We start from the raw sequence: 115,343 nt of genomic DNA on the forward strand, positions 1-115,343 counted from the left end.
CTTGATAAGTCCGCATGACGGCGTCCGCGATCTCGGCGGGCGACATCCGCGACACGGCTTCGGTCACCCTGAGCCGTGTCATCACGCCGTCGGTGTTGACCGAAACGGAGACGGCACCGTCCGGTGAGGACACGTCCACCGACAGGGCGGCCAAGGCCTCGAGCATCGCTTGCCGGTCGTTGGCCGGTTTCGTGGGCGCCGGTTTCTCGGCCACGTTCGCTCCTTGAGCGGTGGGGTCTCCCGAGCCGGAGACCCCACCCGTCCGCTATTCGAGTGGGGACAGTTCCCGCGGCGGTTCCTGGATCTGACCGTCGTTCGAGATGTCGACGTTCTGGTCCCGGACCCGCTTTTCCGTTCCCTTGTCGGTGTTCTCCGTTTCGAAGTTGCCGGGATCGAAGGTCTCGCCGGGGCTGACGTCCGGCGGCTCGGGAATGATCGGCAGGTTGTTGATCTCGGTGTGGATCTTCGAGACCAGCGACTCCGCCGCGCGGAACATGCTTTCCCTGATGTTGACCACACCGTCGTGGAAGCTGTTGTAGATCATTTCGGGGCTGTCCCCGACGATGTCGGCCTGCACGGTGGCCGCCGTGGCGAGCCCGGCGCCGGCCGCGGCGCCGGCGACCTGCACCCCGTTCGCGGTGGTGAAGAACGCCGCCGCGGTGAGACCACCGGCCGGTGGCACGGCCGCCACGAGCAGCGCGGTGACAGCGGCGGCGAAGGTCGCGGCCAGCGCCTTCTGCAAGGCGGATTCGTCCTGCCGTTCCTGGTCGTCCCGGTACTTTTCCGCGGCGGTCATGAAGGACGCGGCGAGTGCGCTCAGGTCGGCCCGCGCGGTGGCGATGGCGTCCCGCGCGGCCACGATGTCGGCTTCCAGCACGGTGAGTTTGGTGCCCACGCGGGCATAGGTGTTCACGAGACCCTGGATGTAGCTCTTGGCGGTCTCGGCGCCTTCACCACGCCACTTGAGCAGCAGGACCAAAGCCCGGTCGAGCGGCGCTTTCGTGTCCTGGAAAGCGTTCCAGAGACCCTCGTAGGCCTCGATCATGGTCTGCAGGCTGTTCTCGCCGACGAGCTCCGCCTCGGAGAATTCGAGGAAGAAGTCGCGGACCTGTTCCTTTCGGCCGCCGCTCATGTCCACGTCGCTGCCGAACGTCCAGTCAAAGAAAAGGAGGTCCACCGCCGCGAAGGCCTTTTCGGCGCCCGCTGTGAGGTCGTGGGAGATTCCCTCGAGAAGCTCGGCGTTCTTGTCATCACCTTCGGCGGTGGTCTCCGCGTCCAGTGCGTTGAAGTACCCGTCCACGCCGCTACCCCTGTTCCCCGTACGCCGCGCGGTTCATTCGCTGCTTGTTGTCCTCATCGACGGATTCGTACAGTTCGGCGACCTTCGCCAGTGCCCGGGAAGCGTCCTGCGTGCTGCCGTGCAACCGCGCGAGCATTTTTTCGACGGCCTGACGGTGTTCCTCGTACGCCGCCGAAACCCCGCGCATGCCCAGGGATTTCCCGAACGCGGTGTCCGGCGCGAAAAGGCCGGGGAGAAGGCCACCCGTGACCGGGTCGGGAGCCGGCACGTCCTGCCCGGTCACACCGGTATGGGCGGTACTGACTATGTCGGCGGCCTTCTGCAGTTCCTTGCTCGACAACCTGAGATCGTCGAGGTCGGTTTCGAAACTGACCATGTTCACCTCGCTGTCCGGATTCCACCCCATGTAAGCAGCGTTGACTTGGCTGGGCGCGAGACTTTGTCATCCGCGTACGGTGACGAACGTCACGACTCAGACGGAGACCCAGCAGTAGAGGCGATCGCCCCTGGTCGTGGCGGTGCGGGCGAGTTCCGCGAGGCCGGTCAGCAAATCGGCCAGCTCGGCAGGGTCGGCCTGGCCACCGAACTCGTCGGTTCGGGACCAGGGCTCGGCGACCTCACGCAGGCGCGCCTCGTCGGCGTCGGACAACGCGGCGGTCAGCTCGCCGGTCAGCGCGACGACCAGACGCGTGCCGCCGTCGGCCATGGCGATGGGGCCGAGATCGCGTTCGATGATGGTCTCGTAGCCGACACCGGTGAAGAGGGACTCCAGCGTGCCCAACTGCACGAGCGGATCCACACCTTTGAGCGCGACGGTCGGTAAGGAAGCCTCGGCCGGGCCGCCGACAAGGTCGAGCGTGGTGGCCGCGGTTTCGTTGTCCGGCGCGGCGAAGTAGTCGAAGAGCACACCCATGCGCGCATTCTTACAGGGAGCTACGGCCCGGAAACGAAAAAGCCACCCGCGATGCGGGTGGCTTCGTGGACCGGAGTGGAGCTGAGGGGAATCGAACCCCTGACCCCTGCCTTGCAAAGGCAGTGCTCTACCAATTGAGCTACAGCCCCGGGTCGCAGGCGATCATGATAACCGCCCGCGCCGAAATCAGTTGTTGCGGGACGCGTCCGCGGCCTTGGCCGGGGCGCTTCCGTTCGTGGAAGCGGTGCCCAGCGGACGTTCGGTGGGCGCGGTGGCCTCACGCCAGAGGTCGGCCTCGGCCTTGGCTGCCTTGTTGCGCTTGATCACGAACAGCACGCCGCCCGCGATGACCGCGAGTGCCAACAGCTTCTTCATCAGAAGCCCCCTCTTTCCGCCGAGTTGCTCCGCTTACCCACCGATGCTACTGCACGCGGTTCTCCGGGCGCCTGGTGCCCGACGTTCCACGTGGAACCAGCGAGCCTGCCGGAAACCCGCAGCAAAAAAGCCGACCCGCGATGATCGCGAACCGGCTTTCGGAGTGGGCCCACCAGGACTTGAACCTGGGACCTCTTCGTTATCAGCGAAGCGCTCTAACCGCCTGAGCTATGGGCCCGAACGAGGAGAAGATTACAGGACGCCTTTCGGCGTCCTGCAACCGGGTCACTCTCGTTCGGAAAGGGTCACTTCCAGGCCTCCGGCGAGGTCGGCGGAGACGTTGTAGATGAACGCGCTGACGGTGGCCAGCGCCGAGATCAGCACGATGTTGATGGCACCGAGGATGGCCGCGATCCCGAAAACGCGGCCGGCGCTGATCAACGGGTCGGCCGGCGCGTCGGCCCCTTCGCCGCCGACGAGCGACGAGTAGGTCCCGTTGAGTTTGTCCCAGACACCCATGCCGTCGAGCACGGTGTAGAGGACGCCGACGGCGACGAGCCACACGAAGAACAGCGCGACGCCGAGGACGAGGGACAGTTTCAGCACCGACCAGGGGTCGAAGCGTTTGATCTGCAGGCTGGCGCGACGCGGTCCGCGGCCGGGGCGGCGGAGCGCGGTGGGCGCGGCACGGGTGCGGGAGGCCGACGGGATGGCGGAGGGGGCGGGTTCGCCCTCTCCGCTGTCGCCGAAGAGCCTCTTCGCGGCTGTGCCGCTTACCCCGTGATAGTCGGTCACGGTTGTCGCGTCCCGCTTCGGGTCCGAGTGGGCCACGTCTTCGGTGGCGACCGAAGACACCGAGACCGTCTGCTCACTGGCGCCTTCGGCCTCCCCGGCACCGCTGTCGCGCTGCCAAGGCGGGCTCGACGATCCCGCCTGCGCGCCGCCTGCTTCGGGCTTCTCGGATGGTGTCACGAGGTGTCAGTCCTTACCCAGTACGTGGGGCGTCGTCTACTCCTGCTCCGACGCCGGGATTTCTTCTCCTTCAGTACTACCTGCAGTGGCGACGTCCGAGGGCTCGTCCGCGTTGCGTGCGACCGCGAGAAGAGTGGTTCCTTCGTCGAGATTCATCAGCCGCACTCCCTTCGTCTGCCTGCCTGCCTTGCGCACCTGTCCGGCCGAAGTCCGGATCACCCCGCCGCTGGAGGTGATCGCGTAGAGCTCGTCTTCGGCGTCGACGATGACCGCGCCCACCAGCCTGCCACGTTTCTGGTCGTACTGAATGGTGAGCACACCCTTGCCGCCGCGGCCCTGGACCGGGTAGTCCTCGGTCGGCGTCCGCTTGGCGTAGCCGCCCGCGGTGGCGACGAGGAGGAACCTGTCGGGCTGGACGACGTTGATGCCGAGCAGTTCGTCGCCTTCGTTGAACCGCATGCCCAGCACACCGGACGTCGCGCGGCCCATCGGGCGCAGGGCTTCGTCGGTGGCGTGGAAACGGATCGACTGGCCTTCCGCGGACACGAGGAGCAGATCGTCCTCGGCGGCCGCGAGGACCGCGCCGACCAGTTCGTCGCCTTCGCGCAGGTTGACGGCGATGAGGCCGCCGGCGCGGTTGGAGTCGAAGTCGGTGAGCTTGGTCTTCTTCACCAGGCCGCGACGGGTCGCGAGCACCAGGTACGGGGCGACCTCGTAGTTCGGGATCTCGATGACCTGGGCGATCTTCTCGTCCGGCTGGAACGCGAGCAGGTTCGCGACGTGCTGGCCGCGCGCGTTGCGGTTGGCCTCCGGCAGGTCGTAGGCCTTGGCGCGGTAGACGCGGCCCTTGTTCGTGAAGAACAGGATCCAGTCGTGCGTCGAGCAGACGAAGAAGTGCTGGACGATGTCGTCCTGTTTGAGGGTCGCGCCCTGGACGCCCTTGCCGCCGCGTTTCTGCGATCGGTACAGATCGGTTTTCGTTCGCTTGGCGTAACCCGTGCGGGTGATCGTGACGACGACGTCCTCGACCGCGATGAGGTCTTCGACCGAGACCTCGCCGTCGAACGGGATGATCTTGGTGCGCCGGTCGTCGCCGTACTTGTCGACGATCTCCTGCAGTTCCTCGGCGATGATCGCGCGCTGCCGCTCGGGCTTCTCGAGGATGTCCTTGAGGTCGGCGATCTCGAGTTCGATCTCGGCGAGGGTGTCGATGATCCGCTGCCGCTCCAGTGCGGCGAGGCGGCGGAGCTGCATGTCGAGGATCGCGGTCGCCTGGATCTCGTCGACGTCGAGCAGGCTCATCAGCGCGGGCCTTGCCTCTTCGGCCGAGGGCGACCGCCGGATGAGGGCGATGACCTCGTCGAGCATGTCCAGCGCCTTGACCAGACCGCGCAGGATGTGGGCGCGCTCTTCGGCCTTCCGCAGCCGGAAGCGGGTCCGGCGGACGATGACCTCGATCTGGTGCTTCACGTAGTGCCGGATCATCTGGTCGAGACGCAGCGTGCGGGGCACGCCGTCGACCAGTGCCAGCATGTTGACACCGAAGTTCTGCTGCAGCTGGGTGTGCTTGTACAGGTTGTTCAGCACGACCTTCGCGACCGCGTCGCGTTTGATCGTGACGACGATCCGCATGCCACTGCGGCTGTTGGACTCGTCGGCGATGTCGGAGATGCCGGTGAGCTTGCCGTCGCGGACCAGGTTCGCGATGTTCTCCACCAGGTTGTCCGGGTTGACCTGGTACGGCAGCTCGGACACGACCAGGATCGTGCGGCCCTTGGCGTCCTCTTCGACCTCGACGACCGCGCGCATGCGCACGGAGCCGCGGCCGGTGCGGTACGCGTCCTCGATGCCGGAGTTGCCGAGGATCATCGCCTTGGTCGGGAAGTCCGGGCCCTTGATCCGGACCAGCAGCGCGGCGAGCAGCTCGTCGTCGCTCGCCTCGAAGTTCTCCAGCGCCCACTTGACGCCGTCGGCGACCTCGCGCAGGTTGTGCGGCGGGATGTTCGTCGCCATCCCGACCGCGATCCCGGAACCACCGTTGACCAGCAGGTTCGGGAACCGCGACGGCAGGACGTCGGGCTCCTGGGTGCGGCCGTCGTAGTTGTCGGAGAAGTCGACGGTGTCTTCTTCGATGTCCTGCAGCATGTGCATCGCGAGATGCGCCAGCCGGGACTCGGTGTACCGCATGGCGGCGGCGGGGTCGTTGCCCGGCGAGCCGAAGTTGCCCTGGCCGTCGATCAGCGGATACCGCAGCGCCCACGGCTGGGCGAGCCGCACCAGCGCGTCGTAGATCGCGGAGTCACCGTGCGGGTGGTAGTTGCCCATCACGTCGCCGACGACGCGGGAGCACTTGTTGTACCCGCGGTCGGGGCGGAAGCCCGAGTCGAACATCGAGTACAGCACGCGGCGGTGCACCGGCTTGAGGCCGTCCCGCACGTCCGGCAGCGCCCGCGACACGATGACGCTCATCGCGTAGTCGATGTAGGAGCGCTGCATCTCCTGCTGGATGTCGACCGGTTCGATCCGGTCGTGGTCCGGAGCAGGCGGCAAGGTTTCCGTCATGAGGTCCTTCTCGTGAGAGCAGTCCTAAGGGGACAAAGAGCGGGGACGCCTAAACGTCCAGGAAGCGCACGTCCTTGGCGTTACGCGTGATGAAGGAGCGGCGCGCTTCGACGTCTTCGCCCATCAGTACGGAGAACAGGTCGTCGGCCTGCGCGGCGTCGTCCAGGGTGACCTGGCCGAGCAGCCGGTGCGCCGGGTCCATCGTGGTCTCCCACAGCTCTTCGGCGTTCATCTCGCCGAGACCCTTGTAGCGCTGGATCGCGTCGTCCTTGGGGAGGCGCTTGCCCGCCTCGACACCGGCCTGGATGACGGCGTCGCGTTCCCGGTCGGAGTACGCGTACTCCGGATCGGCCCGCGGCCACTTGATCTTGTACAGCGGCGGCCGCGAGAGGAACACGTGCCCGTGCTCGATCAGCGGGGGCATGAACCGGAACAGGAAGGTGAGCAGCAGCGTGGTGATGTGCTGGCCGTCGACGTCGGCGTCGGCCATCAGCACGACCTTGTGGTAGCGCAGCTTCTCGAGGTCGAACTCTTCGTGGATACCGGTGCCGAGCGCGGTGATCAGCGACTGGACCTCGGTGTTCTTGAGGACGCGGTCGATGCGGGCCTTCTCGACGTTGATGATCTTGCCCCGGATCGGCAGGATCGCCTGGTACATCGAGTCGCGGCCTTCCTTGGCCGAACCGCCGGCCGAGTCACCCTCGACGATGTAGAGCTCGCATTCCGACGGGTTGGTCGACCGGCAGTCCTTGAGCTTGCCGGGCAGCCCGCCGATCTCCAGCGCACCCTTGCGGCGGACCAGGTCGCGCGCCTTGCGGGCGGCCATCCGCGCCTGCGACGACGAGATCGACTTGTTGATGATCGTCTTCGCCTCGGTGGGGTTGCGCTCGAACCAGTCGGCCAGCCACTCGTTCGACGTCTGCTGTACGAACGTCTTCGCCTCGCTGTTGCCCAGCTTGGTCTTGGTCTGGCCCTCGAACTGCGGCTCGGCCAGCTTGATCGAGACGATCGCGGCGAGACCCTCGCGCACGTCGTCACCGGTCAGGTTGGCGTCCTTCTCCTTGAGCAGCTTCTTCTCGCGCGCGTACGCGTTGACGACGCGGGTGAGCGCGGCGCGGAAGCCCTCTTCGTGCGTGCCGCCCTCGTGCGTGTTGATCGTGTTGGCGAACGTGTACACCGACGGCGTGAAGCCGTTGTTCCACTGCATGGCGACCTCGACCTCGAGGCCGACGCCCTTGGCCTCGAAGGAGATCACGCTGGTGTGGATCGGATCCTTGCTGCCGTTGATGTGCTTGACGAAGTCTTCGAGCCCGCCGGGGTAGCAGTAGGTCTTTTCCTTGACCCGTGCCGCTTGGCCGGAGGCGTCCTCTTCGGTCTCTTCGTCGGCGACGCGCTCGTCGCGCAGCGAAAGGGTCAGGCCCTTGTTGAGGAACGCCATCTCCTGAAGACGACGGGAAATCGTCTCGAAGTTGTACGTCGTGGTCTCGAAGATGTCGTCGTCGGCCCAGAAGGTGATCGTCGTTCCGGTCTCATTGGCCGGACCGAGATCCTCCAGCTCACCGGGAAGCTGGTTCGTGTACTCCTGGCGCCAGCTGCGGCCGCCGTACTTGACCTCGGCGAGCAGTGTCTTCGACAGCGCGTTCACCACGGAGACGCCGACGCCGTGCAAACCACCGGAGACCGCGTAGGAGTCGCTGTCGAACTTGCCACCAGCGTGGAGCACGGTGAGCACGACCTCGAGGGTCGGCTTCATCTCCTTGGGGTGCATGTCGACCGGGATACCGCGGCCGTCGTCGACGACCCGCACCCCGCCGTCGGCAAGCAGGGTAACCTCGACCTTGGTCGCGTGACCTGCCATCGCCTCGTCGACGGAGTTGTCGACCACCTCTTGAACGAGGTGGTGGAGGCCGCGTTCACCGGTGGAACCGATGTACATACCGGGACGCTTGCGGACGGCTTCGAGGCCTTCGAGCACCGTGATCGACGACGCGTTGTACTCGCTCTTGTTCTCGGTCACAGGTGTTGATTCTCCTCGTCTCGCCCGAGCGGACGCTCGCTCATCTCCAGTGTACTTGGCCGCGCCCGCTGACATGCGGCAAGGACACCCCTGATTTGCTCACAGGCGCGCTAATTCGTTCGAAACAGAGTCTTGACGTTCGCGAAGCACTCTGAGCGCGTTCTCGGCGCTTTAATGGGCACTGTCGATGGCATAGACGCGGCGAAGCGCAACTCGGATCAGCCGTACGTGTCACGCGGACCACGCCCCGGGACGTGCCGCGGCCCTTTCCGCCAGCTCGGCGCCGTCGGCCCCTGGATCCGCATCCTCTTCACCACGCCGTGCCCGACGCCTTTCGCGATCTTCGCCAGCAGCTGCCCCTGCAGCAGGCGCAGCTGCGTCGCCCACGCCGTCGAACTCGCGCGGACGGTCAGCTCGCCGTCCTTCAAGGCGACCGGCTGGGCGTGTTCGGCGACCTCTTCACCCACAAGCCGTGCCCAGCTGCCGAAGACCTGACCGTTGGCGAGCCGCGTGTTCCAGCCGCGGTCGACCGCGATCCGGGAGGCGAGCCTGCCGAGCGGTTGCGGGTCGCGGGCGTCGGCACCCGGCCCTGACCAGCGACGACGTCGCGAGCTCTGGCCGTACGAACCGGCTCCCCCACCGGTGATACGGCCGCGGCGCACGCCTGGTTCAACTCCGCGGGCCTTCGCTTTGGCCTTCGCGGCGTCCAGGGCGGCCAGCGCGAGGTCACGACCAGTAGTCGGCTCCTTGCCTTCGGTATCGGTTGCGCCGTTCGATACCGTCGGCCGATCACTCTTCGTGTCGAACAAAGCTCCCTCACTCGGGTTACTACCCGAGCGGGGGGTGTCAAGCCGCTTATCAGGCCCCTTGGTCACGCGGGGCGATAACGCGTTCACGGTGTTATCCACACTGTCCACAGGTTTGTCCCCAGATCGGTGGGCAACTGCTGTGGCGCCGATCACCCGGGGTATCCGCTTCGCCGGATCACCCTCGGTTGATCTCACCATCCGCCACGAGGAACCGATGTCCGGCCAGTTCGGCGGGCACGTCCTCGTCCACGGCGGCGGTCACCAGCACCTGCTCGGCGCCTGCCGCCACCTCCGCCAGCCGGGCCCGGCGACGCCGGTCCAGCTCGGCGAACACATCATCCAGGAGAAGCACCGGTTCCCCGGCCTCGCCACGCAGAAGCTCGTAGCTTCCCAGACGCAAGGCGAGGGCGAACGACCAGGACTCCCCATGGCTCGCGTAGCCCTTCGCCGGCGCTTCGCCGAGGATGAGATCGAGCTCGTCCCGATGCGGGCCGACCATGCTCACCCCGCGCTCCAGCTCCAGGTTCCGGGACCGTTTCAACGCCTCGACCAGCACATCCTTGAGGACCGCCTCGTCGGCGCGAGTACCGTCCGGAACTCCGTAGCCCGCTGGCATCGCTTCGCCGAGGCTCGACTTGTACGCGATCGTCGCCGGTCTCGAGTCGGGCGCGACCCCCATGTACGCGGCGGCCGTGTACGGCGCGAGATCCGCGATCAGGTTGAGCCGGGCGGCCAGCAACGCGGCCCCCGCCACCGCCAGGTGGTCGTCCCAGACGTCGAGCGTCGACAACGCGTACGGGTCTTCGCGCCCCGTCCGGCGCTTGCCCGCCGTCTTGAGAAGGGCGTTCCGCTGCTTCAGCACCTTCTCGTAGTCGGCGCGGACCCCGGCGTACCGCGGCGCGCGCAGCACGAGGAGTTCGTCCATGAAACGGCGGCGCTCCCCGGGATCCCCGCGCACGAGCGCCAGATCCTCCGGGGAGAACAGCACCGTGCGCAGGATCCCGAGCACGTCACGGGGCTTGCCGACCGCGCCGCGGTTGACCCGCGCGCGGTTCGCCTTGCCTGGCGTGATCTCCAGCTCGACCGTCAGTTCGCGGTCCTCGTTGACCACCGCGACCCTGATCAGCGCGCGTTCGCAGCCGTGCCGCACCAGCGGCGCGTCGGTCGCGACGCGATGCGAGCCAAGGGTCGCGATGTAGCCGATCGCCTCGAGGAGGTTCGTCTTGCCGCGGCCGTTCTGTCCGACGAGGACGGTCGGGCCGGGTTCGAGCGCGAGATCGGCTTGTGGCCAGGACCGGAAATCGGTGACCTGGAGATGTCTCAAGTACAACCCGGTTGCCTAGTCGCCGGCCTTCTTGACCGAGTGCCCGCCGAACTGGTTGCGCAGCGCGGCGACGGCCCGCATGGCGGCGGAGTCCTCCTGGCGCGAGGCGAACCGGGCGAACAGCGCGGCCGAGATGACCGGTGCCGGGACAGCGTTGTTGATCGCCTCTTCGAGGGTCCACCGGCCTTCGCCGGAGTCCTCGACGTAGCCCTCGAGGTCGTCCAGCTCCGGGTCCTCGTCGAGCGCGCGGACGAGCAGGTCGAGCAGCCACGAGCGGACGACGGTCCCCCGCTGCCAGCCCTTGATCACCGCGGGCACGTTCTCGACGACCTTCGCGGCTTCGAGCAGCTCGAAGCCTTCGGCGAAGGCCTGCATCATGCCGTACTCGATGCCGTTGTGGATCATCTTCGCGTAGTGACCCGAGCCGACGGCGCCGGCGTGCGAGAAGCCCTCGTCACGCGGGCCCTCGGGGCGAAGCGCGTCGAAGATCGGCATGGCCTTCTCGACGTCCGAAGCTTCGCCACCGACCATCAGGCCGTAGCCGTTGTCCTTGCCCCACACGCCACCGGAAACCCCGCAGTCGAGGTAGCCGATCTTCTTCGTCGCGAGCAGGTCCGCGTTGATCCTGTCGTCGGTGTACTTCGAGTTGCCGCCGTCGATCACGAGGTCGCCCTCGGACAGCAGGTTGCCGAGTTCCGCGACGGTCTGCCGGGTGGGTTCACCGGCGGGCACCATGATCCAGACGATCCGGGGACCGTCCAATTTGGACACCATGTCCTCGAGTGAGGTGGAGTCGGTGACGTCGGGGTTGCGGTCGTAGCCGACCACCTCGTGACCGGCCGCGCGCAGCCGCTCACGCATGTTGAACCCCATCTTGCCGAGGCCGATGAGTCCCAGCTGAGCCATGAAGATCCCCTTTGGTGCGAACAGAAATGGCGGCCGGTCAGCCCGGGAGGCGAACCGGCATCAGGAGGTACAGGTAGCCGGGGACGACGTTGCCCTCCTCGTCGGCGGGCTTGATCAGCGCCGGCCGGTTCGGGGTGGTGAACGTCAGTTCCGCCCGGTTCGCGTTCAGCGCGCCGAGCCCGTCGACGAGGTAACCCGGGTTGAACGCGATGGTCACCGGCTCACCCTCGTAGTCGACCTGAAGCTCTTCTTCGGCCGAACCCTCGTCGTCGCCGCCGGCCGAGAGCCGCAGCGAGCCGTCCTTGAACTCCAGCCGCACCTGGGTGCCACGTTCGGCGACCAGCGAAACACGCTTGATCGACTCGGCGAGCGCCGAGACCTCGAGGACCGCGCGCGACGTGTGCTGCGCCGGCAGCAGCTGCCGGTACGGCGGGAACTCCGCGTCGAGGAGGCGGGTCGTGGTGTAGCGGCCGGAGCCGGAGAGGCCGAGGAGACCCTCGCCGCTGGCGAGCGCGAGCCGGATCTTGGCACCGCTGGCGCCGAGCGTCTTCGCGGCCTCGGCGAGCGTGCGCGCCGGGACGAGCACGGCGGCGTCGGACAGGCCCTCGGCGGGCTCCCAGGTGAACTCGCGCATCGCGAGCCGGAAGCGGTCGGTGGCGACCAGGGTCAGCGAGGAGCCCGAGATCTCCAGCCGCATACCGGTCAGCATCGGGAGGGTGTCGTCCTTGCCCGCCGCGACGACGACCTGGGTGACGGCCTGGCCGAAGGCGTCGCCGGTGAGTTCGCCGGCGAAGGCGGGCTGGGACGGGAGCTGCGGGTAGTCCTCGACCGGCATGGTCGGCAGGGAGAAGCGCGCGGAGCCGCAGGTGATGGTCGCGCGGGCGCCGTCGACGGAGATCTCGACCGGCTGCGCGGGCAGCGACTTGGTGATGTCGGCCAGCAGACGGCCGGAGACCAGCAGACGGCCGCCGTCGGCGATGGTGGCCGGGACGCCGACCGTGGCGGAGACCTCGTAGTCGAATCCGGAGACGGTGAGTGCGTCACTCGTCCCGTCGGATCCCGCATCGAGCAGGACACCGCCCAGAACCGGGACCGGAGGCCGCGACGGGAGGCTTCTCGCCACCCACGCGACGGCGTCGGCCAGCCCGTCACGCTCGACGCGGATCTTCATGCGCGCTTCCTTTCGACAGCCGAGCCCCTGACGGCTCGAAAGCTCAACGGGTCACCGCGGCCGGAGAGCGCGATGGCCAGGTGCCTCGCAGGTTCGTTCGGTCCGAGCGAGGACGCGAACGCACGTCGACACGCAGACCAGGTGCAGGGACCCACGTTAGGCCGTCCCCGGGGTCCGCGTCACCTCGGCCTCCCCTTGCTTTTGTCGACAAGACGACACGGCTGACCGGCTGTCCCCAGATTCGTCCTTCGCCTGTTTTTGTTTTGTTCTCTTCTAGAGAAGAAGAAAAGACAGCAGTAGTAATAGGCGTTGTGGATTGTGTGGACAAGCCTTGTTCTCGCAGGTCCGGATGCCTGTGGGGCTGTGGACTCCGGGTGTGTACGAACGGTGGACAGCTCGGGCCGTCGGTGGATGGTTTCGAGCGGCGCTCGATCTGTCCACAGTCATCCACAGTTTTCCCCACAGTTATCCCCAGTTGTGAGCCGGTTTGTACCCAGGCTTGTGGACCTGGTTCGTGACCGGAATCGCTCGGGAGAGTGACTCGAGCAGCACCGTTCACCCTTGTGCACAAGATGTGGGCAACCTGGGGACAGCGTGTGGATCTTGGTGTGGAAATGCTGTGGATTTCCTGTGAGTGCGATGTGGACGGAAACCCGATCGCCGCAGCTCCCGGACCCACCGGAGTTGTGCACAAGCTACCCACACCCTGTGGATTCCCTTTGTACACAAGGAAAACGCGAAGCCCCCTCAGTCCCCCTACGCCCCCTTCGCGCCCTTCACCCAAGTACCCGCCCTCCGCGCCCCTACGCCCCCTTCGGGCCACTTTGGACAGCAAGAAGGGCCCCCGCCCGACCGGCGAAGGCCCTAAAACCCTTATGTACTACGGACTTACGACCAGCTAAGCCCCGGCAACGCCGGCTTGGCGACTCCGGGGTCTCCCCAAGGGCGCCCCGCGCCCGACGGAGACTTCACCCGTCGAGCGCCCTCCCTTGGGCCGAAGGCCCACGTAAACGTGATGAAGGGGCGCCTCCCCGCCCACCCTGAGGTGGAAGCGGAACGGCGCCCCTTCATCACGTTTACGTCAGCGCTCGACAGATATCACTGCCTGGCGCGTTGCTTGATCCTTGAAGTCAGTTCCTGGACCTGGTCGTAGATGCGCCGTCGTTCGGCCATTTCCTTGCGGATCTTCTTGTCCGCGTGCATGACGGTCGTGTGGTCGCGGCCGCCGAAGGTCTGTCCGATCTTCGGCAGGGACATGTCGGTGAGTTCGCGGCAGAGGTACATGGCGATCTGGCGTGCGGTCGCGAGTGCCTTCGTCTTGCCGGGGCCGCAGAGGTCGTCGAGGGTCACGTCGAAGAACTCGGACGTGACGCCCATGATGGTGGGCGCGGTGATCTCGGGCGCGTGTGAATCGGGGATGAGGTCGCGGAGCACGATCTCGGCGAGTGCCACGTCGACGGGCTGCTGGTTCAGTGACGCGAAGGCGGTGACGCGGATGAGCGCGCCTTCGAGTTCCCGGATGTTCGCCTCGACGCGTGAAGCGATGAACTCCAGGACTTCGCCGGGTACGGCGAGCCGGTCCTGTGCCGCCTTCTTGCGGAGGATCGCGATCCGGGTTTCGAGTTCCGGCGGCTGGATGTCGGTGATGAGGCCCCACTCGAACCGCGTGCGCAGCCGGTCTTCCAGCGTTTCGAGGCGCTTCGGCGGGCGGTCGGAGGAGACGACGATCTGCTTGTTCGCGTTGTGGAGGGTGTTGAAGGTGTGGAAGAACTCTTCCTGCGTACCTTCTTTTCCTTCCAGGAACTGGATGTCGTCGACGAGCAGGATGTCTATGTCGCGGTAGCGGCGCTGGAAGGCGACCTTGCGGTCGTCGCGCAGCGAGTTGATGAAGTCGTTGGTGAACTCTTCGGTCGACACGTACCGCACGCGCATGCCGGGGAACAGCCGCTGCGCGTAGTGCCCGACGGCGTGCAGCAGGTGGGTCTTCCCGAGTCCGGATTCTCCCCAGATGAACAGCGGGTTGTACGCGCGGGCCGGTGCTTCGGCGACGGCGACCGCGGCCGCGTGCGCGAAGCGGTTCGAGGCGCCGATGACGAACGTGTCGAATGTGTACTTCTCGTTGAGCTTCGTCTTCGACGTCTGCGGCTGCGCCGGCGCGGTGTAGGGCTGGCCCGCGATCGGCTGTCCGGAGAAGGTCGGCCAGATCTCGGTCACGGCGGCGAGGGCCTCGCCCTCTTCGTCGACTTCTTCATCGCTGTCGTCGCCATCGTTGAGGCTGTTGTCCACGGGCTGCTGCCTCGGGGGCCTCGGTTTCGGCGGCTCGGGCCGCGGCCTGTTCGGCGACAGCATGCCGTCACCGTCGGGCAGCGGAGGAGTGCCGGGCACCGGTCCGGAACCGTTTTCCACCCGGCCGGGTGACGTCGGTTCATAGCGAGGGCCGGGCGAGGGCGGAGGCGGAGGCATCGAGGGTTCGGTGCTGTCGACCTTCACCGCGAGGGAGACCGCGCGGCCGAGCCGGCGCGAAAGGGCTTCGGTGATCGCGCCGCGAAGGGCGCGTTCGATCGCTTCTTTGGCGAAGTCGCTGGGGGCGGCGAGCAAGGCGGTGCCGTCGAGGAGGCCGATCGGCCGGGTCACCCGCATCCAGGCGCGCTGCTGCGGGGAGAGGGTGCCGTCCGACAGCTCGCGTACGACCTGTTCCCAGATGACGCCAAGATTGTGCTGGTGATCGGACACCTGCCTGACTCCCCTCCCCTCATCGGTGCGTGCGGTGAGATCACTCAGCGGCCCGAAACGCCGGGTCGAGCGTCATCATGGCCCGATCGGCTCATGCGCACAGCAAATATCCACATGGTTGTCCACAGCTGTGCACTAATGTACGGCTGCCCGCGGTGACGCCACCTGCGGGATCGCCGTATGCCGACGGGACGCCTCCACATCCCCAAGGACACCCGGGCGCCTGCACCGTTCCACCTCGGCGAAAACCCGGGAGGGGCACGCTAACAAGCCCCGCTCGTTGCCACAAGGCATCCTCGCGCGCAAGCATTTCACGGTGTACGGCGTGTTGCCATTCGATGCCCTCGCGTCGTCGGTGATCACTCTCCACGTACTGTCGCGGTCCGTGGTCGAGGGGGTGGCTGCCGGGCCCGGGCGGGGGGTGCGTACCCTCGTAAGGTCTCCCGTATACAGCGGGGGCGTTTCGCGTGCCCACGTTGTCGTCGCTCGACGTGACGAGGCCACACGTTGGTAGGAGACACCAGAGACTGCCGTGCGTCAGCACGACACGCCAGGAACGGGTCGAACCGTTCCCGGCGGCCGAGAAACAGGAGAAGTTAGTCGTGAGCAAGGGTAAGCGCACCTTCCAGCCGAACAACCGCCGACGCGCCCGGGTCCACGGATTCCGGCTGCGCATGCGGACCCGCGCCGGCCGGGCCATCCTGGCGGCTCGCCGTCGCAAGGGCCGCGGCGCGCTGTCCGCCTGATCCGGCCGCCGTCGAGGGACGTCGTGCTGCCGGCCGCCGCGAGGTTGCGGCGCAGTGAGGATTTCCGTGCCGTGATGCGGCGTGGGGCCAAGGCAGGCAGGCGCCGCCTCGTCGTCCATGCGTTGACCACGGACCCGCCCGATGCCGCCGAAGCGGCGCGGGCGGGTTTTGTGGTGAGCAAGGCCGTCGGGAATTCGGTGGTCCGCCACCGGGTCACCCGCCGATTGAGGCATCTTGTTTCCGCCAGGCTCGGAACACTGCCGCCGGGCAGCTCGTTGGTGATACGGGCACTACCTCCGGCCGCGGACGCGTCCAGCGCGGAACTCGGCTCGGACCTCGACGCTTCGTTGAGGCGCCTCGGGCTCTCCGGCCGTTCCGCCGTCACCGGGAAGTCCCAGCAGGCGCGACCCCCCGACAACGGATCAGCGGTGTAACGGCATGCGAGCCACCGAGAACGAGACCACCGAAGATGCCCGGCCAGGCCCGGTGGCATGGGTGCTGCTCCTGCCCATCAAGCTGTACCGCAAGGCGATCTCCCCCTTCTTTCCTCCGGCGTGCCGGTTCTACCCGAGCTGTAGCGCGTACGCCGTCGAGGCACTGACCCGGCACGGCGCCGGCCGCGGCAGCTATCTCGCGGTCCGGCGTCTGCTGCGCTGTGGCCCGTGGACCATGCCCGGCCGCGACCCGGTACCCGAGACGTTCTCGTGGCGCCACCGCCGACCTGAAACACCGATCGAGGAGTAGCTCAGTGCTCGACTTCATCTACTACCCCGTGTCCTTCATCTTGTGGTGTTGGCACAAGGTCTTCGGGCTCGTGTTCGGTGAGGCGAACGCGATTTCCTGGGTCCTCGCGATCATCTTCCTGACGGTCACCGTCCGCGGCATCATGTTCAAGCCGTTCGTGAACCAGGTCCGGTCGATGAAGAAGATGCAGGACTTCGCGCCGGAAATGAAGAAGATCCAGAAGAAGTACTCCAACGACCGGCAGCGCCAGGCGATGGAGATGCAGAAGCTCCAGAAGGAGCACGGCGTCAACCCGCTGGGCAGCTGCCTGCCGATGCTGCTTCAGATCCCGGTCTTCATCGGTCTGAACCACGTCCTGCGGATGTTCACCATCAACCCGTACGGCGGGCCGAAGACCGAGAACTACTTCTTCGATCAGGCCGGCGTCGAGTCCTACGTCCACGCGAAGCTGTTCGGCGTCAACCTCGGCGACGCCATCTACACCGGCGTCGACATGGTCAGCGGTGGCAACACGGCCGCCGGGTTCCACTGGGGCGTCGCGCCGGTCGCGATCCCGCTGATGATCATCGCGAGTATCGCGACGCACCTCACCGCGCGTCACTCGGTCCAGCGCCAGAACCCCGAGTCGGCCACCCCGCAGACCGCGATGATGAACAAGCTGACGATGTACGTCTTCCCGATCGGTGTCCTCGTCTTCGGTGCGCTGTTCCCGATCGGTCTGCTCATCTACTGGCTCGCCAACAACGGCTGGACCCTGATGCAGCAGCGCCTCGTCTACACGAAGATCGACAAGGAAGAAGAGGCCCGCAAGGAAGCCGAGAAGGAGAAGCGCGCGAACCTCGGCCCCAAGCCCGGCCAGAAGCCGACCGCGCCGCGCCCCGGCCAGAAGCCGGTCCAGCAGAAGAGGAACAAGCAGTCCTCCGGTGGTCAGGTGAAGAAGGCGGGCTCGCCCCACGGCTTCGCCCAGACCGATCCCTCCACTGCGGAGAAGAAGGACGCCAAGAACGCATCAGCCGAGCCGTCCACCAACGGCTCGAAGGAGAACGTCGCGGACGCGACCGAGCTCATCTCTGACTCGACTAAGAAATCGGGCCGGAAGCGTCGCTGACGCCGATCCGGGCCGGAGAGGAGACCAGTAATGGCGGAGACGATCGACACGATCGACGCCGAGGAGAACAGCGCGGCCGAAGTTGAGGACGCCGCTGAAGAGACCGCTCGCAAGGGAGGTGTCGACGACGACGTCCTCGTGAAGGAGGGCGACATCGCCGGCGACTACCTCGAGCGGCTGCTCGATCTTTTGGACTACGACGGCGACATCGACCTCGATGTCGAAGCGGGCCGCGCGATCGTCAGCATCGACGGTGGCGAGGATCTGGAGAAGCTCGTCGGACCGCGCGGCACCGTGCTGGAGTCGCTGCAGGAGCTGACGCGGCTGGCGGTCCAGCAGGAGACCGGTTCGCGGAGCCGACTGATGCTGGACATCGCGGGCTGGCGCGCGGACCGTCGCGAGGAGCTCCGCGAGCTCGGCCGCTCGACCGCCGAGACCGTGGTCTCCTCCGGTGAGCGCGTCCGGTTGCAGCCGATGAGCCCGTTCGAGCGGAAGGTCGTGCGCGGCGCGCTCGCCGCGGTCGACGGGGTCAAGAGCGAGAGTGAAGGAGAGGACCCGAAGCGCCGGGTCGTCATCTTCCCCGCCTGACGGTTACTCGAACGAAGCGGCCCGCCGGTCATCCGGCGGGCCGCTTCTTTGTGTCGGGGGTGAATTGCAGCCGTGGCGTTTCACGTGAAACGCGCGAGACGAGTGGAGTTGTCCACAACTTCGGACTGTCTCCCCGCTTTGCGGTCGGCGTCATGGACAATCAGTGGAGCGCGTTTCACGTGAAACGGCGTCGAGGGTTGAGGAGCAAGAGTGGGCTTGGACGGGGTCGCCGCAGCGGTTCGGAGTGCGGCGTCGGAAGTATTCGGAGACCGCCTCGAGCAAGCCGTCGGCTACGTCGAACTCCTCGAGCGGCATGGCGTGGAGCGCGGACTGATCGGGCCTCGTGAGGTCGACCGGCTGTGGGAGCGCCACGTCCTCAACTCCGCCGTCATCGGCGAACGTATCCCCGACGGCGCCCGCGTGGTCGACGTCGGCTCGGGTGCGGGGCTTCCGGGTGTACCGCTCGCGATCAGCCGACCAGACCTCGATATCGTTCTGCTCGAACCGATGGCCCGCCGGGTCGACTGGCTGGCCGAGGTTGCCGAGAAGCTGGAACTCCCCATCACCGTGGTCCGCGGGCGCGCGGAGGAGCGGCAGGTACGTGAGGAGCTCGGTGACGCCGATGTCGTCACCGCCCGGGCGGTCGCTCCGTTGGCCCGGCTCGCGAACTGGTGCCTCCCGCTCGTGCGTTCCGAAGGTGCTCTGGTCGCCCTCAAAGGAGCGAGCGCTGGAGAAGAAATCGAACGCGATCGCGTCGCCGTCCGAAAGGCAGGCGGAGGCGAGCCGGAAGTCTTCGAGTGCGGTACCAAGGTGCTCGAGGTTCCGAGCACGGTCGTCGTGATCCACCGTCTGCCTCCGAAGCAGTCCCGCTCGCGCGGCAGGCGCAGCTAACCCGGTTCCACGTGAAACAACGCGGAACGACTCCCACGTCTAATACAGAGGAGGCTCGAGACCGGTGACTCCCCCGCCGTCCGACCCTGCGAGCGCCGGCCAGGAACTCGGCTGGACGCCCATCGCCGAAGAAGCCGTCCGCGCCGCCAGCGTGCTGCACCCCAAGGAGGGTGCGCTCCCCCGGCCGACTCGTCGGCGAGTGCTGACGGTCGCCAACCAGAAGGGCGGCGTCGGCAAGACGACCAGCACGGTGAACCTCGCCGCCGCCCTCGCCGTCCACGGGCTCAAGACGCTCGTGATCGACCTCGACCCCCAGGGCAACGCGAGCACCGCGCTCGACATCGACCACCGGTCCGGCACCCCCTCGATCTATGAGGTGCTGATCGGCGAGGTGTCGCTCGCCGAGGCGGCGGCGCAGAGCGAGCAGTCGTCGAATCTCTACTGCGTGCCCGCGACCATCGACCTCGCCGGTGCGGAGATCGAACTCGTCTCCATGGCGTCCCGCGAGATGCGGCTCAAGGAGGCGCTCTCGTCCGAGATCCTCGACGAGATCGGCGTCGACTACGTCTTCATCGACTGCCCGCCGTCGCTCGGCCTGCTGACCGTCAACGCGATGGTCGCCGCGCAGGAGGTGCTGATCCCGATCCAGTGCGAGTACTACGCGCTCGAAGGTCTGGGTCAGCTGCTGAGCAACATCGAGCTCGTCCAGGCGCACCTGAACCGCGAACTCAGCGTCTCCACGATCCTGCTCACCATGTACGACGGCCGGACGAAGCTGGCCGATCAGGTGACGAACGAGGTCCGGAACCACTTCGGGGACACTGTTCTCAAGACGGTCATCCCCCGCAGCGTGAAGGTGTCCGAGGCGCCCGGCTACGGGCAGACCGTCCTCGCGTACGACCCGGGTTCCCGTGGCGCCATGAGCTACGTGGACGCGGCGAAGGAGATCGCACAACGGGGTGCGGAGATGAAGGAAAGGAGCGGTACGGCATGAGCGAGCGCAGAGGAGGGCTCGGGCGCGGGCTCGCCGCCCTGATCCCCACCGGTCCGCCACCGGGCTCTGCGGCCCCCGTCGAGAACGGCTCCGCCACGGTTCCCGTTCCCGCGGTCAAGCCCGCGGGGCCGGATGACAAGGGCTGGTTCGCGGCCAACGGTGAGGCGGGTTCGCACGGCGGAACCGTCGCCGGCGCGGTCTACCGCGAAGTCCCGGTCAGCCAGATCAAGCCGAACCCGAAGCAGCCGCGGCAGGTCTTCGACGAAGAAGCCCTCAACGAGCTGGAGCACTCGATCCGCGCGTTCGGGCTCATGCAGCCCATCGTGGTCCGGGAGCTCGGCCCCGACGAGTACGAACTCGTCATGGGCGAGCGGCGGCTCCGCGCGTCTCAGCTGGCGGAGCTGGAGGCCATCCCGGCGATCGTCCGCCAGACCGCCGACGAGGCGATGCTGCGTGACGCACTGCTCGAGAACATCCACCGCGTCCAGCTCAACCCGCTCGAAGAGGCGGCCGCGTATCAGCAGCTGCTCGACGAGTTCGCGGTCACGCACGAGGAGCTGGCGAGCCGGATCGGGCGCAGCCGCCCGGTCATCACGAACACGATCCGCTTGCTCAAACTCCCCCTCGCGGTCCAGCGACGGGTCGCCGCCGGGGTGCTTTCGGCGGGGCACGCGCGGGCGCTGCTCTCCCTCGAAGACGCCGAGAGTCAGGAAGAGCTGGCCGCGCGGATCATCGCGGAGGGCATGTCGGTCCGTGCGACCGAGGAAGCCGTCACGCTCAAAAAGAGCGAGAAGCCGGCCAAACCGAAGCCCGCTCCCCGCAAGCCGATCCAGGCGCCCGGACTTCAGGAACTGGCGAACCGGCTTTCGGACCGGTTCGACACTCGCGTGAAGGTCGACTTGGGACGCCGAAAGGGGCGGATCACGCTCGAATTCGGCTCGGTTGACGATCTTGAACGCATCGTCGCGCTCATGGATCAAAATCAGGCAAATCAGACATCCGAAACCGATTAGGGATCACACCGGGTCGTTTTGTCACGGTGACGATAGCTGTGTGCTGACCACTCGGTGACGATGAGTGCTTGAACTGGGGGCAAGTGTGAAGGCGCTCTTCGACGGTCGAAATCCTCGCGCGGTGGTCTTCGACTGCGACGGATTGCTCATGGACACCGAGCCGTGTTGGTCGGTCGCCGAGACCGAACTGTTCGCGCGGCGAGGTCTGCCGTTCGGTCCGGACGAGAAGGCGTTGGTGATCGGCAAGTCGCTACCGGCCGCCGCCGACGCGATGGCGAAGGCGTTCGGCGAACCCGGCGGCGGCGCCGTGATCGCGGACGAGTTGCTGAGGTTGGTGACCGAGGTCGTCACCGCGAAGGCGGAGGCGATGCCCGGCGCGCGTGAGTTGGTCGAACTGACCGCAGCCGCCGTTCCGGTCGCCGTCGCGAGCAACTCGCCCCGGGCCCTGTTGGACGCCGCTCTCCTCCGCGGCGGACTTTCGGCGATGTTTCCCGTGAAACTGGCCGCCGATGAGGTGGCCGCGCCGAAGCCCGATCCGGAGATGTACTTGACCGCGTGCGATCTCTTGAACGTCGAGCCCGCCGACGCACTGGCGTTCGAGGACTCGATGACCGGCCTGCGGTCGGCGCGAGCGGCCGGGCTGCCCGTCATCGGGGTGCCCACGTTGCGACAGCAGGACTTCCCCGCCGATTTCGTGATCGGCTCGCTGCGCGACGAAGAACTGCTGGCATGGGTGCGCGGCTGGCCCCGGCGATGACCGGTCTGCCCTTCGTCCGCTTCCAGAGTCCGATTCGCAATGAGCGGGGAACCTTCACCGGGGTCTTCGGTCTCGTCAACGGCCTCGCCCGGGCTGGGCGCCTCACGGTCGAGCAGGAAGCCTTTCGCCGGACGAGCAATGATTGGTTCGACACGAACTTCACCAACCCAGCGCACGTCGACCCGAGCGTCTACGACGTGGACGTGAACCCCGGGGCCGCGGCGTGGTTCAAAGCGACCGCTCGGGTCTTCATCGAGCGGGTCGACGGCTACCTGTCGATCCTGGAGACGCACGAGGTCCCGTGCGAGGCCGTCTGGTCGGCGAACCCGGGCCGGGTCATCTACGAAGATGAGCACCAGGTCGTCGCCGTAGCCCGGAAATGAAAAGGGGACTCGCCCGCACCGGGCAAGTCCCCTTCGTCGATCAGACTCAGCTCTTGCGTGCGATCGCTCGGCCGACGAGGCCGGCGAAGACCGATCCGAGGGTGGCACCGGCCGCCTCGATCGCGACCGGAACGATCGACGTCTCGGTCAGGCCCGGCGACAGGTTCACCGCGAGGAAGTAGACCGTGCCGTCTTCGGCGACTACGGCGTCGGTGCGTGAGATGTCGCGAAGCCCGAGTTGCCGGTGCACGGCGACGGCCAGTTCGCCGACCGCCTTGGCGGCGTCGTCGGGGATCCGCGCGGGAGTGAAGAAGTCGGTCAGCCCGGCGGTATAGCGGGCGGTGTAGTCGTACACGCCGCTCTCCGGGACGATCTCGACCGCGGGCAGTGCCTCGGGGCCCTCTTCGCCTTCGATGACCGTCACGGCCACCTCGACGCCGGATACGAACTTCTCGGCGAGGACCGTGTCGCCGTACGCGAAGCAGCCGACCATCGCACCGGGCATCTCCGCGGCGTCCTTGACGACCTGGGCGCCCAGCGCCGAACCGCCCTGGTCGGGCTTGAGGATCAGGGGCAAGCCCAAGGTTTCGACCATCGCGTCCAGTACGGCTTGCGCACCGAGTTCGCGGAAGGTGCTGTGCGGCAGCACGACCCAGTCCGGCGTGGTGAAGCCCGCGTCGGCGACGAGCGCCTTGGCCGTCGGCTTATCCCACGCCCGGCGGCAGCCCTGCGAGCTGGTGCCGACATAAGGCACGTCGAGCATCTCCAGCACCGTCTGCACCGCGCCGTTCTCCCCTTCACCGCCGTGAAGGGCGACGATGGCCGCGTCGGGGCGCTGGGTGCGAAGGCGTTCGAGCAAGCCCGCGTCGGTGTCCCACTCTTCGACGATGAGACCTTCCGCCCGCAACGCGACCGAAAGCCGGCGCCCGGAGCGGATAGAGACGTCGCGTTCGTGGGAAAGTCCGCCTGCGAGTACGGCAACGGTGCGGTCGACCACCGAGGACTCCTTATATGTCTATGGGACGTCCGGTCGATCAGACCGTGTCCGGAGAGGGGTTCTGCGGCCCCGAGATCGAACGGGGGCTCGCGTTACCGAAGGTACGCGCCAAGTCCATTTCGGACTCGAGCACCGCCGCGAGCCGCCGGACGCCTTCGCGGATCCGCTCGGGTGTCGGGTAGCAGTAGGAAAGACGAAGTTGTCTGCTGCCGAATCCGTCGGCGTAGAAACCGGTTCCGGAGGCGTACGCGACCCGGGCCGTGACGGCTCGCGGCAGCATCGCCTTCGTGTCCACGCCTTCCGGGACGGTCATCCAGACATAGAAACCGCCGTCGGGTTTGGTCCAGCTGCACCCGGCGGGCATGTGCTGATCGAGCGCGGACAGGATCGCGTCCCGGCGCTCCCGGTAGTTCTCGCGGAAGGTCTTGATCTGACCCATCCAGTCATGAGTCGAGAGGTATCGCGACACGATCAACTGGTTAAGCGTGGGCGGACAAAGGGTCGCGGACTCGGCAGCGAGCACGAGTTTCTCCCGGACGGCGTGCGGCGCGAGCACCCAGCCGACCCGCAGCCCGGAGGCGAAAGTCTTCGAGAACGAGCCCAGGTACACGACGTTGTCGGGGTCGATCGAGCGGAGCGCCGGGTACGTCTGCCCGCTGAAGCCGAGCAGACCGTACGGGTTGTCTTCGACGATGAGGATATCGTTTTCGCGGCAGATCTCCACGATTTCCGCACGTCGCTCGACGGCCAGCGTGACGCCGCCGGGGTTGTGGAAGTTGGGGATCGTGTACAGGAACTTGACCCGGCGGCCCGCTTTCCGGGTTTCCGCGAGCGCGGCACGCAGCCCCTCGGGGACCAGGCCGTGGTCGTCCATCGCGACGTGGACGACGTTCGCCTGGTACGCGGCGAAAGAGCCGAGCGCGCCGACGTACGAGGGGCCTTCGGCGATGATGACGTCGCCCGGATCGCAGAACAGCCGGGTGACCATGTCGAGCCCCATCTGGGAGCCGACCGTCACGACGACGTCGTCCGGGTGGGCCTTGATGCCTTCGAGGGCCATGATCTCGCAGATCTGCTCGCGCAGCGACGGGACGCCGTGCGCGGACCCGTACTGGAGCGCGACCAGGCCCTCTTCGGCGATCAGTTCGCCGACCTGCCCGGACAACGTGTCCAACGGGAGCGCGGCGAGGTTCGGCATCCCGCCGGCGAGCGACACCACCTCGGGGCGACTGGCGACCGCGAACAAGGCCCTGATCTCGGAGGCAGTCATCCCGGCCGTACGCGCGGCGTAGCGGTCGAGATGAGGGTCGAGGTTGTGTCGGCCGGGCTCCGGCCGGACAGGGCGATTCTCGGTCATCAGGCGCTTCACCCGTGCTTCGAAGTGGACATAGTCGCTACCGACTGGTAGTTCCATCGAGTGTAACCACCCTCCCTTGAGGGGCCCTGGCCTTCCGGTGTTCATCACATCGGCCTATCCTCGGTCAGGTCCCCTTCAGTGAGTCCTGCTCGGGACAGGGCTGCGTCGGGTGTCGTCGTTCAGGGAGGTTTGTCGGTGTCGCGTCGCGTCGTGGGCGTAACCCTGGACAACCTCGAACATCTGCCCAAGAGCTGCCGCCGCTGCGTGTACTGGGAGCTGGCGCCGCATTTGAAGGCGCAGGCCGAGGAGTACGGCGCGACAGAGGTCGAGAAGGAAGCCTGGGTCTCCAGCGTGCTGCTGGAGTGGGGTTCCTGCGGCCGGATCGTCTACAGCGACACCCTGCCGGTCGGTTTCGTGCTGTACGCGCCGCCGAACGCCGTGCCGCGTTCGCTGGCCTTCCCGACTTCACCGCCCGGTCCGGACGCGGTTCTGCTGACCGCCTTCCAGATCCTCCCCGAATTCCAAGGTGGCGGACTCGGCCGGATGCTGGTGCAAGCCGTCGCGAAGGATCTGACCAAACGCGGGGTCCGCGCGATCGAAGCCTTCGGTGACGCCAAGCCCGACGAGACCGATCCGGACGGCGGGCACAGCTGCGTGCTGCCCGCCGCGTTCCTGCAGAGTGTCGGCTTCAAGACCGTGCGGCCGCATCCGCGGTGGCCGCGGCTGCGACTGGAACTGCGGTCGGCGATCTCGTGGAAGGAAGACGTGGAAGCGGCCCTCGAACGGCTGCTCGGCCAGGTCTCCATCACGACGGCCGAGCCGAGCATGGGCCGCGCCTGACCTTCTTCGCCTTTTCGGACGGCTATCTTCCGCTTGCCATGAACGGTCCTTTCCTTGCAAATTTCGCAAGGAAAGGACCGTTCCTAGCGCTCGCGTGAGCCGCTTTAGCAGAGTTTCCGAGTACGCGCAGCAGCCGTCCCCTGCCTTGGGGACAGCTGTGGGTAACCCGCCGAGTTATCCACAGATCGCTGATAGGAGCGGTGGAAAATCTGTGGATGGGTAGGCTGGACCTGGGGACGCCCCCCGGGAAGGGCGGGGGCTGCGCGCCGGGTGGGGCTAGGGGTGGCGTGGGTCGGCGAGGGGTGACACAACCGGTTGTGCCGAGGGTGTCGGCAGGGGGATGTGCGCTCGCGTGCGGGTGTGGAGGACTGGCTACTCCGCTTTGGCGAGTTCGTGGGCCAGGACGTCCGCGAAGGTGAACGTGCCTGTCGGCTGGTCCCCTTCACCGAGGAGATACAGGCGCTTCACGGCGACCAGGATGCCTTCGGCGACGATGTCGCGGAAAGCCGGGTCCGACAGTTTGCGGCTGTCTTCCGGGTTGGTCAGGTAACCGATCTCGATCCGCACCGCCGGGCAGCGGGTGCGGGTGAAGATCTCCCAGGTCTTGTAGTGCGTGCGGCAGTCGAGCATGCCGGTGCGGGCGGCCAGCTCGCGCTGGATGAAGCCCGCCAGCAGCTCACCGACGGTCGACGTGGCGCCGTTGCCGGTACCGAAGTGGAAGCTCGCGACCCCTTGCGCCTTGGGCGAGGGGTTCTTGTCGTTGTGCAGCGAAAGGAACAGGTCGGCGCCCGCCTCGTTCGCGAACTTCGCCCGTTCCCCCTCGGTCGGGCTTTGGTTCGGGCCGCGCGAGATCAGCGCCTCCATGCCCGTGGCCTGCATCCGGCCTTCGAGCCGCCGCGCGAGGTCCCAGGCGATGTCCGCTTCACGCAGACCGCTGGCGACGACACCGAGGTCGTCGCCACCGTGGCCGGGGTCGATCACGATGCGCTTGCCGCGCAGCCGCGGACCCGCCTGCCGCACCTGCTCCTGCTCGCGCAGGAAGACGGGACGGCCGCCGCGCGCACGCGGCGAGGAGAGCCGGTGCAGTTCGCGGATCGTGGCCGGGCCGCACATGCCGTCGGAAACCAGGCGCATGTCGCGCTGGAAGGTCTTGAGCGCGCGTTCGGTCTGGGGACCGAAGTGCCCGTCCGGGCGGCCGGCGTCGAAACCGAGTTCGGTCAACCGCTCCTGGAGCGCGAAGACGTCGTCGCCCTGCATGGGTGCGGAGAACATGTAGGTGAGCGGGCGGCTGCCCAGGTGGAAGCCTGCGCCGCGAAGCGCCTGGTAGGTCGCAGGACCCACCAGACCGTCGGTGATGAGCCCACGGCGCTGCTGGAACGCCCGCACGGCATGTTCCATCGCCGTGTCGAAGACCTCGTACTCCCCGGATTCGGTCACCGGCGGGAGCAGCTCCATCGCCGCCAGCGTGGACCTGATCTCGGCGACGTCCGGTCCGGCGTCACCGCGGCGGAGTACCCGCATGCACTCCTCGCTCTTCCCTTTGGGGCACCGATCGAGCTCGATGCACGACTCTGAAAACCCTGCGGGGCGAACCCCGGTGCTCTATTGTGCCCTGTGAACTCTCGGTGAGCGCGGAGGCCCGGTCGGTGCGTCAAGCGCCCGTTCGTGGAACTCGTCCAGGCGTTCCCGTAACGGTGAGATTTACCCAGTCTGCCGAACGACGAAACCCGGAGCCTGGGCAGGCCCCGGGTTTCGGCTGGTGAAACGCGAGATCAGAGGACGTCGGCGAGGTCCGACAGCAGCGCGGCCTTCGGCTTGGCGCCGACGATCTGCTTCACCGGCTTGCCGCCCTGGAACAGGATCAGCGTCGGGATCGACATCACCTGGTAGTCACGCGCAGTGTTCGGGTTGGCGTCGATGTCGAGCTTCGCGATGGTCAGCTTGTCGCCGTTTTCCGCCGCGATCTCCTCGAGCACCGGGGCGACCATCTTGCACGGACCGCACCAGGTGGCCCAGAAGTCGACCAGCACGGGCTTCTCGCTCGTGAGCACGTCGTCGACGAACGTCTTGTCGGTCACCGTCACGGTGTTGGCCATGGTGTCTCCTTCTGGGTGGTGAAACTCCGGTGTGGGGAAAGTCAGTTGGTGGTGGCGCCGTAGCCGCCGCCGACCAGCTCAGGGGTTTCCTGAGCGGTCTCGACACCGGCGTGCTCCGCCAGCCATCGTTCCGCGTCGATCGCCGCGGCGCAGCCCGAGCCCGCGGCGGTGATCGCCTGCCGGTACGTGCGGTCGACCAGGTCGCCCGCCGCGAAAACACCCGGAAGGTTCGTGTACGAGGTCCGGCCCTGGGTGAGCACGTAACCGTCCTCGTCGAGGTCCACCTGACCACGCACCAGTTCACTGCGCGGATCGTGACCGATCGCGACGAAGAACCCGGTCACGTCCAGCTTCGACTCTTCGCCGGTCACCGTGTCCTTGAGCTTGAGGCCCTCGACCTTGCCTTCGCCCTCGACCTGGGTGATCTGCTTGTTGAGCGCCCACTTGATCTTCTCGTTCTCGCGGGCACGCTCCAGCATGATCTTGGAGGCGCGGAACTCCTCGCGACGGTGGACGATCGTGACGGACTTGGCGAACTTCGTCAGGAAGGTCGCCTCCTCCATCGCGGAGTCGCCGCCGCCGGCGACCACGATGTCGTGGTCGCGGAAGAAGAAACCATCGCAAGTGGCGCAGGCGGAGACGCCGCGGCCGAGCAGCTCCTGCTCGCCAGGGACGTTCAGGTAGCGCGCGGCGGCGCCCATCGCGAGCACGACCGAACGGGCCGCGTAACGCTTGCCGTTCGCGACGACGTACTTGACGTCACCGGTCAGCTCGACGGACTCGACGTCCTCCTGGCGCAGGTCGGCGCCGAAACGCTTGGCCTGCTCGCGCATCTCTTCCATGAGGTCGGGACCCTGGATGCCTTCGCGGAAGCCGGGGAAGTTCTCGACCTCCGTCGTCGTCATCAGCGCACCACCGAACTGAGTGCCCTCGAACACCAGCGGTTCGAGCTGCGCTCGTGCCGCGTAGACAGCGGCGGTGTAACCCGCAGGACCCGACCCAACAACGATCAGGTTCCTGATCTCCTCGGCAGCCACCCGTGACCTCCGCTCGTAGTGACCTGTTCACCAGGCTCAACACGATCGTAGGGGCCGGTGTTCCCGTGGTGACCGGCGCTACTTTCTCTCGCCTTGCGCCACGGCGTAGATCCGACCTCTAGCGCCGCTAGGAAAGCTAGCGCGATAGCAAAGGTCCCTCGCTCCCCCGAAATGGGGCTGATGGGGAGCGAGGGACCAGTGAGGTTTCGGTCGGCTACTTCTGTCCGATGATTTTGTCGAAGAGGATCGCCGGGTTGCCAGGGCCGCAGTCGGCACCGAAGGCGACGATGCGGAACTGGGCGAGTTTGCCTGTGGTGTAGATGACCATCACGCCGTCCTTGCCCGCGACGTTCACCGGCCGGATGCCCTCCGGTCGCACGCCGGCGTCCATTCCGGCCGCGGCGACACAGGCGTCGAGCCGCTCTTCGGTCTTCAGCGAGCCGAAGTCGCGCACGCCGATCGCCTTGCCGACGAGCGCTTCGGCTCCTCCGCCGTCTCCGCCGACCGAAGGGCCCGAAGGAGCCGATGGCGCGGGCTGGGCGATACCGCCCGAATCCGGCTCCCGAGTGGTGGGCACGACGATCGCGACGGTGGCGATCGCCGCCGCGGCCACGGTCGCTATCCCGGCGCCCCAGCCGATCCGCTTGTTCCGCCGCCGCCGTGCGGCCGCGAGGTCCACCACCGGGGCGGCCTGTTCCTGCTGCCCTTCAGATGCGCCTTGAAACGCAGGCGACACCCGCATCTCGGCGGCCAGCGCGGCGTCGATCCGTGCCGCGAACTCCGCGGGCATCGGAGCGACCGGCTCGTTCGCGAGTTCCGCGAGGTCGGCCGTGGTCGCTTCGAGTGCTTCGATGATCGCCACTGCTTCGGGGTCGGCGTTCACCAGCGGCCACAGTTCGGCCGCCTCTCGCTCGTCCAGCACACCTGCGTGCAGGTCGGCGAGCACATCGACAGACCACGGCGGACCGACGGTCCCACCGATCCCCCTGCTCTCGTCTGTCATCGTCCCTCCCCGTCACCCGGCGTGCCCTGAGGACGCGAAGCCGGCCTGCGCGACTGGCTAGCGCGCTCTCGTTTGCTTTCGTGAGTTGGGACGTTCGCAATCGCATCGGGGTTCCGTAGATGTCCGAGAACCTTCGCGAGCTTTCCGCGACCTCGGGCACATCGGCTCTTGACCGTGCCTTCCGCGATGCCGAGCATCTTCGCCGTCTCGGCGACGGAGTATCCCTCGACGTCGACCAACACGATCGGGGCACGTTGCTCTTCGGGGAGCTGATCGAGGGCTTCCTTGACGACGAGGCTCGTCTCGCGTTCGGACATCGAGTCACGCGGGGAAGCGGGCTCGTTGAACTGCCCGGTCTCGGGCAGCGGGACGGTCGGTCTGGCCTTGCCCCGCCGGATGCGGTCGAGGCAGGCGTTGACGACGATGCGGTGCAACCACGTCGTCACCTGCGATTCCGCTCTGAAATTGCCCGCTGCTCGGAACGCGGAGATGAACGCGTCCTGCAGGGCGTCCGCGGCTTCTTCCGGGTCCCGCAAGGTGCGCAGGGCTACCGCCCACATGCGGTCTCGATGTCGCTGGACCAGTTCACTGAACGCGCGCGGGTCGCCGGCGGCATGCGCCGCGATGAGATCCGCGTCCGTTGGAGCTGCAGCTGTCACCCGGGAGAGCCTACTGACCCCGTGCCTTCGGTCACCCCGCAGGCAGGAAGGTCAGCTCTTTGAGTTCGGTGACGAACTTTCCGCCGTCGTCTTCACCCAGCTGAGTGATCCAGATGATGAAGTACTGACCCTGCTGAGGCTGCTGCAAAGCGATGGTCGACTCGCCGGCCGCGAGGTCCCCCGTCCCGACGACCTTGGTCTCGTCGAGCTTCGGGTTCTTCTTGTCGGCGGAGCGGATCTCGACCTTCGAGCCGGGGCTCGCCGAGTCGATCTTGATCTGGCTGAGGGTGATCGGGTCCTTGAAGGTCACGACCAGTCCGACGCCGTCCTTGAGCACCGGGAACTGCTTGTTGTACTGGTCGGTCTTCCACGAAGTGCCCGCGTCGCCGTCGGTGGTGTTCTTGGCGCGGCCGGGGCTGTCGCCCTTGTTGCCCGGGTTGAACACGGTGACGGCCGACGGCTTCACCGCGGCGCCCACGGCCGGGGACGGCTTCTGCTGAGCGGGCGGCGGCTGCTCGCCCGAGGGCGGCGTGACCTGTGAGGACGAGGGCGCGGCGACGTTGATCTGCGGACCGCTCGACTTCGATTCGCCCTGGAACAGGTTGATCAGCATCATCCCGCCCCAGGCGAGGATGACCACGGTCGCGACGACCAGCACGGTCACGCCGAACGCCAGCTTCTTGCGCCGCGCGACGTCCTTGACCGGCTTCTTCGTCGTCCAGACCGTGCCGTCGGGTTCGGCCACGGCCTCTTCCTCGCCGACGGCCTTGATCAGCTGCGTGCGCTCTTCGGCTTCGGCGACCTGGTCCAGCACGCGCAGGATGGCCGCGCTGGTGCGGATGCCGCCGTGGCCGCCGTCCTCGATGGTGCGGACGGCGAGCGAGGACAGCTCGACCGGCACCGTCGGGACCAGTGACCGCGGCGGGATGACGCGGCCGGTCGGCGCGTGCGGCGCCGCCGGGATCGCGGCGGGACCGCCGGGCAGGGCCCAGCGGCCGGTCAGCAGCAGGTACAGGACCGCGCCGAGTGCTTTGACGTCGTCGCGAAGGGTCGCTTCGGGCAACGGGCCCGGGAAGGCGAGCTTCAGCGCGCCGTCCGGGGTGAGCCGCAGGCGCTGCGGATGGTCGAGGCCGAGGACGAGACCGTTCTGATGGGCGTGGTCGACGGCTTCCGCCAGCGCTTGCACCATCCGGGCCGCCGCGGCGGGCGCCACCGGGCGCTGTGCCACGAGGTCGACCAGGTCGCTGCCCTTGGTCCATTCCGCCACGACGACACCGAGCAATCCTTCGCTCGAGGTGACGCCGCTGCCGAGGCTCAGCACGTCGAGGACGCGCGCGACCCCGCCGTGGCCGAACTTCGAAGCGTGCGCGGCACGCTCCAGCGTCCGGCGCGCGAGCCTCGCGGCCTCCGCGTCCGCCGGATCGCCGACCAGCAGCGTCAGCGCCACATCACGCTTCAGCTGCCCGTCGCGCGCTCGCCAAAGATGCGCGGCGGCTCTTTCGTCCACCCCGAACTGTGCGAGCAGGCGATACCGGCCGTCTCCGACGACCCGGCCAGGGGCCAGCGACCCGCCTTGGGCCCGGATGCCCACCTGGCTCGCCTCCCCTGCCTGTTCGCTCCGTCTCGTATCCACCGCACTCTCCCGCGTAGCTCCCGCCCCGAGGGTACCCAGAATACGACCCGTGAACGCGCGCTATCCGTACGTGAATCGTTACCCGCGCTTGATCAACCGGGTGATCCTGTCCGTGGCGGGCTTCAATTCCTCGACTTTGAGGGCCATGAGCACGCCGAACGACACCGCGATCCCGACCACCGTCTGCAGGAGAAGTTTCACCCAGGCATGGAAAGTAGGCCCGAACGAGTCAGGGACGACCTGCCCGGCGAGCCACGCCGCGCCGACCCCGAGCACACTCGCGGCGACCGTGAAGAGGATCACCCCGAGAACCCGCTTGCTCCGGAGATTTCCGAGGGTCACCCACAGCCAGACCTGACCGAGGATCGCGCCGACGACGAACGTGAGGCCGTTGACCATCATCACGCCGAGCACGATGTTGTCCTTCGACAGCAGGACGGGGCACAGGTAGAGCAGCGGCACCTTCACCACGGTCATCACGATCATGATCAGCACCGGCGTCCGCGCGTCCTTCATCGAGTAGAACACCCGCATCTGGAGCATCACCAGCGCGTACGGCAGCAGCGCGAAGGCGCTGATCGCCAGCGCCTCGCCCATCCGCGACGCGTCCTCGACCCTGCCCTTGCCCAAGGTGAACAGCGCGATGCCGACCGAACCGCCGACGACGGTCATCACCGCGGAGATCGGCAAGAGCGTCACCGTCGAGATACGCGACGCGTAGGAGAGGTCGCCGATCAGCTTCTTGTGGTCGCCGTCGGCCGCCGCGCGGCTCATCCTCGGCATGATCGCGGTCAGCAGCGACACCCCGATGACGCCGTACGGCAGCTGGAAGAGCAGCCACGCGTTGCTGTACGCGGTCACACCGCCCTGCGAACCGCTGGTCAGCACGCGGGTCGTGATCGTGTAGCCGATCTGGCTGACCGCGACGTAGCCGACGGTCCAGAGCGCGAGCCCGCCGAACTCCTTCATGCGCTTGTCGATGCCCCAGCGCCATTTGAACTTGAACCCGGACCGCAGCAGCGGCGGGATCAGCAGCACCGACTGCGCCACGATGCCCGCGGTCACGCCGAGGCCGAGCGTCAGCAGCTTCGGGTCGGTGATCGACACCGGATCGGTCGAGATGTTCCCCGGCATCACCCACACCACGAGGATGGTGAAGATGACGACCAGGTTGTTGATCACCGGCGCCCACGCCGTCGGGCCGAAGATGTGCTTCGCGTTCAGCACCGCCGAGAGCAGTGCGAACACGCCGTAGAAGAAGATCTGCGGCAGCAGCAGATACGCGAACGCGGTGACCAGCGCCGGATTGGCGTCACCGTTGTCGTCGACATAGAGCTTGGTGATCAGCGGCGCGGCGATGACCGCGATCGCCGTTCCGACGATCAGCAGCGTGCCCGCCACCGTGACCAGCCGCTGCGTGTACGCCTCGCCGCCGTCCTTGTCGTCCTGCGACCGCACGAGCAGCGGGACCACGAGGCTGGACAGCACCCCGCCCATCAGCAGCTCGAAGATGATGTTCGGCATCGTGTTGGCGACGTTGAACGAGTCGTTCTCGACCTGGGCGCCGATGGCCGCGACCAGCAGCAGCTTCCACGCGAAGCCCGTGATCCGGCTGATCAGCGAGGCGATCGCCATCCGGCCGCTGGATTTCGCGAGTGACGGCGTCTTCGCCGGTGCGGCGACATCCTGCTCGCCGGTCTGCCCCGGCCGCGGTTTGACCAGCGGCGCGTCCTTGATCGCCGGCATGACCTGCGTGGCGAGCTGGTCGTACGGGCGGAGGACGTCGGGGTCGGCGACCGGCCAGCGCGAGCCCATCGGGACGCCGGGGGTGCGCGGGATGAACCGCGTCGCGTCGGGCTCGTCGCGCCGGTCGACCTGCCACGGGCGGACCGGTGGCGGCTGGCGGCGCCCGCGATGCGGCGGAGGCGGTGTCTGGTTGAGCGCCTGCGGCGCCGTCGTCGGACGGCGCGGCGGCGGCTTCGGTGTCGACGGGGCAGGCTGCGGCAGCGGCGGCCCCTGCGGCGGCGGAACCGGCTGACGCCGGGTCGGCGGAGGCGGTGTTCCCTGCGCGGGGGGCGCCTGCCGCGGCGGCACCTGCGCCGGCGGCGGGTTCTGGGGTGGCCTCAGCCGCCGCGTCTCGTCGTCGGGACGGCCCGCGACCCGCTGACGCCTGCCGTCTGGCGGCGGCTGCTGGGGCGGAGGCGGCGGCTGCTGGGGAGGCGGCGGCACCGCCCGCCGCGGGCGCTCACCGCGTTCGGGCGGGAGCTGCTGCGGGGGCGGTGGACGACGTTCGGGACGTCGTGCCGGACCATCGGTGCGGCGGGGCGGGGGCGGAGTACCTTCGCGCCGGGGACGGCCTGCACGCTCGGGCGGTACACCCGGCTCTCTTTCCAACGCGTGCCCAATCCTCGGTGCTCGACTACCTGATGCCCGGTGGCATCGTTCGACCCAGGGTAATCGGCAACGCCCTGAAACACTTAAACCTGTGCGTCCTCGGTCACACGAGGGGTGGTTTCGCCGGCCGGATCGGCTCGCGAGTCCTTGATCCTCCGGTAGATCCGGCGGGACGAGAGCAGCAGCAACGCGCCGGCCGCGGTGATCGTGATGATGATGGTGATCGCGCCGTACTCGGTGGAGGTCAGCTCGAACCGCGCGTCGGTGCCGAGCCTGGTCCCGTCGGGCGTGGTCAGGGACACGTCGACGCTGAACCGCCCCGCCCGGAGAGCCTCGACCGGGAGCAGCTGGTTGACGGCGCCGTTGGCCGGGACGGTCCGCTCCGGGACGGCTTCGGTGGGGCGCAGGCCGACGTTGTTCTTCAGCACGGTGCGGACGTTGATGCCGACCGGCAGGCCGTTGGTGATGTACGCGGGCAGCGGCGACGCGCCGGAAGCCAGCGCGATCGTCTGCTTCGGCCGCTCCACGGTGACCTGGCCGCGGATCGCGTCGAGGTCACCGCGGGCGTTGCCGGTGACGGTCGCGGCGTCCGCGCCGCGCCACGAGGTCGAGGCGGCCCGGATGAGGGCGAGCCGGACCGGGGCGATCACGTCGGCCGGATTCACTCGTTTGGTGGCATCCATCGTCATCGCCGACGACAGGCCCAGCGTCTCGTTGTCGATCTGCGACATCTTCGCGGTGACGTCGCCGCTGGTCGCGGCCGTCAGATCCTGCGGGTCGTAGTTGACCGACGCCGTCCCGGACGGGCTCTCGCCGAGCAGGTCGGGCAGTGGCGACGACTTGATGAGGCCCGCGGTGTAGAAGTCGCCCATCCGCTCCAGGAACGTGGTGAGTTCGGGGCCGGTCGCGTCCCAGTGCCGCGGCGGCGCGATCAGCAGCTGCGAACGCTCCTGCCCGGTCTGCCCGCCGAGCCCGGCACGGAAGGCGATGGCGCCGAGCCCGTTCTGGGTGGACTCCGAGCCGTTCAGCGCGGACGTGATCAGCGCGTCGATCGGCTGCGCGCGCAGGTCCGTGCCTTCGAGGGCGACCATGCCCGAAAGGGGTGAATCGGACTGGAGCTTGCCCGAATCGGTCAGCACGGTTTTGACGCCGGCCTTGCCGATCGCTTCGACGGTCTGCGCGTCGAGGGCGCCGCCGGGCCAGAGCACGCCGTCCTGCGGCTGGATGCCGAGCAGGTTTTTGATCGTCGCCGCGCCGCCGACCGCGCTGGCCAGAAGCGCGGTGTCGGTGGCGTCGCCGGCCCGGACCTTCGTCAGCGCGGTGAGGTCGGCGTCGGCGAACGGGAGGGTGACCACGCAGCGGCCCGCGACCAGCGCCTTCAGCTGGCCGAGCCAGTTCCTCGCGGTGTCGACGCCCTTGCCGGGGACGGGTCCGCCGCCGGTGGCGACCTGGTAGCCGCGGGTCATCCCGTCCACGGTCGCGACCAGGTCGGGGTCGATGGCCAGGCACAGCGACGACGAGACCTTCGTGTCCGCCTCGGCCGCGCGTGCCGCCGCGACCAGTGCGTCCAGCCGTCCGCCGGGGGCCAGTTCGTCCGCGAGCCGCTCGTCCGCCAACGTCAGCGGACCGCCGAGCGGGGACGAGACGACGTGCACGGTGCTGTTCGCGATCGGCCACAGCAGGCTCGCCGACGGCGCCGACGGCGGCCGCGACGCGGGTGCCCTGCCGGGGATGCCGAGCACCGGCATCAGCAGGGTGACCGCCGCCAGCCGTTCCGGTCCGCCGAAATCCGGGGTGCCGTTGACGTTGACCAGCAGCGGGTACACGCCGGTCTTCGGGAACTGGAGCTTCGAGGACTGGCCGAGCGGGACGGCGAGGTTCAGCGCGGCGCTCTGTCCCGGCTCCAGGGTGTCCGGCACGAGGTCGACGAACTCCGTCGCCGCGAGGTCCTTGAACTTGTCGCCCGCGAGGACGTCGCCGATCTGCTGCTCGGTCTGCAACCGGGTGCCGAGTTGCAGCCGGACGCCCAGCTTGCTGATCTTCCGGTCGCCGACGTTGGTGACGCGGCCGGTGACGGTGAGCGAAGTCGAGGTCGTGGACACCACGCGGGGGTTCAACTCGTCGAGGTCCACCCGCAGCCGGGGCTGTTCCTGGGCCTGCGCGACCGCGACGGGCAACGCGGAGAAGACCAGGAACAGGATCGACAGGACAGTGGCGGCGAGCCGCTTCACTCAGGTGCTCCCTCGGCGGTGTGCTGTTGCTGCGCGAAGAGTTCTTTGGCCTTCCGGACCAGCTTGCGCTCGTCGGAGTAGGCGAGTTTGGTTTCCAGCTCGGCGAGCGGCACCCAGGCGACTTCGGTCACCTCGACATCCTCGTCCGAAAGTTCGCCACCGGTGGATTCCAGGATGAAATGGTGCACTGTCTTGTGCACCCGACGGCGTTCGGCCACGAACCAGTAGTCGATGGAGCCGAGCGGCTGGAGGACCCGCGCCGAGATGCCGGTCTCTTCCTTCACCTCGCGCACCGCTGTCTGCTCCACCGTCTCACCGTCCTCGATGTGGCCCTTCGGCAGCGACCACAGCAGTCTGCCGTGCCGGTCGAGCCGCCCGATCAGCGCGGCGTTCAGCCGTTCGGCGTCGACGACGAGTCCGCCGGCCGAGGTTTCGTCGACCGTCGTCAGCCGCCTTCCCCGCCTGCGCCTCCGCCGGCGGCCCGGCTTCGAAGCGCCGGAGCGGCCGGCTGATCCAGACATGCTGCGATGCTAGAGCAAACGGCGGTACGGGTACGCTGGCTCACCGTGCCCGTGTTGGGCCCGGCCGTAGTAAGTACATCCAAATCGTGGTGGGATTGTCGTGAACAAGGTGGTCGCCGGGCAGGCGATTGCGGGGAAGAGCACTGCGATGAAGAACGCCGTGACCGAGCTGATGCGCATCTCCCCGTTGGCGGACGAGCTCGCGAAGCTCTTCGCGAAGGCGGGGCACAGCCTGTACCTCGTCGGCGGCAGCGTCCGCGACATGATGCTCCGCAGGCTGTCGAACGACCTCGACTTCACCACCGACGCCCGGCCCGACCAGGTGCTCAAGATCGTCAGCGCCTGGGGCGACGCGGTCTGGGACGTCGGTATCGCGTTCGGCACGGTCGGCGTGACCAAACAGGGCATGACGCTGGAGATCACCACGTTCCGCGCCGACAGCTACGACCGCGTCGGCCGCAACCCCGAGGTCACCTTCGGCGACAGCATCGAGGGAGATTTGCTTCGCCGCGACTTCACCGTCAACGCGATGGCGATCGACCTGGCGAACAAGACCTTCGTCGACCCGTACGACGGGCTTCAGGCGCTCCAGGACCAGGTGCTCGACACGCCCGCGACCCCGCAGGAGTCCTTCGCCGACGACCCGCTGCGCATGCTGCGCGCCGCGCGGTTCGCCGCGCAGCTCGGGTTCACCGCGGCGCCGCGGGTGATCGACGCGATGACGTCGATGGCCGAGGAGATCGACCGGATCACCGCCGAGCGTGTCCAGGCCGAGCTGTCGAAGCTGCTGCTGGCGGACGACCCCCGGCCCGGAATCGAGCTGCTGGTCGACACGCGCCTCGCCGACCGGGTGCTGCCCGAGGTGCCCGGCATGCGGCTCGCGATCGACGAGCACCACCAGCACAAGGACGTCTACCAGCACTCGCTGACCGTGCTCGCGCAGGCGATCGACCTGGAGAAGACCCACGAACCGACGTCGGAGCCGGACCTCATCCTGCGGCTCGCGGCGCTCCTGCACGACGTCGGCAAGCCCGCGACGCGCGAGTTCCAGCCCGGCGGCGGGGTGAGCTTCCACCATCACGAGGTCGTCGGCGCGAAGATGGCCCGCAAGCGTTTGCGTGCCCTGAAGTTCTCGAAGGAGATCGTCCAGGACGTCAGCCAGCTCGTGTTCCTGCACCTGCGGTTCCACGGCTACGGCAAGGGCGAATGGACCGATTCGGCGGTGCGGCGCTACGTCACCGACGCCACCGCCCGGCTGCCCCGGCTGCACAAGCTGGTGCGCGCCGACTGCACCACGCGCAACCGCAAGAAGGCGGCCGCGCTGCAGGCGACCTACGACGACCTCGAGCGGCGGATCGAAACGATCCAGGCGCAGGAGGACCTCGACCGGGTCCGGCCGGACCTCAACGGCGAGGAGATCATGCGGATCCTCGACCTCAAGCCGGGGCCGGACGTCGGCAAGGCGTGGAAGCACCTGAAGGAACTGCGGCTCGACCGCGGTCCGCTGGAGCACGACGAAGCGGTCGCCGAGTTGAAGAAATGGGCCGCCGAGAACGGCATCGGCTGAGATGACCCCCGTTGGCCTCTGGATCCGTCCGGCGTAAACGGAGATACTCCTGCCGGTGCTCCGGGCAGGGGGAAAATCCATGGCGAAGCGGCCGCCCAGTTTTCTGGTGACGTTGCTGCGTCGCGGCGCGCCCGCGCTGGCCACGGCGACGAGCGAGCTGTCCGACGAGGTCGGCGACCCGACACCGATGCGCGCGCTCCGGCGGATCCAGCAGATGTCCGGTCCGATCGACACGGCTCATCGCGACAACCTCTTGCTCAGAGCCGCCCGCTACGTCGCCCTCGTCCCGCTGGTCTACCGGCTCTTCGCGGTGCCCGGCGCCTTCGGCGTCTACGTCTCCACGCACGGCATGATCGGGATCGGCCCGGTCGGGCTGGTGGCACTCGGGTCGGCCGCGCTCTCGCTGTACGGGATCCGGTGGATGCTGCGCTCGGCGCCGTTCCGCCCGCAGCACGCCGTCCGCCTGCTGGCGCTCGACCTCGTGTTCACGCTGCTCGCGCCACTCGCGGTGGGGGCGCTGGTGCCGGCTTCGGTCTTCACCGAGGCGATGGCGGTGCCCGGCAAACACCTGCTCGGCGAGGTCGCGTTGCTGGCGCTGGCGCTGGGCATGCCCGCCGCCGCGGCGCTCGCCCTCGTCAGCTTCCCGGTGCGGATGCTCGCGTCCCTGTTCGGCACCGGCCAGGCCGCGCCCGGCGACGCGATGGCCACCTTCCCGTCGATCCTCGGCGTGCTCTTCACCGCGAGCGGCGCCCTCGTCCTGATCGGCCTCGGCACCCGGCTCGCCCTCGCGTACGGCATCCGCAACGGCCGGATCGCCGAACGCGCCCGCCAGCACCGGATGCTGCACGACTCGGTGCTGCAGACCCTCGAAGCGATCGCGCTGGTCGACAAGGGCGACGCGGCCGCGCGGCTCGCGGAGGTGCAGCGGCTGGCGCGGGCGCAGTCGATGGAACTGCGGCGGACGATCGAGAGCGAGGCTTCGCAACGCTCGGAGGCCGGGTCGCGGCCGCTGGGCGAGAAGCTCGCGTCGCTGGCGGCGGAGATGGCGCGCGACGGCCTGCGCGCCCAGCTCGTGATCGCCGAACTCGACGACGACACGCTTTCGGAGGTCCGGCAGATCGCCATCCGCGACGCCGTCCGCGAGTCCCTGCGCAACACCCTCAAACATGCCGGGACGGACAAGGTCGTCGTGCGCGTCGAGGAGCGGGAAGGCGGCGTCACGGTGATCACCCGCGATCACGGTGCCGGGTTCAGCATCGACTCCCGGCCCGCCGGATTCGGGATCAGCGAGTCCATCACCGCCCGGCTGAACGAGGTCGGCGGGACCGCGAGGGTGGAGTCGGCTCCGGGCAATGGCACCAGAGTCACCCTTTGGGTGCCGTTCTGACGGTAAACAGGAGAACATGAAGAAAACGGACGTCCTGGCCGAAGCGCTCACCGCGTACCGCGACGGTGACCAGGCCAAGGCCGCGGACCTCGCCGAGCGCGCCGGATCCACGCTCGGCCGCGAACTGCACCGGTACCTGACCGAGGACGGCGGCGGAGGTGTGTACGACCAGCCCGCCGCGTTCACGGAGTTCATCCGCGGCGGCGGGAACGTCAAGCTGTACCGCGTGCTCAGCGCCATGCTCGCCCGGCGCTACGGCAGCGTCGGCTCCCTGCTCGACCTCGGCTGCGGCGACGGGCTCGCCGTCGTCCCCGCGCTCGAACAGGCGGACCGGCAGCCGGGCCGCATCGACCTCGTCGAGCCGTCGAGCGCGCTGCTCGCGGAAACCCGCAAGCACCTCGGCGGCACCCATGGCCTGCACACCTGGGGCGTCACCGCGCAGGAGTTCCTCGCCCGCCACGACGACAGGCACTGGCAGCTGACGCAGTCGACGTTCGCACTCCAGTCGATCCCGACGGCCGAGCGCACCGAGGTCCTCCGTGCGCTCCGGCCGCGCACCGCCTGCCTGGTGCTCGCCGAATTCGACGTGCCCGAGTACGACGAAGACTCCGCCGAGTACCTGCTCTCCCTGGTCGTCCGCTACGAACGCGGGATCTCGGAGTACGGCAAGGCCGCGTCGCTGGTGGCGCAGGGATTTCTGCTGCCGATCCTGCTCGGCCTGGTCAAACCGGGGGCGGACCGCACGAACTGGGAACAGCCCGCCACCGACTGGGCTTCGCAGCTGAAGGAAGCGGGCTTCACCAGCATCCGGATCGAGCCGCTGGCGGACTACTGGTGGTCGCCCGCGGTGCTCATCACCGCGTCCTGAGTTTGACTACGTTGGGGGCATGGGGATCCCGCTTTCCGCGCTCGAACTCGCCATCGTCGAGGACGGCCGCGCGGCCACCGAAGTACTCGCGTCGACAGTCGCCGTCACCGGAAAACTGGAGGAACTGGGGTATCACCGCGTCTGGATCGCGGAGCATCACGGCTCGCCCGCCATCGCGACGTCCTCGCCGCCGGTGCTGGCCGCGCATCTCGCCGCGGTGACGTCGTCGATCCGGGTCGGCTCCGGCGGGGTGATGGCGCCGAACCACGCCCCGCTCGCCATCGCCGAGCAGTTCGCGACGCTTTCGGCGTTGAACCCCGGCCGGATCGACCTCGGCGTCGGGCGCGGTCCCGGCACGTTCGACGAGAAGATCATCCGCGCGCTGCGACGGGGCGCGGACCCGGCGACGGACGACGAGTACCGCGCCGACGTCGCCGAGTTGCTGGGTCATCTGGCCGGGGAGTCCGGTATCCGGGTGCTGCCCGGCGAGGTGCCGACGCCGCAACCGTGGCTGCTGTGTTCCAGCGCTGCCGGTGCCTCGCTCGCGGCCGAGCTCGGCTTGCCGATCGCGGCCGCGCATCACATCCGCCCGCAGCACACGGCCGAGGTGCTGCAGGCCTACCGCGCGAACTTCAAACCGTCACGGTGGCGCGAAAAGCCGTACGTGATCCTCTGCGTCGAGACGATCTGCGCGGACACCGACGCGGAAGCGGCCCAGCTCGCCGGACCGTGCGCGGTGATCAAGTCGTCCCTGCTCAAGGGGGAAGGCGGCGACCTCGCCTTCCCGACCCCGGAACAGGCGGCCGCGCACGAGATGGCGCCGGAATCGGCCGAGCTGGTCGCCCAGTTCACCGCCGTGCAGGCACACGGCGGGCCGGAGAAGGTGGTGCGGTCGCTGAAGGACCTCGCCGCGGCCACCGGTGCCGACGAGCTGATGCTGACGACACCGGTGTACGACTCGGCGGCGCGGGCCCGGTCCTACGAGCTGGTCGCCGAGTCGATTTAGTGCCCGATTTGGATGCTTTGCGCAGCTGTGAGAGGGGTCGTGAGTGGCGATGAGGGTTAGAGCCAAGGGTGTCTTAGGTACCTACGTGGTTGAGGCTGCGGTTGATGCCAGGTCGCGGTCGTGGGGACATGAGAGTTCGACGCCGGGGCGTTGGAAGCACTGAAGGAGCCGCCCGCTCATCCTCGCGTCTCGTGAGTGGCGATTCGGGTTAGGCCGACCGTGTTCTAGGTGCCTACGGCGGGTGGATCGGGATCGCAGGTCCGTGAAGGACTCCTTCCCTACCCTGAGAGTAGGGAAGGGCCCTTCGCGCGCAAAACCCACTACATGAAGGACCCCTTTATGCACTTCAAACCTGGCATCACGCAAGAAGCGCCACAGGTCACGCAGTAGGTACCTAAGGGGAAGCTCGCCAGAACGACCTTTGCCACTCACGACCCCACTCGCACCTGACCAGAGCCTTCATCCCGCCATCGACTCCGCCCGGGAAACCCGCCACGTTTGACGTTCGGCTCGATTTAGCCTGCGAAAACCCGCATCCAGAGGACTAAACGCGGGAAAGCGCGCCGGTTTCGAGGTGCTGGGCGAGCGGCCGCGGCAGGACGTAGGCCACGGCTCCACCCGGCGTCCCGTTCCACGGCGCGGTGATGCCGGTGACCACGCGCAGCGGCCGCAGGACGCGGTACAGGCGGCGTTCGCGTTCGCGGTCCGCGGCCAGCGACGTCTCGATGAACCGCGCCGCTTCGGCGTGCACGAGGTTGCCGGTCTCGTTCCCGAACCGCTGCACCGTGGTGCCCGCCGGCAGGACGACGATCCGCTTGCGGCGGAAGAAGTTCAGCGGCGGTTCGCCGCGCAGCGGCAGGATCGGCCAGTCGGCAGGGTTGTCGGCCTCCTCGTTCGCGCCGGCCGTCGCCCGTGCCGGGTACAGCAGCAGGGTGCCGAGGAAGAACCGCGCCGCCTCTTCGAGTTTCGCGAACGCCACCGGCTCGTCCGTCGGCGGACGTGAGACCTCCCAGCCGCTCTCGGTGCGGCGCAACGTCCACAGGCCCGGCTCCGGGACCGCGTTCGCGCCGATCCGGTACGACGTCGGCGCGACGCCGTGTTCGGCCAGGCGCTGGTACAGGACGTCCAGCACCTCGACGGCCCGGATGTCGCGGGCGGGTTCGCCGTCGCGTTCGACGCGGGTGCGGATGCTTTCGTCCGGCAGATCCGCGGCGGTCTGCGGCGGCCGCGGCTTGCCGACGATCTCCGCTTCGGCGGTCGCCCGCACCAGCTCGCCGACCAGCGGCGGCCGGAAGCCGGCGGCCCGGATGTGCTCGACCAGCTCCGGCTCGGGCGGCACGCCGTACTTGCGCAGGTAGTGCGGCACGGCCGCGGGCCAGATCCAGACGCCGTCGGTGTGGAAGGCGTTCGGCACGTCCGGCGGGCCGTTCGGGGTGAAGATGTCCGGCTGCGGACCCGGCCGGGTCAGCGCCACCGGCGAGCGGAAGAGGTAGTCCAGTACGCCGCGCATCATTTCCGGCGGCACCGGCGGCCGGTTGACGACCGGCCGTTCGCCCTCGTTGTGCACGTCGACGACCTTCGCGTGCCGGAACACCACGTCCAGCGGCAGGCCCGCCTTGGCCGAGAGCCAGGCCGGGACGTGCTTCTTGTCGCGCGGGAAGATCGCGAGTTCGGTCGCGTACGCGCGCGGCGACGGCTTGCCGCCCTCGTTCGGCGCCAGCCGCCACGTGGGTTCCTGCTCGGCGTCGAAGTCGAAGTCGAAATGCGATTCCGAGTCCAGCGTGAAGGTGCCCTGGAACCAGGTGCCGGTCTCGGGCTGGTTCATCGCCGCGCGCAACCGTGCGAACAGCGAACCGAGCTCCGGCGGGGCCGCGATCGACACCGACACCGGGCCGTTGCCCTCGTCGCCGACCGAGCGGACCTCGAGTTCGGAGTAGTCGCCGACCTGCCGGAACTGGGCGCCGACCCGCTGCCAGCCCGGCGGCAGCACCCGCAGCAGGGTCCGGCCGATGGCGCGCAGCAGTGCGGCCTGGTCACCCGTTCCGGGCTCCGGCCGGGCCTCCGGCGTCTCGACGAAATCGTGCCTGGTCTGCCACAACGCCGTCAGCCGCGACGGCGCGGCCGTGGTCGAGAAGTCCGTCAGCCCCAGTTCGGCGGCGCGGGCCGCGTCCTCGCCAGCCCAGCGCAAGGTCAGGTCGCCGCCGCCGGTGCTCGGCGCGATCTGGAAGTGCTCGTCGTCGAACCGGCCGTACGACTGGAGGCTGAAGGTCGCGCCTGCCTCGCCGTTCAGCACCACGCGGGCGGGCCGCCCGTTCCAGTCGCGATCGAACCCCTCCGGCGCCGCTTCCCCCGGCGGCGCGATGAGCAGCAGTGTGCCGTCTTCGGTCGACCGCTGGGCCGCGAAGACGGTGTCCCCCCAGACGGCGTACAGGCCATCCGGCCGCTCCGCCGCTTGAACCCGGTAACGCACTATGTGTCCCCTCCCCAAGTTCCCCAAACCGGAGGTAAATCTAGTGGGCCGGATAGCGGGCGTACCACCGGTCGTCACCCGGCGCGTTCCCGCCGAACTCCGCGAGCGCGTCGTCCGCCAGCTGTCCGATCACTTCGCTCAGCTCCAGCTCCACGAGCCAGCTCGTCTCCAGCTCTTCCTCGCCGTACATCGCGCCGACGAGGTTCCCGCAGACCGATCCCGTCGAGTCGCTGTCACCGCTGTGGTTCACCGACGCGAGCAGCGCGACGTTCGGGTCCGTGGTGGTCAGCGCGACGTAGACCGACATGGAGAGCGCGGTTTCGCCGACGTTCCCCTGCCCGAGGGTCTCGAGCTTCTCCGGCGTCGGGGCCCCGTCCTTGGAAAGGGCGAGAGCTTGGTCCAGCGCGACGCTCTGCTCCTCGTGCCCCGGGTACTTCTCCAGTTCGGCACGGGCGGTCGCGAGGGCGTCGAGCAGCGGTTTCCCACGCAGCAGTTCGTGCACGATCACCGCGAAAGCACCCGACGAGAGATACCCGCTCGGGTGACCGTGCGTCAGTGCCGCGCTCTCGGCGCCGAGCCGGAACACCTCGGCGAGATCGTCCGACCACAGCGCGACCGGGGCCGCGCGCATGATGCCGCCGCAGCCCTTCGAGTTGTTCACCGGCTTGGCCATGCCGGCGCGCACTCCCGTCTTCCCGTACGCCTCCAGCTCGCCGAAGCAGGTGAGGCCGGGCGCGCGACGGCTGAACAGCTCGCGGTTCGTGATCAGCCAGCCGTCCGGTTCCGGGCTCGTGTTCTCCGGGCCGCGAGCCCGCTCCCACGAGACGCCCTGGGTGTGCAGCCAGCGCTGGTAGGCCAGCTGCAGTGACTGCTCGACCGGTTCGGCGATAGCAAAGGTCCCTTGCTCCCGCCGGGCGGCGGCATGGGCCCTGATCAGGCCTTCCAGGGTGAACAGCGTCATCTGGGTGTCGTCGGTGATCCGCCCGAGGCCGCCGTACGCGGGGATGAGACCGGTGATCCCGGCCGGTCCGGCGATCTCCCGGATACGGTCGATCGAGTCGAACTCGGTCTTCGCGCCGAGCGCGTCGCCGAGCGCCCCCGCGTACAGGCTGCCGCGCAGCCGTGACCTGGTCGCCGGATCTTGAAGCCACTCGCGCATGTCTTTACTGATCTCCTCGTGGGTACCGGTTCGCGTCCCAGCGTCGCCGCTCTTCGGGTTCGCGGGGCAGGCCGAAGCGGTTGAAGTAGTAATAGGCGTCGCCCGCCATGGCGTCGACGACGCCGAGGCCGGGATACGCGGCGAGCCAGGCCTCCGGCAGACCGGGCACGGTGAGCCTGGCGCCCACCATCGCCCCGGTCAGCGCGACCGTCACCGCGCCGCCGCGAGCGGCCAGCGCGAGCGCGGCCTCGGGGTCGTGGCCTCGTTTGGCGGCGGCGAACAACGCCCTGCCGAGTACCGAAAGCGGCGTCCTGCCGTCTCCGATGCTGTCGAATTGCTCGACGTCATCGCCGTCAGTGCCGTCGACGTCGTTCCGGAGGTCGAGCACGGTCTTGACCAGGTCGCCGACCTCGCCGCTGTACTCGTCGAAGCCCTCAAGGAAGTTCGCGACCGCCGGTTGGCCGTCGCGGGCCGCGAGCTGGGCGCGGAACAGGTTCACCAGCAGTTCGGCACCGTGGACGACCTCGTGGCCCGCCGCGGACCCGACCAGCTCACGGACCACCTTCATCGCGTAGAACGCATTGTCGGCGGGACCCTGCACGCCGCCGGTCACCGTCGCGGCGAGCGCGGTCGCCAGCATCGCCGAGAACTCGGCGGGCGGCGGGCCCGCGCCTTCGGTGGCTTTGGCGACCCAGCCGTCCGGCCGTCCGCCCGCGGGCAGCGACGCCGGGATCTCGGGTTTGTCCGGAGTCGGGTCCAGGCCGCGGATCACCGATTCGGTGTGGAACAGCAGCTGCCGGGTCAGCCCGCCGAGTGGCAGGCCGTCGGCGGGGTCCGCGCCCGAGCCGAGCGCGTCTCCGAGCGCGAAGCCGACGTACGCGCCGAGAAGCCGGGGGTACGCGAAGCTGCCGACAGGGAGCGTCGGGTTGTAGAACTTCCCGAACGTCCAGGCAGTCGGGCGAGGTTCGCCGTTGTCGTAAAAGTGCGTCACCAGACCGTTGGCGAACAGGTCTTCGGGCAGCTCCGGCAGCGGACGGCCGTCGTGCTTCGCCCGGGAGCGCTCGAACGACAGCGTCGCGGCCCGCGTGTAGCGAGCGAGTTCTTCGCTGCTCAGGGTGTAGCCGTTGTCGCGAGCCTGGTCGACGAGACTCCGCAGGTTCGCGACGGCGGCGCCGTCGTACTCCCCGCTGAAGTAGGCGGGGCGCCCGACCGACTCGGGGCGCTCGGTTCCCACCGGGAGTTCGAGGTCGGCGACCTGCCGCAGTGTCTCCGGGTAGACGTTGAAGGTCTCCGGCCGTCCCGGGTTGACCAGCAGCCCGACGCCGGGGTTGTCCTTGGCCCGCCGCAGCAGCACGCGGGGCTGGACTCGCTGCCACATCGTGTACTCCGACGGCACCTGCGCCTCGGAGGTGTAGACGACGAACCGCACTCCGGCGTCGCCGAAATCGCGGACCTGCAGGTGGCCGTCCTTCGCCGGGGCGAGGACGTCGAGGTCGAGCATCCAGTGGACGAACTCCTCCGGCGTGATCCACTCGACGCGCAGATAGCCGAGGAGCGTCTCGACGGGGCTTTCCGGTGCCGGGCGGCCGGAGAACCGCGGCCCCGGCCGGTGATCCGGGTTCGCGCGGACCGCGCCGGTCGGCTCGCCGTAGAGCGTGTGCTGCTCCCAGCGCAGGATCGCCGCCTTCGGGACGGGCAGACCGGGGACCGCGTCCGGGTCGAACTCGGGATCGGCGATCTCGGTCCACCGGGTGAAGGCGTCACTGTCGTCGCCGCCCGCCGCCGAAACCGCCATCAGCTCCAGGTCGAGCCGGATCTCACCGCCGTCGTCCGGCACGAACGCGACCGGGCTGGGAAAGAGGCCCATGCCGGGATCGGTCCCGTCGAGCCAGCCGACGGTGTTGTAAGTGACGTTCCAGCCGTCGGTCGCGCGCACGACGTAGTCGCGGCGCACCCGCAACGCGCCGGTGCCCTCACCGCCGCGGCCAGCCAGCCATTCCTCGACCCGGCTGACGGCTTCCTCTTCGTTCATCGTCCCCATTCCGTTCACCAGCGGGGATACCGCTCGGCCCAGCCGTCGACCTCGTTCAGCGCCGAATGGCGGTCGAAATGCCAGAACGCGTCGGTGGCGATGTTCTCCACCAGGTAGCGCAGTTCCAGCTGATCGACCCATTTTTGCGGCAGACCGGGGATGCCGGTGCGGGCGCCGAGCAGCGCACCGGCGATGGCGCCGGTCATCGCGCTGCGGCCCGAGTGGTTGACCGCCCGCAGCAGCGCCTGCTCCGGGTAGTTCTCGAAGCCGGACAGCGCCGCGAACGCGCGTCCCAGCACCGAAAGCGTGCCCTTGCCGTCGCCGATCAGCTCCGGGATCCGCAGATCGGGCAGGCCGTGCTTGCCGAAGAACGGCACCGATTCCGCGACCATCGCCTTCAGATCCGTCCAGACCGGCCCCCGCTGGTGCGGGTTCTGGTCGCTGAAGATCTCGCGGGAGATGTTCCAGACGGGGTAGCTGAACGCCTCCGAGGTCAGCGCGGGTTCGAAAAGCCAGGTCAAATAGGTCGCCGCTTCGACGTCGATCTCACCCGGATGAGTGACCGAAACGAGGTCGCGGACCGCCTGGCGGACACCGCCGCTCATGGCGGTCCCCGGTCCCGCCGCGGTCATCGCCGCCGGCAGCGCCGCGACCAGCGCGTCCGGCCCGCTCATCGGCATCGCCGTCGGGGAAATGGTCGCCAGCGCGTGGTAGGCGTTCAGTTCGGCGTCGTCGGGGGTGCGGCGGACACGCAGTTCCGGCACCTTCACCAGCCAGCCGTCGGCGTTTTCCAGCGGCGCGCCCTGGGTGTGCAGCCAGCGCATCAGCGAATTGCGGGCGACCGTCCCGAGCGCCTGTTCGGCGGAGCGGTTCTCCGGCTGCTCGCGATGCGGGCTGCGGATGACGGCCTCGGTGTAGAACAGCAGCCGCTGGGTGAGCGGCCCGATCCGGCCGGGCAGGTCGAACGCGACCGGCAGATCGGTGACACCGTCCGGGCCGTAGGTGTTGTGGATCTCGTCGAGCCGCATCCGGTCGACAGCCGCTCCGAGCGCCTCGCCGAGCGCGAAACCCACGTACGCGCCCGTGACGCGCTGCCAGCCGTAGCGCGAGCTGGAGCGGTCTCGGTCGAAGTACTTCCCGAAAGTGTCCAGACGCGGCTGGATCTGCCCCTCGTTGTCGTAACCCGGCGCCAGCCCGTTCGCCCGCAGGTCGTTCGGACGGGCGCGCGGCGGTTCCGGCTGCTTGAGCCGCGCCAGCCACGACTGGCCGAGGACGGTCTTCTGGCATTCCTCGGCGCTCAGTTCGAACCCGCGGCGTCTCGCCCGTTCGGCGGCGGCCAGCGGCGGCTTCACCTGTTCGGACAGGCCCATCTTCGCGGCGGTTTCGGCGGCGAAGGTCTCCAGTTCCGGATCCGCTTCCGGGCAGCGCTCGTAGACGTCGACGCCCGGGCCCCGGCGGGGGAACCGCTGGGCGGTTTCGGCGAGTTCGGCGCCGCTGACGTCCTCGAACGTCGCCGGGCCGCCGTTGATCACGAGGTTCGGCGGGCTTTCGTACCCGGCGAGCGTGGCGATGTCGACCTTCCAGTACCCGTGTTCACGGGACGGGAGATTCCTGGTCGAGCTGAACACCCGCAGCTCGGCGCGTTCCTCGTTGAAGTAGAACCGCTCCGTCTTGCCCGACGCCAGGTCCACCGGGACGTAGACCTCGCAGCGCAGCAGCCCGATGAGCAGCTGTTCCCTGGTCAGCCAGCCGACGCTGGCGAACGACAGCAGCGTTTCGAGCCGGTTCTCCGGCTTCGGGTAGCCGCGGCGGATCGGACCGGCCTTGTACTCGGGATTCTCCCGCTCCTGCCCGGTCTGGACGCCGTCCGCGTTGACCTGGACCCAGCCCGCGACCACCGCGGGCGGAACCCCGAGGTCACCGAGTCCGGCCTTGGCGTACTCGGGGTCGACGACCTCGCGCCACGCCTCCTGGCCGGGGAACGCGACCGGGACGCTGAGCCCGCCGGGCTGCGGATGCGCCTGACGCAGTTCGCCGTCCGGTTCGCGGACGATCACCGACGGCGGCGGGAAGATCTCCTTCTCGGCATGGCCCTCGTCGAGGAAGGCGATCGTGTTGTAGGGGACCGACCAGCCCTCGGGGACGCGCAGGACCTTCTCGTGGTTCACGCGCAGGCCGGCGCCGCCCGGTTCGGACACGTCCGGACCGTGGACCGCGCGCAGCCACTCTTCGACCTTGGCTACCGCTTCCGCCGATTCCACCTACTCGATCCTCTCCAGGCTGCCGTCGGACACGTGCTCGGCGATGGTCCTCGGGAGCACGTAGGCCACCGCCCCGCCGGGCATGTTCGCCCAAGGGACGGTGACACCGATGATCACGTGGAGCGGGCGTCGCAGCCGGTAGGTCCCACCGACGCGCTCCCGTTCCAGCGGCAGGGACGTCGTGGCGAACCGTACCCCTCCGTGGTGAACCAGATTGCCGGTTTCCTCGCCGAACCGCAGTACGACCGTACCGGCGACCATCCGGCTGACGCGCTTGTTACGGAGCAAGGTGAGGGGAGGCTCACCCGGCGCTGCCTGCACCGGCCAATCGGCGAGTTCCTTCGCCGTCTCCAGCGGCGTCTCGTGCCCGGCGGTCATCCTCGCCGGATGCAGCAGGAGGGCGCCGAGAAGCTGGTGAGCCGCGTCGTCGAGCTTGTCGAAGTACTTCGGCGACACCGGGTCGCCGCCCGAGTAGGCCGCGACCTCCCAGCCCTTCTCAGTGAAGTTGAGGCACCAGGCGCCGTCCGCGTGGTCGCCGATGCGGTACGCCTCCGGCCAGACGCCGTGCTCGCCGAGCCTGCTGACCAGCACGACCAGGAGCTCTTCGTCGGTCAGGGCCGGATTCGGCGCCGTCTCCAGCTCCGCGGCGATGTCGCCTTCGGTCTTCTTGACGTCGGAGCGGCCCGGTTTCGGCCTCGGTTTGCCGAGCAGATCCGCTTCCGCGGTCCGCCGCACGAGGTGTTCGACGTACGGCGGCTGGAACCGCTGGCCGCGAATGTGCCCGACCAGCTCCGGCTCCGGCGGGATCCCGTATTTCCGCAGGTAGTGCGGCACGGACGCGTGCCAGATCCAGGTGCCGTCGGTGTGGTAGCTCTCGGGGACGTCGCCGTCGGCTTCCGGGTCGAAGATGTCCTTGCCGAGACCGCTGCCGGAGAGGATCGCCGGTTCACGTTCGAGGTACTGCGCGACCAGCGGTGCTTCGGATTCGTCGAGCTCCGGTCTGTCCACCACCGGTGGCTCGCCCTCGGTGTACGCGTCGACGATCCGGGCGTGCCGGAACTCGACGCGCAACGGCAGCTGCGCGCGCAGCCGCCACCAGTCCGGGACGTGCTCGTCCTCGCGCGGGAACGCGGCCAGCTCGTCCGGGTACGCCGAAGCCGGCGGGGTCCTGGTCCACGCCGGTTCGTCGTCGAGGGTGAAATCGAAGTCGAAGGTGCCGTCGGGGTTGAGCGTGAACCGCGACTGGAGCCAGGTCCCGCGGCCGGTGGTGTACATGCCGGTGCGAAGCCTGCCGAAGAGCTCGTTCAGCTCGGGGGCGGGCACGACGTTGTGGCCCTCGAGTTCGGTGTGCTCCCCGGCCTGCCGGAAATCGGCGGCCGCCGGCCGCGCCGCGTCGGTGACACCCGCCCGGATGAGCTTGCCGATCTCGACCAGCAGCCCGCGCTGTTGTTCGGAAGTCAGTTGTTCCACGTGAATCATCGCGCCCGGTTCGGGAAACGTGGTTCCGCCCGGAACGACGGCGCCTCGCCGGCGGCTCGGCGGGCCAGCTCGTCCGCCCACATCTTGAAGGTGCGCTTGCGCAGAGACTGAATCAAGGCCGATTCCGGTGGTTCCACGCGGCGGTTTTCGCGCTTGGCCTGCGCGTACAGGCCGTCGATGGTCTCGTAGAGCGCGAAGATCGGTCCGCTGCCCTTGAGCTCGTAGGCGCGGGCGCGCTCGGTCTCCTGGACGAACTTCTCTTCGGACACCTTGCTGATGTCCGAACTCGCCATCGCCCACATGACCTCACGCACGTGCTCCGGCTTTTCGTCGAACTCGCCGGTGCTCAGGTTGAGGAGAAAGCCGGTCAGGCCTCCGTCGGGGGTCGACTCGACGCGGTAGGTCTTCCCGAAGTACGTGTAGAAGGACGGCGTCTGGATCACGTGTTCTCCTCAGGAGGCAGGCCCTTGCGGAGACCGGCCATGAACTTCTCCCGGACCCGGTCCATCAGCGCCGCTTCCAGCAGGGCCTGTTCCGGGGACAACCTCTTCTTGTTGTTCTCGTCCAGTGTCCGGTTATACGTCGGGAAGTCACGGCGGACCTCGTACAAGGCGTGCTCGTAGGCCGACACGGTGTCGATGTGCTTCAGGTGCAGCCGCAGTTCGGCGACGTGCCCGTTCGGCAGCCGGACGTTCATCTGCAGATCGCGGTACCCGCTGTCCTGCGGATTCGCGAACCGGTCGTCGAAGCTGACGATCCGGAGATCCGGATCGGCCATCACCGCGTTCAGCGCGTTGTAGACGTCGGCCAGTGTGTCGAACTGGATCTTCACGCCCACCAGGTCGGTGAGTTTCGACGCGTCTCCGTCGTAACCCGCGATCTTCGCCTTCGCACGGTCGTCGTCCTTCGGACCGGGCCTGCCCGACGCGTCCCCGTTGTTCTCCTCCGCGATCCGTTCGGCGATCCGGTTGAGGTCGCCCTGGTTCTGCGGCCACGCCTCCCGCTCGGCGTCCAGGAACTCCTGGATCTTCGCGGAATCGCCCTTGTCCGCACGATCGAAGCCGGCGTGGTACTGATCGCCGCGCTCCACGTCGGCGGCGATATCGGCCGCCGCGTTCGCGAGGTCCCGCTGGTCCTGGGTCAGCGGGGTGTCGCCGGGGCCGTCCTGACGGACGTCGTCGATCATCGGGAAACCGCGCTCCTCGACGTCACGCAAGGCGTCTTCGAGGATCGGGATGGCCTCCGGGTGCAGCAGGAGACTGCCGATGGTCATCGGGTTGTTGAGCAGCGAAGCGCGCAGGTACGCGTTGTCCGGATGCTCCATCAGCCGGACGAGTTCCGGATGCGCGGGCAGGTGTTCGCGGATGAAGTCCCGCATCGGCCCGACGTCGTGCTTGACCCCGTTCTCGTCCTCGTGGACGGCCCGCTTCTTGTCCGGGTCGAGTCCGTCCACCGCGGCCGCGACCTCGGGATCGTTCAGGAACCGCTCGCCATCGGCCCGGTTGTGCTGGGCCGGCTCGTCGTGCGCCATGCCGTAGCCCGCGTCCACGATGGGACGGCCGTCCGGCCCGATCCGCGACGGCGGCACGTCGGGGGTGTCGTCCCTGGCGAACGCGATCCGCGGGTCGACGGGCTGTGCGGCCGGACCTTCCGGGACGCCGACGTGCATCAGCTTCATGCTCAGCGGCGGATGCGGCAGGTTCATCAGCGCACCGGACTGCGGGTCGATGAACGCGACGCCGTCACGGGTGTTGGCCACCATGGCGACGTGTCCCCGCTCGACGCCGTTCTCGTCGAGGTACTTCACCGCGACGACCGCGTGGTGATCGGTCGGCATCCCCCGCATCTCACGGATGACGGTGTCGTAGTCGGCGCGGTCGGAGAACTGCCCGCCGAACCGCTCCTCGACGTGTTCCAGCGTGCCGCGGCTGTCCATCTCGTGCACCAGCAGCGGATCGGCGGTCGAATCGATGCCGTTCAGCCGGTCCATGTACGCGCCCGGCGTGCGGGTGCAGTTGGACCGGTAACCGTTCGCCAGCGCGTCGGGGTCGTTGAAATGCGGGTTGACCTCACCCAGTCGCGGGTGCCGGTCCGCGAGGTACGCGGCCTGCTGCGCGGGGCTCGCCGAGCCGGCGTGGATCGCCGGTTCGCTCGGCGGGTTCGTCGCGACCGCCATCGACGAGTAGTCCCGCGCGGGAGTGGGCAGCTCGATCGTGTCGTCGGTGACGGGCTGCTCGCCGTACTCGGGTCCCTTGTCGGCGTCCGCGACCCCGTGCTGCGCCGGGTTTTCCGTGGTGAGGTGCGGAGTCTGCGGCTCGTCGAAGCCGCCGAGGCGCGCCATCGACTGTGCCTGGGCGAGACGCGCGAGTTCGGGGGCCTCCGCGGCGTGCCGGGCCCGCCGCTCGTCCATCTTCTGCTTGGCGGTCTCGGGGTCGAGGTAGCGCGGGTCGCCGGGAGTGACCTCTTCGGCGTGGATGACCCACTTCGGCCGGTCGACCAGCGGCGGAGTCTTGAACTCCTTGCTGTGCACGTAAAGCTGCGTGGCCGGCTTGTTGATGGCCTCGTTCTCGCGCGGGTTCTCGGCGAGTGACGAGACGTCCTTGCCCGTCTTCGAGACGATGTGGATCTCGACGTCTTCGCCGAATTTCGACTTCGTGTCCGGCGACGTCTTGATGGTGGAGCTGGTCATCGTCGGCTCGGGGACGGTCTGGCCTGGCTCGTAGTGCGCCGCCATGATCGCGGCGGCCTGCATGTCGCCCTTGGTGTCGATGCCGCGGATGGCCTCGCCGTGGAAGTCCGGAAGCTCGTTGAGCGCGCCGACGATCGCCCGGGTGCTGCGCTGGGCGTTCTCGAAGTCGGGGTGCGACTCACCCCGGCGGTTCGCGTCGTTGATCGCGTACGCGTGTTCGCGCGAGTACGAGTAGATCGCTTCCGCCGCTTCGGGCGAGACGCGGTCCTTCAGCGGGCTGGCTTCGAGCCGCTTGAGCGCCTTTTCGCGGGCCTGCTCGGCGTGGTCGGCGTTGTCGTAGCGGTCACGGAGGCTCTTGTGATCCTCCGGCGAGCCACGGAAGTTCTCGTCGCCGAGGTAGCTCTCGTCGATTCGCTTGGGTGCTTCTTCCGGGCCCTTGAGCCGGTCGGCGATGTCGACCTCGGTCTTCGGCGCCTGCTCCTGAACCGGCTTTTCGGCCTCAGGGGACTTGTCGGTGTGCGGCGCTTCCGGCGTGTGCGGGGCATCGCCGCCGCCCATCGGCATCGCCTTGATCGACGTCGGATCGTCGGGCAGCTCCGCGAGCCGTCCGGTCATCGGGTCGGCGAAGACGACGCCGTGCGGCGTGTGCACCGCGGCGACGATCCGCGTCTCGATCCGGTCCTTGGACCGCGGCGAACCCTCCGGCGCGTTCGGCTCGGCGGCGGCGTGCTGCTCGAACGCCACCGCGGTCCGCGCGCCGACCGGACGTTCACCCAGTTCACGGGCGACGTCGGCGAAGCCGTTCCGATCCGACCACTGCCCGCCGAGCCGGTCGCTGACGTGCTGCAACGGCGAACCACCGGTCGACGGCCCGGCGACCGAGTCGCCACCGTTCATCCGGTCCTCGAACGCGACCAGCGACTCGGCCGAGTTCGTCTGGTAGCCGTCCTTCCACGATTCGGGCGCGTAGTAGTTGCGGGTGTTGGCCTCGCCGATCGCCGGGATCTCGTCCATGAGCAGCCGCACCTGCTGGTGCGGTGTCTCGGCCGAACCGGCGTGGATGACCGGCGTCCCGCCCTCGTCGAGCGGCTTCGCCAGCTCGGACCAGCCGCCGTCGGGAACATGCTCCCTCGGCTTGGGGATGTCGTGGACCGGGGCGTCGGTGGCGTCGACCCAGCCGCCCTTGCCGTCGGCCAGCTTGGTCTCGAGTCCCGCGAGGCCCTGGCCCTGGAACAGTTCCGGGTGGTCGCGGCGCAGCTGGGCTTCCTGCTCGGCCGCTTCCTGCGCCAGCCGATCCTGCACGGCGTTGTTGTATTCGCGCCGCTCGGCGACCTTCTGGTGGACCTCGTCCGGGCTCAGGTGGCCGTCTTCACCGGCGACGACCTCTTCGCATTCGACGATCCACTTCGGCAGGTCGTTGGGCGAGCCGTCGTCCAGCCGCTTCTTGTAATCGGGGTGGTCGGGATGCCCCGGGCCCATCTTGACGTCGGTGACACGCAGCTGCGTCGCCGACTTCATCAGCACTTCGCGTTCGTCCTTGATGGACGCGAGGTCCTCGATGTGGCGTCCGGTCTTCGACTGGATGCGCATCTCGACTTCGCCGGGGAAGTTGCTCCGCGGATGCTCGGGGGTGACCCGCGACGTGCTCAGCATCTGCGGGTCGACGATGACCTGGCCCCTGGCGTGCGCTTCGAGGAAACTCCGGATCGCGCTTTCGTTGCCGTTGAAGTTCACCCGCCGCGAGACGAGGCCCTCGTAGGCGGGCATCTCGTTGAGGCCGGAGGTGATCGCCTCGATATGCGGCCGGAGCGCGTCCAGCTCCGCGCCGCCGTGGCGCTGGGCGTGCGTGATCCGCTCGGCCATGTCGGTACGCGTGTAGCTGTGGACCGCGTAGGCGCCCTGATCCGACATCTCCTTGACGCGCGGATCTTCGTGGGCGTCGCGTTTGGCGAGACCTTCGCGGCGGACCTGTTCGCTCCGCGCTTCCCCGGTCTCGTTGTCGAAACCGCGCTTGTCGATCTGCGTATCGGCGAGCGCGCGGTAGGCGGCGGGGTCGTCCGTGTGGAAGTCCGGATCCGTCAGGTACGGCTCGTCGACGGTGGTCTTGTCGTCGGGCGTGACGTCCTGGGGCGTCTCGGTGTCCTTCGGTGACTCGGTGTCCTGAGGCGTCTCGGTGTCCTTGGGGACGTCTGTGTCCTTGGGCAGCTCGGTGTCCTGAGGTGCCTGCCGCGGGGCCTCCTCCACCGGCCGCATCGGGGGCTGCTGCTGCGAGGGACGCTGCGGCTGCTGGGTGCGGTCCTGGGGACCCGCGTTCCCGTCGTGGCCGGGACGCGGTGCCGGGACCTGCGGCGGACGTTGCGGACCGCCGAAGCGCGGCGGCTCGGCACCGGGCGGCATCGGCCGGCCGGGCTGCTGTCCTGGACGGCCGGGCTGACCCGGGTGATGGCCGGGCGGAGGCGGCGGCATGGGGCCGCGGTTGCCGGGGAACGGACCGTTGCCCGGATGCTGGGGCCGCGGCGGATGACCGGCCGGACCGCGGTTGCCCGGCGGCGGGCCGGGCGGAGGCGTCTGCGGGCGCGGCGGGACGCCGCCGTTCGGGCCGGGACCCGGCCCCGGCCTGCCCTGATACCCCTGAGGCGGGCGCGGCGGACCCTGCGGACCCGGCGGCTGCGGCGGTTGCTGAGGACGCTGCCGCGGCCCGCGGTCCTGCGGATATCCACCCTGACCGGGATGCTGCCGCGGCGGCTGCGGTCCAGTCGGACGCGGGCCCTGCGGCCCGCGCGGCGGCATGGCGCCGGGAGGAGGCGGCGGAGGTGCGAAACCACCCGGAGGCGGCGGCTGCATCGGCTGCTGGCCCTGGAAGGGCATCGGGGCGGGCGGCTGGTCGAAACGCGGCTGCTGCGGCCCGCCGTTGCCGGTGAAGCCCGCGGCCTGGACGCCGTCGTTCGGCCGGACGGGCCGCGACGGATCGTGGCCGGGAGGCGGGAAACCGCCGGGAGCCGGACCGTTGCCGGGCGGGTTGCCGCCGGGCGCCATGCCGTACCCGCCCGACGGAGCGGGCGAGCTCGAACCCGGGTTCGACGCCATGCCGTACCCGCCCGAACTCGACGGCGCACCCGTGGAAGAGGAAGCGGCGGGCGGCATCGCGCTGGACTGCGAGGGACTCGGCGACGGGCTGTGCGACGGACCGGGTGCCGGGCTGGACGCCGGTCCCTGTGACGGGCTGTGCGACGGACCTTGCGTCGGACTCTGTGCCGGGCTGGATGCCGGTCCTTGCGACGGGCTGTGCGACGGACCTTGTGCCGGGCTGGACGCAGGACTGGAGGCCGGTCCCTGTGCCGGGCCGGACGCGGGGCTCGACGCCGGTGCCGGGCTTCCCGCGGGTGTCTGGGCAGCGCCCGCCGCGGGTGCCTGTGTTTGTGCGGCGGGTGCCTGCTGCTGATTCGCCGCCGCGGCCTGCTGCTGACCGGAACCGTTGTCCGCGGCGTTCTGGTGGGTCTGCGGCGCACGCTGACCGTCACCGGTGTCCGCTGAACGTTCCGGGGCCTGCGTCGACGACTGGCTGACCCGGTCGCTGTCCGCCGTCCGCTGCGGTCCGCTCTCGGAACGTGGCTGCGGATCAGCGGACGAGCTCCGCGGCGAAGAATCGCCGTCCGAACCGCGGCTCGACGTCGCCTCACTGTCCGAAGTGGACCGTTGCGACGAGTCCGGCCGCGAAGAAGAACCGGGATCCGAAGAAGAACCGGAATCCACATCCGGCGTGGAAGGACCGTCTCCCGGGGCGCCGGGCGTGTTCGCGGCCTTGATGTCGCCGATCTGGCTCTTCGCCCCGTCGACACCGCCGCCCACGGCTCCGCCGGAAGCGCCCATCAGGACGTCCTTGGCCGAAAGCTTGTCCAGGTCACCGGTGACGGCGGCCTGCCCGACCGTGCTGGCGACACCTTCGGCCGCACCGCGTACGGCACCGCGCGCCGCGCTGTCGACGATCTGGCCGCCGACGCTGTCGGAAAGTCCCTTGGTCGCGCCCTTGCCGATACTGCTGCTACCCGCGCCGACCACGCCGTCGACGGCACCGCTGATCGCGGAATCCTTGGTCTTGCTGAGATCCCAGCTGTCGCGGTCGCCCTTGGCCATCTGGAGACCCTGGATGCCCGCGTCCATGGCGAGGTTCATCGCCGTGTTCTGCAGGACCTCCTTGCCGATCTTCTTCAGGCCCTCCTTGAGGAGTTTCTCGAGGAGTTCCTTCGCGACCTTCTTGAAGCCTTCCTGCGCGAGCTTCTGCATCAGCTGCCGGAAGATCATCTGGACGGTCATGCGGGTGGCGATCTGCGCCGGCGCGATCCCGGCCGTCGAACCACCGAAGGTCACCGCCGCGGCCGCGATCATCGCGACGATCTGCGCGGCGAGGATCACCAGCGAGATGATGATCATGTACTTCGTGTACTCGACGTCCAGCGCGGTCGCGTTGCACGAGTCGCCGAGCGCTTTCGAAGAGTCGGCGAGCGACTTGAAGTACGCCTCGTCGCCCTCGACGAACTTCTTCCAGGCCTCGGCGAACTTCTCCGCGCCTTCACCGGTCCAGCCGCCGAGGACCTCGGTGGCGCCCTTGGTCGCGGTGTCGGCGATCGGCTGGACGGCCTTCGAGGCGTTGTGCCAGGCGTCGCGCAGTTCGCGGAGTTTGTCCTCGTCGCCTTCGGGCCAGCTTTCCCCGACGACGATCGGCAGGAGCCACTTGACCGCGTCGGGCATCTCCATACCCACGGCGCTAGACCTTCTTGTCCAGCGTCGTCTTGATCTCTTCCTCGGCGTTCGTGAACGCGGTCATCGATCGTTCGACGTTGTGCTGCATGCCCCGCAGCGCCTCGACGATGTTCGCGAACCCTTCGGACGAACCCTGCGCGCCCGGCTCGTAGTCCTTCGCGAACTCCTTGCCGGCGTCGTCGCTGCCCCAGCATTGGCCGAGCGAATTCATCGCGGCCAGCAGTTCCTTGCCCGCGTCGTCCAGCTGATCCGCGGCAAGGCCCAGCTTGGCCGCGGCCGTCTTCACCGCGTCCGGATCCGCGGTGAACCCACCGTTCGGCATCAGACTCCCCTGGTCAACCAGCTCGAAGGCGGTTCTTCCTCATCGTCGTCCTGCCGGCGCACCCGTTTCGGCACCGGTTTGGGTGCCGGCGGCGCGGGCGGGACCGGAGGAGCCGGCGGCGGCGGTGTGTCGTCCTTGATCATCAGCGGGGCGTCGAAGTCTTCGTCGGACTTCGTCGGCGCCTCTTCTTCCTCCACGAGGAAGTCCGGGATCGACGGCATCAGCCCTTGCAGCGAAGGCGCGCCTTCGATGAGGTCCGAGAGGTCCGGCAGTCCTTCGGTGATCGGCGCCATGAGGTCGGCGACCTGCTGCTTGACCTGCAGCGATCCCTGACGCACCAAGGTCAGCACGGTGTTGGCGAGCTGCGCGGGAGTGGTGCGCTCGAAGGCGTTCGGCTGGATTTCCAGTTTGGCGAGCGTGCCGGTCGCGTCGATGGTGGCGCGGACGAGGCCGTCCTGCGAGACCACCGTCGCCGACGTCTGCGAAGCGGCTTCCTGCGCGTCCCGGAGCTGGGCCGTCTGGCGCTCGAACTGCTCGAGCAGCGTGTCGACCTGATCCTTCATGGCGGCATTGCGCGCTTCGAGGCGTGCGCTGTCGTCGCCGGCCGTCGTCACTTGAGCCCCCGCAAGTACTTGATCCCGGGCATACGCCACCCGGTGTCGGTAAGCGTCACCCTAATGCCATGGGCTGAGCCATATCAGTGGTTCTCCCTTTTCGCACCGCGAGCAGGTAGGCGGCGGCGCCCGCCAGGTAGAGGACGGTGGCCGCGATCAGCAGCCCCGGCGAGCGTCCGTCGGCCGGGATCACCGTCGCGGCCAGGGAAACGGCGGCGACCTGGGTGATGTTGAAAAGCGTGTCGTAGAGCGCGAAGACCCGCCCCCGCGCCTCGTCGGCGACGTCGAGCTGAACCGACGAATCGACGCAGAGTTTCAGCACCTGTCCGGCCCCGGTCACCAGGAACGCCGCGACCAACGCGGCGGGCACCACCATCGGCAGGCCGAGCGCGGACTGCGCGACCGCCGCCAGCACCAGCGCGCCCACCACGACGCGGACCCTGCCCAGCAGCCGGATCAGCCGGGCGGTCAGCAGCCCGGCGACCAGGATCCCCGCCCCGGCGAACGCGGCCATCTGCCCCAGCCCCGCCATCCCGGCGCGGAAGATCCCGGCGTCGGTGAAGTGGTTGCGCATCAGCAGCACGGTCACCAGCAGCGAGATCCCGTACGACGCGCGATGGGCGAACAGCGCGACGAAACCGGCCGTGACGCTGGGCGTGCGCCAAGCCGCCTTCGCGCCGTCGGCGTCGCCGAGGGCGACGGCGAGGGCCGGATTCGACGGCTCGTCGACCGTCGACGGCCCGAGCAGCCCGCGCGTGAACCCCGAAGCGAGGACGGCGGCGCCGATGCCACCCAGCGCGGCGACGGCGGTGACCCACGCGGAACCGGCGTCGTCGGCGCCGGTCAGCGCACGGAGGCCGATCGCGCAGCCGCCGCCGACGACGGCGAGCACCGAACCCCACGTCGCCGCGAAGGCGTTCGCGGCGACCACGGATTTCTCTTCGACGACGTGCGGAAGCGACGCGGAAAGACCCGAGCCGATGAATCGGGAGATGCCCTCCGACGCCAGCGCCAGGGAGAACAGCCCGATCCCGGCCGCTCCCGTGCCCACCGCGACGGCCGTCGCGAGGATGGTGAGGGACCGCAGGAGGCTCGCGAAGATCAGGACTTTCCGGCGGTCCCAGCGGTCGAGCAGCGCGCCCGCGAACGGCCCGACGAGCGAATAGGGCAGCAGCAACGCCGCGAAACCGCCCGCCATGGCGAGCGCGTCGGCGGCGCGTTCGGGGTTGAAGAGGACGGCACCGGCCAGCCCGGCCTGGTACATGCCGTTGCCCCAGTGCGCGGAGAACCGAGTGAACAGCAGACGGCGGAAGTCACGGTCGCGAACGAACGCCCTCGAACGGACTCGCTCGGGTGCGCTGATCGTCACGGACCCGCAGCCTAGTGAGAGGCACGGCGACGCCGCGTCCGTGTCGTCCACCCGGACACGCGTGTCGTCCATCGGCTCACGCGTGTCGTCCATCCCGTCACGGGAAACGACCGACATCGGTCCAGGTGGTCGTGAGTGGCCCTTCACGACCTCGTCACTCACGACCGGAGTTGAAGGTGGTCGATGCGCTTTAGGGTCGCCTCTCGGCGGCTATGCGCAGTGTGGCTCCAGCCGGACGGTATTCCACAAAGGCGGTTCTTCAGTGAGCCCGGGGGACACGGAAAGCGCACCGACCGTTGTGTCCAACGGTGCTCGTGATGCTGTTGTTCCCAGTGCCGGACGATTTGTCCTCACTCGAAGTGGGATCATGGCGGACGTGCCAGCGGACGCCGAGGTCGAACCGGGAACGCTCCTGGTCGCCGCCCCCACGATGTTCGATCCTAATTTCCGGCGGACCGTCGTGTTCGTCATCGATCACCGGGACGAGGGAACGCTCGGGGTCGTGCTCAACCGGCCGAGTGACGTCCCGGTGTACGACGTGCTCCCCAACTGGGGCGGGCACGTCGCCGAACCGCAGTCGGTGTTCGTCGGCGGTCCGGTGGAGAAGAAGACGGCGTTGTGCCTTGCCGCGCTGCGGACCGGTGAGACGGCGTCCAGCGTGCCGGGGGTGATCGCCGTCCGCGGTCCGGTCGCGCTGGTGGATCTCGACACCGATCCCGAGATCCTGGTCCCGAAGGTCCGCGGCGTTCGAGTCTTCGCCGGGTACGCGGGCTGGGACTCCGGCCAGCTGGCGAACGAGATCGAACGCGACGACTGGGTGATCGTCCCGGCGTTGCCCAGCGACGTCCTCGCCTCGCCGAACCACGACCTCTGGGGCCAGGTGTTGCGGCGTCAGGGCATCCCGCTGGCGTTGCTGGCCACCCATCCGGGAGACCTCCAGCGCAATTAAGCGGTGGCGGTGTCGGCCTTCTTGAAGACACCGCAGGTCCCGCAGGCGCAGCCACTGCACCCGGCGGGCCGCTCCGGCTCGGGCTCGGGGACCGTCGCGGCGGCACGGTTGCCGAGCACTCCCCCGGCCGCGATCAGCGCGATCAGCCCGATCACGCCCACGACCGAGGCCAGTACGAGGCCGGACGTCGTCGGCATGATCAGCCCGGCGGCCCCGGCGAGCACGGCGATCACGCCACCGGCCAGCGTCGGGAGCCCGGCGACCTTGTTGCCGAGGCGGAAAGCCTCTTCGCTGCGCATCGTGGCGGCGGTGCGCACGCCGGCGCCGCGGTCACGCGGCAGCTTCTCGCGCAGGCCGAGGAAGCCACCCCAGCCGACGAGGACACCCAGCACGATCGGGACCAGCGCTATGACGAACACTCCACGAGGATAAGCGTGACGTTCCGGCAACCTGCCGGATACCCTGATCGACTGTGCTACAGGCCATGTCACGCCGAGTTCTAGCAGCCGCCCTGATCGGGGCCGTTCCCCTCACCCTGATGGCGGCGCCCGCCGCCCACGCCGAACACCGTCCGTTGCGCCTGATCGGCGAACAGACCGTTCCGAATTCGCTGCTCTTCCAGGGCACGGTCGTCGGCGGCCTGTCCAGCATCGACTTCGACCCCCGCACCGGCGAGTACGCGCTGATCTGCGACGACCGGTCCGCGATCAACCCGGCCCGGTTCTACACGGCGAAGTTCTCCCTGGACGCCGACGGACTCGGCCCGGTCACCTTCACCGGCACCAAGCCGCTCCTGCGTCCCGACGGCACGCCGTACCCGCCGCTCGCGAAGAACGACCCCGCGCAGCCGCCGAACATGCGCACGATCGATCCCGAAGAACTCCGCGTCGACCCGTGGACCGGCCGGTACGTCTGGTCGCAGGAGGGCGAGCGGTCGGCGGCGGCGCGGATCGATCCGTCGATCCGCGAGGCGAAGCGTGACGGCGCCTACGTCCGTGACCTGCCGATTCCCGCCAACGAGAAGATGACCGAGACGGCGGGGCCGCGGCAGAACCTCGCCCTCGAAGGCCTCACGTTCGCGGGTTTCGGATCACTGATCGCCAGCTCGGTCGAAGGTCCGTTGCTGCAGGACGGACCGGAAGCGAACACCACGTCAGGCGCCCTTTCGCGGATCACCGTGCAGTCGCGGTCCGGGCCGATCGTGGCGCAGTACGCGTACCCGCAGGAGAAGGTCTTCGCGGCGCCGAATCCGCCCGGCGCTTTCGCGACCACCGGCATCTCGTCGCTGCTGGCCGTCGACCAGGCCGATCCGACGCGCTACCTGGTGATGGAGCGTTCGTTCGTCACCGGCGTCGGCAACAAGGTCCGCATCTACGAGATCGACACCAAGGGCGCCACGAACATCGCGAAGGTCCCGTCGCTCGGCGAGGCGAAAAACGTCAAACCGGTCAAGAAGCGCCTGCTGGCGGACCTCGCTGACTTCAAGTTGTCCACTGTGGACAACGTCGAGGGGATGACCTGGGGCCCGCGCCTGCGCGGTGGCGAGCGCAGTCTGGTGCTCGTCAGCGACAACAACTTCTCGCCGACGCAGGTGACCCAGTTCATCGCTCTGGCGGTCCCCTCGGAACGGCTTTGACCAGCGCGTTAAACTGGCCATATGGACACGGCTCGGCTGCTCCTTAGCCTGCCGCGCTGAACTCGGCCGATCGGCCGGGACCAGCGCGGCGACCCCTCATGCCCTCCGGGCTGAGGGGTCGAGTTGTTTCTGGAGTGGCTTGACGTGGATGAGCACGGAGGATTTCGGCGATGAACCAGGCGAGCGAAGGCGCCGACGCGGCCCCTCAGCACCGCTACACCGCGGAGCTGGCAGGCCAGATCGAGCAGCGTTGGCAGGACTACTGGTCCGACCACGGCACCTACCACGCACCGAACCCGGTCGGCCCGCTCGCGGACGAGAGCGGAGAGGTCCCGTCGGACAAGCTGTTCGTCCAGGACATGTTCCCGTACCCGTCGGGCGCCGGCCTGCACGTCGGGCACCCGCTGGGCTTCATCGCGACCGACGTCTTCGCGCGGTACCACCGCATGATCGGCCGCAACGTGCTGCACACGATGGGCTTCGACGCGTTCGGCCTGCCCGCCGAGCAGTACGCGGTGCAGACGGGGCAGCACCCGCGCAAGACGACCGAAGAGAACATGGAGACCTACCTGCGCCAGATCCGGCGCCTGGGCCTTGGTCACGACGAGCGTCGCCGGATCTCGACGATCGATCCGGACTACTACAAGTGGACCCAGTGGATCTTCCTGCAGATCTACAACTCCTGGTACGACGAGAAGGCGGGCAAGGCCCGGCCGATCGTCGACCTGGAGACCGAGTACGCGCAGGACAAACGCCGTACGCCCGACGGCCGCAACTGGTGCGAGCTGACCCGCGCCGAACAGCTGAAGATCATCGACTCGCATCGCCTGGTCTACCTGTCCGAGGCGCCGGTGAACTGGTGCCCCGGCCTGGGCACGGTGCTGTCGAACGAAGAGGTCACCTCCGACGGCCGCAGCGAACGCGGCAACTTCCCGGTGTTCCGCCGCAACCTGCGTCAGTGGATGATGCGCATCACCTCCTACGCCGACCGCCTGGTCGACGACCTGGACCTGCTGGACTGGCCCGAGAAGGTCAAGTCCATGCAGCGCAACTGGATCGGCCGCTCGCACGGTGCGCGCGTGTCGTTCGAGGCCGGCGAGCAGAAGATCGAGGTCTTCACCACCCGCCCCGACACCCTGTTCGGCGCCACGTATCTGGTGGTCGCGCCCGAGCATCCGCTGGTCGACGAACTGACCGCCGCCACCTGGCCGGAAGGTGTCGACGCCCGCTGGACCGGTGACGCGGCGACGCCCGCCGAAGCGATCGCCGCCTACCGTGCGGCGGCGGCGCGGAAGTCCGAATTGGACCGTCAGGAGAACAAGGAGAAGACCGGCGTCTTCACCGGCTCCTACGCGGTGAACCCGGCCGACGGCAAGGAGATCCCGGTCTTCGTCGCCGACTACGTCCTGATGGGTTACGGCACCGGCGCGATCATGGCCGTCCCCGGCCAGGACACCCGCGACTGGGAGTTCGCCGAGAAGTTCGGCCTGGAGATCATCCGGACCGTCCAGCCGACGGAAGGCTTCGGCGAGCTGGCGTTCACCGGCGACGGGCCCGCGATCAACTCGGGCTTCCTGGACGGCATGGGCGTCGACGAGGCCAAGAAGACGATGATCGGCTGGCTGGAGGAGCACGAGCACGGTCGCGGCACCGTCCAGTACAAGCTGCGCGACTGGCTGTTCTCGCGCCAGCGTTACTGGGGCGAGCCGTTCCCGGTCGTCTACGACGAGGACGGCCAGGCCCACCCGCTGCCGGACAGCATGCTGCCGGTCGAACTGCCCGAGGTCGCCGACTACTCGCCGGTGACCTTCGACCCGGAGGACAGGGACAGCACGCCGTCCTCGCCGCTGGCGCGCGCCACCGAATGGGTCGAGGTCGAGCTCGACCTGGGCGACGGCAAGAAGACCTACCGCCGCGACATCAACACCATGCCGAACTGGGCGGGCTCCTGCTGGTACCAGCTGCGGTACCTGGACCCGACCAACCCGGACGTGTTCGTCGCGCCGGAGAACGAGTCCTACTGGGTCGGCCCGCGTCCCGCCGAACACGGCGTCGACGACCCCGGCGGCACGGACCTGTACGTCGGCGGTGTCGAGCACGCGGTGCTGCACCTGCTGTACTCGCGGTTCTGGCACAAGGTGCTGTTCGACCTGGGCCACGTGTCGTCCCAGGAGCCGTACCGGAAGCTGTTCAACCAGGGCTATGTCCAGGCGTACGCCTACACGGACGCACGCGGCGTCTACGTCCAGGCCGACCAGGTCGAGGAGCGGGACGGCAAGTTCTTCTTCGGCGACGAAGAGGTCAAGCAGGAATACGGCAAGATGGGCAAGAGCCTGAAGAATGTCGTGACGCCTGACCAGATGTCCGCCGACTACGGCGCCGACACCTTCCGCTTCTACGAGATGTCGATGGGCCCGCTGGACGTGTCGAGGCCGTGGGCGACCAAGGACGTCGTTGGCGCGCAACGGTTCCTGCAGCGGCTGTGGCGCCTGGTCGTCAACGAGGAGACCGGCGAACTGCGGGTGTCCAATGTGGACGCGACGGACGAGGATCGCAAGCAGCTGCACAAGACGGTCGCCGGGGTCCGCGAGGACTACGCGGAGATGCGGTTCAACACGGCCGGCGCGAAGCTGATCGAGCTGAACAACCACGTCACCAAGACCTACGGTTCGGCCGAGGCCACGCCGCGGGAACTGGTGGAGCCGCTGGTGCTGATGCTGGCGCCGCTGGCCCCGCATCTGGCCGAGGAGCTGTGGAAGCGGCTGGGCCACGCGGATTCCCTGGTGCACGGGCCGTTCCCGGTCGTCGACGAGAAGTACCTGGTCGAGGACACCGTGGAGTACCCGATCCAGGTCAACGGCAAGGTGCGCTCGCGCGTCACCGTGCCCGCCGACGCGGGCAAGGACGCAGTGCAGGCGGCCGCGCTGGCCGACGAGAAGGTCGCCGCACTGGTCGGCGACGGCACGCCGCGCAAGGTGATCGTCGTCCCGGGACGGCTGGTCAACATCGTGCTGTAGCGCCGTGGCGGAAAGACGCCAGCGTCGAGGGTCGTGAGGCGATTCGATGGAGTTGTTCAAGGACAACGAAATCGAACGGAGAACACCCCATGACCCTCGACGGCAAGGTGGCTTTGGTGACCGGCGGCAGCCGCGGGATCGGTGCCGCCACGGCGATCCGGCTCGCCGAAGACGGCGCCGACGTCGCACTCACCTATCAGCACAACGCCGCGCTCGCGGCCGGTGTCGTGGACGAGATCAAGGCACTCGGCCGCCGTGCGCTGGCGATCCAGGCCGACAGCGCCGACGCCGCGGCTATGGTTTCCGCGGTCGACACGACGGTCGCCGAGTTCGGCAGGCTCGACGTGCTGGTCAACAACGCGGGCGTCGGCTTCGTCGGCCCGCTCGACCAGACGAGCCTGGAGGACATCGACCGCGTGCTCGCGGTCAACGTCCGCGGTGTCTACGTGGCCACGCAGGCCGCGGCCCGGCACCTCGGCGACGGCGGGCGTGTGGTCACCATCGGCAGCTGCGTCTCGGATCGCGTTCCCGGCCCCGGGATGTCGCTGTACGCGGTGAGCAAGACCGCGCTGCTGGGCATGACCAAGGGCCTCGCCAGGGAACTCGGGCCGCGTGGCATCACCGTGAACATCGTCCACCCCGGCCCGACCGACACCGACATGAACCCGGCCGACGGCCCGTACGCCGCCGACCAGCGGAGCCTGACGGCGTTCGACCGCTACGGTTCGCCGTCGGAGGTCGCCGCCACCGTGTCGTTCCTGGCCAGGCCGGAAAGCAAGTACGTGACCGCGGCGACCGTCTCGGTCGACGGCGGGCACGCGGCGTAGCTCACTCGGCGGTGAGGCCGATCTCGCGCGCGAGATCGGCCAGCATCGCGTCGAAGAGGACGTCCGGTTTCGAGAACGGGATCGGATAGTTGCCGAAGACCTCGAGCGTGACGTGCCCGTAGAGCCGGGCCCAGAACTGGATCATCAGGTACGTCACGCCGAGGTCGAGCTTCTCCAGCGGGAACGTCGCACCGGACTCCTTCAGCACGGCGAGCAGTTCCTCTTGGAAGGACGTGAGATCGTCGCGCAGCTCGACGGGAACCACGTCGTTCGACGGCGTCACCAAGTCGTGCATCGCGAGCACCCGGCCCGCCGCCGCGAGGAAGATCCGCCCGAACGGCTCGTCCAGTCTGCTCAACGTGTCATCGCCAGAAGGCGACGCGAAGACCAGCGTGAACTCCTTGGTGTGCGCGAGCGCCCAGCGCCGGAATCCCTTGCAGATGGCGAAAAGCTGCAGCGCGCCCTCGTCCGGCAGCTGCGCGATGTCCTCGGCGAGCCCGGCCGCGAGGTCCGCGACGACGTCCGCACGCAGGTGCTCGACCAGATCGTCCCGGGAGCCGTAGTAGCGGTACAACGCCGGCGCCGTGATGCCGAGCTCGCGTGCGATCGCCCGCAGGGTCACGGCCTCCGGCCCCTGCTCGACCAGGAGCGCCCGCGCCGTCCGGCGGATGTCCTGATCGGTCGCGGCGCGCTCGCGACCCCTGCGGCCGGTGTTGGTCATTCGCGCATTCTAGGTGGTCAGTGCGGGGATGGAGCCGCATGGCCTCACGCTGTCGCGGGCTGGCTTCCGCTTCCGCAACTCGTAGCGTTCCACCTTGATGAGACGCCTACTTCCGCTGATCGTGCCCGCCTTGCTCTGCGCCGCCTGCGTTCCCCGGTCCAGCCCCGCGGATGTCGCCGCGCCTCCGCCGCCACAACGCTTCATCCTGAAGGAGACCCCCAGCACCGAACCGGCGGCCACCTTCCAGGGGACGCCGGTGCACAACGCGTGCGCGATCCTCACGTCCGATGTGCTGGCGGCCGCGGGACTGGCCTTGAAGGACGGCTTCCTCCAGGGCGGCGACCGCCTGAGCACCACCGACGGAGACCGCCCCGACCTCGCCGGAAAGGGCCTGTGGGCGAGTACCTGCGGCGGCAGCGTCACCATGTCCGGCGCGCCGAACCTGACCGATGTCAGCGTGAGCCTGCACGTCCTGCACTCGCGCTTTTCGCAACGGATGGACTGGCGGGACGCCGTACTGGAGGTCGACGTCCGGCAAGTGTCCGAGAGCTCGCCAGAAGACGTCAGTATGAGCATCCAGACCGACTACAACATCCTGGAGCTCGGCATCAGCGGCTTCACCAAGCTCCCCGACCCCGAAGCCACTTTGACCTCGCTGCTCGACGGCGTCCGCCGGAACGTCGCCCAAGGACCGCGGTCCATGCCCGTACACAGCTACCCCGCGCCGTACGACCTCGTCGCCGACCCTTGCGCCGCCTTCCCGGCGGAGGTCTTCACCACGATCACCGCACGGCCGACCGATGGCCTGCAACGGGATCTGTTCAGCCTCAGCGAAACCCCCGGCTCGAAATACAACAGTGTCCAGATGCGCTGCGATCGCTCCGGCCAGGTCGCCCTTTCGGAGGGAATCGCACCGAACGTCACCGTCAGCCAGACCGTGCTGTCCGTGCCGGACCTCGCCGTTGCCGCTGTTCGCGAGCAGTGCGACTTCAGCCGGGGCGAGCCGCTGTCTCGGCCGATCGGAGAGGCCAGTTGCGCTCTTCCCGGCACCGATGGCGGCCAGGTCCTCTTCCGGAGCGGTCGGTCGGAGGTGCGGGTCAGCCTCATCGCCGCCAAAACCGATCCGGCGACGACTCGCGACAACCTGCTCAAGGGCGCCGAGGCCGTCTATGCCCGGCTTACGCCCTCCCCTTGAGGTTCTTCAGGACTTCAGCCGCAACGCTGCGTCCTGCAATGCAGGAGTCCTTTCCCTCGCGGTAGGCATTGTCACCAAGGCCTAGTGAAACCGAATAGGCAAGCTGATCTGATACGCCCACCACGACTACGCAGAACTTCTTGTCGTCCTTTGCGACGCCGACGTTGTTGGCATAGCCGATCGCCGGGTAACCGTCGATCGGGTCAAGTTCGAGCCAACGGGCTGTTTTTGGTTTTACGCTCTGGTAGGGGAGGCTGATTCCTTGGTCGGACTTGGTTTGGTAGCTGACGGAGAATCCTGCGCCGCTGCCGGATGCGGCGTGCCAGTTGCAGGCGGTTCCGAGTGCGTCGGTCTTGGGATTACCAGGGCTTGGTTCGCCGAGGAAGGTTTCGAGTTGCTGGGCGGTAAGGGCGCTGTCGCAGGGGCTTCCGTCGAGCACTTTGGCTGGTAGTGGGTTCTGTACGGCGGGTGCACCGCTGTTCGGGACACCCGCCGCACTTGACGATGCGGCAGGTGTGCCCGGTGTCGGGGTACCAGGAGTAGTGCGGCCGCCATCGCAGGCCGACAGGAGCAGGGTGCCGGTGGCCACCAAGGCGAAGGCGGCCAGTTGGTGTCGTGAGCTCACTCGATTGTCCCGCTTTTCTTGGTCGCGTCGGCTGCTTGCCGGTCGGCTTCCTCGGTCAGTCCCAATGCCTTTTTCAGCCGGAGGATCAGCTCCGTATAATACTTGTCCTGGAATCTTAAATGTCCTTCGTAGAATCGACCGGTTTCGTTGATGCCATTCTTGCCCGCCACCGCCTGCCTGCTTGCCGGCTCATTTCCTGGTGGCACGACCTGAGATAGCTTGGATGAATCGTAAAACTGATCGCGGATGAAGTTGCGCTGGTCCTGGCACTTCTTGAGCAGGGCCCGCATCTCGTCACCGCTCATGCTGAAGCCCTGACCACCGGCCGGCGCCGCTCCACCGCCGACGACGTCGTCACTGTTCTGGAACCAGACATCTCCGAAGAACGAAGTCATCGAGATCTCCCCCTTACTTCAGTCCGTGCAGGGTCGCGTAGAGGACGTCGACCAGGACATCCCTGCTCCCCGGTTCGAAGCTGACCAGCGGTTCGCCGTCCTCGCCCGGCAGCACGTAGGTGAGGACGCGTCCGGCGCGGGCGGTGTCGACGACGGTGAGCGGAGTGCTCCTGGTGCCGTTGTTGACCGCGTAGAGCTGGTGCACCCCGGTGCGTTTCGCCGCCATCAGTTCCCGCGCCGAGGGCAGCGGGTCGTAGGCGGGCTCCTCGGTCGGGTCCTCGAGGTCGTAGGAATCCTCGTAGACCGGCCGGCCGGAGAAGCGCGTTTTCGGGATCTTGACCGGATTGATCCGGGCCGGTGCGACCGGGGGCAACATGTCGACCAAGGATTCGGCGCCGTAGCCGGGGTCGATGACGTCGATGCGGATCTTCTCGTCCTGGCGGATCACCCGGACCGCGTCCGGGCCGGACGCCGACACGAGGATGTTCCCGGTCTCGTCCGACTCGATGTCGCCGAGCCAGGCGGTGAACCGCAGCGGGCCGGTGGCCAGCACCCGGAGGAGGTCGCGGAACTCCCTGGTCAGGGTGCCTCCGGAGGCCAGCTTCAGCTCGGTGAGGGTGTCGAGCACCGCGTCGTCGAGCTTCTTCTTGGTGTCTTCGGCGAGCCACAGGTGGTCCGGGCCGAGCGCCGCGGGCGGAGTGCCGTGGCGCTCCCATTCCCACGCGGTGAGCAGGACGGCCTTCGGCAGGTACAGAGGTGCTTCGAACACGGTCAAAGCCCGATCACCGGCGGGACCGGCTTCGTGTCAGTGCCGCCGAAGACGCTCTCGGGGTCGGCTTCCTGCAGGTACGAGGCACGCTGGTGCTCCTCGTCCTCGCCGCCCTTGCCCTTGCCTGCACCGGCGCCCATCGGACCCATCCCGGGTGCGCCGGGCCTGCCCGCGCCCCCGGCGGGGCCACCGGGCATCCCGGGGCGCGCCACCTGGCCGGGCTGACCGGGAGCCATCGCCCCGCTGCCGCGACCGGCTCCGGGCGTGGCGCCACTGCCCGGACCACCGGACGAACCCGAGCCGGGTCCGAAACCGCCGCTGCCGCTGCCAGGACCGAATCCCGGTCCGAAACCGACTCCGCCGCCACCACCTGGGCCGAAGTTGGTGCCACCACCGGTGCCGGGGCCGAAGGACGGCGGCTGGTAACCCGGATACGACGAAGGCTGCGGAGGCGTGTAGCCGGCCGCGCGCGTGCCGTCGTCGTACTGACCTGGGCGGAAGCCCGGATCGGAAGGCTGGTGAGGCCGGGGAGGTTCATACGGCCGGGGGCTCGGGGTTTCGTGGCCGGGTGGTGGTCCCGTCGGTAGTGGTGGCTGCACCCCGCCCGGCGGCGGCCGGTACCCGCCGTCGCCGGGGTCCGAGCGCCCGTCGAAGCCCCGCACCTTGCCGTCGTCACCAGGGCCGGGACCGGGGCGGCTGTCGTCGATCTTGAAATCGCCGCCGTCGAACGCGCCGAGCTGCCCGTAGTCGATCGTCCGGCCCGCGGTGTTCGAGCTCGACTGGTCGTTATAGGCGTTGTAGCGGTCGAGGTTCGCTTGCGCCTTCTGGTTGTACTGGTTGACCTTGTCTTCGGTGTCGGTGTCCCACGGTGTCGCGTCGTCGTAGGTGCCCGTTGTCGGCGGGTCCGCGGCGACTTCGCGGTCCAGCGAGTTCTTCAGCGACACGAACTGATCCAGCTGCGTCTGCGTCAACCCCGAATTGCGCTCAAGGCTCGATGAGGCGGAAGTGGACGAGTCGGCGAGTGGCTGAAGCTTCGCCCGTGCCGCGTCCGCCGCGCCACCGGTCCAGGCGGATTCCAACGCCGTCATCACGCCGCGGGTCCCGTCATGCAGCTGGGTCTGGTTCCGCGCTTGCTCACCACCGACCCTGCGCGCCTCTTCCAACGAGCCCGTGCCAGGGCCGCTCAGGACGGCTTCGAGCAGTTGCTTGGGCGTCATCCCGCTCTGATTGACCGCTCCGGGGCCGTCGCTCACATTCGACCCGACGATTCCGCCGACGATCGCACCGACCGGCCCGCCCACGACGAAACCGGCCGCCGCACCGGCGCCGGTCTTGCCGAGCAGCCCCGCGGCCGCCTCCCATACGTCCCCGAACAAACCCATCGAAGCCCTCCCCGGCCCAATCGGTCGATGTATTGCGCTCACGCACAATACCGCGCCGATTACACCAGGTGGGCGGATTCAACCCAGAAGGCGAGCTTGCAGCCGGGTGATCGGCCGGAGCGCCAGGAAGATCGGGACGGCCATTCCGAGCGCGACGAAGAAATGCACGATCCAAGCCCCCACCAGCGTCGGCCCGCCCCACGTGCCCTCCGGGTCGCTCCCGGTCCAGAAGAGCCCGTAGGTCGCGATGCGCCCGACAAGATAGAAGAGCAGCAAAGCGAGCAAGAACGCGATCACACTCGGACCGAAGGCCACCAAGAATCGCGGCCGTGCCCCGCTTCCCTGCCCGATCCAGCGCCGCGTGAGTCCACGCTGGACCTTCGCCCCACCGAAGTAGCCCGGAAGAACGAGAAGCGCGTAGACCGCGCGTTTCCAGTCCGAAATCGTCATATCCGGCACGCTATGGGCTCCTGACCTGCGCGGACACCGGGCTGACCGCCGACCCCAGGTAGGGAAAACCGGGGATCCCTGTGGTGATCCACACGACCGGGGCGTGGATGCGCGCGAAACGTTCCCCGCCGTCAGACGGGTATGCAACACTCGGTCGCCGAATGGCTACGACGTGAACAGGGGAGGTTCGCGTGTCGAACCCTGAGCAGCTCTTCGCTGATTTCGAGGCCAAGCTGGCCGACGCCCAGCGCAAGGCGAATCAGATGCGCACCGAGATCGAAGGCGTCTCGGTGTCCGAACGCAGCAAGGACGGCCAGATCTCGGTCAAGGTCAACCACGCGGGAAACCTCGTGGGCCTGGAGATCGGCCCGTCCGTGCGGGACAACCCGGCGCTCGCGCAGGAGATCCTCCGCGTCGTCCAGAGCGCACAGAGCAAACTCGCGAGCGCGATGCAGGCCGGCGTTCCGTCCATCGCGGGCACCGAGACGATGAACGAGCTGGTCAACCAGCTGGAGAGCGAGTACCCGGAACCCGAGCCGACGGGCTACGTCGAGGGCGGTCACCAAACGGCAGACGAGGACGCCCGCTTCGTCGCCGAAGACGAACTCGACGCGCCTCCACCCCCTCCGGCCCCGAAGCCGCCCGCCCCTCCGGCCACACCCGCGCCACCGCGCGCCGCGCGCCGGCCGCAGACGGACCACGAGGACGACTACTTCACCGGCGGCGACTTCCTGCGCTGAGCGGGTTCTTGAGGGAGGGGATCATGGGACAGCCACAGGGTGATCAGGGCTTCAACGTAAACCCGGATCAGATCGACGAACACGCCAAGCAGGTCGCGACGACTCTCGAAACCATCCAAACGGCTTTGGCGGCTGATCAGCAAAGCCGGATCCAGGCCGGTGACTTCGGTTTGATCGGTCAGCTTGTAGCTCTTGACGTCTGGTGCGGCAGCACCGCTGACAAGGCGGCAGAAGCGCTTAAGAGCGCTGTCGAAGCGGGTGAGCACCACGTGGCGACAGTGCGCAAGTGGGCACAGGCGCGTCGGGTGGACGAGGAGTCGGCGACCGAGCTGATCAACCGTTCAGGGCAGGTGCGCCATGGTTGATGGAGGAAATGGCATCCTCAACGCCGCCAAAGAGGAGACCGACTCCGAGAAGAGGCCGGTCGATAGCTTCCTCGAGGGTGCGGGTGCGATTCAGGACGTCTACGGCGGCATTGAGAAGCTGACCCAAGGCGACTGGACCGAAGGCCTGCTGAGCCTGGGTTCTGCCGGATTCGACGCCGCATCGATGGTCGCCGGTGGCGGAAACCCGCTCGAGACTCTCTTGAGCTGGGGGTTCGGATGGGTCATCGAGCACGTCGACTTCCTGAAGGAGCCGCTTGACTGGCTCACGGGTAATCAGGACGCGCTCGATCTCGAGGCCCAGAAATGGACTGCGATCAGCAAAAAGGTCCAGGAGACGGCTGAGCAGCTGACCGCTGAGGTACGGAAGAACACCGTTGGCTGGACCGGTGCGGTGGCCGACCGTTACCTCGAATACGTTCAGGAACAGCTGCATTCGTACCGAGCGCTGTCCGACGCCGCACGCGATGCCGGAGCTGTGGTCGAGGTCTGCAAGATCATCCTCGACGTCGTGCGAACGGTGATCCGCGACCTCATCACGGATGCCTTGGCGAAGATCGTCTTCATTCTTCTGCGATACCCACCGCCTGGGTATCCCGCAGCCTTGGCAGCCGAGGGAGTTCCTTTCGCCATCAAGAAGGCGGGAGAGTCACTGACATGGGTGCAGAAGCTTCAGCGAGCGTTCTCCAATGCCATCGCGCTTCTGAAGAAGTTGGACGTGGTATTCGTCGACCTGGTCAAGAAGTGGGCTAAAGACGGTGGCAAGTACGTGGCCGACGTCGTCAGCCATGTCGGCGGTGTTGCGATGCATGCCGGCCTGGACACTTTGGGCGGAGTCGGCAAGGCCGCTGTCAAAGAAGTGGCCAAGGGCGCGTTGGACTATGGCGCGTCCTCTGAGAACAGTGAAAGTTCGGACGACGAGAAAGAAGACGAGGAGAAGACCACGATCGACCCGAAAAAATCCGGCGTGGTCGGTAGTGGTGCTGCGCCCGTCGCATCCGGAGCACGGCAACAGGCGGAACCCATCTTCGACCACCAAGGTGGACAGAGGATCTCGGGGTCGCTGTAATGGCAACGCTGTTCGGAGTTTTCCGGTGAGGCGGATTTGAGTTCCTTCGCCAAGGGCCTGACCGCCTCCTTCGCCGTACTTGTCTTGGCTTTGGGGTTGGCGGTGCTCCCCGCCCTCACGATCCACCGGCTTGCCGCGGCTCCGGCGAGCTTGACCAGTTGGTCTGACGAGGGCAAGGCGGGCACGGCCACGGTGACCGCATGTGCTACCCGCGGCCCGATCGGCCTCGGCGGTGTCGGTTACTACTGGGTTTGCACGGCAGACGTCGTCACTCAGGCTGGCGCGCGGACCGGCATGGAGTTCGAAGGGGAGTTCACGCCGGACGATCAAGGAAAGCCTGTCGCCGTCATGGAAGACGACGGTGAATGGAAGCGTAACGTCGCTCATCCATATTGGTTCTTGGAATACGTCTTAGGTGCCTACTTATTCATCTTCCTCTTCATCGCCGTGATCGTGGCCGGGACTGTTTATCAGGAGTTCAAGAAAGAAGACCCGGACGAAAGTGTTGCGGAGACGAGCAAGGAATCGGTGGATCTGCCGGTGAGGCATCACGAGGCGCACGAGACCAACCCGAACTGGGGGAAGGTGGGGGCAGGCCTGGGGTCGATCTTGGCGGCGTTGGGAATCTTCACCGGCTGGTTGGTCTTCGAGAGCAGGGTCGGTGGATTCTGGGACCCTGCTTACCTCGTCGCTGGAACTTTTCTCGTGGTAGGCGCAGTGATCGTTTACTGCAGCCTTAGAAGAACAGAATCGCTGAAGGAAGCAACGTTCTTCGTCGAGACCGAGGGGCTGAGGGTGTTGACCGACGACGGCGAGGGGCGTCTGCTGGCCTGGTCGTCACTGGAGCGGATCGTCTTCGACCAGCCTCGCGCAGCACGGTTCCGGGATGTCGTTTCGGTCCTGCTCATCCCGACCCCGTCGAAACGCGATGGGCTCCATGCCTGGATCCGAACGTATTTTCGCGGGGGAGGGACGAATCTCGGGTATGAGCTGTCACCTGGGACGCGTCGAGCTACTGCCAGGAAGTTCTCGAACCTGATCGAGCGGCAACAGCCTGGCCTCACCCGATGGCCTCAGGGCGAGATCCGGCGTTGGGGCTTCGGTCTGTTCGGGCTCGTCGATCGATTCCGCCGGGCCAAACAGCAGTAGACGGATCGGATGAAGGCGGATAAGGATCACGAGCCGACAGCCATAGTCGGTTGAACGCCCCGTCAGGCTGAACCGGGGCGCCGCCGGCGCCGATCACTCGGGGGGCTACGTGATCGACGCCGGCGACCCGATGCCCCACTTCCGGCAAGCCGGAATCGGGGCAACGTCACCGCGTGGACGCGGCAACGCATCTCAAGAGCGGGCGTGATCGCCGAAGTGACGTCCGGGGGAAGGTTATCCCCCGAAAGAGTGACGGCGTTCCGCTGCTCGCCTGATTGTCGCACTACGCGCCGAGAAAGTTACAAAGTTCTTCACATCTTCGCCGGGTGAAGGGTCATGACCGGACAACTGCTGGTCATGACATCGTTTCCTCCATGACTTCTCAGGTGCTGGTCATCGGGTCCGCCAATGCCGATCTCGTCGTCCCGGTCGACCGGCGACCTGGGGGTGGCGAAACCGTACTCGGTGGCGACACGGTCTTGTCGCCGGGTGGCAAGGGCGCCAACACGGCGGTCGCCGCGGCGAGGCTCGGCGCCGACGTCGGGTTGCTCGGGGCGGTCGGTGACGATCCGTACGGTGAGTTGCTCAAGCGGTCGCTGGCCGAGTCCGGGGTGAACACGGGTTCGTTGCGCACGAGTGAGCGTCCGACGGGGATCGCGTACATCACGGTCACACCCGACGGCGAGAACTCGATCCTCGTCTCGCCTGGCGCCAATTCCAGTCTGCGGCCCGAGGACATCGATCTCGACGGTGCCGAGATCGTGGTGTTGTCGTTGGAGATCCCGCTCGAAACCGTCGAGCACGCCGTCGCGAAAGCCGTCGAGAATGGTGTGAAGACGCTGTTGAACCTGTCTCCGGCGGCCGAGCTTTCCGCGGAGACGCTTCAGGGGCTCGACGTCCTGTTGGTCAACGAGCATGAGGCGGCCTTCCTGCTCGGTGGCGAGGCCGACTTCCCCAAGTTGCTCGATCTCGGTCCGAAGGCCGCTGTCGTGACGCTCGGCGCGAAGGGGGCGGCGGTGGTGACCGCGGACGGCGTGACGGAGGTGTCGTCGCCGAAGGTCGAGGCTGTCGACACCACGGGCGCCGGTGACGCTTTCGCGGGCGCGCTCGCCACGTCGCTCGCGAAGGGTGAAGGGCTGGCCGACGCGGCGCGCAGGGCGGTGAAGGTGGCGGCGATCACCGTGACCCGCCAGGGTGCGCAGCCGTCGTATCCGACGGCGTCCGAACTGGAATGATGTGTACTTCTGTGTTGTGCTGTCGGCTATGAGTCAGGTCACGCCGCCTATGAGATATGGTCTAGACCATGCCGTCTGAGTCTTTGACCGGGGTCGCCGTCAGTCCCGGCCGCGCGAGCGGTCCTGTCGTCCGGGTCGCCGAACCGCTCGGCGAACCCGCGAGCACGCCGGCACCGGCCGATCCCGCCGCCGAGGCCGCCCGGATCGCTCCGGCCGCACAGATCGTGGCCGGACGACTCGAGAAGCTCGCCGAGACCGCGACCGGTGAGGCCGCGACGATTCTCATCACCACGGCGGCGATGGCGGCCGACCCGGCGCTCGTCTCGTCGGCCGAGCAGCTGGTCAAGGACCAGGGTCTGCCCGCGCCGCGTGCGGTGCACCAGGCGGCGGGCAAGTTCGCCGACGCGCTCGCGTCCGCCGGCGGCTATATGGCCGAGCGCGCTCGCGACGTCCTCGACGTGCGCGACAGGCTTGTCGCCGAGCTGCTCGGCATCGCGCCCCCTGGCGTTCCCGACCTCGAGTCGCCGAGTGTGCTCGTCGCGCGCGACCTCGCGCCCGCCGACACCGCGGGCCTCGACCCGGAGAAGGTGCTCGCGCTCGTCACCGAAGAGGGCGGCCCCACCAGTCATACCGCGATCCTCGCCCGCGCGCTCGGCATTCCCGCCGTCGTCGCGGTCCGCGGTGTCCTCGCGCTCGACGCGCAAGCGCTTGCGGTGGACGGTGACACCGGGGTCGTCGAGCTCGCGGACCCGGACGCCGACGTCGTCACGGCCGCCAAGACCGGCGCGATCGAGTGGAACGGCACCGGCGCGACCGCCGACGGTCACCGCGTGAAGGTGCTCGGCAACGTCGGTTCCGCCACCGACGCCCAGGCCGCCGCCGAAGCGGGTGCCGAGGGCGTCGGCCTCTTCCGCACCGAGTTCTGCTACCTCGACGCGTCCTCCGAGCCGAGCGTCGAAGAGCAGCGCAAGGCCTACACCGCCGTGCTCACACCGTTCCGCGGGAAGCCGGTCATCGTCCGCACCCTCGACGCGGGCGCCGACAAACCCCTCGCCTTCCTGGAGCCCGAGGTCGAGCCCAACCCGGCGCTCGGCGTACGCGGCCTTCGGGTCGCCTTCGATCGGCCCGAGATCCTCGACCGCCAGCTGGAGGCCATCGCCGGTGCCGCGCAGGACTCCGGCGCCGAGGTTTCGGTGATGGCCCCGATGGTCGCCACCGCCGCCGCGGCCGCCTGGTTCGCCGAGCGCGTCCGCGCCGCCGGAATCGCCCGCGCCGGCGTGATGATCGAGATCCCGGCCGCCGCGCTGACCGCCCGCGAAATCCTCGACGCGGTCGACTTCGTCTCCGTCGGCACCAACGACCTCGCGCAGTACACCTTCGCCGCGGATCGCCAGCTCGGCGCGGTCGCCAAGCTCAACGACCCGTGGCAGCCGGGGCTGCTGCGCCTGCTCAAGGTCATCGGCCAGGCCGCGAAGGACACCGGCAAACCCGCCGGTGTCTGCGGTGAGGCCGCCGCCGACCCGCGGCTCGCGCTGGTACTGGCCGGGCTCGGCCTGACCAGCCTCTCGATGAACGCGCCCGCCGTGCGCGCGCGCGGCGCGAGCTTGGCTGCCACGACGCTGGCCGAATGCGAAGCGCTCGCCGACGCGGTCTTGGCCACGACGGATCCCGTCGAGGCCAGGGCAGCCGCCGCCCGGCGATAGCAAAGGTCCCCTGATCCGGAAAAGATCGGGGGGCATGTCGAAATCCGGTCCACCGCTTCGACGCCTTGGTGAAAGACACCGAAGCGACGAAAGGACCGGACCATGACGACCACCATGACCCCGACGCGGGCGGGACGCCGGGAATGGGTCGGGCTGGCCGTGCTGGCCCTGCCCACCTTCCTGGTCTCCCTCGACGTGTTCGTGTTGATCCTCGCGTTGCCGAAGCTCAGCCAGAGCCTCGGCGCCGACAGTGTCCAGCAGCTGTGGATCATGGACGTCTACGGTTTCATGATCGCCGGGTTCATGGTCACGATGGGCACCCTCGGCGACCGCATCGGCCGCCGGAAACTGCTGCTCATCGGCGCCACGGCGTTCGGACTGGCCTCCGTGCTGGCCGCGTTCTCGACCAGCGCGTTGATGCTCATCGTCGCCCGCGCGCTCCTCGGTATCGCCGGTGCGACGCTGGCGCCGTCGACGCTCGCCCTGATCAGCAACCTGTTCCTCGACAGCCGCCAGCGTTCCCTCGCGATCGGCATCTGGGCAGGCTGCTTCACCGTCGGCGCGATCGTCGGGCCGATGGTCGGCGGTGTGCTGCTGGAGCACTTCTGGTGGGGTTCGGTGTTCCTGCTCGGCGTCCCGGCGATGGTGCTGCTGCTCGTGGTCGGCCCGAAGCTCCTGCCCGAGTACCGCAACGAGAACGCCGGCCGCGTCGACCTGCCGAGTGTCGTGCTCTCGCTGGTCACGATCCTGCCCGCGGTCTACGGCATCAAGGAACTCGCCCGCGACGGCGTCCACGTGGTCCCGGCGGCCTCGCTCCTGATCGGTCTCGGCTTCGGTGTGGTGTTCGTGCGGCGCCAGCGAATCCTCCAGGATCCGCTGATCGACCTGACGTTGTTCCGCGCCCGTGCGTTCACGACGGCGATCGGCGGGATGTGCGCGTTCACCATGCTGGGTGGCACGACCATGCTCTTCGTCGCGCAGTTCTTCCAGATCGTGCTGGAGCTTTCGCCGGTCGGCGCCGCGCTGGCGTTGCTGCCGGGCATGCTCGCCTCGACCGTCAGCTTCCTCGGGGCGCCGATCCTGGCCCGCCGCGTCCGTCCCGCCACGCTGATCGCGACGGGGCTGGCCGGCGCTGTCGGCGGGTTCCTGCTGCTGACGCAGGTCGAGGCCGGTGCGGGTCCGGTGATCCCGTCGATCGCCTTCGCCATCACCTGCCTGTGCGGCGGCCCGCTGGTCACCCTCGGCACGGATCTGGTCGTCGGCTCCGTGCCGCCGGAGAAGGCCGGTTCGGCGGCCTCGCTTTCGCAGACCGGCAACGAATTCGGCTACGCGCTGGGCATCGCGACCGTCGGGACGCTGGGCAACGCCGTCACGCAGTCCCGGCTGGCCGACGCGGTTCCCGCGCACGACGCGTTCGCCAGCGGGATGCACGCGGTGTCCGGGCTGGCCGCGCTGGTGCTGGCCGCGGTCGCGTACTTCGTGCTCCGGCACCTCCGCCACGTCCGCCCGGTCGGCGCCTAACCGAAGAAGCCCCGCCGCGGGTACTTGATGATCAGCGACCCCCCGTGCACGCGCCCGGTGATGACGAACCGGGGCGTGCCGGGGCGGCCGTTCGACCGTGTCCGGTCGTCGAGGTTGCCGAACTTGATGTCGGTGATCGAGTTGGTGTCGACGGCGCCGTCCTCGGGGATGGTGATCTCCACCGGACCCCATTTGGCCTGAAGTTCGATATGCACGACCGGATGCCGGATCTCGGCCTGGGAGAAGTCCAGTTTCGTGGCGCCGTACTTGTTCCGGATCACCATCGACTCGGGGACCAGCCAGTTCCCGTTGCGCTGCAACGCCGAGTACTTGCCGTTGAGCTCCATGACCTGCCCGGACGACTGCGCGTAGGCGTGCTGCGCAGGCGGCGACCACGGGTTCTGCTGCTGCCGCGGCACCATTCCCGCTTCGGGATGCACCAGCCCCGGCAGATCCGTGAGCACCGCGTTCAGCTCGCCGCGGGTCTTGGAGGCGAGGGCGCGGTCGGTCCGTTCGGTGAATTCGTCGAGGTTCAGCATCCCGAGGCCGATCGCCTTCTGCAGGACTTCGATGACGTGTTCGCGTTCCGCGTCGGAGACCCGGATGTCCCGCCCGGTCAACGGCTTGGTTTCGGTCACCGGCTGCTCTTCCTCGCCCATGCCTGGAATGGTAGAACCGGATCTCACGCGCGAGATCGGGGAAATACCCTGAACAGACCCGCATTTCTTCCCTGGGCCGCTCTGCTGGCGGCGTCCCTCCTGCTGACCGGTTGCGATTTCGGCGGCAAGGCGAACCCGCCGGAGGCCATTCCGACGCCGACGGCCCCACCAGCGTCGAAACTCGAAGGCGAACCGGTGGACTACAACGGTCTCCGGCTCGTCATGTCGACTTCGCCGCCTTCGATGCTCGATCCCGCCACCGGCGTCACCACCCCGCTTCCGGGTGCTCCGGCCGGGGACCGGGTCAACGACGTCCTCCGCGTCGGCAAGTTCCCGGTCGTGCTGTCGGCCGCGCGTTGCGGGCCGTCTTGCCTGGAGCCGTCCGAAGTCCTCGTCTACGGCGATCCCAAGAACCAGCCGTGGAAGCTGGGCAAGGCCCGCAGCGTCGCCCCGGCCGCCGACGAGAGCGGCGTCTGGCTGATCCGCGACGACGGCGGCGACCTCTGCCGCCTCCAATACGTCTCCCTGCTCGGCGCGGAGCGGGATCGCGGCCGTCCGGCGAGCTGTACGACAGCCGTTCGCCAAGAGGTACCGAAGGGCCTGCTGATCACGGTGAACAGCGGGACGGCCAGTGCCGAGGACGTGCTGATCGACCCCGCGACGGGCCGAGCCCTGCACCAGTTCCCCCGGGTGCTGGCGGTCACCAAGGAGCGGATGCTGCTGGCCGAGCTGACCAAGTTCTCCGTGCTCGACCTGCGCAACGATCAACGGATGCCGGTCGAGCGGCCGGTGGCCAACGGCATGCCCGGCATGGTGGTGCCGAGTCGCGACGGCCACAAGGTCGCCGTGCTCTTCGGTGACCCCGCCTGGGCCGGGACCGCGACGCAGACCGCGGACGTCTGGGTGCTCGCCCTCGACACCCTGGCCTGGACGCACGCGCCCTCGATGCCGATCGCGACCCCGCTCAAGCAGGTCGCGATCGAATGGACCGAGGACGACAGCCTGGTGATCGCCACCGACGTCGTCGCGAACTGGCGCCTCGATCGGCCGCGGTGGACGGTCGTCAAGACGCCCTTGCCCGCCGAGCGGAACCAGCGGGTCGTGGCCATCGCGCAGAGCTGAGCTATTCCACGTCCAACCCGTGCTCGATGGCGTAGCGAGCCAGTTCGACACGGTTGTGCAGCTGGAGTTTCCGCAGCGTGGACTGGACGTGGTTCTCCACCGTCCGATGCGACAGCACGAGCTTCTCGGCGATCTGCCGCGCCGTCATCCCCTTCGCGACCAGGCGCAGGACGTCGGTCTCGCGTTCGGTCAGCCGCGGCGGCGCGGGCCCGTCGTCCGGGGCGTCGGCCATGCGGCGGTACTCGCCGAGGACGAGACCGGCGAGTCCGGCGGTGAACACCGGGTCGCCCGCCGCGGTCCGCTTGACCGCGTCCACGAGCTCGGTCGCCGAAGCCGATTTGACCAGATACCCGGAGGCCCCGGCCTTCACCGCCTCGAGGACGTCGCTGTGCTCGCCGCTCGCGGACAGCACCAGCACCTTCGTCGACGGCAGTTCCGCGGTGATCTCGCGGGTGGCGTCGACCCCCGACGTCTCGCCGAGGTTGAGGTCCATCAGGACGACGTCCGGCCGGACCGTCCGCGCGATCCGCACCGCGGCGGGCGCGTCCGGCGCGGTGGCCCGCACGTCGAAACCGTGTTCGGCCAGGTCGCGCGCGACCCCGTCCCGCCACATCGGATGATCGTCGACCACCATCACCGAGACCTGAGCCTCACCGGTCATCGCTTTCCCCTCGCCGCGACTGGAACCTTGACTTCCCATTCCGTGCCCTGGCCGGGCGCGGTGTCGAGGGCGGCGCTTCCGCCCAGATCCCGCACCCGTCCCTTGATGGACTCCGCGATACCTAGATGTCCCTCGGCCGCCGCTCGTTCCAGAACGCCGGGCGCGATTCCGGGGCCGTCGTCGCGGACGCTGACGACGACCTCGGTGCCGAGGTCCTCCAGCAGCACCCAGGCGTGCGCGTCTTCGCCCGCGTGTTTTTCGACGTTCGACAGCGCCTCGCGTGCCACGGCCACCAGTTCCGCGGTCACGTGCTCGGGTAATTGGACCTCACCCGCGGGGGTCGACACCTGCACGGACGGCGTCGCGAGCAGTTGCAGCGCGGCCCGGAGGTCGGTCGTCCCGTTCTCGCTCGAACGCGTCGGTTCGGTGGTGACCAAGGCCCGCAGCGCGATCTCCTGCTCGCCTGCCAGTTTCGCCAGCTCGGCGGCCTCCCCGCCGAATTCGGCGCCGCGTTTGCGCACCCGCGCGAGCACCTGCAGGACGCTGTCGTGGATCGAGCGGGCGAGCCGCTCCCGTTCGGCCGTCGCGGCCTCCATGCGCAACGCCCTGGTCAGCGCGTCGGCGGACCGGCGGGCCATGGTCGCGGCGAGACCGATCACGAAGCCGCTCGCGGTCAGCAGGAAGCCGTCCAGCGCGACGTCGACGTCGAACCGCCAGCGCACCAGCCCGGTGACCACCGAGACCACCAGTCCGGCGAGCACGCCGCCGACGGCGCCGAACCGCGTCCCGGCGGCCGCGGGCGGGACGGCCGCCCACACCGTCGTGATGAGCGGGGTGCTGGCGTCGAACTGCGCGGTGGTCAGGATCCACGCAGAGGTGAACATGAGGACGGCGGTCACCACGAGGTCGACGCCGACCAGCCACGGCCAGCGGCTCGACGGCCGCGCGTAGAACACGCTGCTCAGCACCGTCCACACCGTCATCGCGCCGAACGCGGTCCACGCGAGCCACTTATTCGCGTAGCCGTCGTAGTGGACGATGAACGAGCCCAGCGCGAAGAGCAGCGTCGTCACCCGAAGCACGATCACCCCGCGCCACAACGGGGTGACCGGGTCCCGCGTGCCGAGCGCCGAGACGGCGCGCCAGAGCGGGGTCTCGGTCATGACTTGGCTTCGGACTCTTCCCCGGAATCGTTCGGCTGCGCCGCCTGATCCCGCAGGACGTCGATCTCGGCCGGATCGGGATCGTGTTCGTGCAGCAGCGACCGGATCCCCGCGTTGAGCACCGCGAGCAGCGGCACCGAAAGCAGCGCGCCGGCGATCCCGGCGGTGACCAGACCGGCGGTGATCGCGAGCACCACGGCGAGCGGGTGCAGCTTCACCGCGCGGCCGAGCAGGATCGGCTGCAGCACGTGGCTTTCCAGCTGCATGACGCCGATGACGATGGCCAGCACGATCAGCGCGCCGACGACGCCCTTGGTCACCAGCGCGATCAGCACCGCGACCGCGCCCGCGATCACGGCACCGATGATCGGGATGAAGGCGCCGAGGAATACCAGCGTCGCCAGCGGGATCACCAGCGGCACGCCGACGATCGCCAGCCCGATACCGATGCCGACCGCGTCGACCACGGCCACCGCCGCCGTCGCGCGCACGTAGCTGACCAGCGACGCGAACCCGCGGCGCCCGGCGACGTCGACCCGGTTGCGCACGCGCCCCGGAACGCCGCGGACGAGGAACTTCCAGATCTGGTCGCCGCCGGAGAGGAAGAAGATGAGGATGAACAGCGTCAGGATGAAGCCCGTGACGATCTCGCCGACCGTGCCCGCGGTGGTGAGCGCGGTGGTGGTGATCGACGCCTGGTTGTTCTGCAGGAAGCTGATCGCCTGGTTGATGAACTCCTGGATCTGCTCCTGCCGCAGGTGCAGCGGCCCGTCGATGAGCCAGACCTTGATCTGGTTGAGGCTCTCCGTCAGCTGCTTCTGCAGTTCCGGCAGGCCGGAGGAGAACTGCGCGACGACGAACGTCAGCAGCCCGCCGAGTACCGCGAGCCCGGCGATCAGCACTATCCCGGCCGCGAGCCCGCGAGGGAACTTCAGCGTCGTCAGCTTGGAGACCGCCGGCGCGAGCAGCGCGGCGAGCAGCAACGCGATCGACAGCGGGATCACGACGACCGACAGATAGCCGATCAGGAACACGATGACGTAGAGCGCGGCGATCACCACGATGAAGCGCCAGGACAACGCCGCGCCGATCCGCAGGCCGCGGGGCACGAGATTGGTGACGTCCTCGGTGGACTCGGAGAGGAACGGGTTCGCCGGGTCGAATTCCGGTTGTTTGCGCTGGGGCTCGCTCACGGGCACACCGTATCGGTCCGAGGCGACGTTTCCTGAACATTCCAGGCAACGCGCGGGGGGCGAATTCGCCCGATGCGACGCTTGACACACCGCCAAGGGATCAACTCGGGAGTAACCCGGTGCCGCCAGCGCCGATCACGCATCGTGATTTCGGGCTACACCCTGTGTTCTTCACACGATCGTGCCATCAAGGTGGTTCAAAGTCGCGCCGGGCTTCCGCACTTTGCTTATGTCGGTCCCGCAACGACCGAGCCGAGGCGAGAAGGAGACCGAGTGACGAACGCGGCGAAGAACGAGGGGCGGGGCGCGGCGCGCTTCGGCCGTCTCGCTTCGCGTGCGCTGTTCGTCATCGGTGGTGCCGTCGCCGGTTCGGCCGCCGCGTGGGCTGTTTCCGGCGCTTCCGCTTCCGCGGACATCGCCCCGGTGGTCTCCGCTCCCGAGACGAGCGTCACCCCGGTCACCGACGCCACCGCGGCGGGTTTGACCGACGTTTCCCGCGGTACCTCGAAGTTCGCGGGCGACGTCGCCGGTGCGATGTGCGGTGGCCGGCACCAGGAAGCCACCACGTGGTCGATGCCGGACGAGACCGGATCCGCCCCCTCGAAGCACCACTGCGGCGACATCCGTGCCGACGAGCACGAGGTCTCCACCCGCGTCAGCGACGCGGTCACCGACTTCGCGGACAACTCGGTCGTCACCCCGGTCAAGCGCACCCTCGGCGCCGTCGAGCACATCGTGCGCAAGCCGCAGGACACCCGCCAGGTGCTGGACGAGACCTTCGCCCCGTCACCCGACTTCGGCCGCAAGGTCTGGGACCTCCTCGACCCGAACGGACACGGCGTTCCGGAGCTCCCGGTCAGTGGCGGTCCGGTCGACCCGGACTCGCCGCTGGACACCATCGGCGCCGGGGACCAGGTCACCGACTTCGCGCAGCTGGCAACGACGCAGTTCCCCGCTTCCTCCGAGACCGTCCTCCCGATGCCGGCCTTCGTGCAGCAGCACGGTGCCTTCGATCAGGTCGAGGACGTTCCTTCCCGTGACGGTCACCGCGGCGACTTCCCGCGTCCGTTCACCCCGGCGCCGCTTCCTTCCGCGCCGTCCTTCCCGACTGTCCCCGGCGGCTCCGCCCCCGGTGGTCACCTCGACGGCCTGACCCACGGCGTTCCCGCCTGGGTCGCCGCCGCCGTCGAGCGTTCCCTGACCGGCTACTCGCTGGCAGGCACGCGGTACATGCCGCTCACCCCGGGCTCGCAGCCCGGCGTCACTCCCGACTGAACACCTCCCTCCGCGGGGTAGCCGACGCGCCTCACGCCTCCCGATTCCGGGCTTGGCTTCGCGTCCGCTCCTGATCCCCCGCGAAACGGCGGTGCGCTTTGTCGCGCCCGCAATCGCTCCACCCCCTCTGGTGCCGCTTGAAAGGCACCTCTCTGAACCCGAAAGGGAACCCGAAATGAAGGAGAAAAACCCCATGCAATCCTGGGCAAAGCGCGGACTCCAGACCGCGTTGGTCACGGGTGGGTTGTTGATGCTGGGCACCGGCATCGCCTCGGCTGACGAACACGTCAACCCCGACACCCCGGCCTCCCCGCTCGACGCGAACGTCACCGTTCCCATCGAGGTCGACAACAACGCCGTTGGCACGCCCCTCGGCCAGGCCGACCTCCCCGGCTACAAGGGCGAGATCAGCACCAAGGCCGTCACCAAGCCCGTCTCGGACGCGCTGGACTCGGCTTCCTCGCCGGGCAGCAGCACCGATGGCGTCGGCGGCGGGCTTCCGTCCCTCCCGACCACCGGCGCCGTCCCCGCGCCGCTGGCCGCCAAGGACTCGGCCCGTCAGGTCAGCGGTGGGATGACCGAGGGTGGCTTCACCACCACGGACGACATCCTCAAGGGCAACAAGGTCGTCGGTGACGTCGTCGTCCCGATCCAGATCGTCGACAACGCCATCGGCGTGATCGGCGACGCCGAGGTCGAGGGTGGCACCCACGACCAGACCTGGTCGCACAACCAGGACATCGAGACCACCGGTGAGGACTCCAGCCTCGCCGGGAACGTCGTGTCCCTCGACTGGGCGCTGCCCGTGCAGATCGCCGGCAACGCCGGCGGGCTCGCCGGTGGCACCGGCCGCGTGGTCGGCGGTTCCGCCAGCCAGAGCACCACCGAGACCGGCAACATCACCACCGACGGCGAGGGCTCCGCCCTGTCCGGCAACGTGCTGGCCGGCCAGTTCGCCACCCCGGTCCAGGTCACCGGCAACGCCGCTTCCTGGATCATCGGCAACGCCAACAGCTCCGGCTACGAGGCCGAGACCGAGGCCACCTCCGGCGGCTGGGTCGAGACCGACGGTGACGACTCCGCCCTCGGCGGCAACGTCGGCGCGGTGCCGATCGCCCTCCCGGTGAAGGTCAACGACAACGCGGCCGCCGCGTGGGGTTCGCTCGCGAACTCCAACAGCAGCTCGTCGGCGGACGCCACCGCCGGTGACACCACCCCGGGCTGGAGCAACGTCCCCAGCTACGTGCAGACCTCCGGCGAGGACTCGGCCGTCGCGGGTAACGCGATCGTGCCGCAGACGGCGGACGTCGCGAACGTCGGCGGCGTGGCCGCCAGCTGGATCGGGCTCGCGAACACCGGCACCGAGGGCGGGACCAGCCAGTCCAGCACCGTCGACGCCGGTGGCTTCGTCAGCTCCGAGGGCGAAGGCTCCGCCGGTGGCGGCAACATCGTCGACCCGGCCGTGGCCGCTCCCGTCGAGGTGACCTGCATCGCGGGCACCTACATCGGCAGCGCCAACGTCGCCTCGTGCGAGAACACCGTCGACGCGAACGCCGGCAACGGCAGCCACACCACGGGTGACGACTCCACCCTGGCGGGCAACATCGTCAACACCCAGGCCGCGCTGGCCCCCGAGGTGTTCGGCGTCGCCGGCTCGCACATCGGACAGGCGACCGCCGAGGCGTCCGAGACGAAGACCGTGACCGCCGGTGCGTACGACGGCACCACGGGCAACGACTCGTCCGGCTCGGGCAACATCGTCCAGGTCCCGGCCGCCGTCCCGGCCGAGGTCTTCGGCGTCGGTGGCTCGTTCATCGGTCAGAGCACCGCCTCGGCCGAGGAGACCAAGGTCGTCTCCGGTGGCGGCGGCGGGAACACCGCCGACGACAACGGCTTCCTCAGCTCCAACCTGGCGACCACGCCGGTTTCGCTGCCGGTGCAGGCGTTCGGGATCGGTGGCGCGTTCATCGGCCAGGGCCACGGTGGCGCCGACGGCGACACCACGTCCAACGCGGGCGGCGACGTCCACGCGACCGGTGACGGTGGCGCGGGCTCGGGCAACCTGGTCTACGGCCCGGTCTCCCTGCCGGTCCAGGCGCACAACTTCGCCGCTGTGCTCGGCGGAATCGCCTCGGGCGAGGGCACCAACCTCACCGACTCGAACGCGGGCGGCGACGCCACCGCCAATGGTGAAGAAGGCGCGCTGGCGGGCAACATCGTCCAGTCGCCGATCGGTGGCGCGGTCCCGGTGACCGGGCACGGCATCGCCGGTGCGGGCATCGCCGAGGGCGACAGCGTCAGCGACGTCCTGTCGGAGGCCGGCGGCGACGCCACCACCACCGGTGACGAGGGCGCTGTCTCGGGCAACATCATCGGCGCGCAGGCGCTGCCGATCGTGCCCGTCACGCACGACGCGGTCGCGGCGGCCGGTCTCGCCGACGCCGAAGGCTCCAACACCGTCGACGCGCTTTCGGGCGGCGACGTGGAGACCTCGGGTCTCGACGGATCGCTCTCGGGCAACATCCTCGACATCCCGGCCGCGGCCGACCCCGAGGTGTTCGGCAACGCCATCGCGGCGGCCGGCGGCGTGTCCGAGACCGAAGCGGACAGCTTCATCACCGGCCAGGCCGGTGGCGACAGCATCACCGACGGCAGCGGAGAGGCCCTCTCGGGCTTCAACTTCCACCACCCGCTGGTCTTCGTGATCCCGGTGAACGAGCTCGAAATCCCGATCCTCGCGATCGCGGACGAGAACGCGACGGACAACACCGAGATCAACGACGAGGACTACACCCGCGCCTTCACCGACACGGTCGGTTCGGAGATGCCGATCGACGCGCTGCCCACGCTGCCCTTCGGCGCTCCCGCGGTTCCGTCGATGAACGGTGCCGGCGCCCTGCCGACCACCCCGGCGATCGGTGGCGCCCGCGCCGACGGTCCCCAGGTGGCCACCCTGCCCGTGCAGGTGGCAGGCCTGACCGCGCTGAAGCAGCTGACCGCCGTCCCGACGGCGCTGCCGAAGTCGGAACTGCCCGAGCTGCCCGGCACCCCGGCGCTGCCCGGTGTCCCGGCCCTGCCGAAGGCCCCGGGTCTGCCCGGTGACGCCGCTCGTGCGGACGCCCCCAAGCTCGCCCAGCTGCCGGCCCTCCCGGCGCTGAACGGGCTGCCCACCGCGGGTGGCCTGCCGACCGCCGGCAACCTGCCGGTGCAGCTCCCCACGGCCGGCGCCCTGCCGACCGCGGGTGCGCTGCCCACCGCCGGTGCGCTGCCGGTGCAGGTGCCCACCACGGGCACCCTGCCCGCGGTGAACAACACCCCGGCGATGCCGACCGCGCAGGTCCCGGCTCTGGCGGGCGTCGACTCGTCGCCGCTGAGCATGTTCCAGCGTTTCATCGGCTCCCTGACCGGCAAGAAGTTCCACACCATGTGAACCTGCCAGTCGGCTAGCGCCACTGAATGAACCGAAGCGGGCCCGGGAGACACTCCCGGGCCCGCTTTGTGTTGCGGTTTCACGAGCAGCTGGAACCGGTGTCGTACCGATACGGTGATGAAGGCGAGGGGGGAGGATTTGGGACGTTGAACGTCCTGAATCTTCCCCGCAAGGCTGGAGAGTGGAGCAGCTTGGCGACGATGTAGGAATTGGGACGCTGAAGGTCCCAATTCCTACATCGTCAGCCTTTGGTCCGCCCTAACGCGAGTAGACCCAGGGGTGAAGGCGTCCTTCGGTGCTTCGGACGCGGCGAAGGGAGCCCTCACCTCACCACCGGCCCCACTCACGACCAGCTGGACCGACGCCTCACCGCAGCTCACTCGGATCCAGGCGTGAACAGCGCGTCCTGAGCGGCGCCCATCGCGGTGAGCACCGCGCCTTCCAGCACGCCGCTCCCGCCGACGGTCCCCGCCCGCACCTCGGTCCGCAGCGGCGAGATCTCCGCGAGCCGACGGCTCACGCGGGCGGCGAACGCTTCGCCACCGGCGCGGCCGATCTCCCCGCCCAGCACGAGACAACCCGGGTCCAGTACCGCGGTGACCGCGGCGGCGCCGATCGCGATCCGCTCCGCGACGATCCCCAGGAACTCCTCGGACTCGGCGTCGATCGCGTATCCGACAGCCGCTGCGGCCGCTTCGGCGTTGTCGGCCGACGACGCCGGGATGCCGTGCTCGCGGGCGAGTTCGCAGATCGCGGCGCTGCCCGCGAGGGTGTGGAAGCCGCCGTCGCAGTCGGTCGCCGTCGGGAGCCGTCCCGGGCCCAGCATCGGCAGGAACCCGATCTCCCCCGCGCCGCCCGACGCGCCCCGCCGCAGCGAACCGTCGAGGACGACCGCCGCGCCGACGCCGAAACCCAGCCACAGCAGGACGAACGTGTCCCGATCGCGGGCGGCGCCGAGCCGTTGCTCGGCGGCGGCCGCGAGGTTGACCTCGTTCTCCAGCAGCACCGGGACACCCAGCCGTCGCCGGAGTTCGTCGACGAGTTTCCCGTGCCACGCGGGTAATCCCCCGGCGTGCCGCAGGCCGCCGGTCGCCGGGTCGACCAGGCCGGGAGCGCCGACGGCGATCGTGTGCAGCGCTGTCGCACCCGCTTCGGCGGTGGTGGCTTCCAGTAGGTCGATCGCGCGCTCGACGGCCACGTCGGTGTCGATGTCCAGCTCGAACGGCAGCGAGGCTTCCGCGCGGGTCCGGCCAAGGAGGTCCGCGACCGAAACGGCGATGCCGTGCGTGCGGACGTCGAGTCCGGCGAGGTACGCGCGTCCGGCGACGATGCCGTACAGCTTCGCGTTCGGGCCGCGGCGTTCCGCGCCCGCCTCGCCGACGATCTCGATCAGCCCCGCGTCCTGAAGGCGTTCGACGAGGTCGGCCACCGTCGGCCGGGAAAGCCCGGTCAACGTCTTGAGCTGGGCGGCCGTCAGCGAACCCTCGCGTTGGAGCAGGTCGAGCGCGAGACGGTCGTTGATGGCACGCGCGGTACTCGGGGAGGCGGACGGCATCCGGATGACACTCACCGGCAGATCCTCCCAGAATTAATTATCAGGTTCCCTTCCTGATAGTTTACGCTGACGCCCGTCGAGTCGTTTCGTGGACCTTGGGGGCCCAGTGACCAACACAGTGGAAACCGTCGGCGGGCCGACGCGGCGGGTGCGGCAGGCGCGGATCGCCATCGCCGCCGTCTTCGCCGTGCACGGCGCGGTGACCGGCAGTTTCGCCACCCGGATCCCGTGGATCCAGGAACACGCGGGGATCAGCGCGGGCCAGCTCGGGCTCGCGCTCGCCTTCCCCGCCATCGGTGCCTCGCTCACCATGCCGCTCGCCGCGCGGATCGGGCACCGGCTCGGCGGCAGGCTGGGGCTCCGGTTGCTGCTCGCCTACTGGACGCTGGCGCTGATCCTGCCGTCCCTGGCGGGAAACCTCTTCACCCTGTGCCTCGCGCTGTTCGTCATGGGCACCGCGGCGGGCACCTCGGACGTGCTGATGAACGCTCTCGGCGTCGACGTCGAGGAGAAGATGGGCAAGTCGGTGATGTCGGGACTGCACGGCATGTGGACCACGGGCGCGCTCGTCGGTTCCGCCGCGGGCACGCTCGCCGCACACACGGCGCTGGACGCGCGGATCCACTTCGTGATCGTGTCCGCCGTGCTCACCGTCGCCGGCGCGGTCGTCTGCCAAGGCGTGTTCGACGTCCGCAGCGCCCCCGACGAGCATCCGCCGCCGAGGTTCGCGCTGCCGCCGAAGTCGGCCGTGATCATCGGTGCCGTCGCGTTCTGCGCCGTTTTCGCCGAGGGCGCGAGCCTCGACTGGTCCGCCGTCTACCTGCGTGACGTCCTCGGCACCTCGCCGGGCATCGCGGCCGCGTCGACCACCGCGTTCACCTGCACGATGGCGGTGGCCCGTCTCTCGGGTGACGCGCTGGTGCGGCGCTTCGGCTCGGTCAAGACCGTCCGCGCGGGCGGTGTCTTCGCGACCGCGGGCGGTCTGCTGGTCGTCTTCGCCGCCCATCCGGTGATGGCGATGGGCGGCTTCGCGTTGATCGGGCTCGGCGTCTCCGTCGTCGTGCCGCTCGCCTTCGCGGCGGCCGGACGCAGCGGGCCGACGCCGAGCCAGTCGATCGCGGGCGTCGCGACCATCACCTACTCGTCGGGTCTCGTCGCGCCGTCGCTGATCGGCGGGATCGCCGACCTGACGTCGCTGACCGTGTCGTTCGGGGTGGTCACGCTGCTGGCGCTCGGCCTGGTGGCGGGCGCCGGAGTGCTCCGGTCCCGCTAGCCGAACTGGAGGGTCCCGACAAACTCGAGATCTTGCAGGTCAGGCGACTATTCCTGCACTGTTGGCAGGCCTGATTCCGGGCGCCGGCGGGGCTTCAGTGTCCACAAGGGACTCCGCCAGGCGATTGAGTGTCCGATTGATGCCGCTATGTGCGGTTCTGCGAGGGGTCGTGAGTGGCAATGAGGGTTAGAGCAACAAAAATCACTCACGACCCCTCGTGAAACCGTACAAGTCAACCCAAATCGGGCGTGGATAGTCAAGAGCCGGGTGAGGTTCCTTGCGGGAGCCTGCTCTTGTCGGGTCCACCGCGACACGTTCGCCTTGTCCCGCTCTAGCGGCGGAGCCGACCAGCAGTTAGCCGAACTGGAGGGAACGCTTGGCGAGGCCGTGCCAGTAGCCGTCGATGACGGTTTCGCCTTTCCCTTCCGAAGAGCTCGCGCCGAGCGAGACGAACAGGGGCGCGAAGTGTTCGATCCTGGGGTGCGCGATGGCCGCGGCGGGGGCCTTGTGCTGGAAGTCCAGCAACGCGTCGAGGTCGCCCTCGCGCAGCGTTTCCGCACCCCAGTGGTCGAATTCGCTCGACCACGACGGCGGCGCCCCGTCGGTGCCGTCGGTCTGGCTCATCGCGCTCAGGTTGTGGGTGAAGAAGCCGCTGCCGATGATCAGCACGCCCTCGTCGCGCAGCGGCGCGAGCTTCCGGCCGAGGTCGAACAGCTCGCGCGGGTCCAGCGACGGCATGGACACCTGGAGCACGGGGATGTCGGCGTCCGGATACATCTCCACGAGCGGGACGTACGCGCCGTGGTCGAGGCCGCGGTCGGGTGCGTCGTGGACCGGCGTCTGGGACGAACGCAGGAGTTTGCGCACCCTGTCCGCCAGCTCTGGAGCGCCGGGCGCGGCGTATTTCACCTGGTAGTAGCGATCCGGGAAGCCCCAGAAGTCGTAGACCAGTGGCACCGTGGTGGTGGCGCCGAGGGTCAGCGGTGCCTCTTCCCAGTGCGCGGAGACGACGAGGATCGCCTTCGGCTTTTCGAGGTCCGCGGACCAGCCGGCGAGCTGGCTGGTCCAGGTGGCGTCGTCGGCGAGCGGCGGCGCGCCGTGGCTGAGGTAGAGCACCGGCGTCATGTCAGCTCCAGGTGTTTGAACTTTCAACTACCAGGATAGACGACGTCGCCGGGTTCCGCCTTATTCCCGCGCGAGGTTCGCCGCCATGCGTTCGAGCACGCCGACCGTCGTCCGGTAGTCGTCGTCGCCGATGCCTTCGGTCGCGCGTGAGCGGAACTCGCCGACCTTGGCCTTCAGTCGGTGGTGTGCCTCCCTGCCGACTTCGGTCAAGGCGCCTTCGGCGTCGACCCAGCCGCGAGCGTGCAGGTCGGCGACGGTTTCCCGCAGGTCTCCGAACGGCGACAGCGCCTCGTCGACGGAGGCTCCGCTGTCGATCGTGTTCAGGACCTGCCAGTGGCGACGGGTCAGCGCTTCGGTGGCGAGGACCTGCTCCAGGGAAGATTCGAGGGCCTGGTGAAGGTGGGCGAACCAGAATCCGATGGGCTTCATGGATACTCCTCATGTAGACGGCAACTACATGTAAAAGTACATGCATTTGGTGAGGACAGGTAATGACGGACGCCGTGGCCGAAGTGGAACGCGCGATGATCGCCATCCGGCGGAGCCAGGCGAGGCGATCGCTGTCGAAACTCGCGCGCGACCGCGCCGAAACGATGCCGGACCAGGCGATACAAGGACTCCTCGACGCCGTCGAGGCGGCGGAGGAGAGCGGCGAACCGGGCACTGTCACCAGCCTCGCCGCAGCGCTGGCCATCGACCAGCCGCGTGCGAGCCGTCTGGTCGCGCGCGCGGTCGAGGGCGGTTTTCTCCGGCGTGAAGCCGATCAGCGCGACGGCCGCCGTGCCGTCCTCGTGCTCACCGAGGCGGGCCGCGCCGAAGTGACGCGCATGCACGAATTCCGCCGCTCGGTGTTCGCCGAGGCGATGGCGGACTGGCCGGACGAAGACCGCCACGAGTTCGCCCGGCTGCTGACCGCGTTCGTCCGGAACTACGGCGCGCTCGGAGCGAAGTAGTTGACCAGGTTGCCGTCGGGGTCGCGGAACAGCAGCGACCGGTTCCCCCACGGCATCGTGGTCGGCTTCTGCACGATCTCGGCCAGGTCCGCCAGCCGGTCGTACTCCCGGTCGACGTCCTCGACCCGGAACTCGAGGATCGCGGTCCGGTTCGACTCCGGTACCGCGGCGCCCGCGCCGAACAGGGTCATCGTCTCGGCACTGCCGATCGCCAAGGTGCACGACGGGCCGGCGAGTTCGGCGAACTGCTCGGAGCGCCACCGCGCTTCGAGGCCGGTCGCCTTCTCGTAGAACCCGGCGAGGCGGGCGACGTCGTGGGTGATCACGCGGACGGATACGAACTGCATGAAGGGTCCTTTCGAGTGCCGGAAAGCGGACACCGGCCACGCTAGGAGCAATACCGGGCAGAATCCGCCCGGTATCCTCCGGGCTGTGACCAGGCCCATCGCCCGCGTGCTCGCGTTGCTCGAGATCCTCCAGAGCGGTGGGACGCATACGGTCGCCGAGCTCGCCGGACGGCTCGACGTGGACGAACGCACCGTCCGCCGCTACGCCGAACACCTCATCGACCTGGACATCCCGGTCCGCTCGGTGCGTGGACGCTACGGCGGCTACCGCCTGGCCCCCGGCTACCGGATGCCACCGCTGATGCTGACCGACGAAGAGGCGCTGGCGGTCCTGCTCGGCCTGGTCGCGGGACGGCGAGCCGGGTTGATCACCACTTCGGTCGCGGCCGTCGAGAGCGCGGCCGCGAAGGTCCGCCGTGTCCTTCCCGAAGCACTGGGCCGGCGGCTGGACGCGCTGCTGGAGACCGCCGACTTCACCTCGCCCGCCCGGAAAGCCCTCTCGGCCGAGGCGGAAGTGCTGCTCACCGTCGCGGAGGCGGCACGGGATCGGCATCCGGTCGGGCTCGCGTACCTCGCCGGGCACGGCGGAGCCAGCGAACGCGTCGTCCATCCATACGGCGTGGTGGCGCACTCCGGCCGGTGGTATCTGACCGGTTTCGACTCGGCGAGCGGCGAGGTGCGCACCTTCCGCGTCGACCGGATCAAGTCGGCCGAGGCACGGGCCGGGACGTTCGAGGCGCCCGACGGCTTCGACCCGGCCGAGCGAGTGCTGACGGCGCTGGCCGAGACACCGCACCGGCACGACGTTTCCGTGCGGATCCAAGCCACATCTGACCAGATCCGCGTCGTCTTCCCGCCGTCCGTGGCCACCCTGGAGTCCGACGGCGACTGGGTGCGCGCCCGGATCCGGGCACAGCGGCTCGACTGGATCCCGCCGCTGCTCGCCGCGCTAGACCGGCCGTTCGTCATCGAACGGCCGGTCGAGCTCCGAGACCTGGTCAGCGCGCTGGCGGCGCGGCTGGCCGAGCCGGCGCGCTGACCAGGCCGGTCATTTGCCGCAGAACGCCGTCTTGAGGAGTTTGTTCAGCGCCGCCGGGAACGACGGCAGCGGGTCCTTCTCGGAATCGCCCGCGGTGATCGACGCGGTCAGCGTCTTGCTGCCGTCGGGCGTGCTGTACATCAAGGCCGCGTAGCCGTTGAGGCCGCCGTTGTGGTTCAGGATGGGTCCGGCGCAGCCCGGTCCCAAGTCCTGCGTGAACTGTCCGAGACCGTAGAAGCCGTAGAGGCTTTCGCTGCCGGGGTGCGTCTTGCGCATCTCGGCCATCAGCCAGCCCGGGAGAAGCTTTCCGCTCTGCAGCGCGGAAAAGTACGTCTGGAGATCCTTGGTCGTCGAGATCATGTCGCCGGCGCTGGAGATCCAGGACGGGTTCTGGTGCGTGATGTCGATCGTCTTCCACTGGCCCGCGTCTTCGTAGCGGTAGTAGGCGTGGGCGTACGGCTTGGGCATTCCGGCCCACGCTCCCGGCGACAAGGTGTCGCGCAACTTGAGCGGCCGCAGGATCCGCCGGTCCAGCTCCTCGGCGAAGGGGCGGCCGGTGAGTTTCTCGACCAGCAGCCTGGCCACCACGTAGTTGGTGTTGGAGTAGCTCCAGCGCGCGCCCGGCTCGAAGATCGGGGACTTGGCCACCGCCAGCCGGACCAGTTCCTCCGGCTGGTAGGTGTGGAATCGCTTGTCCACCCACTCCTGGCCCGCCCACGGGATTCCCGGCGTGACGGTTCCGTCCGGGTTGACCTGGCCGGTGTGGTTGAACAGCCCGCTGGTGTGCTGCAACAGCATCCGCAAGGTGATCCGCGAGTCCAGCCCGAACTGCGGAAGGAAACCGGCGACCGGGGTGTCGAGCCCGATCCTGCCCTCGGCCACCAGCTGCAGCACCAGGGTCGCGGTGAAGTTCTTCGACGTGCTGCCGACGCGGAAGTGACCGTTGGTCGGCGGTTTCGCGGTTCCGCCCAGTTCGCGCACCCCGGCGCTGCCGGTCCATTCGCCCCGTTCGTCGCGGACGCGCAGCTGCATCCCGCCGAACCCGGCGTCGACGAACTCCTGGACGGCTTGCCGCAGCTCCGGCCGGTCTTGCCCGGCGGAAGCCGTCGGCACGGTCACGCCGGTCAGCAGTGCGGCCGCCAGCGCGGTGAGGCCGATGCGGCGGAAGGTCCTCGATGTCTTGTTCATGGTGACCACGTTGGCTGGCGGCGCTGACACGGGACGGTCACGGCGCTGACATGGGAGTCTCGATCATGGACGAATTCAGGTTCGAGCAGGAGCTGGTGCGGGCCTTGCTGCGGCAACAGCATCCGGATCTCGCGGAGCTCGAACTCCGCGACGTCGACGGCGGCTGGGACAACCAGCAGTGGCGCCTCGGGCCGGACCTCGGCGTCCGGCTGCCGCGCACCGAGCGTGCTCCCGGCCTCCTGCGCCTCGAACAGAAGTGGCTGCCCGTGCTGGCCGATCGCCTGCCGCTGCCGATCCCCGTCCCGGTGCGCGTCGGTGAACCTTCGGCCCTGTTCGAGCACACCTGGACGATCACGCGCTGGGTCGAGGGTGAGCCCGCGGATCACGCGCCGATCAGCCGCCACGACGCGGCCGAGGTCCTCGCGGGTTTCCTCAAGGCGCTGCATCGGGACGCACCGGCGGAAGCCCCGGTCAACCCTGCTCGCGGCATCCCGCTCGCCGCGATGCGCGACGGTTTCGACCAGGGGCTGGAGTTCATCGACGGCGACGCGGACGTCGAGGCCGCCCGGGAAATCTGGGAGAAGGCCGTCGCGGCACCCGTTTGGCACGGAGCACCGGTCTGGCTGCACGGCGATCTCCATCCCGCGAACGTGATCGTGCGGGAGGGGACGCTCTCCGGGGTGATCGACTTCGGCGAGCTGTGCGCGGGTGATCCCGCGACGGACCTGTCGGCGGCCTGGATCCTGCTTCCCCAGGGTGCGGCGAGCCGGTTCTTCGACGCCTACGAGGTCGCGGACGAGGCCACCGTCGCACGGGCTCGTGGCTGGGCGGTCTTGCGCGCACTGCACCTGATCGGCATCGGGCGCAAAGGCAGGCTCGGTCTCCCCGGAGGCAAACCGGCTTGGGAGCCGGCGGGGCGGGCGGCGCTCGAACGTGCTTCAGCTTGAGAGGCGGGCTTCGATGCCGTCCAGCAGGAAATCGAGGCCGATCCGAAAGGTCTCGTCGGCGTCCAGGTGGACGGCGTCGCGCACCACCGTGGCCAGCGCGGGGAGCTCGCCGGTCGCGAGAGTCCGCCGCAGATAGGGCCCGAGCTCGGCCTGCCAGCGCTTCTCGTCCATCCCGGTGGCGCGTTCCGCGCGCCACTCGGCGATCTCCCGGCGCACCGCGCCGATCGTGTACGCGTTGACCGCGGAGACCACCGGCATGACGGCGTCCACCCCGAGCTCACCGAGCTCGGCCATCACGGCCTCCCCGCCTGCCAGCGCGTTCGGCCCGAGCTGGGGGCGGCCACCCAGGAGGTCCGCGAGCCATTCGTGCTCGTGAACGGCGTGCCGCATGGCTTCGGCGAACGACCGCAGCGCTTCCCGCCAGCCGGTTCCGGCGGGCCGGATCCCGGCGTGGGCGGCGTCGACCATCAGGTCGAGCAGCTCCTCCTTGCTCGCGATGTAGCCGTACAGCCGCATCGGGCCGACGTCGAGCGCGGTGGCGATCTTGCGCAGCGACACCGCGTCCAGGCCGTCCGCGTCGGCGAGTTCGATCGCCGCCCGCACGATCCGCTCGCGGCTCAGCGGGGCCAGAGCGGGCCGATCCGGCGGCTCCGGCCGCTCCCACACCACCATGCCGCTGACAATACAACGCATCGTTCGATACAGTGTATTGATCAATACACTGTATCGAAGGAGTACGACCATGACCATCGCCATCGTCGGAGCAGGCCTCGGCGGCCTGGCGCTCGCTCGCGTTCTGCACGTCAACGGCATCGAGGCTGTCGTCTACGAACGCGAACCTTCGCGCGACGCACGCGGCCAGGGCGGCATGCTCGACATCCACGCCGACACTGGTCAGCGGGCGCTGCGCGAAGCCGGGCTGATCGACGGGTTCCACGCGATCGCCCGCGGCGAGGGCCAGGACATGAAGCTTCTGGAGCCCGACGGCACCTTGCTGTTGCAGGAGGACACGCCCGACGACGCGCCGTTCGCGCGGCCCGAGGTCGACCGAGCCGATCTGCGCGACCTGCTGCTGGACTCCCTGCCCGAAGGCACCGTGCGCTGGGGGCACGCGTTCGCGTCCGCCGCCGACGGTGTCGTGACCTTTGCCGACGGGACCACTGCGGCGTATGACCTGCTGGTCGGCGCCGACGGCGCGAACTCCCGGGTCCGCGCGCTGCTCACCGACGCCCGCCCGGTGCATCTCGGCCACAACCTCGTCGAGCTCTGCATCTCCGACATCGATCGCACCCACCCCGATCTCGCGGAGATGGTCGGACGCGGCACCTACTGGGCGCTCGGCGACGGGAAATCCCTGGCCGCGCAGCGCAACGGCGACGGCCGCGTCCGCGTCGGCCTGAGCTTCCACAACACCGCCGAGGACTGGCTGGCCACGAGCGGGATCCCGTTCGACGACCCGGCCGCCGCCCGGACACGGCTGATCGAGGAACTAGACGGCTGGGACGCTCGCTTCACCGCGCTCATCGAGGCCTGCGACGACACGGTCGTGCCCCGGCCCATCGCCGCTCTCCCGGTGGGCCTGACCTGGCAGGCGAATCCCGGTGTCACGCTGCTGGGCGATGCCGCGCACCTGATGCCCGCGGTGGGGGAAGGCGCCAACATGGCCCTGCTGGACGGCGCCCTGCTCGGCCTCGCGCTGGCCGCGCATCCCGGCGACTTCCCGACCGCCGTCAAGGACTACGAACGCGAGATGTTCGAGCGCACGAGCGCCGCCGCCCGGATGTCCGCCCGGGTCCACGAACTCCTGACGGCGCCGGACGCCGCGCGGAAGATGCTCGCGTTCTTCCAGCCGGACTGAAACTCACCCGGTGGCCCGCCGCGCGTACACCTCGATCTCGATCTTCATCCGAGGGTCGGCGAGGCCGCACATGAGCATCGTGGCGGCGGGCCGGACCTCCCCGAACGCCCGGCGCAGAACCGGCCAGCATGGCTCGAAATCCTCCCGGTCCGGCAGCAGGTAGCGCACTCGCACCACATCGGCGAAGGTGCATTCCGCCTCGTCCAGCGCGGCCTCGATGTTGCGCAGGCATTGCTCGGCCTGCGCCACGACGTCGTCGGAGATCGTCATGGTGCGGTAGTCGAACCCCGTCGTCCCGGACACGTGCACCCAGTCGCCGTCGACCACGGCCCGCGCGTACCCGATCTGTTCCTCGAACGTCGAGCCGCTGAGGATCGCGCGTCTTGCTGTCATACGCCGAACCTAAGCGGCCGACAACGATACGTCTAATACAGCTTTGGGCATCATCTGATATCTCTGGGAATATGGATCGCCCCGAGCTTCCCCTCGCCCAGTTGCACGCCTTCGTCGTACTGGCCGAGGAGCTCCACTTCGGTCACGCGGCCACACGCCTCGGCATCGCGCAACCGCCGCTGAGCCAGCAGATCCGCCGTCTGGAGGACAAGGTCGGCCACGCGCTCTTCGATCGCGCGCCCGGACGCGTTGCCCTCACCCCGGCCGGCCGGGAACTGCTGCCCGCCGCTCGGAACGTCCTCGCCGGCCTCGCGGACGGCCTGGCCGCGGCACGCGCCGTGGGCAGTGGCCTCGCCGGCAGCCTGCGAATCGGCTTCGCGGCCTCTCTCGCCCTGACCGTCCTTCCCGGTCTGCTGCGGACTTTCCGGGACCGGTTTTCCGACGTGCACCTGGACATCCACGAGATGACCACGGCACCGCAGATCGCCGCCCTGCACGAGAGGAGTATCGACATCGGTCTGCTGCGCGAACCGCCCGCCGACGAGCCGGAGCTCGGGTTCAAGACCGTGTTGACCGAGCCCTTCGTGGCGGTTCTGCCGTCGGCCCATCCGCTCGCGGCACATCGGACGATCCGGGTCGAGCAGCTGGCGGACTCGCCCTTCGTGCTCCTGCCCCGCGCTGTCGGTCCGCGGCTGCACGACCGGATCATCGACCTGTGCGCCGAGGCGGGCTTCACGCCCCAGGTGGCTCAACGAGCGGTGGAATGGCAGACCGTGTGCGCACTGGTCGGTGCCGGCCTCGGCGTTTCACTGGCCCCGGAAAGCATTCGGCGCATCCGCCTCGAAGAGGTCGCCTTCCGCACGATCACGCCCGCCACCGCGCGCACGCGAGTCGCCGTCGCCTGGCGTGCCGACGACCAGGATCCTCTGGTCGCCCGCTTCCTCGCGACGCTCGCGTAGCAGCCTTCTGCTAGTCGTGCGAAAGGTCCACGAAGCGGCTGTAGTGCAGCTGGTGCGCGACGGTGATCGTCGCCGTCGGCCCGGCACGGTGCTTCGCGATGATCAGGTCCGCCTCGCCGGCACGCGGGTCGTCCCGCTCCCAGGCGTCAGGTCGGTTCACCAGGATGACGAGGTCGGCGTCCTGCTCCAGCGAACCGGACTCACGGAGGTCGGACAGCATCGGGCGTTTGTCGGTCCGCTGCTCGGGACCACGGTTCAGCTGGCTGATCGCGATCACCGGGACCTCGATCTCCTTGGCCAGCAGCTTCATCTGCCGCGAGAACTCCGAGACTTCCTGCTGCCGCGACTCGACGCGTTTACCCGAGGTCATCAGCTGGAGGTAGTCGAGGACGACGAGTTTGAGATCGTTGCGCTGCTTGAGCCGCCGGGCCTTCGCGCGGATCTCCATCATCGTCATGTTCGGCGAATCGTCGACGAACAGCGGCGCCTCGGAGACCTCGCTCATCCGGCGCGCGAGCCGTGTCCAGTCGTCGTCGGACATCTTGCCACCGCGCATATCCGCCAGCCGGATCCGAGCCTCGGCCGAGAGCATGCGCATGACGATCTCGGTCCTGCTCATTTCCAGCGAGAAGATCACGCTGGTCAGACCGTGTTTGATGGACGCCGAACGCGCGAAATCCAGTCCAAGGGTCGATTTCCCTACACCGGGACGCGCGGCGACGATGATCATCTGGCCGGGGTGCAGGCCGTTGGTCAGATCGTCGAAGTCGGCGAACCCGGTCGGGATGCCCTGCGACTGCCCGCCGCGGGACGCGATCGCGTCGATCTCGTCCATGGTCGGCTGGAGCAGTTCTTCCAGCGCGACGTAGTCCTCGCTGGTGCGCCGCTCGGTGACGTCGTAGATCGCGGCCTGCGCGCGGTCGACGACCTCGTCGATGTTCGCGCCGTCGGCCGCGGCCGCGCCGTAGCCGTACTGCACGATCCGCGTGCCCGCCTCGACCAGACGCCGCAGGACCGCCTTCTCGGAGACGATCTCGGCGTAGTACCCGGCGTTCGCCGCCGTGGGCACCGTCGCGATCAGGGTGTGCAGGTACGGGGCGCCGCCGACGCGGCCCAGTTCGCCGCGGCGTTCCAGTTCGGCGGAGACGGTGATCGGGTCGGCGGGTTCGCCGCGTCCGTAGAGGTCGAGGATGACGTCGTAGATGGCCTGGTGCGCGGGCCGGTAGAAGTCGTCGGGCCCGAGGGCTTCGATGACGTCGGCGACGGCGTCCTTCGACAGCAGCATGCCGCCGAGCACGGACTGCTCGGCCGCGATGTCCTGCGGAGGCTGGCGGTCGTATTCGCCGCCACGCGGACCGGGGTCGCCGGGACCCGGGTCGGACTCCGCGTACGTCGGATTGCGGTCGTCGGTCAGCGCCACCGCTGCTGCCACCTCCTCAAGACATCGAACACGCGTTCGATTATGCCAGAATTTCCCCGGTCGGTCCGCCCGTGCCCACCGGCCGCCCTCCCTCGGCTCCCGGTGCTCCCCTGCGCTCTTCCCCTGCCGGACGACCACCACGGTGTGTACCGGCCCGGCGGGGACGGTAGGCCCCCCGAAAGCACCAGCGCAATTTCGCCTGGGGACCGCCCTGTGGATAACCTGGGGATGACTGCGGGCATCCCTTCACAGGTAGCCGAAAGCCTGTGTACAACTTGTGGGCAACGAGGGAGTGGTCTGACAAAAGTGCTGGTCAGCGCCTGTGGAGACACTGTGGAGAACTTTATTCGACTCCGTCCGGCGTGTCGGGCGAAACTCGTCGTTCGGCGTGTCGCACGCGGGCGCACAGGGGTGCCCTGTGGATGAATACCACGGAGAGTAGAGGGGTCCCCGCCCGGCTGACCGGAGTGGAATTCAGGGCGCGAACAACCTGCCCTGTGCGCTCCGTAGTCGTTCCGCGAGAACCTGCTGGTCGGCGGGTGTGAAGGCGATCCTCGGCTCGCCACTCCCCGGTACCTCTTCGGTCAGCCACCGGCCTTCGGTCGTATCGATGTAGTTCACCGGGCGTTCGATCCGCTGCCGCGCGCCGCTCCGGCCGCGAGCCGCGACGTAGAGGCTGCCGCTCCCCAAACGGCGTAACGCGAGGATGCGGCGAAGCTCGTCGGCCTCCTGGCTGCCCGCGCTCTGCCGTCCGCTGCGAAGCACCTCGAAGCCCTCGTCCTGCGCCGTCGACGACGACCGCGGGGCCTCGACCTGACTCTTCGGGACGGCGATCGGGCGGCCGCGTCCCGGCGCGAGCTTCGGGATCTGGTCGAGGAACTCGGTGAGCAGTTCTTCGGGCCGCACCGACGCGAGCGCGATGCCGTCGTGTTCGCTGTGCCGGGCGAGGACGAAACCCTCGCCGCCGGCGCTCCCCGCGAGCAGGCTGAAGCTCAGTGCCTTGCCCTCGAAGCCGCCGTCGACCCAGCCGTAGTACTCGAGTGACGGCCTGGCGATCGCTTCGAGCGTCGCCTTGAAGCCGGGGTGCAGCCCCCGCGCGCCGAAGAGACCCTGGCTCGCCAGTTCCTCGTTGGTCCGCTCGTCCTCGGCCCGCTGCGCGTCCTCGTCGTACCAGGTCGGCGTTTCCGACAGGATCGTGTGCGGCTCGCCGCCCCGTCGGCGGATCAGCGTGATGAGGGTGCCGGTCGTGATCGTGACCTGCTTGTCCAGCACCGGAACTGCCCCCTAGTCGCATCTGTTCGTCCAGCCCGGAACAAGACAAGCCGGGCGCCGCCCCAATCTTGGCACGCGCCCGGCCCGCTCGTGATGACTACTCGCCGATCACCGGCGGCGCGGTGAGTTCGTCGGTCCCGAAGATCTCGTTGGGATCGTCGCCGACGAGGAACTTGGCGCTGCGCTCCTCGTCCTCGCCGCCCTTCCCCTTGGCGCCACCGGCTCCCATACCACCCATGCCGCCCATCATGCCGCCGGCGCCACGGCCCGCTCCGGAGCCGGAACCGGCCGCGCCACCGCCCGTACCGGCGCCGCCCATCGCACCCGCGTTGCCGGGCAGGGCCGCTCCGCTACCGCCACCGGGACCGAATCCGGCGCCGAAGCCACCGTCCGGACCGAAGCCGCCCGCACCGGGGATGTCGGTGCCGCCGAAGCCGCCGCCTCCCCCGCCGCCACCGGGGCCGAAGCGGACGCCGTCGGCGCCGGGGATCTTCGGCGGGGTGTAGCCGGACGCGTTCGTCCCGTCGTCCCAGGACGGCGGCTTGTAGTTGCTGCCGGGGATGTTCGGGTTGTACTGCCCGCCGGGCAGGTTGGACCCCGGCATGTTCGATCCGGGAATGTTCGATCCGGGCATGTTGCTGCCCGGCAGGTTCGACCCTGGCAGGTTCGAACCCGGCGTGCCGATGCCCGGCATGTTCGAACCGGGGACGCTCGGCATCCCGCCGGGCGGCATCGAACCGGGCGGCGTCGAGATGCCCGGCATGCCGTTGTGCCCGTTCCGGTCGCCCTGGCCGTTCCCGTTGCCGTCCTTGTCCTTGCCGCTGCCGCCGCCACCGTTGACGTCGACGTTCGTGTTCTGCCCCTCCATCTTGCTGTAGGTGGGCAGCTTCTTGCCGTTCTCGGAACTGGCCTTGAAGTACTCGTTGAACGCGTCGACGTTCGCTTGACCCTTTTGGTTGTAGTCCCGGATCGCGCGGTCGGTGTCGGTGGTCCACGGGGTGATGGAGTTGAGCAGGTTGTTCTTCGGCGGATCCTTCGGGACCTGCTGCACCTTCGCCTTCACCGTGGTGAACGCGGAGTTCTGCTCGCCGAGGTACTTGTCGGAGTCGACCAGCTTCTTGCCGGAGTCGTCCATCCACGCGCGCAGCGGATGCGCGCCGGACTGCTGCGCGGCTTCGGCGCTCTTACCGGTCCAGGCGGCGTCCATCTCCTTCGACAGGTTGTCGATGGTGGTCAGCCTGTCCTGGTAGCCGGCCTTGAGCCGGGTCGCCGCGGCCTGGCCCTCCTGGATCGAACCGGTACCGGGACCGGTGACGATCTTCTCCCAGATGTTGTAGCAGTCGATCTTGCGATCGCCGCCCGACGCTTCGTAGTCGCCGGATTTCGTGGTCGCCAGGTTGTAGGCCGAATACCCGGCGATGATCGGCAGCAGGAACACGCGTCAGCCCTCCTTCAACGTCTCGATCATCGCTTCCCCCACTTTGAGCGCGACCGGGCACGGCGCGCTCGCGCCGGGCCCGTTGTCGTACTGCACCAGGATGTTGACGGCCAGCTGGTCGGTCACGCCGACGAAGAGGCCGCATTTGCCCTTGTCACGGGCATCGAGCGACGCGGCGTACACCGCCGGGTACCCGCCGACCTCGGTCGGCTCGAAGTACTCGTTGTTGGCCTTCGTGTCGTAGACGTCGCTGAGGCCGTTCTTGTTCGCGAGCACCGGGCTGATCTCGATCTGGTTCAGCCGGTCGTCCGCGGCGAAGATCGAGCAGCCCGGTCCGGCGCTCGTCGTGCGCTGCTCACCTTCGCCGAGGCCGAGCTCGGTGCGCTTCGCGGCGGAAAGCGCGGAGCACGCGTTGCTCTCGATCGAGGCGGTGTTCAACGGGTTCGGCACCTTGGGCGCGGAGCCGGACGAGCCGCTCGACGCGCCGGGGGAACCGGTCGTGTAGGCCGGCTCCGACGAGGCGGTGCCGTTCTTGGTGCCGGAACAGCCGGCGACCAGCGCGCCCGCGGCGAGGAGGAGAACGAGGGAACGTCGCATCACACGGCCTTGTGCTTGTTGAGCGAAGCCTGCGTTTCGGCCTCGTTCGTGGCGATCTTCTGCTTCGCGGCGGTCAGCTGGTCGATGTAGTTCTTGACGTAGTCCTGCATCTTCTGGTTCTGCTCCAGGAACGCCTTGCCCGACGGGTTGGCCAGCTTCTCCCAGTCGCCGCTCGCGAACTCCTTGCCGGGCGCCTTGACGTTCGCCATCAGGTTCGCGTCGTTGTAGTCCCGCTTGAGCTCGGCCTGCAGGTCGGTCCACTTCTTGATGATGCCGTCGATCTTGTCCTTGTCGAAGGTGAACCCGCCACCGCCCCCGCCCGACGACGGCTTGTCAGGATTGGCAGGCGCGGACACCGTGACCTTCTCCTGCCGGTTCTGCTCGGCGTTGCTGTCGTAAGCCATTGGTTCCAGATCCCCTTTTTGAGTCCCCGTGCCTCGACGTCGAGTCAATCCTAAGACGTGACCCGGCCGGGTGGGGTTCCGCGCAAAGCAAAGGGCGGGACTTCTCCGCGATGGAGACGTCCCGCCCTCTGCCGAAGCGGTGTTACTTGGCCTTGACCTCGAGCCGCACGTCGACGCGGACGTCGGGGTGCAGACGGGCGCCGACCGAGTGCTTGCCCACGGTCTTGATGTGGTCCTTCAGCTCGATGACGCGCTTGTCGAGCAGCGGGCCACCCGCGGCCTTGATCGCGTCCACGATCTCGGCGGTGGTGATCGAACCGAAGAGCTTCTTCGAGCCCTCGGCCGCCTTGCCGCTCAGCTGGATGGCGCCGAGGCCCTCCAGGGTCGCCTTGATCTCCTTGGCGTGGTCGAGGTCGCGGATGCGACGGCTCTCCTGCGCCCGCTTGATCGTGCGCACGTTCTTCTCCGCGCCCTTGGTGGCCACGATGGCGTAGCCGCGGGGGAGCAGGTAGTTACGCGCGTAGCCGTCCTTGACCTCGACGATGTCGCCGGGCCCACCGAGGTTGGCGACGTCGGTGGTGAGAATGATCTTCGCCATTGACGTGCCTCCTTAGCGTGCGGTCGAGGTGTAGGGCAGCAGCGCCATTTCGCGGGAGTTCTTGACCGCGATGGCGATGTCACGCTGGTGCTGGCTGCAGTTGCCGGTCACCCGGCGGGCACGGATCTTCCCGCGGTCGGAGATGTACTTCCGAAGCAGGTTGGTGTCCTTGTAGTCGATGTTCTCCGGGCGGCCCTTCTTCTCGGCCTTGCAGAACACGCAGACCTTCTTCTTGGGCTTGCGGATGGGTGGCTTGGCCACGGTATTTCTCCTGGATTTCTACGTAGTGGTTGTCTCAAGGCGTCTCGCGGAGCTTTCGCCCGCGGTGGAGCGCCAGATCAGAAGGGCGGCTCGTCGGAGAAACCGCCGCCACCGCCGCCACCGGCGGGCGGGGCGGAACCCCACGGGTCGTCGGCGGGCGGGCCGGACTGGCCGCCACCGCCGCCACCACCGAAGCCGCCGCCTCCACCGCCACCGGTGCCACGGCTGACCTTGTTCACCTTGGCGGTGGCGTAGCGCAGCGACGGGCCGATCTCATCGACCTCGAGCTCGACGACGGTGCGCTTCTCGCCTTCCTTGGTCTCGAAAGACCGCTGCTTGAGGCGCCCCTGCACGACGACACGCGCGCCACGCGTCAGCGACTCGGCGACGTTCTCGGCCGCCTGACGCCAGATGTTGCAGCGCAGGAACAGGGCCTCGCCGTCCTTCCACTCACCGGACTGCTTGTCCAGTGTGCGCGGGGTGGACGCGACCGTGAAGTTCGCGACCGCCGCACCGGAAGGGGTGAAGCGAAGCTCCGGGTCGGACGTGAGATTGCCGATCACCGTGATGACGGTGTCTCCAGCCATCGGAAAAGTCCTTCGGCTCAGGCCTTGGCGGCGACGGGCTTGGCCGGCTTGATCTCGCGGCGCATGACCTTGGTGCGGAGCACGGTCTCCTGCAGCGAGAGCTGACGGTCCAGCTCCTTGACCGCTTCCGAAGTCGAGTTCAGGTCGAGGAGCGCGTAGATGCCCTCGGCGTGCTTCTTGATCTCGTAGGACAGCCGGCGGCGTCCCCAGACGTCGACCTTCTCCACGCTTCCGCCCGAAGTACGGATCACGTTGAGGAAGTTGTCCAAGGTCGGGGCCACCGTACGCTCGTCGAGCGTGGGGTCCAGGATGACCATTACCTCGTAATGGCGTGACACAACCACTCACCTCCTATGGGCTCACGGCCACGGACTGTCCGTGGCAGGAGGGTTTGTCCAGGTAAGCGTACCTGGCGGCTTCGGCCGGCCCCCGAACGGGCGTCAGGAGACGCGGCGCAGGACCCAGGTGCGGACCAGCGCGGCGGTCACCCCGGCGAGCACGAGCACCGCGAGCAGCATCGGCAGCTGGACGTCGCCGCCGGGCATGCCGTCGGTCGCGAGCGCTTCGGCGTTGCCCGCGTTGCGGACGTCGGGGCCACCCTGCCCGGCCTGGTGCGGGGCACCCTCACCCGGAAGCGGGCTGTTGGCCGGGTAACGCACGCCCGGAGCCACCGCGACACCCGGCTGCGCGACCGGAAGGTTTCCGTAGTCGCGCGGCGGGGCATAACCGGTGCCGTTGCTGCCGCCGGGCAGCAGGCTCGGCGAGGACGGCAGCCCGTTGGTGCCGCCGCCGTTGCCGCCCTGCTGCGGGCCGGTGGTGCCCGGCGTCGGCAGGGTGGGGGCGACGTAGTTCGTCGCGACCGTGGTCAGGCCGCAGCTGCCGGTGACCTTGTGCTCGATGGAGTCGAGGGTCTTCTCGGGGTTGAGCCCGAGGCCCCAGGACTTCGTGTTCTTGACCGCCTGCCGCACGGCCGCGCCGATCGCCTTGCCCTCGACCGCGCCGCCCGCGGCGTTCGGGACCGCGCCGACGTTGATGGTGTTGACCTTGGCGATGTCGTTCGCGGCGACGTCGTAGAGGGCCAGCGTGCCCGCTTCCTTCGCGCCGGCGCGCACCAGTTCCTTGACCGAGGTGCCGGTGATCGCGACGGTGTCGCCCATTCCGCCGTTGACGGTGCCGCTGCACGCGTTCGCCAGCGTGGTGGCCGCCGCCGATGCGGTGCCCGCCGTCAGGAGCGCGCCACCGGTGACCATGGTCGCGAGTGCGGTGACGGTGAGCGCCTTGCGGGTGGTCTGCCAGATGGTGGTCTTCCGCACGAGCGCGATCCTCCGGGTCGGTGGGGGCGTGTGGCAGTGCATGAGGAAGCACCGCAACGGGGATAACGAGGGAGTGACCAGAAAGATACTAGGCGGTAGGACTAACTTGCAGCGGCCATTCGGCGTAGGACCCAAGTGCGCACAAGGCCCGCGCTGACTCCGGAGAGTGCCAAAACGGCGATCAGCAGCGGCAGTTTCCCGTCCTGAGTGAATCCGTCGCTCACGTTCGGTAATGCTTCGGCCTGTCCCGCGGTTTGGACGTCGGGATTTCCGTTCTGGTTTTCGGTCGCGACGCCGAACTGCGGCGCGTAACCCGGGATCTGCCCGCCGTACCGGAGGCCGGGTGACGGGCTGAAGAGACCGGCCGTCGCCATCGGGATGGAGCTGTAGTCACGCATCGGGGCGTAGCCGGTGTTGACGCCCCACGGCAGGCCGCCGAAGTTCGGGGTGAAGGTGCCGGGCAGCAGCGGGCTGTTCGCCGCCGGGATACCGCCTTCCGGCGTGCCGCCCTGCGCCGGAGCACCGGGTCCGCCCGTCTGCGGGCCGCCGCTACCGGGCGTTCCGGGGGCTGGTTTCCCGGGCTGGGGCTGGGTTCCCGGGGCGGGCTTGCCGCCGCCGGTCAACGCGTCGTGGGTGCCGGAGACGGCGCCGTTCAGCGCTTCCGCGGCCGGTTCGCCGACGACCGGGACCGGCGCGACGACGGCGTTCACCACGGTCACCGTCACCTTGCAGACCGTGCCGAGCAGCGCGTTGATCGTGCCCGTGAGCACCCCGGAGACCGGACCGGCCTGGCCGAGGTTCAGGGGAATGCCGAGCAGCGGCGTCTTGCCGAGGATCGTGTCACCGGTCTTCGCGGTCACCGATCCGCCGCAGGTGGCGGTCTTGGTCTCGGCGGCGGCAGCCGTGCCGGGCATGGCGAGGGCGGCCGAGCCCGCGAGAATGAAGGCCGACGCACCCAGGGCGGTCGCCCTCCGTGTCCGTTCGCGCATGCCTTCGACTCCTCCGTCGTCGGGGTCACCTACCGGCACAACGACGCTAATGGAGACGAGTAACGCCCGCTCACTCGAAGAGGTCAGGCATTCGAGTGGAAGCGGGCGTCACTGAGGGTGAAGATCAGGCGGGCTTGCCCCGCAGCCAGGCACGGACCAGAGCCGCGGCGACGACGGCCAGCGCCAGTACCGCGAGCAGCAGCGGCAGCTTGGCCGGGGCGACCGGCGCCTGCACGGCCTGCGCGTTGCCGGTGTCCTTCTCGTCGACGGTGGGCGGCGGCACCTCGCCGGGGACGATCTCGGTGATCACCGGCGCCTGGACGAAGCTGCCGGGGAGCAGCGCCGCGTTGCTGATCACGCCGGCGATCGAGTCGCCGCCGATGCCGGTGGCGGAACCCGGGCCGGTTTCGACCGGGAGTTCGCTGCCAGGACCGCCGGGCTGACCCGGTCCCGGCTTCGGGGGCTCGGGCTTCGGAGGCTGGGGGTCCTCGGGCGGCTTCGGGCCCGGCGGGATCTCGGGGACTCCCGGAACCTCGTCGACGACACCTTGCGTCAGGTTGCCGACCGCGTTCACCGTGCCCTGCGCGGGCTTGCAGACGCCCTGTGCGACGAGGTCTCCGGCCGGATTGTCGGTCAGGCCGGTCGTCTTGACCAGATCGCCGACGGGCAGTGAAAGCAGCGGCTTCCGGCCCTCGGCGGTCTTGGCCTTCGAGTCCAGGCCGACCGTCAGTACCTCGGACGAACCGAGCGGCGCCGCCGCGTCGAGAACGAGGCCGTTACCGGACTTTCCGTTCTGCAGCGTCGAATCGCATTCGCCGGAAAGAGTCGGGCTCGGTTCCTCGGCGGCCGTCGCGGTCATCGGGAACGCTAATCCGGCCGTGACCGAAAGCGCGAATCCCCAAGCCGTGATCCGCCCGGCAGTCTTCCCCATCGAGTTCGTCCTCCGCCCCTCAAGACCCAACGCGGTTTAACGGAACGCGCTCACGCTACCCCACGAGCGTGACCATCCGGTCCGCGACGGCGAAAAACCCGCGAGGGTAAGTTGCCAGCATGAAAATCGGTGCCCATGTCCGCGACGACGATCCGCTGGCCGCGGTCGCCGAGCGCGAAGCCGAAGTACTCCAGTTCTTCCTTTCCGACCCGCAGGGCTGGAAGGCTCCCAAACCCCACCCGCACGGCGAAGCGATCAAAGAATCGCCGGTCGAGGTGTTCATCCACTCGCCGTATCTGATCAATGTGGCGTCGATGAACAACCGCATCCGCATCCCGTCGCGGAAGAACGTCACGCAGCACGCGAACGGCGCCGCCGAAATCGGCGCGAAAGGGCTCGTCGTGCACGGCGGCCACGTCGGTTCCGCGGCGGAAGTCGAAGAAGGCCTCGTCAACTGGCGCAAGCTTTTCGAGCGTGAACAGGAGAAGGGCGGCTTCGCCGTGCCGATCCTGATCGAGAACACCGCGGGCGGCGACAACGCGATGACCCGCGACCTCGACACGATCGCCCGGCTCTGGGACAAGGTCGGCGAATTCGGCGCGGGCTTCTGTTTCGACACCTGCCACGCGTACGCGGCGGGCTGGGACCTGACCGAGGCGGTCAAGAAGGTCAAGGCCATCACCGGCCGGATCGATCTGGTGCACCTCAACAACTCGCGCGACGAGTTCGGCTCCACGCGGGACCGGCACGCGAACGTCGTCGGCGGCGACGGCACGATCGATCCCGAGGTGCTGGCCGCCGTCGCGGCCGAGGCCGGCGCGCCCGTGATCGTCGAGACCCCGGCCGACGGCCAGGCCGCGGACATCGCCTACCTCCGGGAGCGCGTCGCCTCCGCCTGACTCCCCTCTCGCACTTGGTCACCTACTTGCCCGGACGACCGGCGCAAGTAGGTGACCGATTGCGGTTTCGGACCTGGGCGGGAGGTCGTTCCCTCTCGGGAGGGAGGGCCGGGCCCGCCGATCGCGAAAGGCTCGACCTCGACCGGGAAGTACCCGGTTCTGGAGGGAAGCCATGAACATCAAGTCGAAGATCGCCGCGGTCGCCGTACTCGCCGTCGCCGCGGGAACGCTGGGGGCGACGCAGGCGAACGCGGCGTCGGGGCCGGGAGCGACCGTCATCGGGTCGGCGGGCGGACCGCTGACGTTCCCCGGTTTCGAGGGCGATCCCGTCCGGTTCGACTTCGCCGCGTTCGGCGATCCGGGGCAGTCCTCGGGCCGGTTCCACGTGAATCATCTGACCAAGGACGGAAAGCCGTTCGCCGACTTCGACGGCAAGGTCGACTGCGTCTCGCGGGATGGCGACCTCGCCGTCCTGACCGGGGTGATCGAACGCGCCGACATTCCAGGCTTCCCGGCGAACCTGGTCGGCCGCCGGGTCGGTTTCTCGGTACGGGACGTGCCGCGCGGGCACGACCGGATCGGCTGGAGCTGGGCCGTCGGCGGCTTCGACCAGGACGTCTTGCGGTGCACGGCCCCGATTCCGTTCTTCGAAACGAGCACGGGCGGCTACCTCGTGCGCTGAATTCACTTGACCCTCACACCACGGGAGGGTCGAACCTGGGCCGTATGAACAAGCGGACCGGGTACCGGGCGGAGCACGTCGTCCCCGCGCCGGAAACCCGTTGGCACGCACTGACCGTTTTCGGCTACCCGCTCGGCGGGCCCGCCGCTTTCGACGGCTCCGCCGCCCTGGTGGAGGCCGAGGGGCTCGCCGAGCGCCGGTCGGCCGGATCGGGGGCGCCGTCGAGGAAACCGCCGATCGGATCGTCGTCCCCGGCGGCGCGGACCGGATCTCTGCGCGGCTGGTAGATCTCCCGGATCACCAGCGCGCAGAGGCCGGCCACCGCGAGGTCGCGGACGACGACGGCGCCGAGGAACCAGTCTTCGGGCAGGCCTTTGTTGTCGACGCCGAGGTAGTACATCATCCGCGGCGCCCAGACGAACGCGTCGAGGATCATCCAGCCGAGCAGCAGCCGCCAGCGCGGGATCGCGAGCACCGCCAGCGGCACCAGCCACAGCGAGTACTGCGGGCTCCACACCTTGTTGGTCAACAGGAACGCGGCCACCACGAGGAAGGCGAGCTGCCCGAGCCGCGGACGGCGCGGCGCCTTCAACGCGACGTACCCGATGCCGGCGCAGACGGCGAGGAACAGCACCGCGACGACGGTGTTGAGCACGACCGGTGTCTGGCCCGCGGTGAGCTTCCCGTCGAAACCGGCCCAGCCGGAAAGGTGGGAGATCACGTTGTAGAGCGAGTCCGGATCCATCGGGCGCATCGTGTTGAGCCGGAAGAACTCCCACCAGCCGGTCGGCGCCACGAGCGCGAACGGGACGTTGACCACCACGAACGTCGCCGCGGCGAGTCCGGCGGTGAGCGCCCACTGTCTGACCTTGCCCGCGCGCAGGCACAGGAAGAACAGCGGGATCAGCAGGAACAGGGGATACAGCTTCGCCGCCGCGCCGAGACCGAGCAGGAACCCCGCGACCTCGGGCCGCCGCCGGGCCCAGGCGAGCAGCGCGGTCGCGGTGAACGCGGTCGCGATGGCGTCGAAGTTCGTGAAGGCGTGCACCAGCACCAGCGGTGAGATCGCGACCAGCGCGGCGTCCCACGGACGGCGTTTCAGCGATCGGCCGGTCGCCCACACCGTGACGAGCCACGCCAGCGCGAGCCAGAGCGCCGAGATGTTGAAATAGACGGCCACCGGCAGCGCGCCGGGCAGCCAGCCCGCTTCCGCGACCGAAAGCCACGCCTCGGTGAGCTTCGCGTTGATCCACTGGAACAACCCGGTCGCGACCGGGTACTCCATGTACCGCGTGGTCTCCTTCGCCGTCCCCGCGTCTTCGGTCCACGAAGTCACGTACGGGAAGGTGTCCGGATCGTTCAGCCGCTCGGAACTGTAGAGCGGGACGATGTCCGAGTAACACATCGCGACGAACGGGCGGCCCGCGCGCCAGTCGAGCTGATGGGTCCCGGAGTCGTCGGTGTACTGCTGAATGCAGGACGCCTTGCCGAACCACGAGAGCAGCAGCGCGAGGCAGGCCAGCAGCAGCCCGACCCGTTGCGGCGACCAGAACCAGTGCCGTCCCACGGCGGCGTGCTCGCCGAGCGGGCTGCCGATCGGCCTCGTGGCCGCGGCCACGAGCGGTTCGTTCCAGCTCGGGATGACCCGCTCGCCGGGGGTGAGGGAGAGCGGAGCCTCGGGCTGGGTCGTCTGGTCGGACACGTGGCGGATGTTAGCGCCTATCCGGGTGACCACCCGGTGATGTCGCCGCTCGGCCATTCGGGGCTTGCCTGCCCCGAGGCAGGTGACACGCGTGATCGGATGGACGACTCACGTGATCGGATGGACGACACGGGTGACTGGCCGGACGACTCACGTGATTGGACGGACGACAAGCCCGCGGCCGGTTTCTGCCGCGTGTCGTCTGTCTGATCACGTGTGTCGTCCACCTGATCACGTGAAAGCGACGTCGCCGCTGTCGTAGAACCCGGCCAGCACCTCCGCGGCC

At 68.7% G+C, this 115,343-nt stretch carries 104 protein-coding genes and 2 tRNA genes (2 of these 106 running past the window's edge); 38 read left to right on the top strand and 68 right to left on the bottom strand.

The genetic code is table 11. The annotated features are described in order from the left end of the window. The 15 genes from DMH03_RS04305 to dnaA all read right to left on the bottom strand — a co-directional run. Nucleotides 1-214 carry the 5' portion of a YbaB/EbfC family nucleoid-associated protein gene (locus tag DMH03_RS04305; protein ID WP_233611271.1) on the bottom strand. It extends 290 nt beyond the left edge of the window, so the window shows 214 of its 504 coding nt (coding positions 1-214); it begins with the start codon at nt 212-214; its stop codon lies beyond the left edge, outside the window. Nucleotides 215-265: 51 nt separating this feature from the next. Next, entirely contained in the window at nt 266-1,300 is a 1,035-nt protein-coding gene (locus DMH03_RS04310) for a hypothetical protein (RefSeq protein ID WP_125790671.1), read from the bottom strand. A gap of 4 nt (nt 1,301-1,304) precedes the next feature. Continuing rightward, a complete protein-coding gene (locus tag DMH03_RS04315) occupies nt 1,305-1,706 on the bottom strand; it encodes a hypothetical protein (RefSeq protein WP_125790672.1) in 402 nt (133 codons plus the stop codon). Between the two features lie 66 nt (nt 1,707-1,772). Further along, on the bottom strand, nt 1,773-2,213 hold the full coding sequence (locus tag DMH03_RS04320) for a hypothetical protein (RefSeq protein ID WP_125790673.1): 441 nt from the start codon (nt 2,211-2,213) through the stop codon (nt 1,773-1,775). Nucleotides 2,214-2,289: 76 nt separating this feature from the next. Then, nucleotides 2,290-2,362: transfer RNA gene (locus DMH03_RS04325), tRNA-Ala, on the bottom strand. A 37-nt stretch (nt 2,363-2,399) separates the two neighbouring features. Beyond that, nucleotides 2,400-2,588 (bottom strand): DLW-39 family protein, encoded by a 189-nt coding sequence (locus DMH03_RS04330; RefSeq protein ID WP_016330468.1) that lies wholly within the window; start codon nt 2,586-2,588, stop codon nt 2,400-2,402. Nucleotides 2,589-2,752: 164 nt separating this feature from the next. After that, nucleotides 2,753-2,826 (bottom strand) — tRNA-Ile (locus DMH03_RS04335). A 47-nt stretch (nt 2,827-2,873) separates the two neighbouring features. Next, nucleotides 2,874-3,560, bottom strand: coding sequence for a DUF3566 domain-containing protein (locus DMH03_RS04340; protein WP_125790674.1), 687 nt, complete (start codon nt 3,558-3,560; stop codon nt 2,874-2,876). A gap of 36 nt (nt 3,561-3,596) precedes the next feature. Continuing rightward, nucleotides 3,597-6,122: a DNA gyrase subunit A gene (gene gyrA, locus DMH03_RS04345; RefSeq protein ID WP_125790675.1), complete on the bottom strand. Its 2,526-nt coding sequence runs from the start codon at nt 6,120-6,122 to the stop codon at nt 3,597-3,599. 49 nt (nt 6,123-6,171) lie between these two features. After that, complete coding sequence (gene gyrB, locus DMH03_RS04350) at nt 6,172-8,139, bottom strand: DNA topoisomerase (ATP-hydrolyzing) subunit B (RefSeq protein WP_125790676.1); 1,968 nt, start codon at nt 8,137-8,139, stop codon at nt 6,172-6,174. Nucleotides 8,140-8,357: 218 nt separating this feature from the next. Continuing rightward, the gene (locus DMH03_RS04355; protein ID WP_125791538.1) at nt 8,358-8,858 is read right to left on the bottom strand and encodes a DciA family protein; all 501 of its coding nucleotides are present in this window, start codon (nt 8,856-8,858) and stop codon (nt 8,358-8,360) included. Between the two features lie 265 nt (nt 8,859-9,123). Further along, nucleotides 9,124-10,278 (bottom strand): DNA replication/repair protein RecF, encoded by a 1,155-nt coding sequence (recF, locus tag DMH03_RS04360; RefSeq protein ID WP_125790677.1) that lies wholly within the window; start codon nt 10,276-10,278, stop codon nt 9,124-9,126. A 9-nt stretch (nt 10,279-10,287) separates the two neighbouring features. Then, the gene (gene gnd / locus DMH03_RS04365; RefSeq protein ID WP_125790678.1) at nt 10,288-11,178 is read right to left on the bottom strand and encodes a phosphogluconate dehydrogenase (NAD(+)-dependent, decarboxylating); all 891 of its coding nucleotides are present in this window, start codon (nt 11,176-11,178) and stop codon (nt 10,288-10,290) included. 37 nt (nt 11,179-11,215) lie between these two features. Next, on the bottom strand, nt 11,216-12,349 hold the full coding sequence (dnaN, locus tag DMH03_RS04370) for a DNA polymerase III subunit beta (RefSeq protein ID WP_125781552.1): 1,134 nt from the start codon (nt 12,347-12,349) through the stop codon (nt 11,216-11,218). Nucleotides 12,350-13,447: 1,098 nt separating this feature from the next. Then, entirely contained in the window at nt 13,448-15,082 is a 1,635-nt protein-coding gene (gene dnaA / locus DMH03_RS04375) for a chromosomal replication initiator protein DnaA (RefSeq protein WP_125781550.1), read from the bottom strand. A 602-nt stretch (nt 15,083-15,684) separates the two neighbouring features. Here dnaA and rpmH point away from each other — a divergent pair. From rpmH to DMH03_RS04425, 10 genes are all read left to right on the top strand, one after another. Continuing rightward, nucleotides 15,685-15,828 (top strand): 50S ribosomal protein L34, encoded by a 144-nt coding sequence (gene rpmH, locus DMH03_RS04380; protein ID WP_005154511.1) that lies wholly within the window; start codon nt 15,685-15,687, stop codon nt 15,826-15,828. Between the two features lie 23 nt (nt 15,829-15,851). Further along, the gene (gene rnpA / locus DMH03_RS04385) at nt 15,852-16,262 is read left to right on the top strand and encodes a ribonuclease P protein component (protein WP_125790679.1); all 411 of its coding nucleotides are present in this window, start codon (nt 15,852-15,854) and stop codon (nt 16,260-16,262) included. 4 nt (nt 16,263-16,266) lie between these two features. Further along, entirely contained in the window at nt 16,267-16,572 is a 306-nt protein-coding gene (gene yidD, locus DMH03_RS04390) for a membrane protein insertion efficiency factor YidD (protein ID WP_034321908.1), read from the top strand. 4 nt (nt 16,573-16,576) lie between these two features. Continuing rightward, a complete protein-coding gene (yidC, locus tag DMH03_RS04395) occupies nt 16,577-17,680 on the top strand; it encodes a membrane protein insertase YidC (protein ID WP_125790680.1) in 1,104 nt (367 codons plus the stop codon). 30 nt (nt 17,681-17,710) lie between these two features. Next, on the top strand, nt 17,711-18,268 hold the full coding sequence (locus DMH03_RS04400) for a R3H domain-containing nucleic acid-binding protein (RefSeq protein ID WP_125790681.1): 558 nt from the start codon (nt 17,711-17,713) through the stop codon (nt 18,266-18,268). Nucleotides 18,269-18,478: 210 nt separating this feature from the next. After that, on the top strand, nt 18,479-19,159 hold the full coding sequence (gene rsmG / locus DMH03_RS04405) for a 16S rRNA (guanine(527)-N(7))-methyltransferase RsmG (RefSeq protein WP_125790682.1): 681 nt from the start codon (nt 18,479-18,481) through the stop codon (nt 19,157-19,159). A gap of 64 nt (nt 19,160-19,223) precedes the next feature. Then, nucleotides 19,224-20,153 carry a ParA family protein gene (locus DMH03_RS04410; RefSeq protein ID WP_125781540.1) on the top strand — a complete coding sequence of 310 codons (930 nt, stop codon included), beginning with the start codon at nt 19,224-19,226 and terminating at the stop codon, nt 20,151-20,153. Then, nucleotides 20,150-21,166, top strand: coding sequence for a ParB/RepB/Spo0J family partition protein (locus tag DMH03_RS04415; RefSeq protein ID WP_125790683.1), 1,017 nt, complete (start codon nt 20,150-20,152; stop codon nt 21,164-21,166). Before DMH03_RS04410 ends, DMH03_RS04415 begins: the two co-directional genes overlap by 4 nt. 121 nt (nt 21,167-21,287) lie before the next feature. After that, nucleotides 21,288-21,923 (top strand): HAD family phosphatase, encoded by a 636-nt coding sequence (locus DMH03_RS04420; RefSeq protein WP_255431229.1) that lies wholly within the window; start codon nt 21,288-21,290, stop codon nt 21,921-21,923. Next, entirely contained in the window at nt 21,896-22,306 is a 411-nt protein-coding gene (locus DMH03_RS04425) for a hypothetical protein (protein WP_233611273.1), read from the top strand. The genes DMH03_RS04420 and DMH03_RS04425 overlap by 28 nt, the downstream gene beginning before the upstream one ends. Before the next feature lie 46 nt (nt 22,307-22,352). Here the strand turns inward: DMH03_RS04425 and DMH03_RS04430 are convergent, their stop codons facing one another. Further along, the gene (locus DMH03_RS04430; protein WP_125790685.1) at nt 22,353-23,303 is read right to left on the bottom strand and encodes a D-alanine--D-alanine ligase; all 951 of its coding nucleotides are present in this window, start codon (nt 23,301-23,303) and stop codon (nt 22,353-22,355) included. A 37-nt stretch (nt 23,304-23,340) separates the two neighbouring features. After that, nucleotides 23,341-24,660: a PLP-dependent aminotransferase family protein gene (locus DMH03_RS04435; RefSeq protein WP_125790686.1), complete on the bottom strand. Its 1,320-nt coding sequence runs from the start codon at nt 24,658-24,660 to the stop codon at nt 23,341-23,343. 195 nt (nt 24,661-24,855) lie between these two features. Between DMH03_RS04435 and DMH03_RS04440 the strand changes: the two genes are divergently transcribed. After that, entirely contained in the window at nt 24,856-25,500 is a 645-nt protein-coding gene (locus tag DMH03_RS04440) for an N-acetyltransferase (RefSeq protein WP_125781532.1), read from the top strand. Nucleotides 25,501-25,872: 372 nt separating this feature from the next. Here the strand turns inward: DMH03_RS04440 and DMH03_RS04445 are convergent, their stop codons facing one another. The 9 genes from DMH03_RS04445 to DMH03_RS04490 form a co-directional block, all read right to left on the bottom strand. Continuing rightward, nucleotides 25,873-27,021 carry an N-acetylmuramoyl-L-alanine amidase gene (locus tag DMH03_RS04445; RefSeq protein WP_125790687.1) on the bottom strand — a complete coding sequence of 383 codons (1,149 nt, stop codon included), beginning with the start codon at nt 27,019-27,021 and terminating at the stop codon, nt 25,873-25,875. 251 nt (nt 27,022-27,272) lie between these two features. Next, nucleotides 27,273-27,596 carry a thioredoxin gene (trxA, locus tag DMH03_RS04450; RefSeq protein WP_125790688.1) on the bottom strand — a complete coding sequence of 108 codons (324 nt, stop codon included), beginning with the start codon at nt 27,594-27,596 and terminating at the stop codon, nt 27,273-27,275. 41 nt (nt 27,597-27,637) lie between these two features. Beyond that, a complete protein-coding gene (gene trxB / locus DMH03_RS04455) occupies nt 27,638-28,633 on the bottom strand; it encodes a thioredoxin-disulfide reductase (RefSeq protein WP_125790689.1) in 996 nt (331 codons plus the stop codon). Nucleotides 28,634-28,847: 214 nt separating this feature from the next. After that, complete coding sequence (locus DMH03_RS04460) at nt 28,848-29,636, bottom strand: hypothetical protein (RefSeq protein WP_125790690.1); 789 nt, start codon at nt 29,634-29,636, stop codon at nt 28,848-28,850. Continuing rightward, nucleotides 29,633-30,295 (bottom strand): RNA polymerase sigma factor SigM, encoded by a 663-nt coding sequence (sigM, locus tag DMH03_RS04465; RefSeq protein WP_125790691.1) that lies wholly within the window; start codon nt 30,293-30,295, stop codon nt 29,633-29,635. The genes DMH03_RS04460 and sigM overlap by 4 nt, the downstream gene beginning before the upstream one ends. A gap of 31 nt (nt 30,296-30,326) precedes the next feature. Further along, nucleotides 30,327-31,886 carry a protein kinase family protein gene (locus DMH03_RS04470; protein ID WP_199748760.1) on the bottom strand — a complete coding sequence of 520 codons (1,560 nt, stop codon included), beginning with the start codon at nt 31,884-31,886 and terminating at the stop codon, nt 30,327-30,329. 120 nt (nt 31,887-32,006) lie between these two features. After that, entirely contained in the window at nt 32,007-33,743 is a 1,737-nt protein-coding gene (gene murJ / locus DMH03_RS04475) for a murein biosynthesis integral membrane protein MurJ (protein ID WP_233611361.1), read from the bottom strand. A gap of 662 nt (nt 33,744-34,405) precedes the next feature. Next, nucleotides 34,406-36,553: a DUF6049 family protein gene (locus DMH03_RS04485; RefSeq protein ID WP_125790695.1), complete on the bottom strand. Its 2,148-nt coding sequence runs from the start codon at nt 36,551-36,553 to the stop codon at nt 34,406-34,408. Continuing rightward, nucleotides 36,550-37,074 carry an NUDIX hydrolase gene (locus DMH03_RS04490; RefSeq protein ID WP_125790696.1) on the bottom strand — a complete coding sequence of 175 codons (525 nt, stop codon included), beginning with the start codon at nt 37,072-37,074 and terminating at the stop codon, nt 36,550-36,552. Before DMH03_RS04490 ends, DMH03_RS04485 begins: the two co-directional genes overlap by 4 nt. Before the next feature lie 148 nt (nt 37,075-37,222). Between DMH03_RS04490 and DMH03_RS04495 the strand changes: the two genes are divergently transcribed. The 4 genes from DMH03_RS04495 to DMH03_RS04510 all read left to right on the top strand — a co-directional run bounded on the left by DMH03_RS04495 (nt 37,223) and on the right by DMH03_RS04510 (nt 41,902). After that, nucleotides 37,223-38,641, top strand: a complete 1,419-nt coding sequence (locus DMH03_RS04495; RefSeq protein WP_125790697.1) for a CCA tRNA nucleotidyltransferase — start codon at nt 37,223-37,225, stop codon at nt 38,639-38,641. A 79-nt stretch (nt 38,642-38,720) separates the two neighbouring features. Further along, the gene (locus tag DMH03_RS04500) at nt 38,721-40,028 is read left to right on the top strand and encodes a sensor histidine kinase (RefSeq protein ID WP_125790698.1); all 1,308 of its coding nucleotides are present in this window, start codon (nt 38,721-38,723) and stop codon (nt 40,026-40,028) included. Between the two features lie 16 nt (nt 40,029-40,044). Further along, nucleotides 40,045-40,896 carry a class I SAM-dependent methyltransferase gene (locus DMH03_RS04505; RefSeq protein WP_125790699.1) on the top strand — a complete coding sequence of 284 codons (852 nt, stop codon included), beginning with the start codon at nt 40,045-40,047 and terminating at the stop codon, nt 40,894-40,896. Nucleotides 40,897-40,915: 19 nt separating this feature from the next. Next, nucleotides 40,916-41,902, top strand: a complete 987-nt coding sequence (locus DMH03_RS04510; protein ID WP_125790700.1) for an LLM class flavin-dependent oxidoreductase — start codon at nt 40,916-40,918, stop codon at nt 41,900-41,902. Between the two features lie 544 nt (nt 41,903-42,446). Here DMH03_RS04510 and DMH03_RS04515 read toward each other — a convergent pair. Genes DMH03_RS04515 through DMH03_RS04560 form a run of 10 tightly spaced genes read right to left on the bottom strand, consistent with a single transcriptional unit; the run spans nt 42,447 to nt 61,058 of the window. Next, nucleotides 42,447-44,372, bottom strand: a complete 1,926-nt coding sequence (locus tag DMH03_RS04515; protein WP_125790701.1) for a TNT domain-containing protein — start codon at nt 44,370-44,372, stop codon at nt 42,447-42,449. Nucleotides 44,373-44,412: 40 nt separating this feature from the next. After that, a complete protein-coding gene (locus DMH03_RS04520) occupies nt 44,413-45,531 on the bottom strand; it encodes an ADP-ribosylglycohydrolase family protein (protein WP_125790702.1) in 1,119 nt (372 codons plus the stop codon). 4 nt (nt 45,532-45,535) lie between these two features. Continuing rightward, nucleotides 45,536-47,563 (bottom strand): YrhB domain-containing protein, encoded by a 2,028-nt coding sequence (locus DMH03_RS04525; protein WP_125790703.1) that lies wholly within the window; start codon nt 47,561-47,563, stop codon nt 45,536-45,538. A gap of 14 nt (nt 47,564-47,577) precedes the next feature. Then, nucleotides 47,578-49,824, bottom strand: a complete 2,247-nt coding sequence (locus tag DMH03_RS04530) for an ADP-ribosylglycohydrolase family protein (RefSeq protein WP_125790704.1) — start codon at nt 49,822-49,824, stop codon at nt 47,578-47,580. Next, nucleotides 49,825-51,294 carry a TNT domain-containing protein gene (locus DMH03_RS04535; protein WP_125790705.1) on the bottom strand — a complete coding sequence of 490 codons (1,470 nt, stop codon included), beginning with the start codon at nt 51,292-51,294 and terminating at the stop codon, nt 49,825-49,827. Nucleotides 51,295-51,299: 5 nt separating this feature from the next. Continuing rightward, complete coding sequence (locus DMH03_RS04540; protein WP_125790706.1) at nt 51,300-51,746, bottom strand: hypothetical protein; 447 nt, start codon at nt 51,744-51,746, stop codon at nt 51,300-51,302. Next, nucleotides 51,743-58,747, bottom strand: a complete 7,005-nt coding sequence (locus DMH03_RS04545) for a toxin glutamine deamidase domain-containing protein (RefSeq protein ID WP_125790707.1) — start codon at nt 58,745-58,747, stop codon at nt 51,743-51,745. Before DMH03_RS04545 ends, DMH03_RS04540 begins: the two co-directional genes overlap by 4 nt. Before the next feature lie 10 nt (nt 58,748-58,757). After that, nucleotides 58,758-59,075, bottom strand: a complete 318-nt coding sequence (locus DMH03_RS04550; protein WP_125790708.1) for a WXG100 family type VII secretion target — start codon at nt 59,073-59,075, stop codon at nt 58,758-58,760. Next, a complete protein-coding gene (locus DMH03_RS04555; protein WP_233611274.1) occupies nt 59,075-59,689 on the bottom strand; it encodes a YbaB/EbfC family nucleoid-associated protein in 615 nt (204 codons plus the stop codon). Before DMH03_RS04555 ends, DMH03_RS04550 begins: the two co-directional genes overlap by 1 nt. A 55-nt stretch (nt 59,690-59,744) precedes the next feature. Further along, nucleotides 59,745-61,058, bottom strand: a complete 1,314-nt coding sequence (locus tag DMH03_RS04560) for an MFS transporter (RefSeq protein WP_199748671.1) — start codon at nt 61,056-61,058, stop codon at nt 59,745-59,747. Between the two features lie 367 nt (nt 61,059-61,425). Here DMH03_RS04560 and DMH03_RS04565 point away from each other — a divergent pair, with 367 nt between their 5' ends. After that, complete coding sequence (locus tag DMH03_RS04565; RefSeq protein ID WP_199746193.1) at nt 61,426-62,007, top strand: YqgE/AlgH family protein; 582 nt, start codon at nt 61,426-61,428, stop codon at nt 62,005-62,007. Here DMH03_RS04565 and DMH03_RS04570 read toward each other — a convergent pair. Beyond that, a complete protein-coding gene (locus DMH03_RS04570; protein ID WP_125790709.1) occupies nt 62,004-62,426 on the bottom strand; it encodes an SdpI family protein in 423 nt (140 codons plus the stop codon). The genes DMH03_RS04565 and DMH03_RS04570 overlap by 4 nt on opposite strands. Nucleotides 62,427-62,491: 65 nt before the next feature. On the opposite strand from DMH03_RS04570, the gene DMH03_RS04575 reads away from it, so the two are divergent. From DMH03_RS04575 to DMH03_RS04585, 3 genes are all read left to right on the top strand, one after another. Next, complete coding sequence (locus tag DMH03_RS04575; RefSeq protein WP_125790710.1) at nt 62,492-63,643, top strand: esterase-like activity of phytase family protein; 1,152 nt, start codon at nt 62,492-62,494, stop codon at nt 63,641-63,643. Nucleotides 63,644-63,813: 170 nt separating this feature from the next. Then, entirely contained in the window at nt 63,814-66,660 is a 2,847-nt protein-coding gene (gene leuS, locus DMH03_RS04580; protein WP_125790711.1) for a leucine--tRNA ligase, read from the top strand. Nucleotides 66,661-66,749: 89 nt separating this feature from the next. Continuing rightward, nucleotides 66,750-67,487: a 3-oxoacyl-ACP reductase family protein gene (locus tag DMH03_RS04585; RefSeq protein ID WP_125790712.1), complete on the top strand. Its 738-nt coding sequence runs from the start codon at nt 66,750-66,752 to the stop codon at nt 67,485-67,487. Between the two features lies 1 nt (nt 67,488). Here DMH03_RS04585 and DMH03_RS04590 read toward each other — a convergent pair whose 3' ends face one another. Further along, the gene (locus DMH03_RS04590; protein WP_125790713.1) at nt 67,489-68,208 is read right to left on the bottom strand and encodes a TetR/AcrR family transcriptional regulator; all 720 of its coding nucleotides are present in this window, start codon (nt 68,206-68,208) and stop codon (nt 67,489-67,491) included. A gap of 94 nt (nt 68,209-68,302) precedes the next feature. Between DMH03_RS04590 and DMH03_RS04595 the strand changes: the two genes are divergently transcribed. Next, nucleotides 68,303-69,403, top strand: coding sequence for a hypothetical protein (locus DMH03_RS04595; protein WP_125790714.1), 1,101 nt, complete (start codon nt 68,303-68,305; stop codon nt 69,401-69,403). On the opposite strand, the gene DMH03_RS04600 is transcribed toward DMH03_RS04595, so the two are convergent. The 5 genes from DMH03_RS04600 to DMH03_RS04620 all read right to left on the bottom strand — a co-directional run bounded on the left by DMH03_RS04600 (nt 69,387) and on the right by DMH03_RS04620 (nt 73,024). Next, nucleotides 69,387-70,028: a DUF3558 domain-containing protein gene (locus DMH03_RS04600; RefSeq protein WP_233611276.1), complete on the bottom strand. Its 642-nt coding sequence runs from the start codon at nt 70,026-70,028 to the stop codon at nt 69,387-69,389. The two genes, DMH03_RS04595 and DMH03_RS04600, sit on opposite strands and share 17 nt — an antisense overlap. Then, nucleotides 70,025-70,423 carry a hypothetical protein gene (locus tag DMH03_RS04605; protein WP_125790715.1) on the bottom strand — a complete coding sequence of 133 codons (399 nt, stop codon included), beginning with the start codon at nt 70,421-70,423 and terminating at the stop codon, nt 70,025-70,027. Before DMH03_RS04605 ends, DMH03_RS04600 begins: the two co-directional genes overlap by 4 nt. A gap of 13 nt (nt 70,424-70,436) precedes the next feature. After that, nucleotides 70,437-71,192 (bottom strand): ESX secretion-associated protein EspG, encoded by a 756-nt coding sequence (locus DMH03_RS04610; RefSeq protein WP_125790716.1) that lies wholly within the window; start codon nt 71,190-71,192, stop codon nt 70,437-70,439. Between the two features lie 2 nt (nt 71,193-71,194). After that, complete coding sequence (locus DMH03_RS04615) at nt 71,195-72,574, bottom strand: hypothetical protein (protein ID WP_125790717.1); 1,380 nt, start codon at nt 72,572-72,574, stop codon at nt 71,195-71,197. A gap of 78 nt (nt 72,575-72,652) precedes the next feature. Next, a complete protein-coding gene (locus tag DMH03_RS04620; protein ID WP_125790718.1) occupies nt 72,653-73,024 on the bottom strand; it encodes a hypothetical protein in 372 nt (123 codons plus the stop codon). 191 nt (nt 73,025-73,215) lie between these two features. On the opposite strand from DMH03_RS04620, the gene DMH03_RS04625 reads away from it, so the two are divergent. The 7 genes from DMH03_RS04625 to DMH03_RS04655 all read left to right on the top strand — a co-directional run bounded on the left by DMH03_RS04625 (nt 73,216) and on the right by DMH03_RS04655 (nt 80,824). Further along, on the top strand, nt 73,216-73,764 hold the full coding sequence (locus tag DMH03_RS04625; protein WP_125790719.1) for a YbaB/EbfC family nucleoid-associated protein: 549 nt from the start codon (nt 73,216-73,218) through the stop codon (nt 73,762-73,764). A gap of 23 nt (nt 73,765-73,787) precedes the next feature. Further along, a complete protein-coding gene (locus tag DMH03_RS04630; RefSeq protein ID WP_125790720.1) occupies nt 73,788-74,129 on the top strand; it encodes a hypothetical protein in 342 nt (113 codons plus the stop codon). Further along, complete coding sequence (locus DMH03_RS04635; protein ID WP_125790721.1) at nt 74,122-75,216, top strand: WXG100 family type VII secretion target; 1,095 nt, start codon at nt 74,122-74,124, stop codon at nt 75,214-75,216. The genes DMH03_RS04630 and DMH03_RS04635 overlap by 8 nt, the downstream gene beginning before the upstream one ends. A 36-nt stretch (nt 75,217-75,252) precedes the next feature. Continuing rightward, nucleotides 75,253-76,365 carry a DUF6346 domain-containing protein gene (locus DMH03_RS04640; RefSeq protein ID WP_125790722.1) on the top strand — a complete coding sequence of 371 codons (1,113 nt, stop codon included), beginning with the start codon at nt 75,253-75,255 and terminating at the stop codon, nt 76,363-76,365. Between the two features lie 374 nt (nt 76,366-76,739). Next, the gene (locus DMH03_RS04645; protein ID WP_125790723.1) at nt 76,740-77,600 is read left to right on the top strand and encodes a ribokinase; all 861 of its coding nucleotides are present in this window, start codon (nt 76,740-76,742) and stop codon (nt 77,598-77,600) included. Between the two features lie 68 nt (nt 77,601-77,668). Continuing rightward, nucleotides 77,669-79,303 (top strand): phosphoenolpyruvate--protein phosphotransferase, encoded by a 1,635-nt coding sequence (gene ptsP / locus DMH03_RS04650; RefSeq protein WP_125790724.1) that lies wholly within the window; start codon nt 77,669-77,671, stop codon nt 79,301-79,303. Nucleotides 79,304-79,405: 102 nt separating this feature from the next. Continuing rightward, entirely contained in the window at nt 79,406-80,824 is a 1,419-nt protein-coding gene (locus tag DMH03_RS04655; protein WP_125790725.1) for an MFS transporter, read from the top strand. Here the strand turns inward: DMH03_RS04655 and DMH03_RS04660 are convergent. Continuing rightward, on the bottom strand, nt 80,821-81,483 hold the full coding sequence (locus tag DMH03_RS04660; RefSeq protein ID WP_125790726.1) for a DUF1707 domain-containing protein: 663 nt from the start codon (nt 81,481-81,483) through the stop codon (nt 80,821-80,823). The two genes, DMH03_RS04655 and DMH03_RS04660, sit on opposite strands and share 4 nt — an antisense overlap. 195 nt (nt 81,484-81,678) lie before the next feature. Between DMH03_RS04660 and DMH03_RS04665 the strand changes: the two genes are divergently transcribed. Then, the gene (locus tag DMH03_RS04665) at nt 81,679-82,605 is read left to right on the top strand and encodes a hypothetical protein (protein WP_125790727.1); all 927 of its coding nucleotides are present in this window, start codon (nt 81,679-81,681) and stop codon (nt 82,603-82,605) included. Between the two features lies 1 nt (nt 82,606). On the opposite strand, the gene DMH03_RS04670 is transcribed toward DMH03_RS04665, so the two are convergent. From DMH03_RS04670 to DMH03_RS04680, 3 genes are read right to left on the bottom strand one after another with little or no spacing between them, the layout of a single operon-like run. Then, a complete protein-coding gene (locus DMH03_RS04670; protein WP_125790728.1) occupies nt 82,607-83,266 on the bottom strand; it encodes a response regulator transcription factor in 660 nt (219 codons plus the stop codon). Next, nucleotides 83,263-84,429 (bottom strand): MacS family sensor histidine kinase, encoded by a 1,167-nt coding sequence (gene macS, locus DMH03_RS04675; RefSeq protein ID WP_125790729.1) that lies wholly within the window; start codon nt 84,427-84,429, stop codon nt 83,263-83,265. Before macS ends, DMH03_RS04670 begins: the two co-directional genes overlap by 4 nt. After that, nucleotides 84,426-85,622 carry an AI-2E family transporter gene (locus DMH03_RS04680; RefSeq protein WP_125790730.1) on the bottom strand — a complete coding sequence of 399 codons (1,197 nt, stop codon included), beginning with the start codon at nt 85,620-85,622 and terminating at the stop codon, nt 84,426-84,428. The genes macS and DMH03_RS04680 overlap by 4 nt, the downstream gene beginning before the upstream one ends. A 273-nt stretch (nt 85,623-85,895) precedes the next feature. Here DMH03_RS04680 and DMH03_RS04685 point away from each other — a divergent pair, with 273 nt between their 5' ends. Both DMH03_RS04685 and DMH03_RS04690 read left to right on the top strand, forming a co-directional pair. Continuing rightward, entirely contained in the window at nt 85,896-86,897 is a 1,002-nt protein-coding gene (locus DMH03_RS04685; protein ID WP_125790731.1) for a hypothetical protein, read from the top strand. 193 nt (nt 86,898-87,090) lie between these two features. Then, on the top strand, nt 87,091-90,327 hold the full coding sequence (locus tag DMH03_RS04690) for a PE-PGRS family protein (protein WP_125790732.1): 3,237 nt from the start codon (nt 87,091-87,093) through the stop codon (nt 90,325-90,327). Nucleotides 90,328-90,703: 376 nt separating this feature from the next. On the opposite strand, the gene DMH03_RS04695 is transcribed toward DMH03_RS04690, so the two are convergent. Then, complete coding sequence (locus tag DMH03_RS04695) at nt 90,704-91,897, bottom strand: ROK family transcriptional regulator (RefSeq protein WP_199748672.1); 1,194 nt, start codon at nt 91,895-91,897, stop codon at nt 90,704-90,706. Between the two features lie 91 nt (nt 91,898-91,988). Here DMH03_RS04695 and DMH03_RS04700 point away from each other — a divergent pair, with 91 nt between their 5' ends. Then, on the top strand, nt 91,989-93,155 hold the full coding sequence (locus DMH03_RS04700; RefSeq protein WP_125790733.1) for an MFS transporter: 1,167 nt from the start codon (nt 91,989-91,991) through the stop codon (nt 93,153-93,155). Between the two features lie 354 nt (nt 93,156-93,509). Here the strand turns inward: DMH03_RS04700 and DMH03_RS04705 are convergent, their stop codons facing one another. Together DMH03_RS04705 and DMH03_RS04710 are read right to left on the bottom strand one after the other, a co-directional pair. Continuing rightward, nucleotides 93,510-94,280: a dioxygenase gene (locus tag DMH03_RS04705; protein WP_125790734.1), complete on the bottom strand. Its 771-nt coding sequence runs from the start codon at nt 94,278-94,280 to the stop codon at nt 93,510-93,512. Between the two features lie 60 nt (nt 94,281-94,340). Further along, complete coding sequence (locus DMH03_RS04710) at nt 94,341-94,709, bottom strand: MarR family transcriptional regulator (protein WP_125790735.1); 369 nt, start codon at nt 94,707-94,709, stop codon at nt 94,341-94,343. Nucleotides 94,710-94,771: 62 nt separating this feature from the next. On the opposite strand from DMH03_RS04710, the gene DMH03_RS04715 reads away from it, so the two are divergent. Beyond that, complete coding sequence (locus tag DMH03_RS04715; RefSeq protein WP_125790736.1) at nt 94,772-95,233, top strand: MarR family winged helix-turn-helix transcriptional regulator; 462 nt, start codon at nt 94,772-94,774, stop codon at nt 95,231-95,233. Here DMH03_RS04715 and DMH03_RS04720 read toward each other — a convergent pair. Beyond that, on the bottom strand, nt 95,209-95,580 hold the full coding sequence (locus tag DMH03_RS04720; RefSeq protein WP_125790737.1) for a VOC family protein: 372 nt from the start codon (nt 95,578-95,580) through the stop codon (nt 95,209-95,211). The genes DMH03_RS04715 and DMH03_RS04720 overlap by 25 nt on opposite strands. A gap of 85 nt (nt 95,581-95,665) precedes the next feature. Here DMH03_RS04720 and DMH03_RS04725 point away from each other — a divergent pair, with 85 nt between their 5' ends. Further along, nucleotides 95,666-96,619: a YafY family protein gene (locus DMH03_RS04725; protein ID WP_125790738.1), complete on the top strand. Its 954-nt coding sequence runs from the start codon at nt 95,666-95,668 to the stop codon at nt 96,617-96,619. Nucleotides 96,620-96,628: 9 nt separating this feature from the next. On the opposite strand, the gene DMH03_RS04730 is transcribed toward DMH03_RS04725, so the two are convergent. After that, nucleotides 96,629-97,807, bottom strand: coding sequence for a serine hydrolase (locus DMH03_RS04730; RefSeq protein ID WP_125790739.1), 1,179 nt, complete (start codon nt 97,805-97,807; stop codon nt 96,629-96,631). A gap of 65 nt (nt 97,808-97,872) precedes the next feature. On the opposite strand from DMH03_RS04730, the gene DMH03_RS04735 reads away from it, so the two are divergent. Continuing rightward, on the top strand, nt 97,873-98,754 hold the full coding sequence (locus DMH03_RS04735) for an aminoglycoside phosphotransferase family protein (RefSeq protein ID WP_125790740.1): 882 nt from the start codon (nt 97,873-97,875) through the stop codon (nt 98,752-98,754). Here DMH03_RS04735 and DMH03_RS04740 read toward each other — a convergent pair. Continuing rightward, nucleotides 98,746-99,426: a TetR/AcrR family transcriptional regulator gene (locus tag DMH03_RS04740; protein ID WP_125790741.1), complete on the bottom strand. Its 681-nt coding sequence runs from the start codon at nt 99,424-99,426 to the stop codon at nt 98,746-98,748. The genes DMH03_RS04735 and DMH03_RS04740 overlap by 9 nt on opposite strands. Before the next feature lie 70 nt (nt 99,427-99,496). Here DMH03_RS04740 and DMH03_RS04745 point away from each other — a divergent pair, with 70 nt between their 5' ends. Further along, on the top strand, nt 99,497-100,612 hold the full coding sequence (locus tag DMH03_RS04745) for an NAD(P)/FAD-dependent oxidoreductase (RefSeq protein WP_125790742.1): 1,116 nt from the start codon (nt 99,497-99,499) through the stop codon (nt 100,610-100,612). A gap of 3 nt (nt 100,613-100,615) precedes the next feature. Here the strand turns inward: DMH03_RS04745 and DMH03_RS04750 are convergent, their stop codons facing one another. Next, entirely contained in the window at nt 100,616-101,005 is a 390-nt protein-coding gene (locus DMH03_RS04750) for a RidA family protein (RefSeq protein WP_125790743.1), read from the bottom strand. Nucleotides 101,006-101,076: 71 nt separating this feature from the next. Here DMH03_RS04750 and DMH03_RS04755 point away from each other — a divergent pair, with 71 nt between their 5' ends. Next, the gene (locus DMH03_RS04755) at nt 101,077-101,964 is read left to right on the top strand and encodes a LysR family transcriptional regulator (RefSeq protein ID WP_125790744.1); all 888 of its coding nucleotides are present in this window, start codon (nt 101,077-101,079) and stop codon (nt 101,962-101,964) included. Between the two features lie 10 nt (nt 101,965-101,974). On the opposite strand, the gene dnaB is transcribed toward DMH03_RS04755, so the two are convergent. The 12 genes from dnaB to DMH03_RS04815 all read right to left on the bottom strand — a co-directional run bounded on the left by dnaB (nt 101,975) and on the right by DMH03_RS04815 (nt 111,774). Further along, nucleotides 101,975-103,384, bottom strand: a complete 1,410-nt coding sequence (gene dnaB, locus DMH03_RS04760) for a replicative DNA helicase (RefSeq protein ID WP_125791544.1) — start codon at nt 103,382-103,384, stop codon at nt 101,975-101,977. Nucleotides 103,385-103,858: 474 nt separating this feature from the next. Beyond that, nucleotides 103,859-104,656 (bottom strand): ESX secretion-associated protein EspG, encoded by a 798-nt coding sequence (locus DMH03_RS04765; protein WP_125790745.1) that lies wholly within the window; start codon nt 104,654-104,656, stop codon nt 103,859-103,861. Nucleotides 104,657-104,753: 97 nt separating this feature from the next. Further along, the gene (locus DMH03_RS04770; RefSeq protein WP_125790746.1) at nt 104,754-106,094 is read right to left on the bottom strand and encodes a PPE domain-containing protein; all 1,341 of its coding nucleotides are present in this window, start codon (nt 106,092-106,094) and stop codon (nt 104,754-104,756) included. Between the two features lie 3 nt (nt 106,095-106,097). Then, a complete protein-coding gene (locus DMH03_RS04775) occupies nt 106,098-106,691 on the bottom strand; it encodes a DUF3558 domain-containing protein (protein ID WP_125790747.1) in 594 nt (197 codons plus the stop codon). Next, entirely contained in the window at nt 106,691-107,095 is a 405-nt protein-coding gene (locus DMH03_RS04780; protein WP_199748673.1) for a hypothetical protein, read from the bottom strand. Before DMH03_RS04780 ends, DMH03_RS04775 begins: the two co-directional genes overlap by 1 nt. Before the next feature lie 142 nt (nt 107,096-107,237). Beyond that, nucleotides 107,238-107,693, bottom strand: coding sequence for a 50S ribosomal protein L9 (rplI, locus tag DMH03_RS04785; RefSeq protein ID WP_005168124.1), 456 nt, complete (start codon nt 107,691-107,693; stop codon nt 107,238-107,240). Nucleotides 107,694-107,705: 12 nt separating this feature from the next. Next, a complete protein-coding gene (gene rpsR, locus DMH03_RS04790) occupies nt 107,706-107,954 on the bottom strand; it encodes a 30S ribosomal protein S18 (protein ID WP_005168122.1) in 249 nt (82 codons plus the stop codon). Between the two features lie 77 nt (nt 107,955-108,031). Beyond that, a complete protein-coding gene (locus tag DMH03_RS04795) occupies nt 108,032-108,541 on the bottom strand; it encodes a single-stranded DNA-binding protein (RefSeq protein WP_125679406.1) in 510 nt (169 codons plus the stop codon). A 17-nt stretch (nt 108,542-108,558) separates the two neighbouring features. Beyond that, nucleotides 108,559-108,879 carry a 30S ribosomal protein S6 gene (gene rpsF / locus DMH03_RS04800; RefSeq protein WP_173426372.1) on the bottom strand — a complete coding sequence of 107 codons (321 nt, stop codon included), beginning with the start codon at nt 108,877-108,879 and terminating at the stop codon, nt 108,559-108,561. 102 nt (nt 108,880-108,981) lie between these two features. Then, nucleotides 108,982-109,854 carry a hypothetical protein gene (locus DMH03_RS04805; protein WP_125790748.1) on the bottom strand — a complete coding sequence of 291 codons (873 nt, stop codon included), beginning with the start codon at nt 109,852-109,854 and terminating at the stop codon, nt 108,982-108,984. 101 nt (nt 109,855-109,955) lie between these two features. Further along, complete coding sequence (locus tag DMH03_RS04810) at nt 109,956-110,843, bottom strand: hypothetical protein (protein ID WP_125790749.1); 888 nt, start codon at nt 110,841-110,843, stop codon at nt 109,956-109,958. A 124-nt stretch (nt 110,844-110,967) separates the two neighbouring features. Next, a complete protein-coding gene (locus DMH03_RS04815; RefSeq protein WP_125790750.1) occupies nt 110,968-111,774 on the bottom strand; it encodes a hypothetical protein in 807 nt (268 codons plus the stop codon). Nucleotides 111,775-111,893: 119 nt separating this feature from the next. On the opposite strand from DMH03_RS04815, the gene DMH03_RS04820 reads away from it, so the two are divergent. Next, nucleotides 111,894-112,673, top strand: a complete 780-nt coding sequence (locus DMH03_RS04820) for a deoxyribonuclease IV (protein ID WP_125790751.1) — start codon at nt 111,894-111,896, stop codon at nt 112,671-112,673. A 172-nt stretch (nt 112,674-112,845) separates the two neighbouring features. Then, nucleotides 112,846-113,355, top strand: coding sequence for a hypothetical protein (locus tag DMH03_RS04825; protein WP_125790752.1), 510 nt, complete (start codon nt 112,846-112,848; stop codon nt 113,353-113,355). Nucleotides 113,356-113,479: 124 nt separating this feature from the next. On the opposite strand, the gene DMH03_RS04830 is transcribed toward DMH03_RS04825, so the two are convergent. Next, nucleotides 113,480-115,057, bottom strand: a complete 1,578-nt coding sequence (locus DMH03_RS04830; RefSeq protein ID WP_125790753.1) for a glycosyltransferase family 87 protein — start codon at nt 115,055-115,057, stop codon at nt 113,480-113,482. Between the two features lie 231 nt (nt 115,058-115,288). Further along, on the bottom strand, nt 115,289-115,343 hold the 3' end of the coding sequence (locus tag DMH03_RS04835) for an ROK family transcriptional regulator (RefSeq protein ID WP_125790754.1). Its footprint extends 1,025 nt past the window's final position; only the last 55 of its 1,080 coding nucleotides appear in the window; its start codon lies off the right edge, out of view; it ends in the stop codon at nt 115,289-115,291.

The organism is Amycolatopsis sp. WAC 01376, assembly GCF_003947415.1.
In the GTDB taxonomy this organism is placed as follows: Bacteria; Actinomycetota; Actinomycetes; order Mycobacteriales; family Pseudonocardiaceae; genus Amycolatopsis.

Excerpts from the sequence above, each read along its gene's own strand:
- DMH03_RS04315 (WP_125790672.1), bottom strand. The coding sequence starts at position 1,706 with ATGGGGTGGAATCCGGACAGCGAGGTGAACATGGTCAGTTTCGAAACC.
- DMH03_RS04320 (WP_125790673.1), bottom strand. The coding sequence starts at position 2,213 with ATGGGTGTGCTCTTCGACTACTTCGCCGCGCCGGACAACGAAACCGCG.
- DMH03_RS04330 (WP_016330468.1), bottom strand. The coding sequence starts at position 2,588 with ATGAAGAAGCTGTTGGCACTCGCGGTCATCGCGGGCGGCGTGCTGTTC.
- gyrA (WP_125790675.1), bottom strand. The coding sequence starts at position 6,122 with ATGACGGAAACCTTGCCGCCTGCTCCGGACCACGACCGGATCGAACCG.
- gnd (WP_125790678.1), bottom strand. The coding sequence starts at position 11,178 with ATGGCTCAGCTGGGACTCATCGGCCTCGGCAAGATGGGGTTCAACATG.
- dnaN (WP_125781552.1), bottom strand. The coding sequence starts at position 12,349 with ATGAAGATCCGCGTCGAGCGTGACGGGCTGGCCGACGCCGTCGCGTGG.
- yidD (WP_034321908.1), top strand. The coding sequence starts at position 16,267 with ATGCGAGCCACCGAGAACGAGACCACCGAAGATGCCCGGCCAGGCCCG.
- DMH03_RS04400 (WP_125790681.1), top strand. The coding sequence starts at position 17,711 with ATGGCGGAGACGATCGACACGATCGACGCCGAGGAGAACAGCGCGGCC.
- DMH03_RS04415 (WP_125790683.1), top strand. The coding sequence starts at position 20,150 with ATGAGCGAGCGCAGAGGAGGGCTCGGGCGCGGGCTCGCCGCCCTGATC.
- DMH03_RS04425 (WP_233611273.1), top strand. The coding sequence starts at position 21,896 with ATGGGTGCGCGGCTGGCCCCGGCGATGACCGGTCTGCCCTTCGTCCGC.
- DMH03_RS04435 (WP_125790686.1), bottom strand. The coding sequence starts at position 24,660 with ATGACCGAGAATCGCCCTGTCCGGCCGGAGCCCGGCCGACACAACCTC.
- DMH03_RS04445 (WP_125790687.1), bottom strand. The coding sequence starts at position 27,021 with ATGCGGGTACTCCGCCGCGGTGACGCCGGACCGGACGTCGCCGAGATC.
- trxA (WP_125790688.1), bottom strand. The coding sequence starts at position 27,596 with ATGGCCAACACCGTGACGGTGACCGACAAGACGTTCGTCGACGACGTG.
- DMH03_RS04460 (WP_125790690.1), bottom strand. The coding sequence starts at position 29,636 with ATGACAGACGAGAGCAGGGGGATCGGTGGGACCGTCGGTCCGCCGTGG.
- murJ (WP_233611361.1), bottom strand. The coding sequence starts at position 33,743 with ATGGGCTCGCGCTGGCCGGTCGCCGACCCCGACGTCCTCCGCCCGTAC.
- DMH03_RS04490 (WP_125790696.1), bottom strand. The coding sequence starts at position 37,074 with ATGTCTGGATCAGCCGGCCGCTCCGGCGCTTCGAAGCCGGGCCGCCGG.
- DMH03_RS04495 (WP_125790697.1), top strand. The coding sequence starts at position 37,223 with ATGAAGAACGCCGTGACCGAGCTGATGCGCATCTCCCCGTTGGCGGAC.
- DMH03_RS04500 (WP_125790698.1), top strand. The coding sequence starts at position 38,721 with ATGGCGAAGCGGCCGCCCAGTTTTCTGGTGACGTTGCTGCGTCGCGGC.
- DMH03_RS04505 (WP_125790699.1), top strand. The coding sequence starts at position 40,045 with ATGAAGAAAACGGACGTCCTGGCCGAAGCGCTCACCGCGTACCGCGAC.
- DMH03_RS04510 (WP_125790700.1), top strand. The coding sequence starts at position 40,916 with ATGGGGATCCCGCTTTCCGCGCTCGAACTCGCCATCGTCGAGGACGGC.
- DMH03_RS04520 (WP_125790702.1), bottom strand. The coding sequence starts at position 45,531 with ATGCGCGAGTGGCTTCAAGATCCGGCGACCAGGTCACGGCTGCGCGGC.
- DMH03_RS04525 (WP_125790703.1), bottom strand. The coding sequence starts at position 47,563 with ATGAACGAAGAGGAAGCCGTCAGCCGGGTCGAGGAATGGCTGGCTGGC.
- DMH03_RS04545 (WP_125790707.1), bottom strand. The coding sequence starts at position 58,747 with ATGGAGATGCCCGACGCGGTCAAGTGGCTCCTGCCGATCGTCGTCGGG.
- DMH03_RS04550 (WP_125790708.1), bottom strand. The coding sequence starts at position 59,075 with ATGCCGAACGGTGGGTTCACCGCGGATCCGGACGCGGTGAAGACGGCC.
- DMH03_RS04565 (WP_199746193.1), top strand. The coding sequence starts at position 61,426 with ATGGCGGACGTGCCAGCGGACGCCGAGGTCGAACCGGGAACGCTCCTG.
- DMH03_RS04575 (WP_125790710.1), top strand. The coding sequence starts at position 62,492 with ATGTCACGCCGAGTTCTAGCAGCCGCCCTGATCGGGGCCGTTCCCCTC.
- leuS (WP_125790711.1), top strand. The coding sequence starts at position 63,814 with ATGAACCAGGCGAGCGAAGGCGCCGACGCGGCCCCTCAGCACCGCTAC.
- DMH03_RS04585 (WP_125790712.1), top strand. The coding sequence starts at position 66,750 with ATGACCCTCGACGGCAAGGTGGCTTTGGTGACCGGCGGCAGCCGCGGG.
- DMH03_RS04590 (WP_125790713.1), bottom strand. The coding sequence starts at position 68,208 with ATGACCAACACCGGCCGCAGGGGTCGCGAGCGCGCCGCGACCGATCAG.
- DMH03_RS04605 (WP_125790715.1), bottom strand. The coding sequence starts at position 70,423 with ATGACTTCGTTCTTCGGAGATGTCTGGTTCCAGAACAGTGACGACGTC.
- DMH03_RS04615 (WP_125790717.1), bottom strand. The coding sequence starts at position 72,574 with ATGGGTTTGTTCGGGGACGTATGGGAGGCGGCCGCGGGGCTGCTCGGC.
- DMH03_RS04620 (WP_125790718.1), bottom strand. The coding sequence starts at position 73,024 with ATGACGATTTCGGACTGGAAACGCGCGGTCTACGCGCTTCTCGTTCTT.
- DMH03_RS04630 (WP_125790720.1), top strand. The coding sequence starts at position 73,788 with ATGGGACAGCCACAGGGTGATCAGGGCTTCAACGTAAACCCGGATCAG.
- DMH03_RS04635 (WP_125790721.1), top strand. The coding sequence starts at position 74,122 with ATGGTTGATGGAGGAAATGGCATCCTCAACGCCGCCAAAGAGGAGACC.
- DMH03_RS04645 (WP_125790723.1), top strand. The coding sequence starts at position 76,740 with ATGACTTCTCAGGTGCTGGTCATCGGGTCCGCCAATGCCGATCTCGTC.
- ptsP (WP_125790724.1), top strand. The coding sequence starts at position 77,669 with ATGCCGTCTGAGTCTTTGACCGGGGTCGCCGTCAGTCCCGGCCGCGCG.
- DMH03_RS04655 (WP_125790725.1), top strand. The coding sequence starts at position 79,406 with ATGACGACCACCATGACCCCGACGCGGGCGGGACGCCGGGAATGGGTC.
- DMH03_RS04660 (WP_125790726.1), bottom strand. The coding sequence starts at position 81,483 with ATGGGCGAGGAAGAGCAGCCGGTGACCGAAACCAAGCCGTTGACCGGG.
- DMH03_RS04670 (WP_125790728.1), bottom strand. The coding sequence starts at position 83,266 with ATGACCGGTGAGGCTCAGGTCTCGGTGATGGTGGTCGACGATCATCCG.
- macS (WP_125790729.1), bottom strand. The coding sequence starts at position 84,429 with ATGACCGAGACCCCGCTCTGGCGCGCCGTCTCGGCGCTCGGCACGCGG.
- DMH03_RS04690 (WP_125790732.1), top strand. The coding sequence starts at position 87,091 with ATGCAATCCTGGGCAAAGCGCGGACTCCAGACCGCGTTGGTCACGGGT.
- DMH03_RS04705 (WP_125790734.1), bottom strand. The coding sequence starts at position 94,280 with ATGACGCCGGTGCTCTACCTCAGCCACGGCGCGCCGCCGCTCGCCGAC.
- DMH03_RS04710 (WP_125790735.1), bottom strand. The coding sequence starts at position 94,709 with ATGAAGCCCATCGGATTCTGGTTCGCCCACCTTCACCAGGCCCTCGAA.
- DMH03_RS04715 (WP_125790736.1), top strand. The coding sequence starts at position 94,772 with ATGACGGACGCCGTGGCCGAAGTGGAACGCGCGATGATCGCCATCCGG.
- DMH03_RS04720 (WP_125790737.1), bottom strand. The coding sequence starts at position 95,580 with ATGCAGTTCGTATCCGTCCGCGTGATCACCCACGACGTCGCCCGCCTC.
- DMH03_RS04730 (WP_125790739.1), bottom strand. The coding sequence starts at position 97,807 with ATGAACAAGACATCGAGGACCTTCCGCCGCATCGGCCTCACCGCGCTG.
- DMH03_RS04735 (WP_125790740.1), top strand. The coding sequence starts at position 97,873 with ATGGACGAATTCAGGTTCGAGCAGGAGCTGGTGCGGGCCTTGCTGCGG.
- DMH03_RS04740 (WP_125790741.1), bottom strand. The coding sequence starts at position 99,426 with ATGGTGGTGTGGGAGCGGCCGGAGCCGCCGGATCGGCCCGCTCTGGCC.
- DMH03_RS04745 (WP_125790742.1), top strand. The coding sequence starts at position 99,497 with ATGACCATCGCCATCGTCGGAGCAGGCCTCGGCGGCCTGGCGCTCGCT.
- DMH03_RS04750 (WP_125790743.1), bottom strand. The coding sequence starts at position 101,005 with ATGACAGCAAGACGCGCGATCCTCAGCGGCTCGACGTTCGAGGAACAG.
- DMH03_RS04755 (WP_125790744.1), top strand. The coding sequence starts at position 101,077 with ATGGATCGCCCCGAGCTTCCCCTCGCCCAGTTGCACGCCTTCGTCGTA.
- DMH03_RS04775 (WP_125790747.1), bottom strand. The coding sequence starts at position 106,691 with ATGCGACGTTCCCTCGTTCTCCTCCTCGCCGCGGGCGCGCTGGTCGCC.
- DMH03_RS04780 (WP_199748673.1), bottom strand. The coding sequence starts at position 107,095 with ATGGCTTACGACAGCAACGCCGAGCAGAACCGGCAGGAGAAGGTCACG.
- rplI (WP_005168124.1), bottom strand. The coding sequence starts at position 107,693 with ATGGCGAAGATCATTCTCACCACCGACGTCGCCAACCTCGGTGGGCCC.
- DMH03_RS04795 (WP_125679406.1), bottom strand. The coding sequence starts at position 108,541 with ATGGCTGGAGACACCGTCATCACGGTGATCGGCAATCTCACGTCCGAC.
- DMH03_RS04810 (WP_125790749.1), bottom strand. The coding sequence starts at position 110,843 with ATGCGCGAACGGACACGGAGGGCGACCGCCCTGGGTGCGTCGGCCTTC.
- DMH03_RS04815 (WP_125790750.1), bottom strand. The coding sequence starts at position 111,774 with ATGGGGAAGACTGCCGGGCGGATCACGGCTTGGGGATTCGCGCTTTCG.
- DMH03_RS04820 (WP_125790751.1), top strand. The coding sequence starts at position 111,894 with ATGAAAATCGGTGCCCATGTCCGCGACGACGATCCGCTGGCCGCGGTC.
- DMH03_RS04825 (WP_125790752.1), top strand. The coding sequence starts at position 112,846 with ATGAACATCAAGTCGAAGATCGCCGCGGTCGCCGTACTCGCCGTCGCC.